The organism is Streptomyces sp. NBC_00461 (assembly GCF_036013935.1).
Classification (GTDB): domain Bacteria; phylum Actinomycetota; class Actinomycetes; order Streptomycetales; family Streptomycetaceae; genus Streptomyces.
Genome location: NZ_CP107902.1, coordinates 4,102,465 through 4,217,807 on the forward strand (window position 1 = coordinate 4,102,465; position 115,343 = coordinate 4,217,807).

Genomic DNA, 115,343 nt, shown 5'->3' on the forward strand with positions numbered 1-115,343 from the left:
AGGTCGGTTCAGACGTCAAGCCCGGCACCTACCGCACCACCGGCAACGGCGACGGCATGTGCTACTGGGAGCGCGCCAAGGACGCCAAGGGCGAGATGGACTCGATCCTGGCCAACGACAATGTGAGCGGCACCAGTTACGTGACCATCAAGGCCACCGACAAACTGTTCAAGTCCAGCGGCTGCAAGGACTGGACCGCCGTCGACCCGAAGGCGAAGGGCACCGCGGTCTCGAAGATGGCCGGCGACGGCGGCATGTTCAGGGTCGGCACCGACATCGCCCCCGGCACCTACCGGTCCACCGGCAACACCGACGACTCCTGCTACTGGGAGCGGGCCAAGGACGCGGACCACGGGCTGAAGTCGATCCTCGCGAACAACAACGTGACCGGCACGGCCGTCGTCACGATCAGCGCCTCGGACGGCTACTTCAAGACGACCGGCTGCAAGGACTGGAAGAAGGCGGGCTGAGGCCCGTACGACTCGATCCACCGCCCGTCACCGGAAGAGGGCGCCGCCGCACCAGGGCCGCCCCACCTCACCTCACCGCATCTTCGACAAGGAATTCTCATGCGTCGCACCGCACTTGCCGCCATCTGCCTCGTCGCCGCGGCCACCACGGGACTCACCGCCTGCCAGTCCGGCACGGACAAGGCCGACGGCAGGACCGGCGACACGGCTGCCACGTCCAACAAGCCCAAGGAACCCTTCGCCGGCCTCACCGCCGAAGAGATCGCCGACCGGGCGATGACGGCCACCACCGGCGCCTCCTCGCTCCGTATGAAGGGCGACATCAAGGACGACGAGAGCGACGGCACGATCCACATCGACATGGCGCTGGACAAGAAGAACGAGTGCGCCGGGACGATGGGCATGGGCGGCCAGGGCAAGGCCGACCTGATCAAGACCGGCCACACGGTCTACATGAAGTACGACGAGGCGTTCCTGCGCGAGCAGAGCAAGGGCGAGGCCAAGGCGGACGTGGACGCGGCCGTCGACATGCTGGCCGGGAAGTGGACCAGGATGTCCGCCAAGGGCTCGGACGCCAAGGACATAGCGAGCTTCTGCGACCTGGACACGGTGCTCGGCGGCGCGGAGGACATCGACTCGGACGACAGCTCGTCCGGGGGCGTCGCACCTTCGGTGACCCGTGCCGGGACAGCGAAGGTCGACGGCGCCACGACCGTCGTACTGAAGGCGAAGGACGGCAAGGAGAGTTACACGCTGTACGTCGCCACTGAGGGCAAGCCGTATCTGCTGCGGCTGGACAGCACGACCCCCTCGGACCCGGGCTCGATCACGTTCAGCGACTTCGAGAAGCCGGTCCCCGCGCGGAAGCCCGTGGGCCACATCGTCGACCTGGACGCGCTGGACGGCTGACTCAAAGAGCGTGCCGCATCCAGACGTTGGGCTCGACGTAGACGGCGTATCCCCGTTCCGGTTCGCACCGCACCGGAACCAGGGCGCCGGGTACCTCGATGTCGCCCCGGGTGTCGAAGGGCAGTCCCGTCCACGCGCGCCACTGTTCGAGCGAGCCGGAGACGGTCATGGAGGCCGGTGCCATGCGTTCGACGGTCGCCCCCGCGCGGGCGTGCACGCGCAGCCACGGGTCGTGGGGCAGTCCGTCGGGGCGCGTCCGGTGGGCGTACTCCTCGATCGGGGTGTGCGGTTCGAGGTGCTTGGCGCTCGGGCGGACGGGGGCGACGACCTCGGTGAAGCCGTGGGTGCGGGCGTTGTCGCGCATCGCGGACAGCATGCGGGCGGACAGGCCGCGGCCCTGGGCCTGCGGGGTGACGACGATCGCGATGGCGCTGACGGCGTCCGGGCGGATCCCGTGGCGGAGGTCCTCGAAGGCCCACACGAGCACCTCGTCCCAGCCGCGGGCGGGCAGCTCGCCGCGGCCCTCGGCGGCGAGGGCGAAGGGAACGCTGTAGGCGTGGGCGACGACCTCGCCCCGCTCGTCCTCGGCGAACAGGACGTACGCGGGGAGTTCGGTGGCGATCCGTCCGTAGTGGGCGCCGCCCACGAGGTCGTGGGTCACGAACTCCGGCCAACTGTTCGCCATGCCGACGACGGGCCCGGTCATCTCGGGGCGCTCGGCGAGGCTCGACACCTTGAGTTCCATGCGGTCACCGTAGGCGGCGGGGCGACCGCCGGAAACCGGTTTTGCGGGCGCCGGCTCAGCCCGCGTGGAAGCGGGCGGGTGCCTTCGTCGGGTTGCCACCGGAGGGCAGTTTCTGCCCCGGGCACGCCTTGAGCACCTTCTCCATCGCGGCCTTCTCCGCCGCGGTCACCCACAGCCCGTACTTCTTCTTCACGGCGACCTGTGCGGCGACGTACGTGCACCGGAACGTCTTGTTCGGCGGCACCCACGTGGCCGTGTCGCCATCGCCCTTGGAGCGGTTGGTGCTCGCGTCGACGGCGAGGAGGTTCAGCGGGTCGTTGGCCAGGGCTATGCGCTTGCTGGCGTCCCAGTACTTGGCGCCCTTCTGCCAGGCGTCGGAGAGGGCGACCATGTGGTCTATGTCGACCAGGCTGCGGCCTCGCCGGTAGGTCACCTCCTTGCCCGAGTACGGGTCCGACTCCAGTACGCCGTACGACACCTTGCAGGTGCCGCCGGTGAACTTCACGTCGTCCAGGTCCCGTTTGAGGATGTCGTCGCGGGTGTCGCAGCTGTTGGAGTCGGTGTCGGCCCAGGCGGCGCCGAACCTGTCCCGGGCGTAACCCGTCTTCGGTGCCCGCCCCTTCACGGTCAGTGACTCGGCGGCGGTGAGGGCGGCGCCCCCGCCTGCTCCCCCGCCCCCGGTCGGCTCCGGCCCACTGGATCCGGTCTTGGTATCGGCCTTGCAGCCGGCCACGGCGAACACCAGCACGACGGCCGTCGCAGCCCCACCCCTCAGACGCCTCACGGCGCGCCTCCCCTTGCCACCGGTTCGCCCCCGCATGGGGCGTCTTCCCTTGCACGGCTTCGCGCACACCGTAGCGGCAGGGCGCACGGGGTCGTTCACGAGGTCCAGACCGCTACCCGTCCAAGGGTGCGCTTGGGGCATATCGGTCGTATCGTCGTTGCTGGGCTACCCCGGAAGGAGCTCCGTATGGGCATCTTCGACAGGTTCAAGAGCAACCGCCAGATGCAGGACAAGGCCAAGGACATGTCCGACGCGGCGGAGCGGAAGGCCAACGAAAAGACCGGCAACAAGTACGAGAGCCAGGTCGACGACGCGCAGCAGAAGATCGAGGGCCAGATGGGCATGGACCGGGACAGGCCCGATCAGCCGTAGGGCCGCCGAACGGCACGAGCGGGCCCGAACGGGCCTGGGAACAGAGGCCGTCCGCGGAGCAGCGCTCCGGCGGACGGCCTGTCGGGCCCCGGTCATCTTCCGGACCCCGGACCCCGGTCAACGGCACACTTCCGCGAGCCCTACGAGCCCAGGATCGATGCCAGGAACTCGCCCACCCAGCCCAGCAGTTCACGCCCGACGAGCGGCTTGCCGCCCACCTTGGCGGTCTTCGGGCGGGGTACCAGCAGCTGGTGCACGGCCGGCTTGATGACCGTGCCCGGGTACAGGCGGTTGACCCTCAGCTCCTGGGATTCCCGCAACTCCACCGGTGCGAAGCGGATGTTGTTGCCCTGGAGGACGATCTCGCCGACCCCGCAGGCGCGGGCGAGCATGCGCAGGCCGGCCACCAGCAGCAGGTTCTCCACCGGCTCGGGCAACTTGCCGTAGCGGTCGACGAGTTCCTCGCGTACGGCCTTGATGTCCTCCTCCGTGTTGGCGGAGGCGATGGCCCGGTAGGCCTGGAGGCGGAGGCGCTCGCCGGGGGCGTAGTCGTGCGGGACGTGCGCGTCGACCGGGACCTCGATCTTGACCTCCAGGGGCGGCTCCTCCTCCACTCCGCCCTCCAGCGACGCCCGGTAGTCCGCGACCGCCTCGCCGACCATGCGGACGTACAGGTCGAAGCCGACGCCCGCGATGTGCCCGGACTGCTCGCCGCCGAGCAGGTTTCCGGCGCCGCGGATCTCCAGGTCCTTCATCGCCACGTACATGCCCGCGCCCATCTCCGTGTGCTGGGCGATGGTCGCGAGGCGCTCGTGGGCGGTCTCCGTCAGCGGCTTCTCCGGCGGGTACAGGAAGTAGGCGTAGCCGCGCTCGCGGCCTCGGCCCACCCGGCCACGCAACTGGTGCAGTTGAGAGAGGCCGAAGTTGTCGCCGCGCTCCACGATCAGTGTGTTGGCGTTCGAGATGTCGATGCCGGACTCGACGATCGTGGTCGAGACGAGGACGTCGTACTTGTTCTCCCAGAAGTCGACGACGACCTGTTCGAGGGTCGTCTCGGACATCTGGCCGTGGGCCGTCGCGATGCGCGCCTCGGGGACGATCTCGCGCAGGCGGGAGGCGGCCCGGTCGATCGACTCGACCCGGTTGTGGATGTAGAAGACCTGGCCCTCGCGCAGCAGTTCACGGCGGATCGCGGCGCCGATCTGCTTCTCCTCGTACGGGCCGACGAAGGTGAGCACCGGGTGGCGCTCCTCGGGCGGGGTCGTGATCGTGGACATCTCGCGGATGCCCGTGACCGCCATCTCCAGGGTGCGCGGGATGGGGGTGGCGGACATGGTCAGCACGTCCACGTTGGCGCGCAGCTTCTTCAGCTGCTCCTTGTGCTCGACGCCGAAGCGCTGCTCCTCGTCGACGATGACCAGGCCCAGGTCCTTGAACTTGGTCTCGGAGGAGAACAGGCGGTGGGTGCCGATGACGAGGTCCACCGAGCCCTCCCGCAGCCCCTCAAGGACCGCCTTCGCCTCGGTGTCGGTCTGGAAGCGGCTCAACGCCCGTACGTTGACGGGGAATTGGGAGTAGCGCTCGGAGAACGTCCCGAAGTGCTGCTGGACGAGGAGAGTGGTGGGTACGAGGACGGCGACCTGCTTGCCGTCCTGGACCGCCTTGAACGCGGCGCGGACCGCGATCTCCGTCTTGCCGTAGCCGACGTCGCCGCAGATCAGGCGGTCCATCGGGACCGACTTCTCCATGTCCTCCTTGACCTCGGCGATGGTGGTGAGCTGGTCGGGGGTCTCCGCGTACGGGAAGGCGTCCTCCAGCTCGCGCTGCCACGGGGTGTCCGGGCCGAAGGTGTGTCCGGGCGCCGCCATCCGAGCGCTGTACAGCCTGATGAGGTCGGCCGCGATCTCCTTGACGGCCTTCTTGGCGCGCGCCTTGGTCTTGGTCCAGTCGGCGCCGCCCAGACGGTGCAGGGTCGGGGCCTCGCCGCCGACGTACTTGGTGATCTGCTCCAGCTGGTCGGTGGGGATGTACAGACGGTCGCCGGGCTGGCCGCGCTTGGCGGGGGCGTACTCCACGACCAGGTACTCGCGGGTCGCGCCCTGCACCGTGCGCTGCACCATCTCGATGTAGCGCCCCACGCCGTGCTGCTCGTGGACGATGTAGTCGCCCGCCTCCAGGGTGAGCGGGTCGATGGTCTTGCGGCGGCGGGCCGGCATCCGGGCGCCGTCCTTGCCGGCCGCCTTCTGGCCGGAGAGGTCGGTCTCGGTCAGGACGGCCAGCTTCAGCGCCGGGTCCACGAAGCCGTAGTCGATCGAGCCGCACGCCACGTGCACGACGGACGGGGAGATCTCGCCGAGTTCGATGTCGAGGCGGGCCGCGATGCCCTCGCCGCCCAGTACCTCGACCGTGCGGGCCGCGGGGCCGTGCGCCTCGGTGACGAACACCGTGCGCCAGCTGTCGGCGAGCCAGCCCTTGGTGTCGGCGAGGGCCTTGGCGGTGTCGCCGCGATAGGTGTCGGGGGCGTGCATGCCGAGCTTGAGGGTGTCCGCGTCCCGCGCCGCGTCGGCGGCAAGGGTGAACGTCTCGTCGGCGGCGAACGGCGACACCGACCACCACATCATGTCCAGCTCGCGCGCCCGGTCCCGGACGTCCGCGATGGACCGGAGCGAGGCCGCGCCGACGTCGATCGGGGCGTCGCCGCCGCCCGCGGTGGCCGCCCAGGATGCCTGGAGGAACTCCTGGCTGGTGGCGACCAGGTCCGAGGCACGCGTGCGGACCCGCTCGGGATCGCACACGACGGCCATGGAGCCCTTGGGCAGGACGTCGAGCAGCAGCTCCATGTCGTCGACGAGGACGGGGGCCAGGGACTCCATGCCCTCCACGGCGATCCCCTCGGCGATCTTGCCGAGCAGCTCGCCCAGTTCGGGGTGCTGCTCGGCGAGGGCACGCGCACGCGTGCGTACGTCGTCGGTCAGCAGAAGTTCACGGCAGGGCGGCGCCCACAGGCCGTGCTCGGCGACCTCCAGGGAGCGCTGGTCGGCGACCTTGAAGTAGCGGATCTCCTCGACGTCGTCGCCCCAGAACTCCACGCGCAGGGGGTGTTCCTCGGTCGGCGGGAACACGTCGAGGATTCCGCCGCGTACGGCGAACTCGCCGCGCTTCTCGACGAGCTCCACGCGCGCGTACGCGGCCGCGGCGAGGGCGGCCACGATCTCGTTGAGGTCGGCGCTCTCCCCGGTCCTGAGCGCGACCGGTTCCAGGTCCCCGAGCCCCTTGACCTGCGGCTGGAGCACGGACCGTACGGGCGCGACGACTACGGAGACCGGGCCGGTCTCGGGGTCGTCGGGCCGTGGGTGGGCGAGGCGGCGCAGTACTGCGAGCCTGCGTCCCACGGTGTCGCTGCGCGGGCTCAGCCGCTCGTGCGGAAGCGTCTCCCAGGACGGGTAGTCCACGACGCCCTCCGGTGGCAGCAGCGAGCGAAGGGCGGCCGCCAGGTCCTCCGCCTCGCGGCCCGTCGCCGTCACCGCCAGCACGGGGCGGCCGGTCTCGCGGGCCAGTGCGGCCACCGCGAAGGGGCGGGCCGCCGGCGGGCCGACCAGGTCGACGTGCATGCGGTTGCCGTCTGCGGCCGCTTTGATCGCTTCCGCGAGGGCGGTGTCCTTGACGACGGCGTCGAGCAGACCGTGCAGGCTCATTCGGGGCGGCTTTCGTCCGGGGGCGGGCAACGCGAATCGCCCGACGCGCGCTGCGGGCCGGGGGTCCCTCCAGCGTACGTCGCGCCCCGCGGCGGCGCTGTCGCTGTGGACAACGCGCGATCACTGGTGGGCCGGGGTTGCGGTGACCGCCTGAGGGGGCTGCCGCCCCCAGGCCCCCGCTTTCGGCCTGAACGCCTCGTCCTCAAACGCCGGACGGGCTGATTGATGCGGACCGGCGTTGAAAGAACGAGCCGCGCCGCACAGGCCGTACATGCACAGGCCGGAGATGCACAGGCCGGAGATGAACGAGCCGCACCCGCACAAACAGGCCCGGCGCCGAGGAGTCCCCCAAGACTCCTCGGCGCCGGGCCTTCCCCCGCAACCCCCGTGTGCGGTGGCTGTTCCCCCGTTTCCCCTGTCCCCTACTCGGTGGCGATGGCGTTCAGTACGTTCATCCGGCCCGCCCGGAACGCCGGGATCAGTGCCGCGAACAGGCCCACGAAGGCCGAGCCGAGGAAGACCGCGATCAGGGTCGGCCACGGGATCTCAAGGACCTTCAGGCCCTCCAGGGCGAGCAGCTTCTGGGCCGTCGCGCCCCAGCCCATGCCAAGGCCCAGGCCCAGCAGGGCGCCGAAGAGGGCGATGACCACAGACTCCATGCGGATCATCCGGCGCAGCTGCCGTCGTGACAGACCGATCGCCCGCATGAGGCCGATCTCCCTCGTCCGCTCGACCACCGAGAGGGCCAGGGTGTTCACGACGCCCAGGATCGCGACGACGATCGCCAGTGCCAGCAGGCCGTAGATCATGTTCAGCAGCTGGCCGATCTGGTCCTTCAGCGCCTGCTTGTAGTCCGTCTGGTCGCGCACCTCGTACTGCGGGTAGGCGTGCAGCGCGGACTTCAGCGACTTGTAGGCCGCATCCTGCTGCCCGTCCTTGGCGGTGGCGAAGACCAGCTGGTCGAGCGGCATCTTGTCGGCCGGCACGTACTTGGCGAGCGTGGCGATCGACGTGTACTTGGAGCCCGCGTCGATGAGACCGTCGTTGCTGGTGATGGCCCGGACCGTGAGGTTCGCGGCGGCGCCGTCCTTGAACGCGATCCTGATCTTCGAGCCCAGGTGGACACCGTGGGCCTTGGCGAACTTCTCGTGGACGGACATCGAGTCGGGCAGGTAGGCGTCCTTGAGCTTTCCTGCGACGGTCTTGACACGCAGGTCGGTCGCGTACGTCGGGTCCGCCGCCGTGATGTCGGTGTCCTTGAGCGTCTTGCCGTCGGGCGTGGTGTAGTCGGCCTTCGCCGTCCGGTACTCGGTGACCCGGGACAGCCCCGGCGTCGACTTCACGGCCTTGACGGCCTGCGGGGTGACCAGCTGTCCCTTGTCGGACTGGATGATGAAGTCCGTGCCGACGGTCTTGTCGAGCTGGTCCGTGGCGGAGGCGACCATGGAGGAGCCGACCACCGAGAGGCAGGCGACCAGCGCGAGCCCGATCATCAGGGCGGCGCCCGTGGCACCCGTACGGCGCGGGTTGCGCAGCGCGTTGCGTTCGGCCATCCGCCCGACCGGTCCGAAGGCCCGCAGGAGTACGGCGCCCAGGACGCGCACCACGGCGCTCGCGAGCAGCGGGCCGATGACGACGAACCCGATCAGTGAGAGCACCACGCCCAGGCCGAGCCACAGCGAACCGTCGGTCGCCTTGTCGACGTTCGAGGCCACGTAGAGGCTGTAGCCGCCGGCGCCGGTCAGCGCCACGCCCACCAGGGCCCGGATCCGGCCGGCCCGTGCGTCGGCCGGGGCTCCGGCGTCGCGCAGCGCGGCCATCGGGGAGACCTTGCCGGCCCGGCGGGCGGGCAGGTAGGCGGCGAGGACGGTGACGACCACGCCGAGCAGGAGACCGACCACCGGGGTCGTCCAGGCGACCGTCAGGTCGGCGGTCGACAGATGCATGCCCATGGAGCCCATGAGCTTCATCAGCCCGACCGCGAGGCCGACGCCCGCGCCGACCCCCAGCACCGAGCCGAACAGGCCGAGCAGCAGTGCCTCCACCAGCACGGACCGGTTGACCTGCTTGCGGCTGGAGCCGATGGCCCGCATCAGGCCTATCTCGCGGGTGCGCTGGGCGACCAGCATCGAGAAGGTGTTGATGATCAGGAAGATGCCGACGAGGAAGGCGATTCCGGCGAAGCCGAGCATCGCGTACTTCATGACGTTCATGAAGCTCGCGACGTTCTTCTGGTTGGCGTCGGCGGTCTCCTTGGCCGTCTGCACCTTGTAGCCGGTGCCGAGCGCCGACTGCACGTTCTTCTTCAGCTGGGGGTCGGTCGTCCCGGAGGCGGCCGTGACGTTGACGTTGGTGAAGACGCCGGTCCTGCCGACGAGCGTCTGCTGCGCGGTCTTCGTGTCCAGGTAGAAGATCGCCGCGCCGGGATTGGTGACCTGGAAGTCGGCGATGCCGGAGATCTTCGCGGTGTGGGTGCCGACCGCGCTGATCACGGACAGCTCGTCACCCATCTTGAGGTGGTGCTTGTCGGCGGTGTCGGCGTCGACCATGACCTGGTCGGAGGTCTTCGGCGCGGCACCCTGGGTGATCTTCATGGTGCGGGCGTCGTTGCCGTTCCAGCTGCCGACGATGGTCGGGGCGCCGCTGGACGGCGACAGGCTGTCCTTCTTGGCGTCGACGACGGTGACCGACGTGGAGAAGACGGTCCCCTCCGCCGACTTCACGCCCTGTGCGCCCTGCACCTTGCCGACGACGGCGGCCGGGATGACCGGCGGCCTGCCGTTGTCCGAGGTCGTCTCGCCGCTGTCGGAGGCGCCCTTGGCGCTGACGGTCACATCGGAGGAGGTGGCCGCGAACAGCTTGTCGAAGGTGGTGTTCATGGTGTCGGTGAACACCAGCGTGCCGCAGACGAAGGCGACCGACAGCAGTACCGCGACCGCCGACAACGCCATGCGCCCCTTGTGCGCGAAGAAGTTGCGCATCGATGTCTTCAGGACGGTCATGACGTACGCCCCCGGGCGTCGAAGTCCTTCATGCGGTCCAGGACGGCGTCCGCAGTCGGCTTGTACATCTCGTCGACGATCCGGCCGTCGGCGAGATACAGCACCCGGTCCGCGTACGAGGCGGCGACGGGGTCGTGCGTGACCATGACGATGGTCTGCCCGAGCTCGTCGACGGACCGCCGCAGGAAGCCCAGCACCTCGGCACCCGCACGGGAGTCGAGGTTTCCGGTGGGCTCGTCACCGAAGATGATCTCGGGCCGCGCGGCGAGGGCGCGGGCCACGGCGACGCGCTGCTGCTGGCCGCCGGAGAGCTGGGTGGGCCGGTGCTTGAGCCGGTCGCTGAGCCCCACGGTGTCGACGACGCGCGCCAGCCACTGCTTGTCGGGCTTCCGCCCCGCGATGTCCATGGGCAGGGTGATGTTCTCGAGCGCGTTCAGCGTCGGCAGCAGGTTGAACGCCTGGAAGATGAAGCCGATCCGGTCCCGGCGCAGCTGCGTGAGCTTCTTGTCCTTGAGCCCGGTGATCTCGGTGTCGTCCAGGTAGATCTGCCCGCCGGTCACGGTGTCGAGGCCGGCGAGGCAGTGCATGAGGGTGGACTTGCCGGAGCCCGAGGGCCCCATGATCGCGGTGAACTGGCCCCGGGCGATGTCCACGTCGACATGGTCGAGGGCGACGACGCGGGTCTCCCCGGACCCGTACGCCTTGACGACCTGCCGCGCCCGGGCGGCAACGGCCGTACGCCCTCCAGTGCCCCCGTGCCTGGGAATGGTAACGGCCGATGTCATGGTAATTCTCCTATGTCGGGCGGCAGTTGGACCTGCCGGCCTGCGGATGAGCTGGTCGCGGTGATTCGTCGAGAAGCGAGAAGCGGTACGTCGATGAGCCTGGTGCCGGAGGGGGGTGCCGCGCGCTGGTGCTCGGCACCCTCTTCAAGGGGGGAAAACCCCACCCCCGCTGGTTCGGTCAGCCGCCCCCCAGCGGCATAAAGCCAGGTTAAGTAGGCTCCCGCCCGGTCTCCTCCTCCAGTGGGACGAACCCGCCCCGGGCCGTAGTGCGGAGGAACCCCTAGGGGCAGTCCACCGACAGGTGGAGGCGATCTCGGGGTTCGGTCCACCCACCGGCCCACTGAGCTTCCACCCTGCCGCGACGTCAGGGTCAAGTGGGAGAGTGGTCGGCGGCAGATAGATGCACGGGGAAGGAATCGCGTGGACCAGGGGGACGTGGACCAGGGGCACACCGAGATACGGGCGTCGGGGACGGGCGGGCGCCCACGGAGCACCCACAGAAGGGGAGCCGTCGTCGCCGCGCTGATGCTCGCGATGGCGCTGGCCGCCCTCGACGCCACCATCGTCTCCACGGCCGTCCCGCAGATCGTCGGCGACCTCGGCGGCTTCTCGGTCTTCTCCTGGCTCTTCTCCGGCTACCTGCTCGCCGTGACGGTGACGCTCCCGGTGTACGGCAAGCTGTCGGACACCTTCGGCCGCAAGCCGGTGCTGATAGCGGGCGCGGCGGTCTTCCTGCTGGGCTCGCTGCTGTGCGCCGCCGCCTGGAACATGGCCGCGCTGATCGCCTTCCGCATCGTGCAGGGCCTGGGCGGTGGCGCGCTGCAGGGCACGGTGCAGACACTGGCGGCCGACCTCTACCCCCTGAAGGAACGCCCGAAGATCCAGTCCAAGCTGTCCACGGTGTGGGCGGTGTCGGCCGTGGCCGGCCCGGGGGTCGGCGGCGTCCTTGCGGCGTACGCCGACTGGCGCTGGATCTTCCTGGTCAACCTGCCCATCGGCGCGCTGGCGCTGTGGCTGATCGTCCGGCATCTGCACGAGCCGGAACGGAAGCCGGCCGCCCGCCCCCGTATCGACTGGGCGGGCGCGCTGGCGGTGTTCGCGTGCGGAGGCGTCCTGCTGACGGCGCTGGTGCAGGGCGGGGTGGCCTGGCCGTGGCTGTCGGCGCCGTCAATGGCCTTGTTCGGTACGGGACTTGCGCTGGCCGGGGTGGTGGTCCTGGTGGAACGCCGGGCGGCCGAACCGATCATCCCCGGCTGGGTGTGGCGCCGCCGCACGATCGCCGCGGTCAATCTCGCGCTCGGTGCGCTGGGGCTCCTGATGGTGGCCCCGTCCGTCTTCCTGCCGACGTACGCGCAGTCGGTGCTGGGTCTGGCCCCGGTGGCGGCCGGTTTCGTCCTGTCGGTCTGGACGCTGAGCTGGCCGGTGTCGGCGGCGCTGAGCCAGCACGTCTACGGGAAGATCGGCTTCCGCAACACCGCGATGCTCGGCATCGGGACGGCGGCACTGATCCTCTTCGCGTTCCCGTTCCTGCCCTACCCGGGCTCAGCCTGGCAGCCGGCGCTGCTGATGCTGCTTCTGGGCGGGGCGCTGGGTCTGTTCCAGCTCCCGCTGATCGTGGGCGTGCAGTCCACGGTGGGCTGGGCGGAACGGGGCACGACCACGGCGTCGGTGCTCTTCTGCCGTCAGACGGGCCAGACGATCGGCGCATCGGTCTTCGGCGCGGTGGCCAACGGTGTGCTGGCCTCCCGCCTGGGCGGCGCGGGCGACCTGGACTCGGTGACCCGGGATCTGGGCGCGGGTGCGGTTCCGGAGGCGACCCGGCGGGCCATCGCGGACGCGGTGCACGCGGTGTACTTCGGCGCTGCCTGTGCCGCGGCACTGGCCTTCCTGGTCCTCCTGCTCCTGGCCCCGCGCCGCTTCCCCGTGCTCACCGACTGACCGGTCGGACACCAAAAAGTCTGAGTTAACGCGGGTAACATTGCAGGTCAGCGTAGTAAGCGCATACCGACCAATCAGTTTGGTGAAAAGCTCGCGCTTCCCGGGTACCGGCGAGTAGCGTGCGTGGCTCCGCCCCCCACCTCCCTGCGGTCCTCCGCACAGGACCCGAGCCACGCAAGGAGTACCGGGATGTCCTACGACCAGTCCCCGTCGTACCCGTACCGCCATCCACCGCACAACCCGCCCCCGTCCTACGACGCCGCCTACCCGTGGCTACCGCCCACCGAACCACCCGAAGCGGCCGGGCGACGCCGGCCCCCGGAGCCCGCGCTCGGGCACCACAGCGATCTGCGGATCCTGCGCAACGCGCACCGCTGGCAGCGGCGCACCGCCACCCTCACCGCGCTCGGCTACTTCACGCTGTTCCTGATCCTGTCGGCGTTCGCCCCGTCGTTCATGACGAGCACCGTCACCGACGGCCTGCCGACCGGCCTGCTGCTGGCGCTGCTGCAGATCCCCGTCACCTGGCTGGCGATCGCTCTGTACGAGCACACCGCCCGCCGCTACGTCGACCCGATCGCGGACCGTATCCGCAAGCAGTCGGAGCTGGACGCCAAGCGGGAGGCGGCACGGTGACGAACGGTTTCAGCGGAAACGCACAGGCCATGTCCCTGGTCGCCTTCTCCACCGTCGCCGCGATCACGCTGCTGCTGTGCGTGATGACGGGCCCGGACGGCGACGACCTCGACGAGTTCTACACGGGCTACGGCTCCCTCTCCCCCATGCGCAACGGCCTCGCGATCGCCGGCGACTACATCTCCGCGGCGAGCGTGCTGGGCACGGGCGGCGTGATCGCCCTGTGCGGCTACGACGGGATCGCGCTGGCCCTGAGCACCGCCCTGTCGTTGATGCTGCTGATGTTCCTGCTGGCCGAACCCCTGCGCAACGCGGGCCGGTTCACCATGGGCGACGCGCTGACCCGCCGTCTGCCCGGACGCGGCGTCCGTATCACCGCATGCGTGGTGACCATCGCCGCGCTGCTGCCGCTGATGCTGGTGCAGCTGGCGGGCACGGGGCAGCTGCTGGCGTTCATCCTGGGCTTCTCCGGCGACTCGCTGCAGACCGGCTGCATCATCGGCATCGGCGCGCTGATGATCAGCTACGCGGCGATCGGCGGCATGAAGGGCACCGCCCTCATCCAGATCATGAAGATCGTGATGCTGCTCGGTTCGGGCGCCGTGGTCGCCGTACTGATACTCCAGCGCTTCGACTGGGACCCGGGCGCCCTGTTCAACGCGGCCGCCGCACAGAGCGGCGCCGGTACCTCCTTCCTGCACTCGGGGCTGGAGTTCGCGGGCAGCCCCAACCCCCGCCTGGACATGATCACTTCGGAACTCACCATCGTGGTCGGCGGCGCCTGTCTGCCGCACGTCACCATGCGCATGTACACCGCGCGCAGCGCCCGTCAGGTGCGGCGCTCGATGTCCTGGGCGGTGTCGTCGGTGGTGCTGTTCGTGCTGATCATGACGGTCGTCGGCTTCGGAGCCACGGCGCTGATCGGCCGGGCGGTGATCGCACAGGCCGACCCGCAGGGCAACACGGCCTATCTGCTGGGCTCCCGCGCGGCCTTCGGCACGAGCGTCTCGGCCGCCGAGACCTTCCTCTTCACCGCGGTCACCACGGCGATCTTCCTGACCCTGCTGGCCTCCGTCGCCGGCATGATCCTCGCCTGTGCCAACTCCCTGGCCCACGACGTGTTCGCCACGCGGGTGCAGGAGATGTCGGGGCGCCGCGAGATGCTGCTGGCCCGGGTCTCCGCGCTCGCGGTGGGCGTCCCCGCGATCCTGCTGGCCACCCAGGTCCAGCACCGCAACCTGCAACCCCTGGTGACGCTCTCCTTCTGCATCGGCGCCTCGGCCATCGCCCCCGCGCTGGTCTACAGCCTCTTCTGGCGCCGCTACACCCGTACGGGCCTGCTGTGCACCCTCATCGGCGGTACGGCCGCGGTCCTGCTCCTGATGCCGGGCACCAACCTGGTCTCCGGCTCCCCCGCCGCCGCCTTCCCCGACGCCGACTTCAACTGGTTCCCGTTCACCACGACCGGCCTGGTGACGATCCCCCTGGGCTTCGCCCTCGGCTGGCTGGGCACGGTGGCCTCCGGCCGGCAGGCGTCGGAGGAACAGCGACGGCAGTACGAGGCGGTGGAGGGCTGGATTCTCGCCGGGGCGGTGCGGCGGAACGGGTGAGGTGGGGCGGGTGAGGTGGGGCGGGGCGGAGCCCGGGTGAGGCCGGGCGGAGTCCCGCGCCCCCCGCCCTCACTCCCCGGACGTCGAACCCGTCAACGCCGTAAGACTGTTGCGTACGTTGTCCATCTGCGCCTGCACCTCGTCCGACCGCTCCCCGTGCTCCCGCAGCACCTGCTCCGTCTCCCGGACGATCTGCTCCTCCCGCAGCCGCGCTCCCGCGAGGATCTCGGCCGCACGCGCGCGTGCCTCGTCCATGGACCGGTGGGCGAACTCCTGCGCCTGGCCGAACGCCCGCTTCGCCTCGGCCAGTTCCTCCTTCGCCCGCGTCAGCCGCTCCGTGCCCCGCACCTCGCGGGCGGCCACGCGCTCGGTCTCGATCTGCTCCAGCTCGGCCAACCGCTCGGCGAACTCCCTGGCCTGCTCGGCGCGCATCACGGAGGCGCGCTGCCGTTCCTCCCGCAGCGCCGCCAGCGCCTCGCCGCGGCCCGCCTTCACCGCACGCCGGGCGCCGATGCGGATGTTGTCGGCCTCGGTCTGCGCCGCGAGGAGCCGCTGCCGGGCGCGTTCGTCGGCCTCACCGCATACGGCGTCGGCGTGCGCCTGTGCGGCGTCGCTCACGCCGGTCGCGTACTCCTGCGCCTCGTCCAACAGGCGCTGCGCCTCCTGCCGAGCGCGCTCCCGTACCGCCGCGGCCTCCTCCTCCACGCACTGGAAGAGCTGCCGCGCACCCTCCCCGAGCGTCTCGTACGTCTGCGGGGCCAGCTGCGCCACCGTCTCCTGCAGCAGCGCGGCCTCCGCGTCCATGTCCTTGGCGAGCACGGTGAGACGGGCCGCCCTCTCCCACGCGGCGTCCCGGTCCCGGGAGAGGGCGTCGGCGAAGGCGTCGACCTGGTCGGGACAGTAACCACGCCCCCGTACGACCCAGAAGCCGTGGGGCGAGACCGATGCGCTGCTCATCCTGGAACCCCTCTCTGCCGGACCCTCCGCCGAACGGGCGCGGAAATCATGAGTGCGCGCACATCTTGATATATCGGACTCAAGTGTTCATAACGCGACACTCCGGGCGCGGCGGGCGCAGAAAGGGGCCGGGCCGGTCGAAACGACCGGCCCGGCCCCTCGGGATCGGATCAGGTGGTTCAGCGCCGACGCATCACAGCAGCCCGTCCCACATCTGCTCCAGCAGCACCGACCACCAGCTCTCCGGTGAACCGAGCGCCGCCGGGTCCAGGGAGGCCAGCTGGGCCTGGAAGTCGACGGTCCAGCGGCCCGCCTGCTCCTGGTTCAGCCCGAACCTGAGGCGCCACATCCGGCCCAGCAGGGCCAGGCACCGCTGGAATTCCGGCAGCCCCGTGTTCACGAACTGCGGCGGCACGGGTGCCCCACCGGGACCCGCCTCCACCGGCACGGCCACGATGTTCGCCGTGCCGTACTGCACACAGATCGCCCGGCCGAAGTCGCTGCCCATGACGAGGTACGAGCCCGCGTCCGCGGCCGGCTGCACACCACGCTCCTGCGCCAGTTCGGCGAGCGTCGGCACGGGCCGCCCCGGCTGGGCCTGCGCCCAGAAGAACGGGCCCATGTCCATCGGCAGCCCCGCCACCACCAGCGCCTGCGCCACGATCGGCGGCACGCCCTGCCGGGACACCGCCGCCTGCTCGAACCGGAACACACCCGGCCCGAACGCCCCCGCCATCTCCTGCGCGATCCCCTCCGGCGGAATCGGCGGCACCGCCTGCACCGGCGGCAACGGCGCGCGCACCGGCGCCGGGCGCGCCGGCCCGTCCGCGACCTGGTGCAACTCGCCCTGGTGCGCGATCAGTTGCTGCATGCCCTGCTGCCGGCTCGCGTGATCCATGCCGTACGGCGCGATGCTCGCGATCCGCGCCTGCGGCCACTGCTCACGGATCATCCGCGCGCAGTACGCACCCGGCAGCTCGCACGACTCCAGCTCCGTGTGCAGTTCCAGGACCTGGTCCGGCGGCACGTTCATGCCCCGCAGCTCGTGGAAGATCTGCCACTCCGGGTGCGGGGTGCCGGGCGCCGACCGCCGGATCAGCTGCTGCTCGGAACCGTCCTGCGCGCGGTAGCGCAGGACGGCCTGGTAGCCGGGGCCCACCGTCGGCTGCGCCTGCTGCGGGTAGCCGTACGCCGGCTGCTGACCGGGCACGGGCTGACCGGGCGGCATGGGCGGCTGGGACATCGACGGTTGCGGCATGGGCGGCTGCGGCATGGGCGGCGCCGCCATACCGGGAGCGGCCGGAGCGCCGGGGATGCCGGGGGCCTGCGGCGGCGGGGGCGCGCCGGGCCCGCCCACAGGCGGCGCGGCCAGCATCGTCTCCGCATGATGAACGGCGCCTCCGCGCCCACCCGCGGACCCGCCCGGCACTCCGGGCGCACTGGGAGGCTGCGGAGCGCCGGGGCCACCAGGCGCACCCGGGCCGCCCGGCGGGTTCGGTGCGCCGGGGGCGCCCGGGGCTCCGGGGAAGGCCGGCGCACCCGGAGGCTGCGGGGCGCCTCCACCGGGGCCCATCCGACCGGGGTCGGCAAGCATCGTGGCGGCATGGTGGACACCGCCGGGAGGGGTGCCGCCGGGCGCGTTCGGCGCACCGGGCGGATGGGGGGCACCCGGCGGATGCGGCGCACCAGCGGGTGCGCCAGGTGCCCCGGGAGTTCCAGGCGCCCCAGGAGCGCCAGGAGCCTGCGGAGCCCCCGGCCCGCCCGGACCCTCGGGTCCGTCGGGACCGAGCGCGGACACGAGCTGCGTCGGAACGTAACCGCCGGCGCCCGGACCGGGCGGAGGCATGCTCTCCGGCCGCACACCCGGAGCTCCGGGGGCACTCGGCGGGTGCGGCGTCGTCGAACTCCGGCGCGGCGGGGGCGCCGCCTTGCTGGTCGCGGCGTCGGCGATGTCCCCGGCGTTCGGCGCGAGCGGCCGCCCCGGACCAGCCGGCGGCTGAGGCGCACCGGGCGCCCCGCCGGGCGCCTGCGGGTAGCCGTAGGAAGGCGCGGGCGGCACAGGAGGCGGCGGCGTGATGTCGGGCCCGGCGCCGGCCCCCGGCCCCTGCGGATAGCCGTACGTCGAAGGCGCGGGCGGCGGCGTGCCACCCGGCACAGGAGCAGCCGGCGGCGGCGTGCCCGGCACGGCGGCACCGCTCGGACCCTGGGGGTACCCGTACGGCGTCCCACTCTGCCCGGGCGGCGGCGGAGACACCGGCGCACCGCCCGGTGCACCCGGCGCGTTCGACGCCCCGCGCGCTCCCGGCACACCCGATGCACCCGATGCACCCGGCTCGTCGACCGCCGGTGCCAACGTCGTGCGCGGCAGCTGGCTGCCGCCCGACATCAGCGCCGTCTTGGCCTCGGGCGGCGTGTCCTCGCCGGACTCGCTCAACGGCGGCGCGAAAACGGTCGCGGGCAGCGGAACGGAACGGTCGTCGCCGACCTCCGCGTTGGTGTCGGTCCCGGCCCACGGAGTCGCCCCGGCGGGCACGCCGGCAGCCCCGGCGTCCGCCGGCACGGCACCGCTCGCACCGGCCTCCGGCCACCCCGCACCGCCACCGGGCGCAACCGGTGACGACCCGGCCGGCACCCCCGCCTGCGTCTCGGGCAGCGCTCCGCCCCCGGACGCACCGTCACCCGACGAACCGGCCGCGGCACCAGCGGCACCCGCGCCGCTCCGCCGATCCGGGATGCCCAACTTGTCCGCCGCCTCCTGCAACCACTCCGGCGGACTCAGCAGGAACGACGTCTGATTCAGATCCACCCGTGCCGGAGCCGCCTGCGCCGGGGCGGGCTCACCGGTCTCGTCCGGGCGGCCGTACTCCTCCTCGTACCGGCGGACGACCTCGCCCACCGGAAGCGACGGCCACAGCGTCGCCTCGCCGCTGTCGCGGGCGATCACCAGCCGCTGACCGCCCCCGTCCGAACGCGGCCCGTCCGCCCGGTCCTCGGCCCACAGCACGAACCCGAGCCCGAACTCCCGTACCCGCACCTCACGATGCTGGTACGAGGGCAGGTCGCCGTTGATCCACTCCTCGGCGCGCTCCTGCGCCTGTGCGAAGGTCACCATCGCAACGCTCACTCCCCCACGGAAGAGACGGAAGAGACGGAAACGGGACGCGCGAACCCGCCGTCAACCATCAGATTCGCCACCGTCTCCAGCTCCGGCGGATTGCCCGCGAGCCGCGACAAAAACGCGTCGAAGTCCTCACCGCACGGCAGCAGCAACCGCTCCACACGGTCCGCCGGCACCCATGACGGATCGACGTCCCGGGCATCGTCGTACGCGCAGAACCACACCGAACCGATCCGCTCGCCCTTCACCTTCACCGCGAGCAGACCGCCCTGGACGAAGCCAACACCCAGGTAGTCCTTGGTCAGATGGTCGCGCAGGCACTTGTTGACGTAGACGAGGTCGTTCACCGCCGCCTCGTCCCGCACCGTGAAGAACGGCTGGTCGATCAGCAGCCCCAGCTCGGCGTCCAGCGCCGCACCCACCGGCGCGCAGCCGCCCGCCGCCTTCAGAAACGAACGGTACGCACCCGGCAACCGGTAGCCGAGGTCCTCCTCGACCCCCTGCACCTGCGCCTCCGTCACCGCGACACCCGACTTCGGCAGCCCGAAGTGCGCCGGCCGCGTCTCCTGCAGCGGCCGCGTACCCCGCTTGTCCTGGTCGACGTTCGACGTCGCGATCCCGCCGTGATGCCGCAGCAACGCCTTCACCTCGACCGGCACCAGTTCGAGGCGCCGCGAGCCCAGCACGTGATGCCACGTCCAGCCGTGCGGCGTCGCCACCGCGGGCACCGTGTCCCACAACTCGTGCCCGGAAGCCGCCAGCGCCGCGTTCGCCGACACGTAGTCCGTCAGCCTGAGCTCGTCGACACCGAAACCCTCCGGCGGCTCCGCGATCTCCGCAGCGGCACGCGCGTAGGCCGAGAAATCGGGGTAACCGCGCTCGTCAATGCGTACCCCTCTCGGGTGACGTGCCGCCCGGACCGGATCCGGGAAATGCACGACCTGCCCGGCGTAGGCCGCGTTCGGCGGCGCGGCTTGTTGCCCGAGCCGACCTGTCGTCATGGCGGTTGCCCCCTGCGGCACTCTGGTACGACCCGCAACGACCGGCCCAAGCCGCCCGCCACGCCCCGTATCGACTGTCTCGTCCGTCGCAAACGTCCGTCTTGTCGACTTCTGTCTCGACCGTCACCGCGCGTGTCACCACGCACTACCGCTGTGTCACCACGCGCCGCCACGTGTGACACCACGCAGCGACCGCATGGATCGCGGTGCCGACAGCCTATGCGGTACGACCGTACGGGTCACCGGGCACCGGTCAGCCGCCCTCCGCTTCCGTGACCAGCCGTCACCCTGCCGTGACAGCCCGCCCAAACCCGGGCGTGTCGCGCCGCCCCAGCTTCCGCACCAGCCACGGCATTTGGCACTCTGTGACGTCCGGGGGATGCTCGGGAGGGGATGACGATCATGAACGTGACGCAGACGGGACCGCACACGGCACCGCACACCGGTACCTCCGGCGACCCGCGCATCGGCTGGAGCGCCGACGAGACCCCGCATGCGCCCACCCTCCGCCACCGCCGCGACGGCATACTCCCCACCGTCGCCGCCGCCCTCTCCGTCCGTGGCGCCACCCTCACCGGCACCGCCGCCCGCGGCGAGGAGCCCCCGCCCCTGCACCCCCTCGTCCAGGACTTCCTGGACACCCTCACCAGCGCACAGCGCGACCGGTTCACCGGCCGCTGCGCCGAGACCATCCTCATCTCCCGCCACATAGCCACGGCCGACGCCGCCCGCAGCAAGCGCGCCGCCCGCAAACCCATGACCAACGGCGAGGCCCGCAGGGCCCTCAAGCAGGCCAAACTCACCGCCCGCCGCATCCGCGAGGACGGCGACCCCCTGCACGGCGGCTTCGCCGCCCCCTGCCGCGCCTGCACCGCCCTCAGCGCGCACTTCGGCGTCCGCGTCGTCGACCCCGCGGCGGCAAACGGCTAGCCGCAGACGGACAACCCCCACCCGGCACCACAGGACGGCCCCCGGCCGGGCACGACCTCGGCGAACTCGACGATCGAAGGGCAGATGCACCCCGACCGCACCTCCACCACGCGCTTCCCCGTACCCGTCGACGCCGCCCTGCGCGCCGCCGGCTGGCTCCCCGGACGCTGGGACATAAAGCAGGCCGAGTTCTGGGCCGACGCCCTGCGCGAGCACGCCTCACCCGCGGGCCACCGCCATGCCGTCTTCCCGGCCGCCGTCGAGGCCTGGGCCGAATTCGGCGGCCTCCACATCACACCCACGGGCCCCGGCCGCCAGGTCGCCCCCGCCGCCCTCCACCTCGACCCCCTGCACGGCCTCCACATGGCCCGCACCCTCTGCGACCTCGGCCGCGCCCTCGACACCGAAGTCAGCCCCCTCGGCACCGAGATCGACACCCAGTCCCTGCTCGCCGTCGACACCGCAGGCCGCGTGTACGCCCTCGATCACACGGGCGACTGGTACCTCGGCCCCGACATCGACCAGGCCCTCGCCGGCCTCGTCGCGGGCGTCGAACCGGTACGCCTCACAGCGGGCTGAACCGCCGAGTACACCGAGCACACCGAGAACACCGAGCACACCGAGCACTACGCGGCCGGAATCACCGCCGACACCCGAAAACCCCCGGCGTCCGTCGGCCCCGACACGAACACGCCCCCCAGCGCGCTGACCCGCTCCTTCATCCCCACCAACCCGTTGCCCCCCGAGGGCAACCGCGCCGACGACGCCGAGGACACCTCCGGCGGCGGCTCGTTCTCCACCTGCATCGCGATCTCCGACACCCGATGCGCGAGCCGCACATGCGTCTTCGCCCCCGCCGCATGCTTGTGGACGTTCGTCAACGCCTCCTGGACGACGCGGTACGCGGTCTGCTCGATCTCCGCCGCATACGACCGTGTGTCCCCCTCCACGGACAGATCGACGACCATCCCCGCCGCCGCCGACTGCCCGATCAACTCGTCCAACTCCGACAGACAAGGCCCCTCACCCTCGTCCACGGCCTTCGAAGCCGCCACCGCCGCGGCCACCCCCACCGCCACCAACGGCACCGCCTGCTCACGCCGTCGCGCCCCGTCCGCATTCCTGAGCACCCCGAGCATCTCCCGCAACTCGGTCAACGCCTGCCGCCCCATGTCCCCCACCAGCGCGGCATTCCTCACCGCCTTCTCGGGATCCTTCCGGGCCACGGCCTGCAACGCGGCAGCATGCACCACCATCAGACTCACCCGATGCGCGACGACGTCATGCATCTCCCGCGCGATCCGGGTCCGCTCCTCGTTCCGCGCCCACTCGGCCCGCTCCTCGGCCCGCTCGGCCAGCAGCTGCAACTCCCGCTCAAGACTGTCCGCCCGCTCCCGCAGACTCTCCATCAGCCGGCGCCGCGCCCCCACGTACAAACCCAGCAGCAGAGGCGGCGCCGTCATCCCGATCGCGGTGGTGATCGCAGCGAACGGAACAAACCAGTCCCCGAGATCCCAAGTCCCCCGCGCCATGTCCTGCCGCACCCGCACGAACATCACGATCAGCATGCCGACGAGCGACATCCCCGCCAGCGACGCGATGATCCGCCGGGGCAACTCCGAGGCGGCCAGCGTGTACAGGCCGACGATGCCCATCAAGTAGCCCATCTGGGCCGGAGTGATGGCGATCGAGACAAGCACGACGGCGATCGGCCACTGCCGCCGGACGACCAGCGCGGAGCCGGCCACCACCCCGAACACGACCCCCGCGGCCACCGGGATCCCCGCGTCCCGCGCGAACCGGATCCCCTCGAACGCACACTCCACCGCGGACGCCACCGCCAGGCCGACGTCCAACACGGCACTGCGCCACCTGACCCACCACCACGGCCCTCCCCGGGCCGCGGCGTGGTCTTCCCCCGTCGTGGTCATGCCTCCAGCCTACGGGCGCCCCCGCCCCGTTTTCCGGTGAGTTTCCGTGACTGGCCTACACCACAGTCCGTAACCGAACGCGCACGAAACCAACCACTTTCCCTCGAACTGCCGAATCGCACACCACTCGACCCCGGAAGCTCGGATTCCGCCCGGACGGTGCGCCTGTGGCACATTCACTCGGCAAGTACGCCGACGCCGAGAGCCGCCGGAGCGGCCGGTCGCGCTACGGCGGGCAGGGATCAGCCGCCGCCAGATCCGGGACCGCCTGCACGTCGACAACTACAACGTCGAGGAGAACCACCACGACCGCCTCCGCATCGACGTCAGGGACGGAGCCGATCTGTACCGTCGCATCGAGGGCTGGTGGTACGGCATAGTAGGAGCCGCCACTCGGCGACCCGACTAGATGTCCGGTTTAGTCGAGATTGTTCCCCCGTGGTGTAATTGGCAGCACTGTGGCTTTTGGTGCCATCTGTCCGGGTTCGAGTCCTGGCGGGGGAGCTAAACCAAGTTCGGGTCCTGACCGGTGACATCACCGTCAGGGCCCGCTCTCATGTCCCCCAAGAAACGCCCCGGTATCCTGCGGATGTCCCCACCCACTCCACAGCCGAAGGGCAACCCCGTGAGCGCCATTCGCCCGGCAGCCGTCGTCGTTCTCGCAGCGGGTGAGGGCACCCGTATGAAGTCGGCCACACCCAAGGTCCTGCACGAGATCTGCGGACGCAGCCTCGTGGGTCATGTGCTCGCCGCCGCAGGTGAGTTGGAGCCCGAGAACCTCGTCGTGGTCGTCGGTCACGCGCGGGAGAAGGTCGTCGCCCGTCTCGCCGAGATCGACCCCGCCGTACGCACCGCCGTGCAGGCCGAGCAGAACGGCACCGGACACGCCGTACGGATCGCCCTGGAGGAGCTCGGCGGCAGTGTCGACGGGACCGTGGTCGTCGTGTGCGGCGACACCCCTCTCCTCACCGGTGAGACGCTGCGGCGGCTCGCCGCCACCCACGCCTCCGACGGCAACGCCGTCACCGTGCTGACCGCCGAGGTCCCGGACGCCACCGGTTACGGCCGGATCGTGCGCGACGAGGCGACGGGTGCCGTCACCGGGATCGTCGAGCACAAGGACGCGAGCGAGGAGCAGCGTGCGATCCGTGAGATCAACTCCGGAGTGTTCGCGTTCGACGGTCAACTCCTCTCCGACGCCCTGAAGAAGGTCCGTACGGACAATAGTCAGGGCGAGGAGTACCTGACCGACGTGCTCGGGATCCTGCGGGAGGCCGGTCACCGTGTCGGGGCCTCCGTGGCCGGCGATCACCACGAGATCGCCGGGATCAACAACCGGGTGCAGCTGAGCGAGGCGCGCCGGATTCTCAACGACCGGCTGCTGACCGGGGCGATGCTGGCCGGCGTGACGGTCGTCGATCCGGCGACGACGTGGGTGGATGTGACGGTCACGTTCGAGCAGGACGCGGTGGTGCATCCCGGCACGCAGCTGCAGGGTTCCACGCATGTCGGTGAGGGTGCGGAGGTCGGGCCCAACAGCCGTCTGAAGGACACGCGGGTGGAGGCCGGTGCGCGGGTCGACAACACGGTGGCGGACGGTGCTCATGTCGGGCCGCAGGCGACGGTGGGGCCGTATGCCTATCTGCGGCCGGGTACGCGACTGGGGCTGAAGGCCAAGGTCGGTACGTATGTGGAGACGAAGAACGCGTCGATCGGGGAGGGGACGAAGGTCCCGCATCTGTCCTATGTCGGTGACGCGACGATCGGTGAGTACACCAACATCGGTGCTGCCAGTGTGTTCGTGAACTACGACGGGCAGGAGAAGCATCACACGACGGTGGGGTCGCACTGCCGGACGGGGTCGGACAATATGTTTGTGGCTCCCGTCACGGTCGGGGACGGTTCGTACACCGCTGCCGGGTCCGTGATCACGAAGGACGTACCCGCCGGTTCGCTGGCCGTGGCCCGTGGCCAGCAGCGGAATATCGAGGGTTGGGTGGCCCGTAAGCGTCCGGGGAGTGCTGCCGCGAAGGCGGCCGAGGCTGCGTCCCGGCAGGGTGAGAGCGAAGACTGACCGGAAACGGGTGCGTCAAACTCGGCGTACCGTGATATCTGCACATACTCGTATCGCCACCAGCTGAGACACCTCTGAGGAGACTGTGCTGTGACCGGGTTCAAGACGACCGGCGAGAAGAAGATGATGTTCTTCTCCGGCCGCGCCCACCCCGAGCTTGCCGAGGAGGTCGCCCAGCAGCTGGGTGTCGGGGTTGTTCCGACGAAGGCCTTCGACTTCGCCAACGGCGAGATCTACGTCCGTTATCAGGAGTCGGCACGTGGTGCGGACTGCTTCCTGATTCAGAGCCACACGGCTCCGATCAACAAGTGGATCATGGAGCAGCTGATCATGATCGACGCGTTGAAGCGCGCGTCGGCTCGCTCCATCACGGTCATCGTGCCGTTCTACGGTTACGCGCGGCAGGACAAGAAGCACCGTGGCCGTGAACCGATTTCGGCCCGTCTGGTCGCGGATCTGATGAAGACGGCCGGTGCGGATCGCATCCTCACGGTCGATCTGCACACCGACCAGATCCAGGGCTTCTTCGACGGTCCGGTGGATCATCTCTTCGCCCTTCCCCTTCTGGCGGACTATGTGGGTGCGAAGGTCGACCGGGACAAGCTGACGGTGGTTTCGCCGGACGCCGGTCGGGTGCGGGTGGCGGACCGCTGGTGCGACCGGCTGGGTGCGCCGCTGGCGATCGTGCACAAGCGTCGTGACAAGGACGTCGCCAATCAGGTCACCGTGCATGAGGTGGTCGGTGAGGTGAAGGGTCGCGTGTGCGTCCTGGTGGACGACATGATCGACACGGGCGGCACGATCTGTGCGGCCGCGGACGCGCTGTTCGCGCATGGTGCGGAGGACGTCATCGTGACGGCGACGCACGGTGTGCTGTCGGGTCCGGCCGCGGATCGTCTGAAGAACTCCAAGGTGAGCGAGTTCGTCTTCACGAACACGCTGCCCACGCCGGGTGAGCTGGAGCTGGACAAGATCACGGTGCTGTCCATCGCGCCGACGATCGCGAGCGCGGTGCGTGAGGTGTTCGAGGACGGTTCGGTGACGAGCCTCTTCGACGAGCAGTAGCAGTCAGCCGGTTGGTGAGCCAGCCGGTCAGTCAGTGCAGTAAGGGTTCTTCAGCGAAGATCCTTTTGGGTACGGCCTTCCTCTCCGAGTAGACTGCTCCAGTTGCTCGGCGAGGGAGGCCGTCCTCTGTGTGAGGTTCGGCTGTCCGTTATCGACGCGCTCTTCGTAGCAGGCCGTTCGTGGCCGGGTGACCACGTCCGTTCCTGATTTCCACGAGGAGTGATCATGTCCGAGGTCAAGATCTCCGCCGAGACCCGCAGCGAGTTCGGCAAGGGCGCCGCCCGCCGTATCCGCCGTGACAGCAAGGTTCCCGGTGTTCTGTACGGTCACGGTTCCGACCCGCTGCACCTGACCCTCCCGGGCCACGAGCTGCTGCTCGCCCTGCGTACGCCGAACGTCCTGATCTCCCTGGACATCGACGGCAAGACGAACGAGCTGGCGATCCCGAAGTCCGTGCAGCGTGACCCGATCAAGGGCTTCCTGGAGCACGTCGACCTGCAGCTGGTCAAGCGCGGTGAGAAGGTCACCGTCGAGATCTACGTCCACACCGAGGGCGAGCTGGCGCCAGGCGGCAACCTGCTGGAGCACGTCCTGAACGCGCTGCCGGTCGAGGCCGAGGCCACGCACATCCCCGAGTCCGTCACGGTGTCCGTCGAGGGCCTGGAGGCCGGTGCCTCCATCCTCGCCAAGGACATCACCCTGCCGTCCGGCACCAAGCTGGCCGTCGAGGACGACACGGTCGTCCTGCAGGTCCTGGCCGCGCAGGCGGAGGAGGCCACGGAGGGCGAGGAGTCCGAGGGCGCCGAGGCCGTCGCCGAGGCCTGATCCGCACCGTAGTCGTTTCGTCAGCCGCTGTTCCCACCGGGGGCAGCGGCTGGCGCGTATCCAAGGAGACATGGACGTGACCACCCCCGCCAATGGTCCCTGGCTCGTTGTGGGCCTGGGCAATCCGGGACCCGAGTACGCGAGGAACCGGCACAACGTCGGGTTCATGGTGGCCGATCTGCTGGCCGAGCGGATCGGGGGGAAGTTCAAGCGGGCCGGGAAGGCCCAGGCGCAGGTTCTGGAGGGGCGGATCGGGCCACCTGGGCCGGCGAACCGGCGGGTGATCCTCGCCAAGCCGATGTCGTACATGAACCTGTCGGGTGGGCCGGTGAGCGCGCTGCGGGACTTCTACAAGGTTCCGGTGGCGAACATCGTGGCCGTGCACGACGAGCTGGACATCGACTACGGCGTGCTGCGGCTGAAGCTGGGCGGCGGGGACAACGGGCACAACGGCCTGAAGTCGATGACGAAGGCGATGGGGGCTGACTATCACCGGGTGCGGTTCGGGATCGGGCGGCCTCCGGGGCGGCAGCAGGTGGCGGACTTCGTGCTGAAGGATTTCTCCTCCGCCGAGCGCAAGGAGTTGGACTACTTCGTGGACCGGGCGACGGATGCGGTGGAGTGTCTGGTGATCGAGGGGCTGGAGCGGGCGCAAAGCACGTACAACTCCTGACTTGTCCCCCGCGGGAGTTGACCGGGCGCACAAGCATGGCCAATGATCCCGGCCATGCCTGCCACAGCCGCCCCGTCCCGTCAGGCCTCCCGTCACGCCTCCCCTCATGCCTCGCGTCAGGCCTCGGCCATCGCTCTGCGGTTCGGGCGGCTCGCGGTGATGGGTACGGTCGCGGCGCTGATCCTGATCGCCGGGGTGTGGGGGTCGTGGAAGACGGCGCCGTACGTGATGCTGACGAAGGGGCGGGAGCGCGGCACGATCGAGGTGACACGTTGCGGGGAGGACACCTGCACGGGTCCTTTCACGCCGCTCTCGCAGGGTGTGCCGGATCGCGGCCGGGCCGTCATCGAGAGGACGGTCGCGGTGGCGAAGGGGCAGACGTACACGGTCGTGGTGAAGCCGGGCGGCGACGAGGTCCTGCGGTCGGGGCCGGCGGGGATCCTGTACGCGTGGGTGCCGTTCGGTGGGGCGTTGCTGCTGGCCTCGGTCGTGGTGGCCGGGGGGCTGGGGCGGACGCGCGCTGCGTGGGTGATGGCGGGTTCGGGGGTCGCGCTGCTCACGGCGGCGTTCGTGACGATCTGACACCTTTCGCCGTTCTCCATGCCTGTGCAGAACCTGAGTGTTGTCTGTTCGTGATTGACCTTGAGTCAGGCGGAGCTGGAAGCTGAGCCGCCCCCTCCACATCTTCCCGTCCGTAACTCGAAGATGGACTGCCCATGCGTACCCTCACCCGCGCCGGCGCCCTGTGCGCCGTCGCCGCGGCAGCGCTGCTCGCCGCTCCGACCGCCGCCCACGCCACCGCTCCTGGCGACAACGGGACCGTGAAGATCCACGACGCCACCACAGGCGAGGAGCTGCGGCGCAACGAGCCGCACGTCTGCACCTTCTACCTGGACGCCTTCGGCTTCGACGCCGTCCAGCAGGTCGACTGGCACATCGAGGCCTGGGCTCCCACGGCCGCCACCAAGGGCGAGACCGTGAAGACGGGCGCCATCACGCTGGCCTCCGACGGTCACGGCCGTACGGAGGACCTGTCACTGCCCGACGGGCACTACAAGCTGTTCTGGAACTTCGACGGCGAGAAGGGCGCCGCGAAGCACAAGGTGTTCTGGACGGACTGCAAGGACTCGGGGGAGGGCGGCCCTGCGACGCCGGTTCCGTCCACGTCCGCTTCTCCGTCCGCTTCCGCGTCCGCCTCCTCGTCCCCGTCCTCCGAGGCCGGGGCCTCCGCGTCCCCGAGTTCGTCGGCCGGTGAGGCCGCGGCCTCCGCATCCCCCCAGGGCGGTTCGGGCGACCTGGCCGAGACGGGCAACGGTGCCCCCGTGGGTCTGCTCTCCGGTGCCGCGGCCGCGTTGGTCGCCGCGGGCGGTTACCTGATGGTCCGGCGGCGCCGGGCCTGACGTACGAGATGAGACGAGGGTGGCCCCGGGCTTCGTGCGAAGCCCGGGGCCACCCTCGTGTCCGTCGGACGGTCAGCCGGTGTTGCGCAGGCCCGCCGCCACGCCGTTGACCGTGAGCAGCAGGGCGCGTGCGAGGAGCGGGTCGGGCTGTTCGCCCGCGGCCGCGGCGTCGCGCTGGCGCTTGAGGAGGGTCACCTGGAGGTAGGAGATCGGGTCCAGGTAGGCGTCGCGGACGGTGAACGTCTGCTTCAGCACCGGGGCGGCGTCGAGGAGTTCCCGCTCGCCGGTCACCTTCAGCACCTCGCGCACGGTCAGTTCGTGCTCGGCCCTGATGGTCTCGAAGACGTGCTTGAGGTCGTCGGGGACGAGGGTGTCGACGTAGTGCGCGGCGATGCGCAGGTCGGTCTTGGCGAGGGTCATCTCGACGTTGGAGATGAAGTTGCGGAAGAAGTGCCACTGTTCGTGCATCTCGTCGAGCACGGTGTCCGCACCCGTCTCGCGCAACGCCTTCAGCCCTGATCCCACGCCGAACCAGCCAGGGACGATCTGCCGGGACTGGGTCCAGCCGAAGACCCACGGGATGGCGCGCAGGCCGTCGAGCGAGACACCCGAGCCGGGGCGGCGGGAGGGCCGCGACCCCAGGTGCAGATCGGCGAGCTGGTCCACCGGCGTCGAGGCGAGGAAGTACGTCGGCAGGTCCGGGTCCTCCACCAACGTGCGGTACGCGGCGTGCGCGGCGTCGGAGACGACGTCCATCGCCGCGTCCCAGCGGGCCAGCGCCTCGTCCGACTGGCGGGGCGCGGTGTGCAGGGCGGACGCCTGGAGCGTGGCCGCGACCGTGAGCTCCAGGTTCTCCCTGGCCAGGGACGGCACGAGGTACTTGTCGGAGATGACCTCGCCCTGCTCGGTGACCTTGATCTCGCCTTCGAGGGTGCCCCAGGGCTGGGCGAGGATCGCGTCGTGGGAGGGGCCGCCGCCGCGGCCGACGGTGCCGCCGCGGCCGTGGAAGAGGCGCAGGCGTACGCCGTAGCGGTGGGCGACGTCGCGCAGTCGGCGCTGGGCGCGGTGGATCTCCCACTGCGAGGTGGTGATGCCCCCGAACTTGGAGGAGTCGGAGTAGCCGAGCATGACCTCCTGGACGTCGCCCCTGAGCGCGACGAGGCGCCGGTAGGACGGGTCGGAGAGCATGTCCTCCAGGATCGTGTCGGCGGCCTTGAGCTCGTCGGTGGTCTCCAGCAGGGGCACGATGCCGATCTTCGCCCAGCCGGCGTGCAGGTCGATCAGCCCGGCCTCGCGGGCGAGCACGGCCGCCGCGAACACGTCGTCGGCGCCCTGGCACATCGAGATGATGTACGACTCCACGACCTCGGGTCCGAAGACCTCCAGGGCGCGCTTGACGGTCTGGAAGACGCCGAGGGTCTTTTCGCCGGGCGCGTCGACGGGTGCCGGCGTCGGGGCCAGCGGCCTCCTCGACCTGAGTTCCTTGGCGAGGAGCTTGGACCGGTAGTCGCGGGGCATGTCGGCGTAGCGCCAGGACTCCTCGCCGAGGCGGTCGAAGAGCTGCCCGAGGGCGTGGTGGTGAGCGTCCGCGTGCTCGCGTACGTCCATGGTGGCGAGCTGGAGGCCGAAGGCGGCCAGTGTGCGGATGGTGCGGTTCATGCGGCCGTCGGCGAAGAGCGCGCCCCGGTGCTCCCTGAGGGAGGTCTGGATCAGGATGAGGTCCTGCAGCAGCTCGGCGGTGCCCAGGTAGTCGCGGCCGGTCCGGTGCGGGGTGCCCTTGGCGAGGCGCTGCTTGGTGTTCTCCAGCTTCTGCCGGATGCAGGTGGCCTTGAGGCGGTAGGGCTCCTCGGCGTTGAGGCGCTTGTAGCGGGGGCTGATCTCGGGGAGGCGGTCGAGGTCGGCCTGGAGGGAGTCCAGGAGTTCCTGGGTGGCGCCGGTGTAGCGGATCGAGTTCGACAGGAAGCCGCGGAGTTCGTCGATCAGGTCGAGGGCGTCGTTGATGCCGTGCTCGTGCTGGAGGATCAGGACGTCCCAGGTGACCTGCGGGGTGACGTTCGGGTTGCCGTCGCGGTCGCCGCCGATCCAGGTGCCGAAGGTGAGGGGGCGGGTGTCGTCGGGCAGCTTCACGCCCACCCGCTCCAGCTCGGCGGTGAGGTCCTCCAGGACGTCTCCGACGGCGTTCGCGTGCAGCTCGTCGAGGTAGTAGATGGCGTTGCGGGCCTCGTCGGCGGGTTCCGGGCGTACGACGCGCAGCTCGTCGGTCTGCCAGACGAGGTCGATGTTCTCGGCGAGCCGGGTGTCGTGGCGACGGCGGTCGGCCTCGATGACCGGGGTCTCCAGGAGTGCGGCGATGCGCCGGAGCTTGTTGAGGACCGAGCGGCGCGCGGCTTCGGTGGGGTGCGCCGTGAACACGGGCCGGACGTTGAGGTGGCGGACCGTCTGGCGCAGGTGCTCGGGGTCGGCGTCCTTCAGCCGGTCGGCCGTACGGGCCAGCAGTCCGCCCTCGGCGGCACGCCGCGCGCGCAGTTCGCGGCCGCGGTGGACCTGCTCGGTGACGTTGGCCAGGTGGAAGTAGGTGGAGAAGGCGCGGACCAGCTTGGCCGCGGTCTGGAGTTCGGTGCCGCGCAGCAGTTCGGCGGCGGCCTCGCCGTCCTCGCGGGTGAGGCGGCGGACCTTCTCGACGAGTTCCAGCAGCTCGGGGCCCTCCTGCCGGACGAGGGTCTCGCCGAGGAGGTCTCCCAGCCGTCGGATGTCGGCTCGCAGCTCACTGTTGGTCGAGGTGGTGCTCGTGGTCAGGTCGTCGGCACTGCTCACAGGTGCGGCTCCTTGCAGTGTTGAAGCTCGTCCGGGAGGGGAACCCGGGGCAGGGGCCGCGCGGCGGGCGCCGCATACGGCTCTGGCATCCGGGAATGAATCAGAGCGGACCGCGCTGTCCGACCGACTCCAAGGATAGGTGTCCATGCGGACGCGCAGAATGTCGGGCTCTTGCCGCCGGGCGCCGCGCTGCCATACTTACGATGCCGTAGGTTACGCACCCGTAGGGACCGTTGTAACGGAACCCGGGCACGGTTCCAGCAGCCGCTTCCCGACATCCTTCTCCCACCTCGACCCCACAGGGGACGCCCCATGAGCACAAGCTCCGATGTGATCGAAGACGCCCCGAAGGCGAACGACGACACCTCACTGACCTCGGCAACCCTGGGTGGAGACAAGAAGGGGTCGGTCGAGCAGATCGCGCTCCTCCTCTTCATCGTCGTCCCCTTCCTGGCGCTTCTCGCCGCGGTCCCGCTGGCCTGGGGCTGGGGCGTGAGCTGGCTCGACCTCGGCCTGATGGTCTTCTTCTACTACCTCGGCTGCCACGGCGTGACCATCGGTTACCACCGCTACTTCACGCACGGCTCCTTCAAGGCGAAGCGCCCGCTGCGCATCGCGCTCGCCATCGCCGGCTCGATGGCGGTGGAGGGCCCGGTGGTCCGCTGGGTCGCCGACCACCGCAAGCACCACAAGTTCTCCGACGCGGAGGGCGACCCGCACTCTCCCTGGCGCTTCGGCGAGACCCTTCCGGCGCTGATGAAGGGCCTGTGGTGGGCGCACATCGCGTGGATGTTCGACGAGGAGCGGACGCCGCAGGACAAGTACGCGCCGGATCTGATCAAGGACCCGGCGATCCGGGCGGTCTCACGCCAGTTCCTCTACTGGACGGTGCTCTCCCTGGCTCTGCCCCCGCTGATCGGCGGTCTGGCCACGATGTCCTGGTGGGGCGCGTTCACCGGCTTCTTCTGGGGCTCGCTCGTACGGGTGGCTCTGCTGCACCACGTGACCTGGTCGATCAACTCGATCTGCCACGCGGTCGGCAAGCGTCCCTTCAAGTCTCGGGACCGCTCGGGCAACGTGTGGTGGCTGGCCGTCCTGTCCTGCGGCGAGTCCTGGCACAACCTGCACCACGCCGACCCGACCTCCGCGCGGCACGGTGTGGAGCGCGGCCAGCTGGACTCCTCGGCGCGCCTCATCCGCTGGTTCGAGGCGTTCGGCTGGGCGTACGACGTGCGCTGGCCGTCACGCTCACGTATCGATTCACGCCGTAACACCGGCCAGGACGACTCATCGCCCCGGAAGGAGTCGGCGAAGGCGGCATGATTGACGCCGTGGCGACCGACTCCAGCAGTACCCCGAGCAATGAGAAGCCGCGGCGAGCGCGGCGCACCCGGATGACGGGAGCCGAGCGCCGCCAGCAGCTGCTCGAGATCGGTCGCACCCTGTTCGCCGCCAAGGGGTTCGAGGGCACGTCGGTGGAGGAGATCGCGGCGAAGGCCGGGGTGTCCAAGCCGATGGTGTACGAGCACTTCGGTGGCAAGGAGGGCCTGTACGCGGTGGTGGTGGACCGCGAGATGCGCCGCCTGCTGGACATGGTGACCGGTTCCCTGACGGCAGGCCATCCGCGTGAGCTGTGTGAACAGGCGGCGTTCGCGCTCCTGGACTACATCGAGGAGAACACGGACGGCTTCCGCATCCTGGTCCGTGACTCCCCCATCCCCCAGTCGACGGGTTCCTTCGCGTCGCTGATCTCGGACATCGCCACCCAGGTGGAGGACATCCTGGGCCGCGAGTTCAAGAGCCGCGGATTCGACCCCAAGCTCGCCCCGCTGTACGCCCAGGCCCTCGTCGGCATGGTCGCGCTGACCGGCCAGTGGTGGCTGGACGTGCGTCGCCCGAAGAAGGCGGAGGTCGCCGCTCATCTGGTGAACCTGGCCTGGCACGGGCTGGACGGGCTGGAGGCGAAGCCGCACCTGATAGGGCGCCGCAAGAGCTGAGTCCCGTACCGGCGGGAGACGCTCGGTACGGGACTCGGGTGCTTTTCGGGGCGGTGCCGTACGGGGCTCAGTGCTTGAAGACGTCCTTCGTCTTCTCCTTGGCCTGGCGTGCGTCACCCTTCGCCTGATCGGCCTTGCCCTCGGCCGTCATGCGCTCGTTGCCGACCGCGCGGCCCACGACTTCCTTCGCCTTCCCCTTGGCCTGTTCGGTCTTGCCCTTGGCCTTCTGGTCCTTCGCCACCGTCGATCACTCCCGGTCAGGTCTGGGCTTCGGTGTCAGCACGTCGAGTAGCCGTCACGGCGCCTCGCAAACCCGCCTCAGTGCCCCCCTCCCGGCTCCAGGAATTCCAGCCGGTTGCCGACGGGGTCCCCGGAGTAGAAGCGCCGGTGTCCGGGGAGGTTGTCGTCCCAGGTCACCGCGGCGCCATGCGCCCCGAGCCGGGCGGCGTACGCCTCGATGCCCGTGACCCTCAGCCCGGGGTGGGACTTCTTCGCCGGCCTGAAGTCCTCCTCGACGCCCAGGTGCAGCTGCACCGCCCCCGCCCGGAACCAGCACCCGCCCCGCGCCGCGAGCGCGGGCGGCTTGGGGATCTCGGTCATGCCGAGGACGTCGACGTAGTAGGCCCGCAGCCTCTCCTCGGAGCCGGGTGGCGCGGCGAGCTGGACATGGTCGACGGCGGTGATCACCCTCAGGCCTCCTTGCGGGCCACGGCGAAGATCCGCCGGAACGGGAACGGAGTGCCGTACGCCGTGGCCGGATAGGCCTCCCGCAGGGCCGCCCGGTACTCGCCGACGAACTCCTCTTGGGCCGCCGGGTCGTCGGCGAGGGCGGTGAGGACCGGCCGCAGCCCGGTCCCCTTGACCCAGTCGAGCACCGGGTCCTCGCCGGTCAGGAGATGGACGTACGTCGTCTCCCATACGTCCGCCGCGCAGCCGAGGGAGGTCAGCCGCTCCAGGTAGGTCTCCGGTGCGAGGACGGCGTCGTCGTGGCGGAGGGTGTCGGCGAGGCGGTCCTTCCAGCGGACGGAGTGGGCGAGTTCGCGCATGAGCCGGTGGCTGGGGGCGCCGAAGTTGCCGGGTACCTGGAAGGCGAACGTGCCGCCGGGCTTCAGGCCCGCGATCCACTCCCCGAACCGCTCCACGTGCCCGGGGACCCACTGCAGGGTGGCGTTGCTGAGGATCAGGTCGCACGGCCGCGGAGGCACCCAGCTGCGGGCGTCGGCGTACGAGAAGTCGAGGCGTCCCCCGCCGGATGTGGGGCCCTCGTGCTCCACGAGCGCCTTGTCGAGCATCTCCGGTGAGTTGTCGTACCCGGTGATGTGCGCGGTGGGCCAGCGGCCGGCGAGCAGGACGGTGACGTTGCCGGGGCCGCAGCCGAGGTCGGCGATGTGGGGCGGGTCGCCGGGCAGGTCCGGGACGCGGGCCAGGAGGTCGGCGAAGGGGCGGGCGCGATGGCCGGCGTGACGCAGGTACTGGGCGGGGTCCCAGGTGGGGGCGGCGGCGGGCATGGAGGGCCTCCTCGGCGTACTGGACTGGTACCCAGCCTCCCTCCCGGTTTACCTTGACGTCAAGAGACTTGACATCAAGAGACTTCACATCGACACAACCACTACACTGATCGCCATGGAGGACGAGGTCGATCGGCTGGTCGCAGCATGGCGCCGGGAGCGCCCTGACCTCGACGTGGAACCGCTGGAGGTGCTCAGCCGGGTCAGCAGACTCGCCCGGCACCTGGACCGGGCGCGCCGGCTGGCCTTCGCCGAGCACAGCCTGGAGCCCTGGGAGTTCGACGTGCTGACCGCGCTCAGGCGTGCGGGCGCGCCGTACCAGCTCTCGCCGGGGCAGCTGCTGACGCAGACCCTGGTCACCTCGGGCACGATGACCAACCGCATCGACCGCCTGGCGAAGAAGGGCCTGGTGGAGCGGCTGCCCGACCCGAGCGACCGCCGCGGTGTGCTGGTGCGGCTGACCGAGGAGGGGCAGGACCGCGCGGACCAGGCCCTGGCCGGTCTGCTCGACCAGGAGCGCGCGATCCTCGCCGAGCTGTCACGTGCCCAGCGCGGCGAACTCGCGGGGCTGCTACGCCAGCTGACCGCCCCGTTCGACAACATCCCCGGCTAGGTCGACGGGGCCGACCCCGGCCCGGCGGGCGAGCGCGACGGCGGCCAGGGTCGAGTGGACGCCCAGCTTGCCGAGCACGTTCTGCATGTGGGTGCGCACGGTGTGGGGCGAGAGGAACAGCCGCTCGGCGACGGCCTTCCTGCCCAGCCCCGCGACCATGCAGCGCAGCACTTCCCGCTCCCTCGGAGTCAGGGACTCCACCAGGCGCTCGCTCTCGGTGCGGTGCTTGCGCGCGGCGGTCAACTCCCTGAGCACGCCGGTGAGCAGGGCGGGCGGCAGATGCGTCTCGTCGCGCAGCACGCCCCGGATGACGTTGAGCAGCCGGGACAGCGAGCAGTCCTTGGCCACCCAGCCGGAGGCCCCGGCCTGGAGGGCGAGCGCGGCACGCCGCGGGTCGTCCTTCTCGGCGAGCACGATGATGCGTACGCCCGGCTGCCCGGAGCGCACACCGGCGACCAGCGAGATCCCGTCGACGAGACCTTCCTCGTTGGCCTCCTGAACGGGCACGGCCGGCCGGACTCCCGGCACGTTCCCGCCCAGATCGGAGTCGACGAGCAGCACGTCGAAGCGGCGTCCCTCGGCTGCCGCACGCTCCAGGCTGCGCAGCGCGGCGGGACCGCTGCCTGCCGCGGAGACGTCGACGTCGGGCTCGGCCGCAAGAGCTGCGGCGAGCGATTCGGCGAAGATGCGATGGTCGTCGACGACCAGGACTCGGATGCGAACCACGAAACCCCCTTCCCCAAGCTCTCCAAGAGCAGGGGATACCTCATCGTCGGGAGACGGCACGGGCGCAGGTACGGCGCCCGAAGCACCCCAGGTCGTCCTTGACCACCTGGGACTGGAACGGCACACCGCACGGCCGCCGCCGTGCGGACACTGCTACCCCCACTTCGGGCGTCGTACCCGACTGTCTCGCCCCCTGATCGGCACCGGCCCCCACCGGTGCTGCTCATCAGGGTACGGCCGGGGGGCAGGAGCGGAAGGTAAATTGCAGAACTGGCTGTCCAGCGCGTTTATCGTGAGCCGCATGTTTCGTCTTGAGACAGAAGTCGACAAAGCCCGGCGCGATCTTCTCCGTTCGCGCCTGCGCGACACCAACACGGCGGCCTCCCCCGTCCTGCGCGCCTTGCGCGGTACCCCGTCGGAACGTGAACTTCCGCTCCATGTCTGGGTGTTGGACGAGCGTGGCGGGCTCGCAGGTGGCTTGGTGGGCCACACCTGGACGACCTGGCTGCACGTGACGTACCTGTGGGTGGACGAGCGGTGGCGGGGCGCGGGTCTGGGATCACGGCTGCTGGCGGAGGCGGAGGGCATCGCGCGGGGCGAGCGGGGCTGCAGGTCGGCCCGGCTGGAGACGTGGGACTTCCAGGCTCCCGAGTTCTACAGGAAGCGGGGGTACGAGGTGGTGTGCGTGATCCCGGACTATCCGCCGGGGGCCACGGAGTACACGCTGACGAAGCGGCTGGGGTGAGGCGGTCGGAGCGCGTCGAGTGCGTCCGCGGTGATGTCGATGTCGACGTCGTACGGGACGCTGAGCCTTGAGCAGTTCGCGATGAGTGCCGGTCAGCGCGTACGTCTTGGACACGGGGTCGAGGTCGGTTCCGCTCAGCCGAGGTTGTTGCCCCAGAGGGACGTGTCGTCGCTCTTGAGACTGGGGACCCGGCCGTAGGGCGCGCCGTCCGCTGTCACCAGCGGTGCGGACAGCTGGTCCTCCAGCACACCGTGGCGGACTTGGACGATCCTGCTGTCGTGGTCCGTCCTGCCGGGCTTGAACGTCTTGCCCTCGATCGCCGCCTTCAGGTAGGAGAGGGCGTACTTGGCGTAGAGGTCGGCGGGTTGGGAGACCGTGGCGTCGATCTTGCCCTCGGCGATGTACTTGAGTTCCCTGGGGGTGCCGTCGTTGGAGACCACGAACACATGCCTCCTGTCCTTGGGACCGACCAGCAGACGCTGCTGATTGAGCACGTGCAGGGTGCCGGAGAGCGCGACGCTGGCCTGCATGTAGACGCCCTTGATGTCAGGGTGGGCGGTGAGATCCGTCTGCAGCTTCTGCGCCGCGACCGCCCCGTCCCAGTTGGTCGCCTCCCCGAAGACCTTGATCTTGGGATAGTTCTTCTTCATGCACGCGTTGAACCCCTCGGTGCGGTCCCGGCCATTGATCGAGGCAAGGTCGCCCTCAAGCATGACGACCTTGCCCTTGCCGCCGAGCTTGGCGCCGAGGAACCGGCAGGCCTTCTCTCCGTACGCGCGGTTGTCGGCCCGCACCACCATGTAGACGGCGCCCCTGTCGGGACGGGTGTCCAGGGTGACCACCGGGATCTTCTGCGCGGCCAGCTGCCGGAGGGTGGGCGCGATCACGGCGGTGTCCTGCGGGGCCATCGCAACGCCCTTCACTCCCTGGATGATGAAGGTCTGTACGTTGGCGGCGAGTTGGGCGACGTCGTTCTGCGAGCGGGTGGTCCTCAGCTCCAGGCCTAGCTGCTTGGCGAACCCCGGGTTGTACTTGATGTACGCGTTCCAGAAGTCGGAGTCGGAGCGGGGGTAGTCGACGCCCACCACCGGGGCGCCGTCCGTGTGGCGCACCGGGTCGGCACCGGAGCCGCCGCAGGCGCTGAGCGCCGTGACGGCGAGGGCGGTGACGGCGCCGAGGCCGGGGTATCGGATCCATCGCGTCTTCACGGCTGGGCCTCCTGGCGAACCGTTTCGTGCGGGAGGTCAGGCGCGAGGCCGGATCCGTAGTCCGTGCATGCCGCCGTCGACGGCGGGACCAGTACCTGTGGTGGAACCGGAGTGCGGGCTCGCGAGGTGCGCGACGGCACCGGCGACATCCTCGGTGGTGACAAGCCGGCCCATCGGCTGACGGGGGCCCGGTACTGCGCGCAGGCCGGGATGCGGGCCTGCGGTGCGGGCACGTCGTCCGGCGTGAGGCCGAGGCGGACGACAGGGCCCCCGCGGACGGCGAGCAGCCGCACCGTGGCCAGTCCGGTACGTGCTGCGCCACGGGCTACTGCTGCCGTCAGCCTGGCGTACTCCGACGCGCCCATGAGATGCCTCCGTTTTCCACACTAGGCCGTCGGGACGGCGTTTGAGCGGTCAACGATGCCGGGGGGACTCCGGCGCTGATGCCCGGGCGGTCCGTGTCGGACGAGGCCCGCACCCGCTGCCGGCCCATCGGCGCAGGAGCCCTCGAAGCCGTCGAAGCCGTCGAGAGCCCGCGCGCCGAACCGGAGAAGAAACCTGGCGCCCGGCCGACGGGCCCGAAGCGCCGTCGGGGACATGAAGCTCTGCGCAACGCGTCTCGAAGGCGCGGACACACGCCCCGCGCTCAGCGGCGTGTCCACGGGCCCCGCCGCCCGCGACCGGCCTGATCCGCATCGCTGTGCATCGCTGTGGTGCCACCCGTGCGCCTCGCGGACGGCGGCGCCGGGTGCCGACCCGGCGCCGTCCACCGGCAACCCGGCAACCCGGCAATATCGTCAGCGCACCCGCCGCGCCCCCGCCGAAGGCACCGCCTCGAACACCCGGGGGGCCGTGAAGCCCGCTGCCGCGAAGGCCTCCACGACCGCCTTCGTGATCGTGTCCACGTCGGCAGCCTCCGCCAGGACGATCGCCGAGCCGCCGAAGCCGCCGCCGGTCATCCGGGCGCCCAGGGCGCCGGACGCGAGGGCCGTGTCGACGACCAGGTCCAGCTCCGGGCAGGAGATGCGGAAGTCGTCGCGGAGAGAAGCGTGGCCCTCGACCAGGACCGGGCCGATCGCCCGCGTCTCGCCCGACTCCAGGAGGGAGACCACCTGCTCCACCCGGTGGTTCTCGGTGACGATGTGGCGGACCAGACGGCGGACCTCCTCCTCGTCGCCCAGCCGCGCCAGCGCCGCGTCCAGTCCGGCGTACGGCACGTCCCGCAGGGCGTCGACGCCCAGCAGCGCCGCGCCCTTCTCGCAGCCCGCGCGCCGCTTGCCGTACTCGCCGTCGCTGTGGGCGTGCTTGACCTGCGTGTCGACGACCAGCAGCCGCATGCCCTCGGCCGCCAGGTCGAAGGGGATCTGCTTCTGGGAGAGGTCGCGGGTGTCCAGGAAGAGCGCGTGGCCCTCCTCGCAGCACGCCGACGCCGTCTGGTCCATGATGCCGGTGGGCGCACCCACGTAGACGTTCTCGGCCCGTTGGCACAGGCGGGCCAGCTGCCAGCGCTGCAGGCCGAGTGCGTAGAGGTCGTTCAGGGCCAGGGCCACGACGACCTCCAGGGCCGCCGAGGACGACAGGCCCGCGCCGGACGGCACCGTGGAGGACAGGTGGACGTCCGCGCCGGTCACCGCGTGGCCGGCCTCGCGCAGGGCCCAGACGACGCCCGCCGGGTACGCCGTCCAGCCGCGGTCCGACTCCGGGGCCAGGGCGTCCAGGCGCAGTTCCACGACCCCGCCCTCGACGTCCGCCGAGTGCAGGCGCAGGACGCCGTCCTCGCGCCGTGAGACGGCCGCGACGGCGGTGTGCGGCAGCGCGAAGGGCATCACGAAGCCGTCGTTGTAGTCGGTGTGCTCACCGATGAGGTTGACGCGGCCCGGCGCCGACCAGACGCCCTCCGGCTCGGCTCCGTACAGTGCGGCGAAGCCTTCCCGGACCTGCTGTGCACCCACTACTGCTCCCTGGTCGTGCTTGCGATGTGCTGCGCGAACTGCCAAGCGTCCGCGACGATCCCCGCGAGGTCCGCGCGGGACGGGTTCCAGCCCAGTTTCTCGCGGGCCGTGGCGGCCGACGCCACCAGGACCGCCGGGTCGCCGCCCCGGCGCGGGGCCACGACCTCCGGGATCGGGTGGCCGGTGACCTGCCGGACCGTCTCGATGACCTGGCGGACCGAGAAGCCCTCGCCGTTGCCCAGGTTGCAGATGAGGTGCTCGCCGGGGGTGGCGGCCTTCAGCGCGAGCAGGTGGGCGTCGGCGAGGTCCGCGACATGGATGTAGTCGCGCACGCAGGTGCCGTCCGGCGTCGGGTAGTCGTCGCCGAAGACGGAGATCGCGTCCCGCCTGCCCTGCGCGACCTGCAGCACCAGCGGGATCAGGTGCGACTCGGGGTCGTGGCGCTCGCCCTGCTTGCCGTACGCGCCCGCCACGTTGAAGTAACGCAGCGAGACCGCGCCCAGGCCGTGGGCCGCCGCCTCGCCGGTGATCATGTGGTCGACGGCGAGCTTCGAGGCGCCGTACGGGTTGGTCGGCGAGGTGGGCGCCGACTCGACGATCGGGACCTCCTTCGGCTCGCCGTACGTGGCCGCCGTGGAGGAGAAGACCAGCTTGCCGACGCCCGCCTCGCGCATCGCGCCGAGCAGTGCCATGGTGCCGGCGACGTTGTTGTCCCAGTACTTCTCGGGCTTCACGACCGACTCGCCGACCTGCGAGAACGCGGCGAAGTGCAGGACCGCGTCGAAGGAGGAGTCCAGCCATTTGGCGGCGTCGCGGATGTCGCCCTCGACGAAGGTCGCACCGGCCGGGACGCCCTCCCGGAATCCTGTGGAGAGGTTGTCGAGCACGACGACCTCGTGGCCCGCCTCCAGCAGATGCTGGGCGACCACACTGCCGACGTAACCCGCGCCGCCCGTGACCAGGTACTTACCGCTCATCAACTCGCTACCTCTCGCAGTCGCTCGGCCGCGCGCTCCGGCGGCACGTCGTTGATGAACACGCTCATGCCGGACTCGGAACCCGCGAGGAACTTCAGCTTGCCGGAGGTTCGGCGGATGGTGAAAAGCTCGAGGTGGAGCGCGAAGTCGTCGCGGTTGACGCCCTCGAAGTCCTCCAGCGCGCCGAACGGGGCCTGATGCCAGGCCGAGATGTACGGCGTGAGGGACTGGCTCGCGCCCTCTTTCCCTCCACCCGGCCCGTCGAAGATCCGGTCGAAGCGCCTCAAGAGTTCCAGATAGACCTTGGGGAACTCTGTGCGCGCCCCCTCGTCGAGACCGAGCAGATCGGGCACGCGGCGCTTCGGGTACAGGTGGACCTCGTACGGCCAGTGCGCGGCGTACGGCACGAACGCCACCCAGTGTTCACCCTCCAGGACGACCCGCTCCCCGGCGAGTTCGCTCTCCAGGACGGCGTCGAAGAGGTTCTCACCGCCCGTCGCCTCCTTGTGAGTTGCGAGCGAACGCAACATCAGTGCGGTGCGGGGGGTCGTGAAGGGGTACGCGTAGATCTGGCCGTGCGGATGTCCGAGCGTCACTCCGATCTCCGCGCCCCGGTTCTCGAAGCAGAACACCTGCTCCACGGAGGGGAGATGCGACAGCTCGGACGTCCGGTCCGTCCACGCCTCCAGGACCAGGGCCACCTGCTCCTCGGTCAGGTCGGCGAAGGACGCGTTGTGGTCGGAGGTGAAGCAGACGACCTCGCAGCGGCCCGAGTCGCCGGCCAGGGAGGGGAACCGGTTCTCGAAGACGGCGACGTCGTACGACGAGTCCGGGATCTCGCTCAGGCGGTCACCCTGGGAGGGGCACAGGGGGCACTCGTCGGCCGGCGGGTGGTAGGTGCGGCCCTGGCGGTGCGAGGCGATGGCGACCGAGTCGCCGAGCAGCGGGTCGCGGCGGGTCTCGGAGGTGGTGACGGTCCGCTCCAGCGGGCGCTTGTCCACCGCGTCCCGCACGTGATCGTCACGCAGGTCGTAGTAGATCAACTCGCGACCGTCGGCCAAACGGGTCGAGGTCTTCTTCACTGCGGACTCCCTATCCGAGCCACCACTGCCAGCTACTCACTCATCAAACATAACCGAACACATTGGAACATGACCTCCCACATCCGTCAACATCACAATCAAACAAAGCCCATCAGCAGAAGTGTTCAATTACTGAACGCGCAGGCGTAGGTTCCGCTCTGGATCAGTTCACGCGACGAAGCGAGTTCTTATGCAAACCCCCACATATACGGCCATGCAGCTGGCCGCCGAGCTACGACTCCCCACGAACTGGCTCGACTACACGATCCTCGGCATCTACTTCGCCGTCGTCCTCGGCATCGGTTTCGCCGCCCGCGCGTCGGTGAAGACCAGCCTCGACTTCTTTCTCTCCGGGCGCTCCCTGCCCGCCTGGATCACCGGTCTCGCGTTCATCTCGGCCAACCTGGCCGCCACCGAGATCCTCGGCATGGCCGCGAACAGCGCGCAGTACGGGGCGTACACCGTGCACTGGTACTGGATCGGCGCCATCCCCGCCATGGTCTTCCTCGGCCTGGTGATGATGCCCTTCTACTACGGCAGCAAGGTGCGCTCGGTCCCCGAGATGCTGCTGCTGCGCTTCGACAAGTGGGCACACCTGCTCAGCTCGATCCTGTTCGCGTTCGCCGCCATCCTCATCGCCGGTGTGAACCTGTACGCCCTCGCGATCGTCGTGGAGGCGCTGCTGGGCTGGCCGCAGTGGGTGGCGATCGTGGTGGCCGGCGCCTTCGTGCTGGCGTACATCACCCTCGGCGGTCTGTCGTCCGCGATCTACAACGAGGTGCTGCAGTTCTTCGTGATCCTCGCGGCCCTCATCCCGATCGTCGTGCTGGGCCTGAAGAAGGTCGGCGGCTGGGGCGGCCTGACCGACAAGCTCACCGCGACCCACGGCGCGAACTTCACCACCGCCTGGGGCGGCACCGGTATCGGCAGCCCCAACCCGCTCGGCGCCAACTGGCTGACCATCGTCCTGGGCCTCGGCTTCGTGCTGTCCTTCGGCTACTGGACGACCAACTTCGCCGAGGTGCAGCGCGCCCTGTCCGCGAAGAACCTCTCCGCCGGCCGGCGCACCCCGCTGATCGCCGCCTACCCGAAGATCTTCATCGTCTTCCTGGTGATGATCCCGGGCCTGGTCGCCGCCGCGCTCGTACCGAACTTCGGTACCGCCAAGTCCGGTTACCAGTACAACGACGCCATCCCCTACCTGATGCAGGAACTGCTGCCCAACGGCGTTCTCGGCATCGCGGTGACCGGTCTGCTGGCCGCGTTCATGGCGGGCATGGCGGCCAACGTGTCGTCCTTCAACACGGTGTTCACCAACGACATCTGGGGCCGGTACATCGTCAAGGGCCGCGAGGACGCGTACTACGTCCGCTTCGGTCGCCTGATCACGGTCGTCGGCGTCTGCGCCTCGGTCGGCACGGCCTTCCTGGCATCGTCGTTCTCGAACATCATGAGCTACCTCCAGACGCTGTTCTCCTTCTTCAACGTGCCGATGTTCGTCGTCTTCATCGTCGGCATGTTCTGGAAGCGCGCGTCCGTGAAGTCCGGCTTCTGGGGCCTGCTCGCGGGCACGGTGTCGGCGATGGTGAACTACTTCTGGATCTACAAGCAGGGCATCATCTCCATCCCCACCGACCAGGGCGCCAACTTCGTCTCCGCGATCGTCGGCTTCGTCGCCGGCGGGGTGGTGATGGTCGTCGTGTCGCTGTTCACCGAGCCGAAGCCGGCCGAGGAGCTGGAGGGCCTGGTCTACGGCACCACCTCCCCCGGCATGGAGGAACCGCCCGCCGCCGGCGACGACGCCTGGTACCGGAAGCCGGCCCTGCTGGGCTGGGGCGCCGTGATCATCGCCGCCGCCTGCTACATCCCGTTCTCGTTCTGATGGCATCCTGACTGGGGAGTTGGAAAACCATGACTGATCAGTCCGGACCCTCCGGATACTCCGGATACTCCGACAAGGACGTCCAGCGCGAGGTCACCGAGCTGCAGGAGAAGTCCGCGACCGCGGCCCGCATCTTCGACCTGCGCCGCATCATCGGCGGCGTGTTCGTCCTCTACGGCATCATCGTCACGATCGCCGGCATCACCGACGACCAGGCCGCGATCGACAAGGCCCAGGGCATCAACATCAACCTGTGGACCGGCATCGCCATGCTGCTCCTCGGCATCTTCTTCCTGGCCTGGCTGAAGCTGCGCCCGACCCCTCCGCCGACTCCGGCGGTCGCACCGGGACAGGGGGACTCCCCGGGACAGGGGGACGACGCTCCGGCCTCACACCCGGAGTGACGGCCACCGGCCGGAGAGCCCAGGGCCTCCGGCCCCGCCCCGTCTCCACCCCGCCGGGACCACCACGCCTCCCCCAGAGGTCACAGGGCCTCCGGTCCCGCTTCCGCATGCGTCACCGGCGTTGCCGGGTGCGTCAGCGGGCCCGCTCTGTCCAGCAGGCCGGTACGGGCCGCCAGGGCCGCTGCCTCCAGGCGGGAGCCGACGCCGAGTTTCATCAGGACACGCTGGACGTGGGTGCGGGCGGTGGACGGGGCGATGCCCATGCCGGCCGCGATCAGGCGGGTGTCCTCGCCGTCGGCGACCCGGACCAGGACCTCGACCTCCCTCGGGGTGAGCATCTGCAGCAGACGCTGGCCCTCGTCGTCCGGCTGGGCGGCGGGGTTGAGGAGTTCGCTGAAGGCTCCTTGCAGAAGCTGCGGGGCCACCGCCGCCTCACCCGCCCTTGCCTTCATGATCGCGCGCTCGACACCCTCTATGCGCTCGTCATGGCGTACGTAGCCCGAGGCGCCCGCGGCGAAGGCGGCGGCTATGCCGCGTGGGTTCGGCACCGGGCCCAGGACCACGACAGCGACCTGCGGACGCTCCCGTTTGATCCTCACCACCGGATCGAAGATGCCCGGCTCCGCCGGTGTCGCCGTCCCCAGCAGACACACCTCCGGCGCACGGGTGATCACCAGCTCCGCCGCGCCCGCGGCCGGCGCCGCCGCGGCGAGCACCCGGTGCCCGCGCAGCTTCAACGCCGAGGCCAGCGCCTCGGCGAGCAGTCGGTGGTCGTCGACCACCATGAGCCGCACTCCCATCGAAGCAACCCCCCAGTCCCCCAATGGATGTCCATGGATGCCCCACTATGGATGCCCACTGGTCCGCGCGGACAGAAGCCCCCCCGGCTCCCCCGCTCTTCATGCCCCCGGAAGCTACACGCTTGTTCGACGATGCGCTCCCCCTACCGGTGAGAAGTGCCCCGGATCGACGGAATTTCTGACATGCGAAGGTGACGGCCGGTACGCGCACGGCCCCGCCCCTGAGCAGGGACGGGGCCGTGGCACGGCTGTCGCGCGGGCTCAGCCGCCGGCGCCGAACCCGATCGCCAGATACTCCTTGTCACCGGTACTCGACGGCTTGTCGGCGTAGACCCCGGACATGTACAGGTGCCCCTGCGCATAGATGATCTCGGAGTACTCCGGGGACATGCTCGTCTCCACGTCGCGCACCGACTCCGTCGCCGGGTTCTCCAGCAGCTTCGTCTCCTTGAAGGAGCCGCCGTCGATGCTGACGACCTGGCCGCCCTTGTCGTATGGCGGGCGCTTGTACGCGATCACGTTGGCGCCGTCCATGCGCAGCGGGGTGATCGTGAAGCCGTCGCCCGCGTCCGCGCGCTGGCCGGTCTGCTTGCCGGTGGCCAGGTCGAACGCGACGATCTCGTTGGTCTGGCTGTACTCCCCGGTGCCGTCGTGCTCCTCGGTCGGGATGTACAGCCGCCCGTTGCCGACGGCGATGCCGGTGCACGCCTCGACCCTCGTGATGCCGTCGCACTTGGCCGCGAACTGGTCGCCCGGCGCCGAGATCCGGTTGATCAGCTTGCCGGTCTTGTTGTCGATGGAGAAGAAGTCCGAGATGCCGCTGCCGTCGCCCGCGCTGTCGCCGACGTCGGCGGCCACCACCAGCGGGTTCGTCGACACCACGGAGGCGTACTCGATGCCCGAGGTCATCTTGTACTCCGAGATCACCTTCCCGGACTTGGGGTCGATGGTCTGGATGTGCAGCTGGCGCTGCTCGTACGAGCCGCACTTGCGCACCGCGACCAGCTTCTCGCCGCCGCCGTAACCGGCGTCGTAGCAGGTGTCCGTGGGCTTGGGCGCCCACAGGGACTTGCCGGAGGTGACGTCCCAGGCGGCGCCGCCGCTGCTGCTGCCCGCGGCGACGGTGTTCGCGCTGACCGTGACGTTGTCCAGACTGATCGGCCGGTCACCGGAGTTGACCGTCTTCGTCCACAGCTTCTTGCCCGCGTCCAGGTCGATCGCCGCGACCTGGCTGCAGCCCGCCGAGCTGTTCTTCGCCGGCATCTTCGGCTGGAAGACGATGGCCGTCTTGTTGTCCGCGGTGGTGTGCGAACTGGCCTCGCACACCGGGCCGGGCAGCGCGATCGTCCAGAGCTTGCTGCCCTTTTCGGGGTCGTAGCCGTTGATCTCGGCGACGCCGGCCTTGACGTAGGCCTTGTCGGTGAGCCACGAACCCGCCACGACGGTGCTGTCGTCCACCTTGGGCTCCGGGACCTGGAACAGGACATGGGAGCCGGGGTTCGCGGGCACCTTCTCGTCGCCCTTGGTCGACGACCCGCCGGTGTCGCCCTTGCCGTCCTTGCCGCCGGTGCCGCCGCTCGAACTCGCGGTGTCGTGCTTCTTGTCGTCGCCCTTGCCTGACGAGGCGTACCAGATGCCGCCGCCGACGATCAGCGCGATCGCGACGACCGCCGCGACGATGATGGTCGTCTGCGTGCTGAGCCCCCGCCCGCCGGCGGGCTGCCCGGCCTGCGGCTGCAGCGGCATGGTCGGTTGCGGGTAGCCGTAACCGGGCTGCTGGCCATAGGGGTTCGGGGTCTGCCCGTACGGGTTCGGCTGCTGGCCGGGGTAGCCGTAGCCCGGGGGCGTCTGCGGCGGCTGCGGCTGCTGCGGCTGCTGCGGCGCCTGGGGATAGCCGTAGCCGGGCTGCTGCGGAGGCGGCGGAGGGGGTGTCTGCGGAGACTGGGGCGGCTGGGGCGCCTGCGGGTAGCCGTAGCCCGGCTGCTGCGGGGCGCCGAAGCCGGGCTGCTGCGGCGGCTGGTCCTGGGGCGGGCCGAAACCGCCCTGCTGCGGGGGCTGGTGGGGCGGCGGGGGCGGTGGCTGGGTCATCGTGTGCGTTACCTCGAAGCGTGGCGGCCGGGCGGCGGGGACTGCTTGAACGAAGGAAGAGAGGGAAGAGTCACTTGCCGTAGGCGAGCATCAACTTCTCCTTCGCTTCGTCATTGCCGGTCAGCCGGGTGGTCGAGAGGTAGAAGCGCCCGTCGACCCAGTCGAAGTCCTTGGAGAAGAAGCCGTTCTCGATCTCCGCGGCGCCTGCCGGGTTCTGCAGCAGCTTCACCGGCTTGTGGCCCGATCCGCCGGTCGCGATCGACACGACCTGGCCGCCCGCGTCGTACGACGGCTCGACATACGCGATGAGCTTTCCGCCCTCGACCCTGATCGGCAGCATCGACTCGTCCGCGGGGGACTTGACGCGCCACTTCTCCTTGCCGTTCGCGAGGTTGATCGCGACGATCTCGTTGGCGCCGGTCGTGGCGTCGGTCGGCAGGTAGAGGGTGCTGGAGTCGGAGGCCACGCCCTGGCAGCCCTGAAGGTCACGCGAGAGGATCGCCCAGCCGCACTGGGGGCCGAAGTTCTCGTCGAAACTCACCTGCGAGCGGAAGGTGCCGTTGGCGTTGAACGTGGAGATGTTCCACGCCTTCTTGTCCTCGTTCGTGCTGTAGACGACCAGCGGGTCGACGGAGTACGTGCGCGCGACCGTCCAGCCCTTGTCGAACTTCTGCGTCCACTTGACCTTGCCGGTGGCCGGGTCGAGCTGCTGCATCTCGTCGTGCTCGTTCGATCCGGTGGCGTCGCAGGAGGCGACGGACAGCAGCCTGCTGCCGCCCGCGAACGCGGTCGGGAAGCACGAGTCGCCGTACTTCTTCTTGTCGAAGAGCTTCTTGCCCGAGTCGACGTTGTACGCCACTCCGGACTGCGAGCGGCCCACCATCAGCGTCTTGCCGGTGATGGACAGGGAGACGGTGATGGTGCTGTCGAACAGCGCGCCGTCGGTGAGCTGGGTCTTCCAGCCCTTCTCGCCGGTGTTCAGGTCGATCTGCTGGAGCTGGTTGCACCGGGCGCGGTCGCTGGTGCCGCTCTCGTAGGCCACCACGACCTTGCCGTCGGCCGACTGCTGGTGGCTGACCGCGCAGATCTTCTGCGGGAAGGTGATCGGGGCCCAAGTGGGTTTGCCGTCGCCCACGTTGTAGGCAAAGACCTGCTTGTACGCCGCCTTCACCGCCGCCTTGTCGGTGATCCACATGCCGGGGGCGTCGGCGCCTGAACCGGGCGCGTCCGGCGCCTCCTTGTACCAGAGGACCTTCGACTCGCCCGCCTGGCGACCCTCGTTGAGGTTCTCGGAGTCCGAGCCGCCGTCGCCGCTGCCGTCACCGGGGTTCACCGGGGCGTCGGACGGGGAGGCCTTGGAGTCGTCGCTCTTCTCGGCGACCGGCTTCTTCTTGTCGTCGCCGCCCCCGCTGGTCGCGGCGAAGACGGTGCCGCCGATGACGGCCAGCGCGGCGACCACCGCCGCGACGACGAGCACGGGCCTGCCCTTGAAGGGGTTCTTGGAGCCGGGGCCGGGCGGCGGGGTGCCGGGCGCGCCGGGGTACTGCGCCTGCGGGTAGCCGTAACCGGGCTGCTGGCCGTACGGGCCGGGCTGCTGGGGCTGTCCGTACGGGCCGGGCTGGCCGTAGGGGGCCGCCGGCTGACCGTAGGGGCCGGGCTGCTGGCCGTACGGGCCTGGCTGCTGGGGGGCCTGCGGTGCCTGGGGGTAGCCGTAGCCGGGCTGCGGGGCGCCGGACGGCGGGGCCTGTGGGGGCGGCGGCGTCTGCGGCGGGCCCTGGGGCGGCGGCGGGGTCTGCGGAACTCCGAAACCGGGCTGCGGCTGGTTGTGCGGCGCTCCGAAACCACCGGGCTGCGGCGGTTGGTTGGGCGGCTGAGTCATCAGCGCGTCTCCCCCTCGTTCACTGATTTTTAGCCACGCCCTGAGGTACGTGATGGACCCAGAGTCGTACTCAGAAAGTTCTCAGACGGCTCTTTCTATCACCCGGGGCCGACAGCGCACCGGGCCGGTTCATCCCCTGTTCCCAAGGGAGAACCGGCCCGTGATGCCGCCGTTATGCGCCTTCACGCACCCTTCACGCGTCCTCGGCGAGTTCCAGCCACTGCAGCTCCAGCTCCTCCCGCCGGCCCGTCAAGTCCCTCAGCTCGGCGTCGAGTTGGGCCACCTTTGCGAAGTCCGTGGCGTTCTCGGCGATTTGGGCGTGCAGCTTCGCCTCCTGCTCGGAGACCTTGTCGAGCTGCCGCTCGATCTTCTGGAGTTCCTTCTTGGCGGCGCGCTGGCCGGCCGCGCTCTTCTCGGGTACGGCCTTCTCCACGACCGGCGACGAGGCGGCGACCGCCTCCTCCATCCGCCGGCGCCGCTCCAGGTACTCGTCGATGCCGCGCGGCAGCATCCGCAGGGTGGCGTCGCCGAGCAGGGCGAAGACCCGGTCGGTGGTGCGTTCGACGAAGAACCGGTCGTGGGAGATGACGATCATCGAGCCGGGCCAGCTGTCGAGGACGTCCTCCAGCTGGGTCAGGGTCTCGATGTCGAGGTCGTTGGTGGGCTCGTCGAGGAAGAGGACGTTGGGCTCGTCCATGAGCAGCCGCAGCAGTTGCAGCCGCCGCCGCTCACCGCCGGACAGGTCGCCGACCGGCGCCCACTGCTTCTCCTTGTTGAACCCGAACGTCTCGCACAGCTGCCCGGCGGTCATCTCCCGCCCCTTGCCGAGGTCGACGCGCTCGCGTACCTGCGCCACCGCCTCCAGGACCCGCAGGTTCGGGTCGAGCTCGGCGACCTCCTGGGAGAGGTACGCGAGCTTGACGGTCCTGCCGACGGCGACCCGCCCGGCGGCGGGCTGCGTCTCGCCCTCGCTGCGGGCGGCCTCGGCCATGGCGCGCAGGAGGGAGGTCTTGCCGGCGCCGTTGACACCGACCAGGCCGATGCGGTCGCCGGGCCCGAGCTGCCAGGTGACGTGCTTGAGCAGCACCTTGGGACCGGCCTGCACGGTGACGTCTTCCAGGTCGAAGACGGTCTTTCCGAGCCGGGTGGAGGCGAACTTCATCAGCTCGCTGCTGTCGCGCGGCGGCGGTACGTCCGCGATCAGCTCGTTGGCGGCCTCGACGCGGAAGCGCGGCTTGGACGTACGGGCGGGGGCGCCGCGGCGCAGCCAGGCCAGCTCCTTGCGGACCAGGTTCTGCCGCTTGACCTCTTCGGTGGCGGCGATGCGCTCACGCTCGGCCCGCGCGAAGACGTAGTCGGAGTAGCCGCCCTCGTACTCGTAGACGTCGCCCTTCTGCACGTCCCACATCCGCGTGCACACCTGGTCGAGGAACCACCGGTCGTGGGTCACGCACACGAGCGCGGACCGCCGCTCCCGCAGATGCCGGGCGAGCCAGGAGATGCCCTCGACGTCGAGGTGGTTGGTGGGCTCGTCGAGGACGATCAGGTCCTGTTCCTCGATGAGCAGCTTGGCGAGCGCGATACGCCGACGCTCACCGCCGGAGAGGGGCGCGATGACGGTGTCGAGTCCCTGCGGGAAGCCGGGCAGGTCGAGCCCTCCGAACAACCCGGTGAGCACGTCGCGCACCTTCGCGTTCCCGGCCCACTCGTGGTCTTCCATGTCCCTGATGACCTCGTGCCGGACGGTGGCGTTCGGGTCGAGGGAGTCGTGCTGCGTGAGCACGCCGAGGCGGAGCCCGCCGGAGTGGGTGACCCGCCCCGTGTCGGCCTCCTCCAGCTTGGCCAGCATGCGGATGAGGGTCGTCTTGCCGTCTCCGTTGCGTCCCACGACCCCGATCCGGTCGCCCTCCGAGACGCCGAGGGAGACGCCGTCGAGGAGGGCACGAGTGCCGTACACCTTGCTGACGTTCTCGACATTGACCAGATTGACGGCCATTACTCTCCTGCCCAGGGGGTCGATCGACCTTCCAGGGTAGTCGGCGGGGCGCCTTGCCTTTCACGGGTCCCGGCGCCGGCCCCCGTCAGCCGCTCAGGACCGCCGGCCGCTCAGCACCGTCGCGCCCGGCACGGGCGCCGATGCGGTGCGCACCGTGCGGCACGTGCCCGAGGTCTTCAGCGCGTCCGCGACCTTGGCCGCCGACTCGGTGTCCCGGGCGAGGAATGCCGTGGTCGGGCCCGAGCCCGAGACCAGCGCGGTGAGCGCGCCGGCGGTGCGGCCGGCCGCGAGGGTGTCGGCGAGCTCCGGGAAGAGCGAGACGGCGGCGGGCTGCAGATCGTTGGACACGGCCGCGGCGAGCGCGTCCGGGTCGCCCTTCGCGAGCGCGTCCAGAAGCTCCTCGGAGGCGACGGGCTCGGGGATGTCGAGCCCCTCCCCCAGCCGGTCGAACTCGCGGAAGACGGCCGGGGTGGACAGTCCGCGGTCGGCCATCGCGAAGACCCAGTGGAAGGTTCCGCCGACCTCCAGCGTGCGCAGCTTCTCCCCGCGGCCGGTGCCGAGCGCGGCCCCGCCCACCAGACTGAACGGCACGTCGCTGCCCAACTCCGCGCAGATGGCGAGCAGTTCGGCCCGGGAGGCACCCGTCCCCCACAGCGTGTCGCAGGCCAGCAGGGCGCCCGCGCCGTCCGCGCTGCCGCCCGCCATACCGCCGGCGACCGGGATGTCCTTGGCGATGTGGATGTGCACGGCCGGCTCGATGCCGCGCCGCTCGGCGAGCACGAGCGCCGCGCGCGCCGCCAGGTTCGTGCGGTCCAGGGGCACCTGGCCGGCGTCGGGGCCCGTGCAGGTGACGCGGAGTTCCGCGGCGGGCGTCACGGTCACCTCGTCGTGGAGGCCGACCGCGAGGAAGACGTTGGCCAGGTCGTGGAAGCCGTCGGGGCGGGCGGCGCCCACCGCGAGCTGGACGTTGACCTTGGCGGGAACACGGACGGTGACGCTCACTTCTGCCCGGGCTCCTTGTTCTCGACGTGCTCGACGTGCTCGAAGTTCCCGGTGTTCCCGGCGCTCCCGGCGTGCTCGGTGTTCCCGGCGTGCTCGGCGCTCCCTGCGCTCTCGCCGTGCTCGGCGCTCCCGCCGTGCTCGGCGATGCGCGCGAACTCCTCGACGGTGAGGGCCTCACCGCGCGCCTGCGGCGAGACTCCGGCGGCCACGAGGGCCGCCTCCGCCGCGGGGGCCGAGCCCGCCCATCCGGCGAGCGCGGCCCGCAGGGTCTTGCGCCGCTGGGCGAACGCCGCGTCGACGACGGCGAACACCTCGCGCCGGGAGGCGGTGGTCTTGATCGGCTCGCTCCGGCGGACGAGCGAGACGAGCCCGCTGTCGACGTTCGGTGCCGGCCAGAAGACCTTGCGCCCGATGGCGCCGGCCCGCTTGACCTCGGCGTACCAGTTGGCCTTCACGGACGGGACGCCGTACACCCGCGAGCCGGGCGCGGCGGCCAGGCGGTCGGCGACCTCCGCCTGAACCATGACGAGGGTCCGCTCGATGCTCGGGAAGGTCTCGAGCATGTGCAGGAGGACCGGCACGGCGACGTTGTAGGGGAGGTTCGCGACCAGCGCGGTCGGGGCGGGCCCGGGCAGCTCGGTCACCCGCATCGCGTCGGAGTGCACCAGCGCGAACCGCTCCGCGCGCTCCGGCATCCGGGCCGCGACGGTGGCGGGCAGCGCCCCGGCCAGTACGTCGTCGATCTCGACGGCGGTGACGCGCTCGGCGGCCTCCAGCAGCGCGAGCGTGAGGGAGCCGAGCCCGGGGCCGACCTCCACCACCACGTCGTCCGGCCGGACGTCGGCGGTGCGCACGATGCGCCGCACGGTGTTCGCGTCGATCACGAAGTTCTGGCCGCGCTGCTTGGTGGGCCGCACGCCGAGGGCTGCCGCGAGTTCACGGACGTCGGCGGGGCCCAGGAGGGCGTCGGGGGCGGGGCTGGTACTCACGGCGACAAGGGTACGGGGCGGCGCGAGGCCGCCGCTCACCCGCGCAGTCGTACCCCGCAGTGCGGCCAGGGGCTCGCCCCCCGGCGCACGTACAGCTTCTTCGCACGCAGCGTCTGCTCCGCCGCCGGCGCGTCCTGCGGCCGCCCACTGCCGCCGACACTGTGCCAGGTACGGGAGTCCAGCTGGTACAGGCCGCCATAGGTCCCCGAAGGATCGACGGCGTGGGACCGTCCGCCCGACTCACAGGCCGCCAGGCCCTTCCAGTTCAGGTCGTCGGCGCCGTGCACGGACGTGGGCAGCGGTTTGGTGCCGACCTTCACGATCTCGGACTGCGGCTCGCGCACCACCTCCGAGTCGGTCGCACGCGGCTTCTGCTGCACGCCGTTGACGGTGCGCAGGGAGTAGGTGACCCGCCGCAGCCCGGGCTGTCCGGCCCGCTCCACGACCTCCGTCCCCTTGAACAGCAAGGGGTCGTCCGTCCGCTCCACCTTGAACGGGATCGCCTCCTCGCGGACCTCCTTGGAACCCCTGATCCGCAGCACGGTGACGGTCTGCCCGTCGCGCGGGAAGCTGTCCGCCGGCACGGACGTGGTGTCCTCGCCCTGCATCGTGACGCCGGCTTGCTGGACGGCCTCGCGCACCGTCGCGGCGTTCGTGCGGAGGGTGCGGGCGTGACCGTCGGCCATGATCGTCACGGAGCGCTCGGTGCGTACGTCGAGTGCGAGCCCGGCGCGCCCGATGGGCTGGGAGCGCGAGACGGACATGTAGGCGCCCTGTGCGCGCACTCCGAGTTGTTCGAGCGCCTCCTGCACCGTGTGCGCGGTCGTCCACACCTCGCGCCGGTGTCCGTCGATGGTGAGCCGCACGGGGCGCCCGTAGTGCACGGCGACCTCGTCACCGCTGGCGAGCGGCGTGCCGGGGGCGGGCGCGACCACGTCGTGCGCGCCCACCTCGACGCTCTCCTGCGAGAGCAGTTCGGTCACGTCGTCCGCGAAGGTGTGCAGGGTGCGCGGGGTGCCGTCGACCGTCAGCTCGACGGCCTTGTCCTTGGCGACGAACGCGGTGGTGCCGCCGGCCAGGAAGGCGACGACCAGCGCCTGGGGCAGCAGCCGACGCACGGTGGTGTCCGAGCGCTCCATGTAGCGGGGCCTACGCCGGCGGGCGGCCCTTCGGCCTCCTTCGGTCGCCTCGGCGCGGGCCGCGGGCCCGGCGGGCCTGGCGGCCCTGGCGGGCGCGGGTGGCGGCTCGCCCGTCGCGCTCCCCGCCTGCCGCGGAAGGACCGGCCCGGGCGTCTCGGCCGACCCGGACATCGCGGCAGACCGGGCCGACTCGTAGGCGGGCCGGTACGTGTCACCGTTCGCCCCGGGCATCCCGTACGCCAGCGTCTGCGCGCTGTGCACGTCGAAACCGCCGTACTCAGGCGGCGGGTAGCCCGGATTCGGGCCGGGCGACTCATACGTCTCGTACTGCGAGTCCTTCGAGTACTGCGAGAACTGCGAGTTGCTCACGCCGACACGCTCCAGGGGCCGGAGGGGTCCAGAGGGGTCCGGATCGGGCACCAGAACCTAGCGGAGCGAGTGTCACTCTCCAAAGCGGCGCAACTACACAGGGTTGCGGTGGGGCCCGAGTCGAACCCGCCCCGCGTTACCGGAGGGTTATGTACCGGGCACCCTCAGTAGCCGAAGACCAGCGCGGTGTTCGCGGCGAGGGCTGTCGCCAGCGCGTCCTCGTCGATGCCCCGCACGGCCGCCATCGCGCGCACCGTGACCGGAATGAGATACGGGGCGTTGGGCCGTCCGCGGTACGGCGCCGGTGTCAGGAACGGCGCGTCGGTCTCCACGAGGACCAGCTCCAGCGGTGCCACGGCGAGCGCGTCCCGCAGATTCTGGGCGTTCTTGAAGGTGATGTTGCCGGCGAAGGACATGAAGTATCCGGCGCGGGCGCACAGTTGGGCCATCTCGGCGTCGCCGGAGTAGCAGTGGAACACCGTCCGCTCGGGGGCACCCTCCTCCTTGAGGATGCGCAGCACGTCCGCGTGGGCGTCGCGGTCGTGGATGACGAGGGCCTTGCCCTGCCGCTTGGCGATCTCGATGTGGGCCCGGAAGGAGGCCTCCTGGGCGGCCACGCCCTCGGGGCCGGTGCGGAAATGGTCGAGGCCGGTCTCGCCGACGCCCTTGACCTGAGGGAGTGCGGCCAGGCGCTCGATCTCGGCGAGCGCCTCGTCGAGCGCCGCCGTGCCGCCCGGTTCCCGCGCGCCCTGCCGGGACCAGCCGTCGGGGTCTCCGTGGACGATGCGCGGCGCCTCGTTGGGGTGGAGGGCGACGGTCGCGTGGACGGCGTCGTACAGTCCCGCCGTCTCGGCGGCCCACTGCGAGCCCCTGACGTCGCAGCCGACCTGCACGACCGTCGTCACACCCACCGAAGCGGCCTTCGCGAGGCCCTCCTCGACCGTGCCGGACTGCATGTCGAGGTGGGTGTGGGAGTCGGCGACGGCCACCCGGAGGGGTTCCGGGAGCGGGGGTGCGGTCTTCTCGCCGGTCTTCTCGCCGGGGCCGGAGGTGTTCGAAGGCATGCCCCGATCCTACGAAAGGGGCATGCCCGCCCCGCTGCCGGAGCTGTCAGCTCGCCTTGCGGAAGGGGTGCAGGAGATCGGACAGATGCCAGTGGTGGTCCCGCTGCCCGGCCCCGTCGGACGTCTGCTCCGACGCCTCGGCCTGGGGCGTCCGGCGCTGCTGCGGGTGCACGGCGTCGCGCACGGACGAGACCTGCCCCGGCCGCATGATCCGTACGACATGGCTGTCGCAGTTGTGGCACGTCGGCTTGGACAGCGGTGAGGGCACGACCTGGCCGTCGGCCACGTACATCACGAACTGGTGGCCCTCGACGTCCTTGTGGTGCTCTATCTCGTACGACTGCTCCCAGCCGTGCCCACAGCGCATGCAGGCGAAGGAATACGACTCGTGCACGACTGCGGTCGCCGCACCGCGGAGGCCGGACTGCCCTGCGATCTCACTCATGCCAGCTCCTCTTGTCCGCTGGACAAAGGGACGGGTGCGTCCCTTCGACCAGTGGACGCTTCCGCCGGAGCGAATGCATCAAGGCTGTCGACTGTTGGAGTCGATTTGGACTTTCCTTGCCGTACCGGCCCCCGCGAGCCCTGTGGGCTTTGCTTAGCGAGACAGTCTTTTGCCTGCTCGTGGGGCGCCCGCTCAGGAGAGATGCGCCCTGCTCAGAGGCGGTGTGGCGGACTTCACGAAGTCCTCACGAACCACTCGTGGACGCGGCGTTCTTCGCGGCCACAACCGCGTCGAAGACCTCTCGTTTGGGCAGCCGCGCGTCGGCGGCGACGGCCGCGATCGCCTCCTTGCGCCGCTCCCCCGCCTCCTCGCGCACCCGGACCCGCCGCACCAGCTCGGCGGCGTCGAGTTCTCCCGGCCCCTTCTCGGGCGCGCCCTCGACGACCACGGTGATCTCACCGCGCACCCCCTCGGCCGCCCATGCCGCCAGCTCGGCCAGCCCGCCGCGCCTGACCTCCTCGTACGTCTTGGTCAGCTCCCGGCACACGGCGGCCCGCCGCTCGGCCCCGAACACCTCGGCCATGGCGGCGAGGGTGTCGTCGAGACGGTGCGGGGCCTCGAAGTAGACGAGGGTCCGGCGCTCCTCGGCGACCTCCCCCAGGCGCGTCAGCCGCTCCCCCGCCTTGCGCGGCAGGAACCCCTCGAAGCAGAACCGGTCGACGGGCAGCCCGGACAGCGCGAGCGCGGTGAGCACGGCGGACGGGCCGGGCACGGCGGTGACCCGGATGTCCTTCTCGACGGCGGCGGCGACCAGCCGGTACCCGGGGTCGGACACGGACGGCATCCCGGCGTCCGTGACGAGCAGCACGCGCGCGCCGCCGACGAGTTCCTCGACGAGTTCGGGCGTACGGGCCGACTCGTTGCCCTCGAAGTACGACACGATCCGCCCCTTGGGCGTGACGCCCAGCGCCTGCGTCAGACGCCTCAGCCGCCGGGTGTCCTCGGCGGCGACCACGTCGGCGCCGGCCAGCTCCGCCGCCAGCCGGGGCGGCGCGTCCGCGGTGTCGCCGATGGGGGTGCCCGCCAAAACAAGGGTTCCAGTCACCTCCCCATCCTCCCAGGGGCGACCGGGTGCGCAGGGACACGGGCGGACGCGTCCGGCTCGTTACCGCACATGCACGGGACTCACACAGCACCGTTCCCTACGATGGCGCGGTGACCAGTACCGCGTCCTCCCCGGACACCCGGCAAGGCCAGACCCCGCACGACCAGCCGCCGTCGTGGCAGCAGCGGCTGCGCCGTTTCGGATACACGGCGGGGCCGAGAAGCGATGTGCGCGAGCGCCTGGTGCCGTCGTACGTGCAGCCCAGCCCGCGGTTGTGGCAGGTCCTGGGCGTGCCGAAGGCGCTCGCCGAGCGGATCGCGCGCTGGTCGGGCTGGGGCGGTCCGCTGCTGGTGACGCTGATGGCGGGTGTGATGCGGTTCTGGCACCTGGGCAGCCCGAAGGCGGTGATATTCGACGAGACGTACTACGCCAAGGACGCGTGGGCGCTCGTCCACCGCGGCTTCGAGGTCAACTGGGACAAGGACGCCAATGATCTGATCCTCTCCACGAACGGCCACGTCCCGATCCCGACGGACGCGGCGTACGTCGTGCATCCGCCGGTCGGTAAGTACGTCATCGGGCTCGGCGAGCTGCTCTTCGGGTTCGACCCCTTCGGCTGGCGGTTCATGACGGCGCTGCTCGGGACGCTGTCGGTCCTGATGCTGTGCCGTATCGGGCGCCGTATCTTCCGCTCGACCTTCCTCGGCTGTCTGGCCGGCGGGCTGATGGCGGTGGACGGCCTCGCCTTCGTGATGAGCCGTACCTCGCTGCTCGACGGCGTGCTGATGTTCTTCGTGCTCGCGGCGTTCGGCTGTCTGGTCATCGACCGTGACAGGGCGCGGGAGAAACTCGCGGCCGCGCTCCTGCCGGACGCCGACGGCCATGTCCGCCCGGATCCGCACATCGCCGAGACCACCCGTCTGGGATGGCGCCCCTGGCGCTGGCTGGCCGGCCTGATGCTGGGCCTGGCCATCGGCACCAAGTGGAACGGCCTGTACATCCTGATCGCCTTCTGCGTGATGGCGGTCCTGTGGGACGTCGGCTCGCGCAAGGTGGCGGGCGCCCGGCACCCGTACGGCGCGGTGCTCAAGCGCGACACGGGCATCACGTTCCTGGCCACGGTCCCGGTCGCGATCGCGACCTACCTCCTGTCCTGGACCGGCTGGATCCTCTCCCCCGCGAACGGCTCGGGCGGCTACTTCCGCAACTGGGCCGCCACCGACGGCAAGGGCGGCAGCTGGACCTGGCTGTTCCCCGACTGGTGGCGCAGCCTGTGGCACTACGAGCACGAGGTCTACAAGTTCCACGTCGGCCTGCATTCGCCGCACACCTACATGTCCAACCCGTGGAGCTGGATCGTCGACGGCCGCCCGGTCTCGTACTTCTACGAGTCCCCCTCGGCCGGCCAGGACGGCTGTCCCGCCGACGCGGGCCAGAAGTGCGCCCGTGAGGTCCTCGCGATCGGCACACCGCTGCTGTGGTGGGTGGCCTGCTTCGCGATCCTCTACGTCCTCTACCGCTGGCTGCTGCGCCGCGACTGGCGCGCGGGCGCCATCGCCTGCGGCATCGCGGCCGGCTATCTGCCCTGGTTCCTGTACCAGGAGCGGACGATCTTCTTCTTCTACGCCGTCGTCTTCGTGCCGTTCCTGTGTCTGGCGGTGGCGATGCTGCTCGGCGCGGTGATCGGCCCGCCCGGCTCCAGCGAGACCCGCAGGGTGGCCGGGGCGACGGGCGCGGGCGTCCTGGTCCTGCTGATCGCCTGGAACTTCATCTACTTCTGGCCGCTGTACACCGGCACGGCGATCCCGGTCGACGACTGGCGTTCCAGGATGTGGCTGGACACCTGGGTGTAGCCACATTCGACTGGAATACGGTCAAAAAACGCCACTTCATATCTTATGCAATTTCCACACCCGGAAATTCAATACCGTCTACTCCTCTTTCGGAAAAACAGGGGGGAAGTGACGCATGTCGTATTCGCGCGACATCACCGACGTGCACGTCAGCAAGGGTGCTCTGTGGATCGGGTCTGACACCTATCCGCTGCGCAACATCGCGCGCACGTCGATGCGGGAACTGGTACCCAATCGCGCCGCGGCCCGGTCGAAGTTCATCAAGGGCGCGATCATCCAGGCCGTCGTGCTGCTCTTCGGCCTCGGGCTCATGGGGGCGTCGGCGGTGGTCGGCATCGTGATCGTCCTCGTCGCGCTCGGCCTCGCCCTCCGCGGCTGGCTCGAACTGCAGAAAGTACTGGAGGCGCCGACGCTTTACGTCCTGCAGATCACCACGTCGGGGACTCCGCAGACCGCGCTGACCAGCGACGACAAGAAGCTGATGGACCAGCTCTTCCACCAGCTCATGGAGGCGATGGACAACCCCGAGGTCCAGTTCCACTACCAGATGCCGACGTACAACATCAGCGGCGACAGCATCTACCAGTACGGCGACCACAACGTCGGAAAGGTGACCACATGAGCGGCGACTCGGTGATGCAGTGGGGGGACCGCAACATCGGCATCATCAAGAACCAGGGCGCCGTGAGCCCGCAGGCGGCACTGGAGCAGCTGATCGAGGCGGCGCTGGCACTGCGCGGACAGGTCCCCGCGAGCGATCGCCAGACCCTCGACACCTCCGTCGAGGTGCTCCGCGCCGGCTCGACACAGGACCGGGGACGGCTGCGCGGGGCGCTGGCCTCGATCGCCGGAATCGCCGCCCTGGTCGGCGAGGTGGGCGCCCCCGTCGTGAGTGCGGTGAACAGCCTGGTGGAGGCGGCCGGATTCCGGTGAGGCCTTTCGGCGGCTCTCCGGCGAGCCGCATCAATCGGGAAACTCACGCCCCATCCGACACCTCCGCCGCGTAGTGTGCCCGTGCGGGATCCTTCTTGAACACGTTCAGAAAAGGTTCGGAGAGGATCCCGCACACCACACAACGGGGTACGGGGAGGAGAACCATGGGCAGGGGGGTCAGAACCGCTGTCATCGGCAGCGTGTTCGCCGTGATGGTCGGCGGTGCCGGCTACGGCGCCTTCAACATCGTGTCCGCGCTGAACGGCGACGGCGGAGGCTCGGGGTCGAGCGGACCGGCGCCGGAGCGGACCGGGCCGCCCAGCAGCGGCGAGATCAAGCAGGCGTCGGCGAAGTTCTTCACGGCCTGGGAGCGGGGGAAGGCGGCCGAGGCGGCGACGTACACGAACAACGACGCGGCGGCCGGTCCGCTGCTGACCGCCTACGGCCAGGACGCGCACATCACCGGCGTGAAGATCACGCCGGGCACCGCGAGCGGCGCCACGGTCCCTTTCACGGTCAAGGCGACGGTGTCGTACGAGGGCAGGTCCAAGCCCCTCACGTACAAGAGCGAGCTGACGGTGGTGCGGGGCAGGACCACCGGCCGGGCGCTGGTCGACTGGCAGCCGTCCGTCGTCCATCCCCAGCTGCAGAAGGGCGACACGCTGGTCACCGGTGAGTCGGCGAACCCCGAGATCGAGGCCGTGGACCGGGGCGGCGCCGTACTGACCAAGGAGAAGTACCCGTCGCTGGGCCCGATCCTCGACGAACTGCGTGCCAAGTACGGCGAGACCTCGGGCGGTACGCCCGGTGAGGAGCTGTCCATCCGGCACGAGGCCGAGGGCTCGGCCGACACGACGCTGCTCACGCTGGCCAAGGGCAAGCCGGGCAAGCTTCGGACCACGCTGAGCGCGAGCGCTCAGGCGGCGGCCGAGACGGCGGTGAAGAAGTACGCCGAGTCGTCCGTGGTGGCCGTCAAGCCGAGCACGGGTGAGGTGCTGGCGGTCGCCAACCACCGTGACGACGGCTTCAACGCCGCGTTCCTGGGCAAGCTGGCCCCCGGCTCCACGATGAAGATCATCAGCGCGGCCACGCTCATAGACAACGGCATCACCAGCATGAACGGCCCGGCTCCCTGCCCGAACAAGGCGGTGTGGCAGAGCCAGACCTTCCACAACCTCAAGCGCATGCAGCCGAACGAGAAGGCCACCCTCTCCGAGAGCTTCGCCCGCTCCTGCAACACGGCGTTCGTGAAGTACGCGGACGAGGTGAAGGTGGACTCCCTCACGAACGAGGCGGAGAACCGCTTCGGTCTCGGCAGGGACAACTGGAAGACCGGCATCCCGTCCTTCGACGGCTCGGTCCCGGCCTCCGGCGGCCCGGACACGGCGGCGAACATGATCGGCCAGGGCCAGGTGCAGCTGAGCCCGCTGAACATGGCGTCGGTGACGGCGACCGCGATGACGGGCGGCTTCCGGCAGCCGGTCATCGTCTCGCCGAAGCTCGACGACCGCGAACTCGCCACCGCCCAGGGGCTGCCCGCGGGTACGGTCGCCCAGCTGCGGGCGATGATGAACCGCACCGCCACCAGCGGCACGGCAGCCGGCGTGATGGCGGGCCTGAGCGGCACCGTCGGCGCGAAGACCGGTTCCGCCGAGGTCGACGGGCAGTCCAAGTCCAACAGCTGGTTCACGGGTTACCGCAATGACATCGCCGCCGCGGCCATGACCCAGGACGGCGGCCACGGCATCGACGCGGCCGGCCCGATTGTCGCAGCTGTGCTACGGAGTGGCGGCTGAAGTCACCCGTACAGGACGGGACTCTAGGCTGTTGGCGTCGTTGGGATGGTTGGGGGCAACGGGGACCCTGGGATCTGCGGAGGATCGGGAGCAGTGGGCAACAGAAGGCGCGTCGCCGAGCGACGGAAGACCAAACCCGCCGTGGTCGGCGGGATGATCGCCGTGGTGATCGGCGGCGCCGGCTTCGCCGCCTACGCGCTGTACGGCGGCGGGGCGGCGGCCGACGACCGGACGTCGACGTCGTCCGCGGGCGCCGACCACAAGGACATCAAGACCGGTCCGCTGTCCGCGACCGAGGTGAAGACGGCGGCCCAGGGCTTCCTGGCGGCCTGGCAGCAGGGCAAGGTGACGAAGGCGGCCGCCGTCACGAACGACTCGGCGGCGGCCACCGCCCTGCTGACCGGCTACACCAAGGACGCCCACATCACGGGCGTCACACTCACCGAGGGCACCCGCACCGGCGACAAGGTCCCCTTCTCCGTCAAGGGCACGGTGTCGTACAAGGACACCAAGAAGCCGCTCGCGTACGACAGTTCGCTGACGGTCGTGCGCAGCAAAACGGACGGCAAGCCGTACGTCGACTGGCACGCCTCCGTCGTGCACCCCGACCTCAGGGACGGCGACACCCTGGTCACCGGCGAGTCCGGTACGCCCCCGGTCAAGGCGTACGACCGCGACGGCGGCGAGCTGACGGCCGCCAAGTACCCGTCACTGGGCCCGGTCCTGGACGGACTGCGGGAGAAGTACGGCAAGATCGCCGGCGGCAAGGCGGGCATCGAACTGCGCGTACTGCGCGGCAAGGCGTCCGAGAAGGCCAAGTACTCCGACAAGACGCTGCTGGCCCTGAGCAAGGGCACGCCCGGCTCGGTGAAGACGACGCTCAGCCCGACGCTGCAGGCGGCCGCCGAGCAGCAGGTGGCCAAGCAGGCGAAGGCGTCCGCGGTCGTGATGCGCCCCTCGACCGGCGAGATCCTGGCCGTCGCCAACACCTCCCACGGCTTCAACGTCGCCTTCCAGGGCTCCCTGGCGCCGGGCTCCACGATGAAGATCGTGACGTCGACGATGCTCTTCGAGAAGGACCTCGTCCACCCCGACGAGTCGCACCCGTGCCCCAAGACGTACAAGCTCGCCGGCTGGACGTTCCACAACGACGACGACTCGGAGATCAAGAAGGGCACGTTCAAGCTGGCCTTCGGGGCCTCCTGCAACAACGCCTTCATCAACTTCGCGCCGAAACTGTCCAACAGCGACCTCACGCAGGAGGCCCAGCAGGTCTACGGCCTCGGCATGAACAACTGGGCCATCGGTGTCCCGACCTTCGACGGCGCGGTCCCGGTGCAGAGCGGCGCGCAGATGGGCGCCTCCCTGATCGGGCAGGGCGGTGTCCGCATGAACCCGCTGAACATGGCGTCGGTGGCGTCCACCGTGGAGTCGGGCACCTTCCACCAGCCGTATCTGGTCTCCCCGAGCGTGGACCACCGCACGCTGGCCAAGGCCTCGCGCACGATGTCGTCGAAGACGCAGGCCGAGCTGAAGGACGTCATGCAGTACACGGCGGCGTACGGCACGGCGTCCAAGGCGATGGCGGGCCTCGGCCCGAACTACGGCGCGAAGACGGGTTCGGCGGAGGTCGACGGCCAGAAGAAGCCCAACGGCTGGTTCACGGCGTTCCGCGGCGACCTCGTGGCCGCGGGCGTGGTCCAGGCGGGCGGCCACGGCGGTGACACTGCGGGTCCGATCGTGGCGGCACTGCTGAGGATGGGCGGCTGATCAGCGGTCAGCGGCTGATCAGCGGGTGACGGGCGCGGCCGCCATGTAGGTGCGGCGCAGGAACCGCAGCAGGGACTTGGTCTCGAACTGCACCACCGAGACGCCCTGCGCCGAATGGAACTCGACCACGGCCTGCACCCTCCCGCACGGCCATACGCGAACCTCTCCGCTGCCGGCCGGGGCGCGCAGGCCCTGTTCCAGGAGCGAGCGCGAGAACGTCCACTCATGAGTCCCGGGGAGGCCCACCCGTACCGAGCGCGGGTCGGTGTCGGGGTCGTAGCGCAGGACGACGGGGATCGTCTCGTCGTCGGGGATGACAGCGTCCGTGACGATGTGGGCTCGTGCGTACTGTTCGACTACAGCCATCGTGACGGACCTCTCACGCTGCGTGATCTGTGTGGAAGCTGTGCGTCCACCCTTCTCTAATGTCCCATATTTTCCGAATCACGCCCCCTGACGCAGAACAACTCACCTGCGCCGGGAACAGTGCACGAGGCACTCGCTCTTGCAAGGAGTTCGCAACAAGCCACTATCATCGAACGGTGCATGTGCCCGACGGATTCATCAACGCTCCCCTCTCCGCCGTGACCGGTGTCGCCGCCGCGGGTGCCATCGCCGTGAGCCTGCGCGGCGCGCGCCGCGAGCTCGACGAGCGCACGGCTCCGCTGGCCGGCCTCGTGGCGGCGTTCATCTTCGCCGTGCAGATGCTGAACTTCCCCGTCGCGGCGGGGACCAGCGGCCATCTGCTGGGCGGCGCGCTCGCGGCGATCCTCGTCGGCCCCTTTACCGGGGTTCTGTGCGTGTCCGTCGTCCTGCTCATGCAGGGCATCCTCTTCGCGGACGGCGGCCTGACCGCGCTCGGCGTGAACATCACCGACATGGCGATCGTCACGACGGTCGTCGGATACGCCGTCTTCCGCGGCCTGGTGAAGGTGCTGCCCCGCAGGCGGCGCTCGATCACTTTCGCCTCCTTCGTCGCCGCGCTCCTGTCCGTGCCGGCCGCCGCCTGCGCCTTCACCCTCATCTACGCGATCGGCGGCACCACCGACATCGCCATCGGCAAGGTCGCCACCGCGATGATCGGTGTGCACGTCCTGATCGGCATCGGCGAGGCGGTCATCACGGCGCTGACCGTCGGCGCGGTCGTCGCCGTACGTCCGGATCTCGTGTACGGCGCGCGCGGCCTGGAGCAGAAGCTCAAGCTGCGCGTGGACGGCGCACTCGTAGACGTGCCCGCCGTGCCCGCGAGCTCCGCGCCCGTCGCGGCGCGCACCTCCCGTCGAGGGCTGTGGATCACCGGCCTGGTCACCTCTCTCGTCCTCGCCGGGTTCGTCAGCTTCTACGCCTCGGCCAACCCCGACGGCCTGGAGAAGGTCGCCCACGACAAGGGCATCGACAGCAGGACCGAGAAGCACACGTCGTCCGACTCCCCGCTCGCCGGCTACGGCGTCAAGGACGTGTCCGACGCCCGGCTGTCCGGCGGCCTCGCGGGCGTGATCGGCGTCGGTGTGACCGTCGTCGCGGGCAGCGCGGTGTTCTGGGCGGTGCGCCGGCGTCGTACCGCCGACGTGTCTCCCACCAGCACGAGCGCCGTCTGACATGGGCGCCGGGCACGCGCACAAGCTCTACCGGCACGGGCACTCGCCCGTGCACGCCCTGCCGCCGCACACCAAGCTGGCGGCGGCGTTCGCGTTCGTGGTGGTCGTGGTGTCGACACCACGGGAGGCGATGTGGGCCTTCGGCCTGTACGCCGTGTTGCTCGCGGTGGTCGCGTACCACGCGCGCGTGCCCGCCGGTTTCCTGTTGAGGCGGTTGCTGATCGAGGTGCCGTTCGTCGCGTTCGCGGTGCTGATGCCGTTCGTGGCGGAGGGCGATCGGGTGGACGTCCTGGGCCTGTCGCTGAGCGTGAACGGCCTGTGGGGCGCGTGGAACGTGCTCGCCAAGGGCACGCTGGGCGTCGCCGCCTCGGTGCTGCTCGCCTCCACCACGGAGCTGCGCGAACTCCTGCTGGGACTGCAGCGGTTGAAGCTCCCGCCGCTGCTCGTGCAGATCGCGTCCTTCATGATCCGCTACGGCGACGTCATCACGGACGAGATGCGGCGGATGCGGATCGCCCGGGAGTCGCGGGGCTTCGAGGCGCGCGGCGTGCGGCACTGGGGCGTGCTGGCGAAGTCGGCCGGCGCCCTGTTCATCCGCTCCTACGAGCGCGGGGAGCGCGTGCACCTTGCCATGGTCAGCCGCGGTTACGCCGGTTCGATGCCGGTGATCGACGAGGTGACCGCGTCCCGGGCGCAGTGGTCGTACGCCCTCGCGCTCCCCTGCGCCGCCCTCGTCGTCTGCCTGCTGGGATGGACCCTGTGACTACTGACTGTGCTGCTTCCCTGGAGGTCTCGGGCCTCGCCTTCGCCTACCCCGACGGCCACCAGGCCCTGTTCGGCGTGGACTTCTCCATCGGGCGGGGCGAGCGGGTCGCGCTGCTCGGGCCGAACGGCGCCGGCAAGACGACCCTCGTGCTCCACCTCAACGGCATCCTGACCGGCGGCGCGGGCTCGGTGCACGTCGCCGGACTGCCCGTGGGCAAGCAGCACATGGCCGAGATCCGGCGCCGGGTCGGCATCGTCTTCCAGGACCCGGACGACCAGCTGTTCATGCCGACGGTCCGCGAGGACGTGGCGTTCGGCCCTGCCGCGGCCGGGCTGAAGGGCCCGGAGCTGGAGGAGCGGGTCGACCGGGCACTGGCCCGGGTGGGCATGGCGGAGTTCAAGGGCCGGCCCCCGCACCACCTCTCCTTCGGGCAGCGGCGCCGGGTGGCGGTGGCGACCGTGCTCGCGATGGAGCCGGAGATCCTCGTGCTGGACGAGCCCTCCTCCAACCTCGACCCGGCTTCCCGTCGCGAACTGGCCGACATCCTGCGCTCGTTGGACGTCACCGTCCTCATGGTCACCCACGACCTGCCGTACGCCCTTGAGCTGTGCCCCCGCTCCCTGATCCTCAGCGAGGGCGTGATCGCGGCGGACGGCAGGACGGCCGAGCTGCTGGCCGACGAGGACCTGATGCGCGCCCACCGCCTGGAGCTGCCCTTCGGTTTCGACCCGCGGTCCGTGACAATGGGCGCGTGACGAACGAGGACCATACGGCGGCCTCACTGCTGCTCGACGACCAGTTGTGCTTCGCGCTGTACGCGGCCCAGCGCGCGGTGACGTCCTCCTACCGCCCGCTCCTCGACGAACTCGGCCTCACCTATCCGCAGTACCTGGTCCTGCTCGTCCTGTGGGAGCGCGGCGAGAGCACGGTCAAGGAGCTGGCGGCGGCGCTGCGGCTCGACTACGGCACGCTGTCGCCGCTGCTGAAGCGGCTGGAGTCGGCGGGGCTGGTGCGCCGGGAGCGCGCGGCACACGACGAGCGCTCGGTACTCGTCGCGTGTACGGGGCGCGGGGAGGAACTGCGGGAGCGCGCGGCGTGCGTACCGGGGGCGCTGCTCGCGGCGACCGGGCTCGACGCGCCGGAGGTCGCGCGTCTGCGCGAGGAGCTGTGGCGGCTGGCGGCGCGGGCCGAAGCCGCGGCGAAGCGCTGATCTCGCGTTACCCGCGGTTGCTACCCCCTGGTAACAGCAGCATCCATACCGGCCAGTACCTTGTGCACGATGTATTTGCGCGCACTCGTTCTGGGGGGCAGCCATGAGTGACGACACCACCGTCGACACCCGGCCGACGAAAATCATGTACGTCGCCGAGGCGACCGCACATGGCGGCCGGGACGGCTACGTCACCAGCCAGGACGGCCAGATCGAGCTGAAGGTCGCGATGCCCCGGGCGCTCGGCGGCGACGGGAACGGCACCAACCCGGAGCAGCTCTTCGCCGCCGGGTACAGCTCCTGCTTCCACAACGCGCTGGTGCTGGTCGGCCGCCGTTTCGGCTTCGACCTCACCGGCTCCACCGTCGCCGCGAAGGTCGGCATCGGCCCGAACGGGCAGCGCGGCTACGGCCTCGCGGTCGCCCTCAGCGTCTCGCTGCCCGTGCTGGACGCCGATGTCGCGGCGAAGCTCGTGGACGCGGCGCACGAGGTGTGCCCGTACTCGAACGCGACGCGCGGCAACATCGACGTAACGATCCTGTTGGGCTAGCGACACCGGGGAATCGCAGGCTGTGCAGGGGCGTTGCTCCCACAGTCGCAGGTGAGCCGGAAGGAAGTACGGGCGTGGACGTGAACGGTGCGGTGGCCGAGGGCTTCGAGCCGGTCAGGGAAGCGTTCGCGCGGAACTTCGAGGTGCTCGGAGACCGGGGCGCGGCCGTCGCCGTCTACCGGGACGGGCACAAGGTCGTCGACCTGTGGGGCGGCACGAAGAACGTAGACGGTGCCGTCGATGCCGTCGATGCCGAGCCGTGGCAGCAGGGCACCGCGCAGATCGTGCGCTCGGCGACCAAGGGCGTCGCCGCCGCCGTACTCCTGCTGCTGTGCCAGCGCGGGGAGCTGGACCTGGACGCGCCCGTCGGCGATCACTGGCCGGAGTTCAAGGCGGCGGGCAAGGAGCGGACGCGGGTGTGGCACCTGCTCGCGCACCGGGCGGGCGTGCCCGTGCTGGACCGCCCGCTGACGCCCACCCAGGCCGCGGACCCCGCTCTGGGCGCCGAGGCGGTCGCCGCACAGGCGCCGGTGTGGGAGCCCGGCACGGGCCACGGGTACCACGCGCAGACGTACAGCTGGCTGACGGGCGAGCTGGTGCGGCGGGTCACCGGGCGGGACATCGGCGAGTGGATCGCGGACGAGATCGCGGGCCGGATCGGCGCGGACCTGTGGCTCGGGCTGCCGCGGTCCGAGGTCTCACGCGTGGGCCGGGTGGCCCAGGTGGAGCCACCTGCGGAGCCGGGCGGCCTGAAGACGCGCCCCAAACGCGCGGTCGCCGACGCCTACGCGGACCGGACGTCCCTCACCCGTCGCGCCTTCGCCGCGATCACCCCTCTGCCCGACGAGAACGACGCCGCCTACCGCGCCGCCGCCCTCCCCGCCTCCAACGGCATCGCGACGGCGGAGGGGCTGGCGCGCTTCTACGCCTCGCTGATCGGCGAAGTGGACGGCGGGACACGCCTGTTCACGCCGGAGACGATGGAACTGGCACGCGGCGAACGCAGTGCTGGAGCGGACCGGGTGCTCGTGGTGAACACCCGGTTCGGCCTCGGCTACATGCTGCACGGAACGGCCTCCCCGCTCCTCGCACCCACCTCCTTCGGCCATCCCGGCCGCGGCGGCGCCCTCGGCTTCGCCGACCCCGAATCCGGCATCGCCTTCGGCTATGTGACGAACGGCTTCAGGAAGAGCGTGACGGCGGATCCGCGGGCACAGGCGCTGGTACGGGCGGTACGCCAGTCCCTCTGGACGGGCTATGGACGACCTCTGGACGACCTCTAGACGTTGATCGAGTGCGAGGTCCGCCCGGACGCCGAGTCGATCTCGCCGTGCGCCTTGGCGAGCATCTGCATCGCGAGCTCGTTCAGTGCCCGCGCGCCGGCGATCTCCTCACCCACCCTCGGCTGCCGCGCGTCGGTGTGGTGGCGGCTCGCGTGACCGTGTGCCCGTACCTCGGTCCCGTCGGGCAGCCGCACCATCGCGACCGCCCGCGTGTGCGTCTCGTCCTCCTGGAACTCCAGCTCGACATGCCATCCCACTGCGGTGTGCATCATGACGATCACCTCCGGAAGACCTGCTTCCAGAGTGCTCCTCGACACGGCCGCACGCACCACTGCCGGCCCGCCTATCGGTCCTCGGGCCATCGGTCCTGCGGGAACCGGTCCTCCTGACGGCCGCGCGTCAGACAGGCGACACCCTTTGCCGGACCGCTAACTGGCGTGCAGCATCAGCCCGATGCCGACCACCAGCAGCCCGGCCGCCGCGATCCTCGGCGCCCCGAACCGCTCCTTGAAGAAGACGGCACCGATCGCCGCACCCACGATGATCGACGACTCGCGCAACGCGGCGATCGGTGCGAGTTCCGCCTTGGTCTGGGCCCACAGGACGAGGCCGTACGCGAGCACCGACAGGGCCGCGCCGAGCAGGCCGAGGGCGGCGAACGGCCTTAGGGCGGTGAGGAGTTCGCCCCGCATGCGGGTGAGGGCGTACGCCGGGATCGCCACGCCCTCGACGGCCATCAGCCAGGCGATGTAGCCGAGGGAGGAGCCGGACGCCCGTACGCCCAGACCGTCCACGACCGTGTAGGCGGCGATGGTCAGGCCGGTGGCGAGTGCGGCGCCGATCGCGGCCCAGTTCGGCCGGCGTCCCCGCAGCCCCCACAGGGCCACGCCGGTCAGCCCCGCGCAGGACAGGGCGATCCCCGCGGCCGCCCAGCCGTTCGGCACCTCGTGGGCGAAGACCGCGGCGAGGAGCGTGACCACCAGGGGCGCGGTACCGCGTGCGATCGGGTACGCCTGCCCGAAGTCACCGAGCCGGAAGGACCGCATGAGCAGGACGTAGTACGCGACGTGGATGACGGCCGAGAGGCCGAGACACGGCCAGGCACCTGACGCCGGGAACGGCACGAACGGCACCATGAGCAGCCCGATGAGCATGCCGCCGCCGGCGATCAGCGTGAAGCCGACCAGCTTGTCGGTGATCCGGTGGGCGATCGCGTTCCAGCTGGCGTGCGTGACCGCGGCGAACAGGACCGCGGCGGCGACAAGCGGCGTCACGGGGTGCGCTCGCGCACGTCCACGAGTGCGGCACCGGCGTGGGCGACAAGCTCCTTGGGTTCCATGGGGAACACCGCGTGCGGATTGCCGGCCGCGGCCCACACCACGTCGTGCTCGAGCAGCGACCGATCGGCCAGCACCCGCGTCTTCGTACGGTGCCCGAAGGGCGGTACGCCGCCGATGGCGTACCCGGTCGTCTCCCGTACGACATCCGCCTTGGCCCGTGTCACCTTCTCGGCGCCGAGTTCCGTCCGGACCCGCTCCAGGTCCACCCGCGAGGCCCCGTCCATCAGCACCAGCACCGGCACCCCGTCCGCCGCGAAGATCAGCGACTTGCAGATCTCGCTCAGCTCGCACCCGATCGCGGCGGCGGCCTCCGCGGCGGTCCGTGTCGCGTCCGGGAAGCGGCGGATGCGGCCTAGCAGTTCGCCGAGCCCCAGCTCGCGCAGGGCGGCGGCGAAACGGGGGTTCGCTCCGGAGCTGGAGCTGTCGCTGGCATCGGGGGTCGTCATGCACGGCACGCTAGCGGTGTGTGTACGGGGCAGGCGACCGAGTTCCGCGGCCCGGGCGGCGAGTGCCGTCAGGTCCAGGGCGTCTGCGGTGCCGGCCACTGCCCGGTCCGTGTCCGCGCGCCCTTGCGGCGTCCCGTCACCAGTCCGCCCGCGGCGCGCAGGGAGACCAGGCCCATCATCGCGGAGGCGAGGATGCCCTTCACGCCGTCCATCGTGACGTACAGGGCCGCGGCGGTGGCGCCGTTGAAGAGGAACAGGAACCACGGCGTGCCGGGCCGACCCAGGAACACCTTGATCTTCGGCTTCTTCGCGATGCGTGAGCCGGCGAGCAGTGCGACGACCGCCCCGGCGCCACTGGCGATGTCCTTCTGCGTGCCGTCGAGGACCTGCCCCGCGGCCCGTGCTCGCGGCGAGGCCGCCGGCGAAGAAGGTCCACAGGAGCAGTTCGGCGGCGATTTTCCTGACGGCGGCGAAGGGGGAGCGCATGGCGTGGTCCTTACGGGAGGGGGCTGCGGGGACGTCCCGCGATCTGTCCTCAACGATCCCGTTCGGCGCCTGCCGCAACGAGGGAGCGGCCTCCCGAAGCCGGGGTGTAGCGCACTGCACCAGCGCACTGCACCACGGCGTTCGGAAGGCCGCGCCCGGAGCCGGGACCCTCAGGCCCGCACCAGCTCCCGGTCCTCGTCCGGGTCCGCTTCCTTGGAACCTCCGTCGCCCAGGGACTTCAGCCCCTCGCCCTCGACGTCCACGTTGGGCACGGCCCGGTCCAGCCACTTCGGCAGCCACCAGGCCTTCTTGCCGAGCAGCGCCAGCACCGCCGGGACGATCGCCATCCGGACGACGAACGCGTCGAAGAACACCGCGATCGCGAGACCGAAGCCGATCATCTTGATCATGGACTCGCCGGAGGTGATGAAGCCGCCGAAGACGGCGATCATGATGGCCGCGGCGGCGGCCACGACCCGTGCGCTGTGCCGGAAGCCGGTCACGATGGCCTGGGCCGGCGACTCACCGTGGACGTACGCCTCCCGCATGCGGGTCACCAGGAACACCTCGTAGTCCATCGCGAGACCGAAGACCACGCCCACCATGAAGATCGGCATCATCGACATGATCGGGCCGGTCTGCTCGACCCCGATCAGTCCGCCGAGCCAGCCCCACTGGAAGACCGCGACCACGGCGCCGAGCGCGGCGAGCACGCTGAGCAGGAAGCCGAGGGCCGCCTTCAGCGGGACCAGGACGGAGCGGAAGACCGCGATCAGGAGGAGGAAGGCGAGGCCCACCACCAGGCCCAGATACGGGATCAACGCGTCGTTGAGCTTCTGGGAGAAGTCGATGTTCATCGCCGTGGTGCCGGTGACCAGCACCTTCGCACCGGTGTCCGCCCTGATGTCGGCGCCCTTGTCACGGATGGCGTGCACCAGGTCCTCGGTCTGCACCGAGGACGGCTTGGACGACGGGATCACGGTGATCGTCGCGGTGTCGCCGGCCTTGTTGAACATCGCCGGGGTCACCGTCCCGACGTCCTTCAGGCCCTTGATCCGGTCGGTCACCGTGGTGGCCGCGGCCTTGGGGGCGTCGCTGCCCTTGGCGTCGACGACCATCATCAGCGGCCCGTTGAAGCCGGGGCCGAAGCCCTCCGAGAGCAGGTCGTAGGCCCGGCGCTGAGTCGTGGACGTCGGCTGCGAGCCGTCGTCGGGCAGGCCCAGTTCCAGGTGGGAGGCCGGGACGGCGATCGTCCCGAGGCCGACCACACCGAGCAGCAGCACGGCGGCCGGGCGGCGGATGACGAAGCTCGCCCAGCGGGCGCCCAGGCCGGGCCTGGCCGGCTTCCCTGACGTGCCGTCGTCGCCGACGGCGCCGCGCTGGCCGCGCTTCACGCCCGCCGCCTTGACCCGCTTGCCCGCGTATCCGAGGAGCGCCGGGACCATGGTCAGCGCGATGAGGACGGCCACGACGACCGTGCCCGCCGCCGCGAGGCCCATCTTCGTCAGCATCGGGACGTTGACGACCGCGAGGCCGGCCAGGGCGATCACGACCGTGAGACCCGCGAAGACCACCGCCGAGCCGGCCGTGCCGGTGGCCCGGCCGACCGCTTCCTCGCGAGAACGCCCCTCGGCGAGCTCGCTGCGGTAGCGGGAGACGATGAACAGCGCGTAGTCGATGCCGACCGCGAGACCGATCATCAGGGCCAGCGTGGATGTGGTGTCACCGAGGTCGAGCGTCTTGGCGAGGGCGGTGATGGTGGAGACGCCGATACCGACCCCGATGATCGCGGTGAGCAGCGGCAGTCCGGCCGCGACCAGCGAGCCCAGGGTGATGACCAGCACGACCGCGGCGATGGCGAGGCCGACGATCTCGCCGGCCGCACCCGGCTCGGCCCCGGCCTGCAGCGCGTCACCGCCGATCTCGACGGTCAGCCCGGCCTTCCGCGCATCCTTCCCGGCGTCCTCCAGGGCGTCCCGTGAGGCGTCCTTCAGCTCCATGCCGGAGACCTTGTACTTCACCGACGTGTAGGCGACCGTGCCGTCCTTGCTGACGGCGTGCGCCTGGTAGGGGTCGGTGACGGAGACGACCTCGGAGCCGTCGCCCAGCTCCTTCACCGTCTTCTCGACGGTCGCCTTGTTGTCGGCGTCGGTCATCCTCTCGCCGGCGGGCGCCTTGAACACGACGCGCGCGGTCGCGCCGTCGGCGCTCATCCCCGGGAAACGCTGTTCCAGCAGGTCGAAGGCCTTCTGGGCCTCCGTGCCGGGGATCGAGAAGGAGGTCGAGCCCGCGGCGGGGGCGCTGGCCGCGCCGACTCCGGCGAGGGTCAGCAGCGCCACCCATATCAGGGCGACGAAATGGCGTCGCCTGAAGGCGAGCCGGCCGAGTTTGTAGAGGAACGTGGCCACGTGGGCGTACTCCCGGTCAGGTCGTGGGGTCAGAGCAGGGGTGATCAGCCCGGCGGGGAGGCAGGGGTGATCGTCCCGACGACTTGAGCGGTGACGTCAGGTGGTGGGGTGGGATCGGGGATCGATCAGGTGGTGGGCACGCCGAGAGCGGGGAGAACCACGGCGTCGATGTACGAGAGAAGGAATTCCTGCGTCGGCGGCTGCTCGTCGATCATCGTGCGGGCCGCGAACCCGCCCATCATCATGTGCATCACGTAGTTGATCGCCGGGTTGTCCGCACGGACCTCACCCCGGTCGACCGCCCGTCGCAGCACACGGTCGAACTCCGCCATCTCCGGCTCGATCAGATACTCCTTGAATGCCTTCAGGAGATCCGGGTTGCCGTGGATGGCCATGGCCAGCCCCCGCATCAGCGCGGAGTTCTGCTCCATCTCGCAGTCGTCCGAACGCCGCGTGAGGGCGTGCAGGTCGCCCTTGAGCGAACCGGTGTCGATGTCGCCGAGGCCGATGCCGCCCGGCTTGTTGTGCCGCACCGCCTTGGCCACCAGCTCGGCCTTGCCGCCCCACTGGCGGTAGAGGGTCGCCTTGCTGGACTTGGTGCGGGCGGCCACGGCGTCCATGGTGAGGGCGTCGTAGCCGACTTCCCTGAGCAGGTCGAGCACGGCCTCGTACAGCTCGGCCTCGCGCTCGGGTGTGATCCGACTGCGACGCGCTGTTGCGACCTCAGTCATGCCACTCACCTTCCGGCTCGGGGTGCGTCCTTCTCGTATGCCCATGAAGATACTCCGAACACGAACGAAACGAAACCGTTTCGTACGTGTGGTGGCTCACGTGTGTGAAGGACTCATAAGTTGCTGGGCCCCATCCACCGGAAAAGCATGGGGAGGTGAGCTATCTGCGCCTGCCGCACCTGAGCGGTGACCTCCTGTGCTTCGTGGCCGAGGACGACCTCTGGCTGACCCCCCTCGACGGCCCGGGACGCGCCTGGCGCCTGACCGTCGACCGTACGAAGACCGGCCACCCCCGCTTCTCGCCCGACGGCACCACGATCGCGTACACGAGCTGGCGGAGTCTGGTCCCCGAGATCCATGTGGTGCCGGTGGACGGCGGACCCGAGCGGCAGCTCACCTACTGGGGCTCGGCCGACACCCAGGTCTGCGGCTGGGACCCGGGCGGCACCATCCTCGCCGTCGCATCCCACGGCGAGCCCTTCTCCTATTTCACCTGGGCCTACAAGGTGTCCCCCGACGGCGACCCCGGGCGCAAGCTGCCCTGGGGCCCGGTCTCCGACATCCAGGTCGCCGAGATCGACGGCGAGCGCAGGACCCTGCTGCTCACCGGCACCCCGCCGCACGAGCCCGCCGCCTGGAAGCGCTACCGCGGCGGGGCGACGGGCAGGCTGTGGCTGCACGGCGAGCGGCTGCTGCCCGACCTCGAAGGCCACCTCCACTCCCCCATGTTCGTCGGCGGCCGGATCGCCTTCCTGTCCGACCACGAGGGCATCGGCAACCTCTACTCCTGCGCCCACGACGGCTCCGGCCTGCGCCGACACACCGACCACGACGCCTTCTACGCCCGGCATGCCGCGAGCGACGGCACCCGGGTGGTGTACCAGTGCGCCGGCGACCTGTGGATGGTCGACGACCTCGCCGCCGACTCCGAACCGCGCCGCCTGGACGTCCGGCTGAGCGGGCCGCGCGCGGGCCGCCGCAGCTACCAGGTCCCGGCCGCCCAGCACGTGGACGGCATCTCGGTGGACGAGACGGGCCGCGCGAGCGCCGTCGTCGTACGCGGCAGCCTGTACTGGCTCACCCACCGCGACGGCCCGGCCCGCACGATCACCGACACCCCGGGGGTACGGGTCCGGCTCCCGGAGATGCTCGGCTCGGCCGGCCAGGTCGCGTACGTGACGGACGCGGAGGGCGAGGACGCGATCGAGATCGCCTACCTCCCGCGGGCCACCGGCGACCGCGAGCCCCGGCGTCTGGCCTCCGGGGAGCTGGGCCGCGTCCTGGAGCTGGTCTCCGACCCGAAGGGCGAGCGCCTCGCCATCGCCTCGCACGACGGACGACTGCTGCTCATCACCGTGTCCGACGACGCGGCTGCCGCCACGGGCACCGAGGACTCCGGCGGCGAGGTGACCGAGCTGATCCACTCGGTCAACGGGCCGGTACGGGACCTCGCCTTCTCGCCGGACGGGACGTGGCTGACCTGGTCGCACCCGGGGATCGGCAGGTCGCTGAGGCAGATCAAGATGGCCCGGATCTCCGCAACAGGCACAGGGGACCATCTGATCGTCGACGTCACCAACGGCCGCTTCGAGGACGAGAACCCGGTGTTCACCAGGGACGGCCGCTACCTGGCGTTCCTGTCCTGGCGCGGCTTCGACCCGGTCTACGACGTCCACACCGGGGACCTGTCCTTCCCGCTCGGCTGCCGTCCCTATCTGGTGCCGTTGAGTTCGGCCACCCTCTCCCCCTTCGCGCTGAACCCCGAAGGACGGCCGGCCGCGGGGGGCCTGGACCCGGTGGAGGACGAGGAGGGCGGCGACGGCGCGGTCACGGTCGAGATCGAGGGGCTGGAGAGCCGGGTCACCCCCTTCCCGGTCCCCGCCTCCAAGTACTCGGCGCTGTTTCCGGTGGCGGGCGGCGGGCTGGTCTGGCTGCGCTGGCCGATCTCGGGGGCGCTCGGCGAGACGTTCGCCAATCCGGACGACACCACCGGCCGCCCGACCCTCGAACACTTCAACATCAGCAAGGCCAAGAAGTCCGAACTGGTCGAGCACCTGGACTGGTTCGCGATCAGCGGCGACGGAAGCCGGCTGGTCGTGGTCGACGAGGGCGACCTGCGGGCCGTCCCCGCGAGCGAGTCCGGAGACGGCGACACGACGGTCTGGATCGACCTGCGCCGCATCCTGCACGAGGTCTGCCCGGCCGCCGAGTGGCGCCAGTCGTACGAGGAGGCCGGCCGTCTCATCCGCGCGTACTTCTGGGACCCGGGGATGTGCGGCATCGACTGGGACGCGGTGCTCGACCAGTACCGTCCGCTGCTCGAACGGGTCGCGTCCCCGGACGAGTTCGCCGACCTCCTGCGCGAAGTCCTGGGCGAGCTGGGCACCTCCCACGCCTACGTCACCGCCGCACGCCGCAACGAGGGCCCACCGCACTACCAGCGTCTGCAGGGCCTGCTCGGCGCCAACCTCGTACGCAGGGACGAGGGTTGGGTGGTCAAGCGGATCCTCCCGGGCGAATCCTCGGACTCCAAGGCGCGCTCGCCGCTGGCGGGCACGGGGATCCGGGAGGGGGCCGTGCTGACCCACGTCGACGGCCGCCCGGTGGACCCGGCGAGGGGCCCGTACCCGCTCCTGGCCGGTTCGGGAGGCACCACGGTGGAGCTGACGTTCACGCCGGCCCAGGGCGAAGCGGGCCGCGCGCGCCGGGTGGCGGTCGTCCCGCTGATCGACGAGCGCCCGCTCCGCTACCAGGACTGGGTGGCCAAACGCCGGGCGGTCGTACGGGAGTTGAGCGGCGGCCGGTGCGGCTATCTGCACATCCCGGACATGGGCGGCTCGGGCTGGGCCCAGTTCAACCGCGACCTGCGGCTGGAGGTGTCGAGGCCCGCCCTGATCGTCGACGTACGCGGCAACGCGGGCGGCCACATCAGCGAACTCGTCGTGGAGAAGCTGACCCGCAAGATCCTGGGCTGGGACCTGACTCGCAACGCCCAGCCGGTGTCGTACGCCTCGAACGCGCCGAGAGGTCCGGTGGTGGCGTTGGCGGACGAGGCGACGTCCTCCGACGGCGACATGATCACCGCGGCCATCAAGCTCCTCAGGCTCGGCCCCGTCATCGGCCAGCGCACCTGGGGCGGAGTGGTCGGCATGACCGGGCGCCACCGGCTCGGCGACGGCACGGTCATCACGGTCCCGATGAACGCGGCCTGGTTCGACGCGTACGGCTGGGGCGTCGAGAACCGGGGCGTGACACCCGACCTGGAGATCCTCCGCACCCCGCTGGACTGGGCGGAGGGCCGCCACGCCCAACTCGACGACGCGGTCCAACTGGCCGTGGAACTACTGGAGTCGAACCCCCCGGCAATCCCCCCGGACTACAGCAACGTCCCCAACCGCTCCCGCCCAAAGCTCCCCCCACGCCACTGACAGAGGCTGCCGGCAACGCCCCTCTCAAGGGGCGCGGGGAACTGCGCGACCAGCCCCCACCCACCCGCACCCGACAACGCACGCGCAGCGCCCCCGAATCGGAACACCAAAAGTGGGGCGCCCCACAAACCCGGGGCACCCCACTCTCATCGGCTCAGGCCGGCGCTACATGTCGTAGTCCGGGTCGAGCCGGTCCTGCTCCTCACGCCGCATCCGCTCCGTCTCCTCGTCACGCATGCGCTCCTGCCCCGGCCGGCCAGGCTCGTGGCCCGGTCGGCCAGGCTCCTGACCCTGTCGGCTGCGCTCCTGGCCCTGTCGGCCGCGCTCCTGACCCGTCCGGCCAGGCTCCTGGCTCGGCCGGCCACGCTCCTGACCCTGCTCCCGCGCCTGCTGGGCCTTCTGCTTGGCCTGCTGCTGCCACTGCTCCGACTTGTCCTGGAACTGGTCCTTCATACCCATGTGGGTTCACTCCCGTAGTGGGTGGGGGGAAGGCCCTTGATCGGGCCTCGACCAGATTCACACGGGCGGACACAGTGCGCATTTCGATCAACTACGGTGCGTAGCGCGGGACTCCTCGTCCGCCGCCCCACCTGCACCGACGAGCCCCGATCGCATGCCTTCCAACCGCGTCCCGAACCGCTTCATCTCCCGCTGCCCCACCGTCCCGATCAAGCCCGGCAGATACCCCCGCACGCCCTGCATCCCGCGCAGCCACCACTGCCCGTACACATGGCTCGACCGCCGCTCGATCCCGGCGACGAGCCGGTCCACCGCGGGCCCCAGCGGATACGTCTTGTTGGACGGCCACGGCAGCCGCTGCCGCAGCTCCCTCATGACCTCGTCCTGATCGGCGCCCCGCACCATGTCCGTGTCGGTCCATGACAGGTAACCGACCCCGACCCGCACGCCCTTGTGGCCGACCTCGGCCCGCAGGCTGTGCGCGTACGCCTCCACACCGGACTTGGAGGCGCAGTACGCGGTCATCATGGGCGCCGGGGTGATCGCGGCGAGCGACGCGATCTGCAGCAGATAGCCGCGGCTCTCCATCAGCACCGGCAAGAACGCCCGCGCCGTGACCGCCGACCCGATCAGATTGACCTCGATCACCCGCCGCCAGGCCTCCGGATCGGAGTCGACGAAGGGACCGCCGGTCGCGACACCCGCGTTCGCGACCACGAGGTCGACCTTCCCGAACCGCTCCTTGACCTCGCGCGCCACCCGCGCCATCGCCTCATGGTCCGTCACATCGGCGTACCAGTGGTCGCTGTCGCCGTGCAGCCGCTCGGAGACCTGCTTGAGGGCGTCCGGCTCAAGCCCGACCAGCGCCACCTTGGCGCCGCGCGCGGACAGCTTGCGGGCGAGCAGCTCCCCGACACCGCGCGCGGCACCTGTGACGACCGCGACCTGCCCGTCCAGACCCACCCTGCTCATGCGCCCTCCTTGATGGTTGCGTACGTCGTCACGAGTTCCCGGATCCGGCCCGTGACCAGCTCCGGCGCCTCCACCGGGGTCATGTGGCCGAGCCCCGGCAGTTCGGTGCTGCCCACGCAGTTCGGCAGCGCGGCGACCAGCGCCCGCGCCTGCACGGGCGGCGTGAGCCGGTCGGCGGTCCCGACGACCACGACAGTCGGCACCCTCAACTCCCGTACTCCATGGTCGAGATCGAGCAGATGGAGCACCTTCGACCAGGTGTGGCGCACCTTGCGGGGACACGCGTGCACGATCCGCGCGCACGCCTCCACCATGTGCGGCGCCGAACCAGGCCCCATCGTCCCGTACTTGAGGATCCGCCGCGCGAGGGGCGTGACCGGCCCGAGCGGCGCCCGCACCCCGAGGATGTGCCTGGTCAGCCAGGTCCGCAGCCGACCGGGCCGGAGGGGGACGACCGTCGACTCGGCGACCAGCCGCGAGGAACCCGTGCTGCACAGCAGGACGGCGACCGCGTGTTCCCGGAAGACGGCTCTGCCGGACGCCGCCATCACCGTCATGCCGCCCATGGAATGGCCGACGACCACGGCCTTCTCCCCGGGCGCCAGGGTCGCTTCCAGGACGGCTTCGAGGTCGTCCGCGAGCGCCTCCGTACTGCACGCCGGGCTCGCCGGACTGCGTCCGTGGCCGCGCTGGTCGTAGGCGATGACGCGATGGTCGGCCGCGAGGTCCCGTATCTGCGCGGCCCAGAAGGCGGTGGAACAGGTCCAGCCGTGGGCGAGGACGACGGCGGGCGCGGCGCTGTTTTCGACGGGTCCGTGCACCTCCACGTGCAGACGGGCGCCGTCGGCCGATTCCGCGACGAGCTCACGGGCAGGGGCGGGCGGGGCGTACGGCCCGGAGGAAACACTCATGAGCCGGCTCACGCGTCCACCCCCACGCTCTTCGCACTCTCCCCGCTGTCCCCGCTGTCCCCGCTCTTGGCGGGAACGCGCAGGAGTTCGTACTCCGTGAGATCCACCTGCCGGGTGGCCCGCCGGAACTCGGTCGTCGTACCGGGCCAGATGGTGGTGTTACGACCGCTCGCGTCGAGGTACCAGCTGGTGCAGCCGCCGGTGTTCCACACCGTCCGCTTCATGCGCTCCTGCACCCGCCGGTTCCAGGCGGCGACGGCACCGGGCCGGGCGTCGAGGGCGGCACGCCCCCCGAGAACCCCCAACTGCCGTACGAAATCCGCCATGTAGTTGAGCTGCGACTCGATCATCAGGATCATCGAGGAGTTCCCGAGCCCGGTGTTGGGCCCGATGATGGTCATCCAGTTGGGGAACCCGGCCGCGGAGGCTCCGCGCAGGGCCTCCATCCCGCCCTTCCAGGCCTCGGCGAGAGTCCTGCCGTCGGCGCCCACGACCCGGTCGGCGATCGGCATGTCGGTGACGTGGAATCCAGTACCGAAGATGATCGCGTCGACCTCGGCCTCCGTCCCGTCGGCGGCGACGACGGTCGAACCGCGGATCTCGCTCAACCCGCTCGCCACGACGTCGACGTTCGGACGGGCGAGTGCCGGATAGTACGCACTGCTCAGCAGGATCCGCTTGCAGCCGATGCGGTAGTCGGGGGTGAGCTTGGCGCGCAGGGCCGGGTCCTTGATGGCCCGCGCCATGTTCCGCTTGGCCAACTGCTCGATGAAACCCAGCTCGTCGGGGTGCTTGGTGAACGCCTGGACCTGCAACTCCCGCATCCCCCACAGCAGTCCGCGCCGGACCCGCGAGGTGAACGGCAGCGCACGGTGCAGCGCCCGCTCCGCACCGCTGATGGCGCGGTCCACGCGGGGCATGACCCAGGGCGGGGTGCGCTGGAAGAGGGTCAGCCGGGCGACGTCCGGCTGAATGCTGGGCACGATCTGGATGGCGGAGGCGCCGGTTCCCACCATCGCGACGCGCTTGCCGCGCAGGTCGTGGTCATGGTCCCAGCGGGCGGAGTGGAAGACCTTGCCGGGGAAGGAGTCGAGCCCCGGGATCTCGGGGATCCTGGGGTCGGAGAGCGGCCCGGTGGCGGAGACGACGATGTCCGCGGACAGCCGCCCGCCGCTGGTCTCGATCTCCCAGCGCAGCTTCTCGCCGTCCCAGGTCATCATCTTCACTTCGGAGTTGAAGCGAAGGTGCGGCCGGAGGTGGAAGACGTCCGTGACGTGCTCCAGATAGGCCCGGATGTGCTGCTGGCCCGAGAAGGTGCGCGGCCAGTCGGGATTGGGCGCGAAGGAGAACGAGTACAGATGGGACGGCACATCGCAGGCACACCCCGGATAGCTGTTGTCCCGCCAGGTCCCGCCGACGCTGTCGGCCCGCTCCAGCACGACGAAGTCGGTGATCCCCTCGCGCCGCAGCCGCACGGCGGCCCCAAGCCCGCCGAACCCGGACCCGATCACCGCCACGCGTACATGTTCGTGCTCGGCCATCCCGTAGCCTCCACGCCTCACTCTTCGGACTCTGCCAGTGAACACTGGCGCAATGGGGAGCGTAGAGCAGCTCCGTACCGATGGGTAGGGGTCGGAGGGAATGAAAGTTACCGGCGGTACAACATAGGCTGCGTCACGTGGCAGGGGACGACGGACGACGCGAGTACCGCATGGAGGAGCTGGCCGGGCTGGCCGGCATCACGGTGCGCACCCTGCGCTTCTACCGCGAACGCAAGCTGATCCCGCCGCCCCGCCGCGAGGGCCGCATCGCCTGGTACGACGATCACCACCTGGCCCGCCTGCGCACGATCGCGGCACTCCTGGAACGCGGCCACACCCTCACCGGCATCGCGGAACTGGCGGAGGCCCTCGACCACGGCCGCGACATGGCCGCCGTGCTCGGCGTCACCCCCACCGAGGAGGAGCCCGTCCGCCTCACCCCCGAGGAACTCGCCGCCCGCTTCGAGGGCGAGGTCACCCCGGACAACCTCGCGGCCGCGATGGAACTCGGCTACCTCGGCACCGACGGCGACGAGATCGTCCACATCAGCCGCCGCCTCCTGGACGTCTCCTCGGCCCTGGTACGCGAGGGCATCCCCCTCGCAGAGGTCCTCAAGGCAGGCGCCCGCGTCCGCGAACACGCCGACGCCCTGGCAGAGATGTTCGCCGAACTGGTCCTGCACTACGCCCACGAGGACGACCTCCAGCGCCTGCGTCCCCTGGCCCGGAGCGTGGTGGAGGCGGAGCTTTCGCTGGCGCTGGACCGGCGGTTGCGGAAGCCGGACCTGAGCACGGACTGACGGAACGGCTCGCCTACAGGTCGTACACCACGGTCACCGGCGCATGGTCCGACCACCGCTCGTCATGCGTGGCCGCCCGCTCGACGTAGGCCTTGACGGCCTTGGCGGCCAGTCCCGGCGTCGCGACGGCAAGGTCGATCCTCCAACCTGAATCGTTGTCGAAGGCCCGCCCCCGATAAGACCACCAGGTGTACGGCCCCTCCACCTCCGGATGCAGCGCCCGTACGACATCGATGTAGCCGCCGTCCGCCGCGTCGAAGACCTGCCCCAGCCACTCCCGTTCCTCCGGCAGGAAGCCGGAGTTCTTCTGGTTGCCGCGCCAGTTCTTGAGGTCGGCCCGCTGGTGGGCGATGTTCCAGTCGCCGCAGACGACCACCTCGCGCCCGTCGGCGGCGGCCCGTCGGCGCAGCGCCTTCAGATAGGTGAGGAACTCGTCCATGAAGCGGAGCTTCTCGTCCTGGCGCTCGGTGCCGACCTCGCCGGAGGGGAGATAGAGGGAGGCGACCGTGACGCCCGGCAGATCGACCTCGACGTACCGCCCGGCGGCGTCGAACTCGGCGGACCCGAAGCCGACCTGGACGCGGTCGGGTTCGCGGCGCGTGTAGAGGGAGACGCCGGCGCGGCCCTTGGCGGCGGCCGGCGCATGCACCACGTGCCAGCCGTCGGGCGTGCGCACCTGCTCGGGCAGTTGCCCCGGCTCGGCGCGCACCTCCTGCAGGCAGAGCACATCGGCGGAGGTCCCGGCGAGCCACTCCACGAAGCCCTTCTTCGCGGCGGCGCGCAGTCCATTGACGTTGACGGAGGTCACAGTGAGCACGCGGGCACGATACCGGCACACTGGACGGAGCCCAGATTCCCGGTATGCATAGGTGTACGATCTTCGACATGAATATACGCCGCGTCGCTTTCGACCACCCGGACGCCGTGAAGCTGAACGACCAGGTCCAGGCCGAGTACCACGTGCGCTACGGCGACGGCGGAGACGCGACCTCCCTGGACCCGGCGGACTTCGAGCGGCCGAACGGCGTGTACCTCATCGTGTACGACGAGAACGACAGCCCCGTCGCCACGGGCGGCTGGCGCGCCCAGGACACGAACGACGAGGGCAACCGCGACGGCGATGCCGAGGTCAAGCGGATGTACGTGGTGGACGGCGCCCGCGGGCGCGGCCTCGCCCGGCGCATCCTGGCCGCTCTGGAGGAGGACGCCTCCGCGGCCGGCCGACTGCGGATGGTCCTGGAGACGGGCACGAAGCAGCCGGAGGCCATAGCCCTCTACACGTCCAGCGGTTACGAGCCGTGCGAGAAGTTCGGGTACTACCGGCACTACGAGGAAAGCCGGTGCTTCGCCAAGCAGCTTGGCGCCCGCTGACGGAACATCAACCGAAACCGTCGGCCGACCAAAAACAAAGATCCCGTCCGATCAACCGATCGGACGGGATCTCTTCAACTCCCCCGAGTCTCCTCGGGATAGTTGTTGCGGTGGACCTGAGGGGATTCGAACCCCTGGCCCCCTCGATGCGAACGAGGTGCGCTACCGGACTGCGCCACAGGCCCTTGCAACGAGAGAAACTCTAGCACCCCGATCCGCGTGCTTGAAAATCCGTTCCGGCCCGGCCGAGGGCAGCGGCACAGGTGGGGCGGGGGCTACTCGTTGGCGGCCCGCGGCCGGTCGCCTTCCTCGTACTGATCGAACAGCGGTGTACGACCGCGCTCCCGCGCCCGCCGAGCGGAAGCCGCACGGCGGGCGTCACAGCGCCCGTCGCCGTCCGCCCTCTCCTCCTCGGGGGCCGACTCGCCCGGCGCCGCGGCGTCCCGGTGCTCGGCGTCGGAGCCCGCCTGTGCCTCCTGGTCCCGGGCGACGGAACTCGACCGGGCCGAGCTCCACGCGTCGGGGGCCCCGAGGTCCACCTCCGCGGTGGCCCGCGGCGCGACCGGCGCGGTCACGTACGTCGGCAGCGGCACCGGCACCGGGTCCCAGCTGTCGCCGTGCCCTGGCCGTCGCTGCCGCTCGCGCTGCTGGTCGACCCACTCGGCGTGGTCGGTCTGCTCGACGAGGGCGCGGCGGTCGGCGGCGAGCGCGGACAGCCCGGGGTCGGTTTCCTGCTCTGGTCCCTCGTCCGGTTCGTCGGCGTCCACCTCGGCGGCGGCAGCGCGCCGGCGCGGCTGGCGCGAGCGCTCCCGGAGCCGCTGTGCGGCGGCCTCGGCGTGGCGCCGGTCCATCTGGTAGGCGAAACGGCGTCGCTCCTGGGAGCGCAGGTACGCGATGTAGCCGCTGAGCAGTACGGCGGGCACGCCGGGCGCCCAGAGGAACGCGAGCCCTCCGACCGCGGCGACGATCGCGCCGAGCGTGAACGCGATGAAGAGCATCACGGTGGTACGCCGACGGCGCGCGAGCACCTTGGTACGCCGGGCACGCGCTGCGGCCGCTTCCTCCGAGGGCGTGCGCCGGGGGGCGGGTGCCCGCTTCCGTACAGGCGCGGGGGCCGCTGCGGGCGCCGGTGCTTCCACCTGTTCACGTGCCGGTTTCGGATGTCCTGGCGCCTGCGCCGGTGCCTCCGCTCGCGCCTCGGCGCGTACCTGCGGGCGGGCCGGAGGCATGGCGAAGGCCCGGACGTCCACCGAGTCGGTGACGGCGTCCGGACGACGGGCGCTGGGCTCCTCCTCTTCGGTGGAGCGCGCCCGCAGGTCCTTGGCGTATCGGCGCTCCATGCCCGCCCGTCCGGACAGCAGCCGGATGGCGGTGCTGAAGCGTTCCGTCGGACGGGCCTCGTTCAGCTCGTCCTGCCTACGGAGCCACATCGGCACCAAGTAGGCGGCCCAGGCCCCGACAATGACTGCGTAGATGAGGCCGCTGCTGCTCACGCCTCACACGGTAGAGGGGTTTGCGTGAGGCCATCTGCCAATTGAGCCGGTGTGTCGCACGATCTGGCTGATATTTCGAACTTTTTTTGTGACCGATGCGATCAGCAGCCCACCGAGGGCGTGAATTTAATGCCCCGAGGCGGTCGCCGCTCGATCAATTTCGAACATCTATTCAATTCTGCGAACGCGCCAAGGGGCGGCTATGCGGGATTCCCCCGCGTACGTGCCCGCTGCCAGCGGCTCAGCAGCCCGTCCGGCACCTCTTCCGCGGTCAGCGCGAAGACCAGGTGGTCGCGCCAGGCTCCGTCGATGTGGAGATAACGCGGCCTGAGACCCTCCTCGCGGAATCCGAGTTTCTCCACGACCCGGCGGCTGGGTCCGTTCTCGGGTCGAATGCAGACCTCGATGCGGTGCAGACCGACGGCCCGGAAACAGTGGTCCACGACGAGTGCCACGGCCGTCGGCATCACTCCGCGACCGGCCACCGACTCGTCCACCCAGTAACCGATGTGGCCCGAGCACATCGAACCCCAGGTGATTCCCGCGACCGTCAACTGCCCGACCAGCCGCCCCTGGTACTCGATGACGAACGGCAGCATCCGGCCGGAGTTGGCCTCGGACCGAAGGTGGCGGACCATCTGACGGTAGGTCGGCCGGTGCGCGATCGGCCCGCTCGGCGTGGGCGGCGGAATCGTCGCCTCCCAGGGGCGCAGCCAGTCCCGGTTGCGCCGGTTGACCTCGCGCCAGGCCCGCTGGTCGCGCAGCTTTATCGGCCTGAGGACGATGTCTCCGTCCGTCAGCACGACGGGCCAGGATGGGCTGTTCAGCTCGCACCCCCAGTGGTGACGCCGGGTCTGGGGTGGTCGCCGCCGCGAATCTGGTCGACGGCGTGCACCAGCAGGGGTTCAAGGACGGCCAGTCCGTCCTTCACCCCGCCGGTGGAACCCGGCAGATTGACGATCAGCGTCCCTCCCGCCACTCCGGCCAGGCCCCGGGAGAGCGCGGCGGTGGGCACCTTCTCCCGTCCGAACGCCCTGATGGCCTCCGCGATGCCCGGCACCTCGTAGTCGATCACCGCGCTCGTCGCTTCGGGTGTGCGGTCGGTGGGTGAGATGCCGGTGCCGCCGGTGGTCACGATCACGTCGTACCCCGCCTCGGCACCCGCACGCAGCGCGGCCTCCACGGGGTCGCCGTCGGCGACGACCCGCGGACCGTCGACGGCGAAGCCGAGACCTTCGAGGCCGGCGGCGACCCGTGGGCCGCCCTTGTCCTCGTAGACGCCTGAGGCCGCCCTGTTGGAGGCGGTGACCACCAGAGCTCGGTACGTCATGCCCGGCTCCAGTCGCCCGACTTGCCGCCGGTCTTCTCCTCCACCCGTACGTCCGTGATGACCGCTCCCTTGTCGACCGCCTTGACCATGTCGATCACGGTGAGCGCGGCGACGGAGACCGCGGTGAGGGCCTCCATCTCGACGCCCGTGCGGTCCGTGGTCTTCACCGTGGCGAGGATCTCCACGGCGTCGTCCGCGACCGACAGATCCAGTTTCACACCGGACACCGACAACGGGTGGCAGAGCGGGATGAGGTCCGGGGTGCGCTTGGCGCCCATGATGCCCGCGATGCGCGCGGTGGCCAGGGCGTCGCCCTTGGGGACCCCCTCGCCGCGCAGCAGCTCGACCACTCGGGGTGAGACGAGGACGCGGCCGCTTGCGCGGGCGGTGCGCGCGGTGACGTCCTTGCCGGACACGTCGACCATACGGGCGGCGCCCGCGTCGTCGATGTGCGTCAGTCGGTCCTGCGTGTTCATCTGTGTGGCGCTCCCGGTCCCGGCCCGGCGCGGTGCGGCGCACGGGTCTGCTGTGCGCGACACGGTACCGCCAACCAGGAGCCCTCAGCCGAGCAGGACGACCTCGACCTCGGTGCCGGGCTCGACCGACTCCACGTCCTCGGGGACGACGATCAGCGCGTCGGCGAGCGCGAGGGCCGCGACCAGGTGTGATCCGGCGCCGCCGACCGGAGTCACGGAGCCGTCGGCGTACGTCCCGCGCAGGAACTGTCTGCGGCCCTTCGGCGAGGTCAGCGCCTTGCCGGTGGTCAGGGTCGCGCGGGTGCGCGGCCGGTGGACGTCGTCGAGCCCCATGAGGGTGCGGATCGCGGGGCGGACGAACAGCTCGAAGGAGACGTACGACGACACCGGGTTGCCGGGGAGCGCCAGCAGCGGGGTGTGCTCGGGGCCGATGGTGCCGAAGCCCTGGGGCTTGCCGGGCTGCATGGCGATCTTGCGGAAGTCGATGCCGCTGCCCGCCTCGTCCTCGTCACCGACGTACGAGAGTGCCTCCTTGACGACGTCGTACGCCCCGACGCTCACGCCGCCGGTCGTGACCATGAGGTCGGCGCGGACGAGCTGGTCCTCGATGGTGGAGCGGAGGGTCTCGGCCTCGTCCGGGACCGCGCCGACGCGGTAGGCGATGGCGCCGGCGTCGCGGGCGCAGGCCGTGAGGGCGAAGCTGTTGGAGTCGTAGATCTGGCCGCTGCCCAGTTCCTCGTCGGGCTGGACGAGTTCGCTGCCGGTGGACATGACGACTACGCGCGGGCGCGGGCGCACGCGGACCGTGCCGCGGCCGATCGCGGCGAGCAGGGCGATCTGGGGCGGTCCGAGGACGGTGCCGGCTTCGAGGGCGCGGTCCCCGGACCTCACGTCGCTGCCCTTCGCGCGCACGTGCGCGCGTGCCTCGGCCGGGCGGTAGACGTGCACGTGGCCCTCGGCGCCCTCGGGGGCCAGGGCCCGGGCGCGCATGCCGGACACCGGGCCCTCGCCGAGGCCTCCGTCGGTCCACTCGACGGGGACGACGGTCTCGGCGCCGGGCGGGAGCGGGGCGCCGGTCATGATGCGGGCGGCCTGGCCGGGGCCCACCTGAAGCAGGTCGGCCTGGCCCGCCGCGACGTCCCCGACGACGTCCAGGACGGCCGGGAACTCCTCGCTCGCGCCCGCGACATCCGCGACCCGCACCGCGTACCCGTCCATGGAGCTGTTGTCGAACGGCGGCAGCGAGAGCGGCACCGTGACGTCCTCGACCAGGACGCAGCCCTGTGCGTCCATGAGGTTCAACTCGATGGGATCCAGGGGGCGGACGGTCGCGAGGATGTCCTCCAGGTGCTCGTCCACCGACCAGAGGTGGTCCTGGCCGGTGGCGCGGGGCGCGGCGCTGCTCAACGTGCTACATCTCCTCGGCTACGTAACTGCGAAGCCAGGTCCGGAAGTCCGGGCCCAGGTCTTCACGTTCGCACGCGAGTCTGACAATGGCACGCAGATAGTCACCGCGGTCGCCGGTGTCATAGCGGCGGCCCTTGAAGACGACTCCGTGCACCGGGCCGCCGACCTTCTCGTCCTGCGCGAGCTGCTGGAGGGCGTCGGTGAGCTGGATCTCGCCGCCGCGGCCCGGCTCGGTCTCGCGCAGGATGTCGAAGACGTGCGGGTCGAGGACGTAGCGGCCGATGATGGCGTAGTTCGAGGGGGCGTCCGCCGCGTCCGGCTTCTCGACCATGCCGGTCACCTTGACGACGTCGCCGTCCTCGGTGGCCTCGACGGCCGCGCATCCGTAGAGGTGGATCTGCGCCGGCGCGACCTCCATGAGCGCGATGACGCTGCCGCCGCGCTGTTCCTGGACCTCCACCATGCGCGCGAGCAGCGGGTCGCGCGGGTCGATCAGGTCGTCGCCGAGCAGGACGGCGAAGGGCTCGTGGCCGACGTGCGGGGCGGCGCACAGCACGGCGTGACCCAGACCCCGGGGGTCGCCCTGTCGCACGTAGTGCATGGTCGCGAGGTCGCTGGACTCCTGGACCTTGGCGAGCCGGCTCGCGTCGCCCTTCTTCTGGAGGGCGGACTCGAGCTCGTAGTTGCGGTCGAAGTGGTCCTCAAGGGGGCGCTTGTTGCGGCCCGTGATCATGAGGACGTCGTCGAGGCCCGCGGACACGGCCTCCTCGACCACGTACTGGATCGCCGGCTTGTCGACGACCGGCAGCATCTCCTTGGGAGTGGCCTTGGTGGCCGGCAGGAACCGGGTGCCGAGGCCTGCTGCGGGGATGACAGCCTTACTGATCCTTGGGTGCGACTGGGTCATGCCGCAACCCTATCCGGTGCCTTTGTTGGGAATCTGTGGCTCCGGTTAATTGGCTCTCATATGAGCGCATTGGGAAGGGTACGGGTACGACCTATGAGTCACCTCGGACGTGCGGCCGAGCCTGACAAGCGAATGTTGCGGCAAGGGTTCCTCACGGTGAGAAACAGATTGACGGCCGATGACCTGCGGGAGGCCGCGACCGCGCTGGCCGAGCGCGCGCTCCGGCTGCCCGAACTGGCGCAGGCCCGCACGGTGGCGGCGTACGTCTCCGTAGGCAGTGAGCCGGGGACGCTCACGCTGCTGGACGCGCTGCGCGCGCGGGGCGTGCGCGTGCTGCTCCCCGCGCTCCTCCCGGACAACGACCTCGACTGGGGCGCGTACGACGGAGAGGGCTCCCTCGCACGGGTCCAACACGGCAGGAAAATGGCCCTCTTCGAGCCGGCCGGGGAGCGCCTGGGCCCGGACGCCGTGACCGGGGCGGACGTCGTGCTGCTGCCCGGGCTCGCGGTCGACGCGCGCGGGATGCGGCTGGGGCGCGGCGGAGGGTCGTACGACCGTGTCCTCGCGCGTCTGGAGCGCGCGGGTTCACATCCCGCGTTGGTGGTGCTGCTGTACGACTCGGAGGTCGTCGAGCACGTACCGGAGGAGGCGCACGACCGGCCGGTACAGGCGGTGGTGACGCCTTCGGGCGTGCGCCGCTTCGGGAGCGGCTGATCCGCCCTGTCATGCGAAATGGCCCTCCACGCGCGCGTGGAGGGCCATTTCACTGCCGTTGCCCTGCCTTGCCTCGCCTTGCCTTCAGCGGCTCACGGCTTCAGTACGAGGGTGTCGCTCGTGTCCTTGTCCACGGCCTTGTCCGTGAAGTTCCAGTCGAGCAGCTCGCCCTTGACCCACTTGCTCGTCTGGTCGGTGTAGTGAGCGCTGTAGGCGTGCCCCGAGGCGCCGGTGAGGTTGATCCACTTCGACTTGTCGAGGTCGCCGAGGTTGACCACCATGCGCATCGACGGCACCCACACGACGCCGTAGCCGCCGGCGGCGTTCCAGCCGGTGGCGTTGACCGTCGCCTCGCCGCCGCTGAGCTTCCAGGGACCGCGGTTGAGGATGTACTTCAGGAAACCGGGGCCGTCGGTGCCGAGGGTCTGGTTCTTCAGGAACAGGCGGTGCAGCCGGCCCCAGCTCCAGGAGTCGATGTCCTTGCCGAGCTTGGCGGTCAGCTCCCAGCGGGCGTCGATCATGGCGCGCGCCAACAGATCGTCACGGTTGTCGTCCGCGCCCGGCCGGGTGAGCGACTTGGGCGTGGTCCACCAGTCGCTCTTCTTGTCGTTCATGAGGGTGCGCACGACCTCGAACCAGCGGTCGCCGCCGTCCGGCTGTGCCTGGTCGGCGTCGCGCTGGCCGCACTCACGGACCTTCTTCGTGTCGTCCGCGGGCCCGGTGGTGCTGACGGGATCGACCCACAGGCACTGGCCCTCGACCCGCAGTTCCTTGGGCAGTTTGTTGCCGAAGGCGAGCTTGAGGACGTTGCGCCAGACCGCGTTGAAGTAGGCCGCGGCCGCCGAGTCGGCGTCCTGGGTGTAGTCCCAGCCCTCCAGCAGTTCCTGAGCCTGGCGGACGTCCTTGTCCTTGAGGTCGATCTTCAGCAGCTTGGGGACGAGCAGCTTGGCGATCTCGCTGCTGTTGTCCAGCTGCATCTGGCGCATGTCGTCGGTGGAGACCTTGCCGCCGCCCTTGATCTTCGACTCGATCAGGTCGGTGATGCGCTGGCTCCGGGTGCCGTAGCCCCAGTCCGTGGTGAGCGTGTAGGGGTACTTGTCCGGGTCGACCACGGCCTGGTTGGCGGTGACGATGTAGCCGCGCTTCGGGTTGTACTCGTAGGGCAGCGCGTCCTGAGGGATGTACCCGGTCCACTTGTAGCCGGAGTCCCAGCCGGGCGCGGGGATGGAGCCGTCGTCCTTCTTCGCGCGCGTGGGGATCTTCCCGGGCAGTGTGTAGCCGATGTTGTCCTTGTCGGCGTAGACGAGGTTCTGCGAGGGCACGTCGAACAGCTTGGACGCGGAGCGGAATTGGCTCCAGTTCGAGGCCTTGTCCATCGCGAAGACGGCGTCCATGGAGGTGCCGGGGGCGAGCGCGGTCCAGCGCAGCGCGATGCCGTAGCCGTCGCCGCGGTCGGGCGCGGCCGTGTCGACGGCTGCCTTCCTGCCGACCTTGACCAGCTCGTCGTCCCGGTCGGACAGCAGCGGCATGCCGTCTGCGGTCTGGCGGACGATGATCTTCTTGGCTGCGCCGCCGGCGACCTTGATGGTCTCCTCGCGCGTGGTGAGGGGCTTGACGGTGCCGTCGTACAGGTACCCGTCGCCGCTGAGCTTCTCCAGGTAGAGGTCGGTGACGTCGACACCGGAGTTGGTCATGCCCCAGGCGATGTCCTGGTTGTGGCCGATGACCACGCCGGGCATGCCCGCGAAGGTGTAGCCGGTGACGTCGTACTGGCACTTGCTGGAGACGGTGCGGCAGTGCAGGCCCATCTGGTACCAGACGGACGGCAGCGAGGCCGACAGGTGCGGGTCGTTGGCCAGCAGCGGGTGGCCGGTGATGGTGTGGCTTCCGGCGACGACCCAGGAGTTGGAGCCGATGCCCTGGCCGTTCACGCCGACGGCCGTGGGCACGTCGTCCAGGACGTTGTAGAGACCCGATAGCTGGCTCTGCAGGGCCGAGCCCGTCGACGTCGAGGACGTGCCCGCCGTGCCGCTGGTGGACGTGCCACTGCCGGACGTGCCGCCGTTCTGCTCGAACGTCTTGGTGAGGGCGTTGTACTGGCCCTCCTGGACGATCGCCTTGTTGCGGCTGTAGGGGTAGTCCGGGTACAGGTCGGCGATCTGCTTGGGGCCGAGCCGGCTGGTCATCAGGGCGCGGTCGATCTCGTCCTGCATGTTGCCGCGCAGGTCCCAGGCCATCGCCTTCAGCCACGAGACCGAGTCGACGGGGGTCCACTGCGAGGGCTTGTAGTCGTTGGTGAAGCCCAGTGCCGCGTACTCCAGGGAGATGTCCTTGCCGTCCTTGCCCTGCAGGTAGGCGTTGACTCCCTTGGCGTAGGCCTGGAGGTACTTCTTGGTGGAGGCCGACAGTTTGGTGTCGTACTCCTTCTTCGCGACGCGGTCCCAGCCCAGGGTCCGCAGGAACTCGTCGTTCTTGACCTGGCCCTTGCCGAACATCTCCGACAGGCGCCCGGAGGTCATGTGGCGGCGCACGTCCATCTCGTAGAACCGGTCCTGCGCCTGGACGTAGCCCTGCGCCATGAACAGGTCCGCGTCGGAGGAGGCGTAGATCTGCGGGATGCCGTTGCCGTCGCGCTTGACGTCGACGGGGCCTGACAGGCCGTCGAGAGTGATCGATCCCTTCGTCTGCGGGAACGACGCCCGGACGGTGCTGATGGACCAGTACGCCCCGTAGGCGATGCCGCCGATGATGGCCAGGACCAGGACCAGCACGACCAATCGGGCTTTGCGCCCCTTCTTCCTGCCGGACTTGCCGGGCTTGTCACCCGTTGTGGCGGTGGTGTTGGGGGGCATCGCTGTCCTTGCTGTCCTCACGCGAGCGGCAGGGGGTCTGTGACGTTGAATGAGCGCTGGAGCAACCATAGGCGCAGGGCCTTGCGGCCCTTGACGCGGAGTCGGGAACGAGCGGGGACGGGCGTTCGATCTTGCCTCCAGGAGTGTCAAGAGATCGTCAAGAGTTAGGTAAGGTAACGAAGTACCTGGGTGCGGAGTTCACCGGCTTCGTGTCCTATGTACGTGAGCTCCCGCGCGGGATGCGCGTGAGCCAGGGAAGGGAACGGCCGCTGACTGTCCACCATCTCAACCAGCTTCTGCTCGTCTGCTCGCTCGTCCTGCTCGTCGCCGTGGCAGCGGTCCGGATCTCCTCGCGCAGCGGGCTCCCCAGCCTGCTCGTGTACCTGGGGATCGGCATCGCCATGGGGCAGGACGGCATCGGCGACGTCCGCTTCGACAATGCCGAACTCACCCAGGTCATCGGATACGCGGCCCTCGTCGTGATCCTGGCCGAGGGTGGCCTGAGCACGAAGTGGAAGGAGATCAGGCCCGCCCTGCCGGCCGCGTCCGCGCTGGCGCTGGTCGGCGTCGCGGTGAGCGTCGGGGTGACGGCCACGGCCGCCCACTACCTGATCGGGCTGGAGTGGCGTCAGGCGCTCATCATCGGTGCGGTCGTCTCCTCGACGGATGCGGCGGCGGTCTTCTCGGTCCTGCGGAAGCTCCCCCTGCCCTCGCGCGTGACGGGCACCCTGGAGGCCGAGTCCGGTTTCAACGACGCACCCGTGGTCATCCTGGTCGTCGCCTTCTCCACTGCGGGCCCGGTCGAGCACTGGTACGCACTGCTGGGCGAGATAACGCTGGAGCTGGCCATCGGCGCGGCCATCGGCCTCGCGGTGGGCTGGCTCGGCTCCTGGGGCCTCAGGCACGTGGCGCTGCCCGCCTCCGGCCTCTACCCGATCGCCGTCATGGCGATCGCGGTCACGGCGTACGCGGGCGGCGCGCTGGCGCACGGCAGCGGGTTCCTGGGCGTCTACCTCGCCTCGATGGTGATGGGCAACGCGAAGCTGCCCCACTGGCCCGCGACGCGCGGATTCGCCGACGGGCTCGGCTGGATCGCCCAGATCGGCATGTTCGTCCTGCTCGGCCTCCTGGTCACTCCGCACGAGCTCGGCGACGACGTGTGGCCCGCGCTCGTCATCGGCCTGGTGCTGACGATGGTGGCGCGGCCGCTGGGCGTGGTGCTGTGCCTGACGCCGTTCCGGGTGCCCTGGCAGGAGCAGACCCTGATGTCGTGGGCCGGGCTGCGCGGCGCCGTCCCCATCATTCTCGCGACGATCCCGATGGTGCAGGGCGTGGACGCCAGCCGCCGCATCTTCAACATCGTCTTCGTCCTGGTCGTCGTCTACACCCTGATCCAGGGGCCGACGCTGCCGTGGCTCGCCCGCACGCTGCGCCTGGGCGAGGACAACGAGGCCGCCGACCTCGGCGTCGAGTCCGCTCCTCTGGAGCGGCTGCGCGGGCACCTGCTGTCGGTTGCGATCCCCGAGGGCTCGAAGATGCACGGCGTCGAGGTCAACGAGCTGCGACTGCCGGCCGGGGCCGCAGTCACCCTCGTCGTACGCGAAGGAAAATCGTTTGTCCCGCTGCCCACGACGGTCCTGCGGCACGGCGACGAGCTGCTCGTCGTCGCCACGGATCCGGTGCGGGACGCGGCGGAGCGGCGACTGCGCGCCGTGGGCCACGGCGGCAAGCTGGCCGGATGGCTCGGGACGAACGGGGCCGGGTCGGGGCGCTGAGGCCGGCGTGAGGCTGAGGCGGGCGTGACACTGAGGGGCGCGCGGCGCTTGGGGGTGAATGGCATGTTTCGCACTGTTCACACCCCGGGCAATCCCAGGTGAACGGCGACATGGTGCTCGTTTTCACAGGCGCGCCGCTCATTGATCCCTGTACGATGAAGGCGCACTTTGATCGAACCAACTCTGCCTGACGCAGAACTGGCGCGACCGCATGGCGGCCGTGGCGCCCCCGCAGTGGGCCGCCCCCGGTATCTACCGCAGTTCCGCGCAAGAGGACAGCTCTCGGCGCCGCCCGCGTAAGGGGCCGCGCTACCAGGTGGCAGAAAGGCACGGGCCGTGGCATCCACGGTCACCTCCCGCCCAGGCTACGGACAGCTGCTGCGCACCCGCGGCGCCTGGACGTTCCTGCTCCCCGGCTTCGCGGCACGCCAGCCGTTCGCGATGCTCACCATCTCCATCGTGCTGCTCGTGCAGCACACCACCGGCTCCTACGGTGCGGCGGGCGCCGCGGCGGCCGTCACCGGTGTCTCCATGGCGCTGTTCGCGCCCTACAGCGGCCGTCTCGCCGACCGCCACGGACAGCGCGCCGTACTCATCCCCGGCGTGCTGCTGCACTCGCTGTCGGGCCTGACCCTGACAGCACTCGCGCTGGCCCACGCTCCCCTGTGGGCGCTGTTCGCGGCGGCCGTACCGACGGGCGCCTCGGTGCCGCAGGTCGGGCCCATGGTGCGCGCCCGCTGGGGCGGGAAGCTCCAGGGCACGCCCCTGATGACCACCGCGGCCGCGTTCGAGTCCGTCACGGACGAGCTGACCTTCGTCTTCGGCCCGCTGCTGGCCACCGCCCTGTGCACCACCGTCACCCCGGCCGCGGGCCTGGTGACGGAGGCGTCACTGACGCTCCTCGGCGGTCTGCTGTTCGCGGCACAGAAGGGCACGCAGCCCTCCGTCACCGTCACCGGGCACACGCGCGTGGAGCACGTTTCCGCTCTGCGCGTCCCCGGTGTGCGCGTGCTGATCGTGGCCTTCCTCGGTATCGGCTGCGTCTTCGGCGGCATGCAGGTCTCGCTCGCCGCGTTCACCGAGTCGATCGGTCAGCCCGGCCTGAACGGCGTCCTGTACGGCGTCTTCGCCGCGGGCAACATGCTCTCCGGCATCGTCTGCGGCGCCGTCGCCTGGAAGGTGGCCCCGCAGCGGCGCCTGGTCCTCGGGTACGGCGGTCTCGCCCTGGCGGCCTCCGGCCTGTGGGCCGCGCACTCGGTGCTCCCGCTGGCCGGCCTCGGTCTCCTGGTGGGCATGTGCATCGCGCCCGCGCTGATCACCGGCTACACACTGGTCGAGGACCTGGTCCCGGCCGGTGCCCGTACCGAGGCCTTCACCTGGCTGACCGGCGCGGTGGCGCTCGGCCAGGCGGCGGCCGTCACGGTCGCCGGGCAGCTGGAGGACCGCTTCTGGGGCGGCGCCGGATTCCTGGTGCCCGCGGGCGGCACGGTGCTCGCCCTCGCCACGCTCGTGGCCCTCAGGACACGGCTGGCCTCACGGCCCCGCAGCCGGACCGTCGCACGTGGCGTCGGTCACCGAGTGCCGGTGACGGTGGACTGATCCTCGGGAATACGTCACTATGGACCCTCGTTAGCACTCACTGAGTGAGAGTGCCAGGAGGAAGACAGTGCCGACCTACCAGTACCAGTGCACCGCGTGCGGCGAGGGCCTTGAGGCGGTGCAGAAGTTCACCGATGACGCCCTGACCGAGTGCCCCGAATGCAGTGGCCGCCTGAAGAAGGTGTTCTCCGCGGTGGGCATTGTCTTCAAGGGCTCCGGCTTCTACCGCAACGACAGCCGCGGCTCCTCGTCGAGCAGCTCGCCGGCGTCGAAGCCGTCGACGTCCACCTCGTCGTCGGAGCCGTCTTCATCGTCGTCGTCCGCTTCGAGTTCGTCGTCGTCTTCGTCGTCCTCGGACTCGAAGTCGAAGTCGTCGAGCGCCGGCTCCTCGTCGAGCAGCGCCGCGTAGCACTCGCTCACTGACCCTGTCGTCGTAGGACGGCAGGGTCTTCGGCATCTCCTGGGCCGCTCTCGGTCCGCCGCCGGGGGCCGGATACTGTGCTGGCCATGGCGAACGCAGAGATCGGTGTAATCGGCGGCTCGGGCTTCTACTCGTTCCTCGACGACGTGACCGAGGTCGAGGTGGACACCCCGTACGGGCCGCCCAGCGACTCCCTCTTCCTCGGCGAGATCGCCGGTCGACGGGTCGCCTTCCTGCCCCGCCACGGACGCGGCCATCATCTGCCGCCGCACCGGATCAACTACCGGGCCAACCTCTGGGCGCTGCGGTCGGTCGGCGCGCGCCAGGTCCTCGGGCCCTGCGCGGTGGGCGGCCTGCGCCCCGAGTACGGGCCGGGCACGCTGCTCGTGCCGGACCAGTTGGTCGACCGTACGAAGTCCCGCGTGGGCACGTACTTCGACGGACTGCCGCTGCCCGGCGGCGACATCCCGAACGTGGTGCACGTGTCCCTGGCCGACCCCTACTGCCCTGTCGGACGTGCGGCCGCTCTGAAGGCCGCGCGAGGGAGGGACTGGGAGCCCGTGGACGGCGGCACCCTGGTCGTGGTCGAGGGGCCGCGCTTCTCCACCCGCGCCGAATCGCTCTGGCATCAGGCGCAGGGCTGGTCGGTGGTCGGCATGACCGGCCACCCCGAGGCGGTCCTCGCCCGTGAACTGGAGCTCTGCTACTCGTCGATGACGCTGGTCACCGACCTCGACGCGGGTGCCGAGACCGGTGAGGGCGTCTCGCACGACGAGGTTCTGCAGGTGTTCGCGGCGAACGTGGACCGGCTGCGGGGCGTGCTGTTCGACGCGGTCGCCGCCCTGCCGGTGAACGAGGACCGCGACTGCCTGTGCACGAAGGCGTTGGGCGGGATGGATCCGGGATTCGAGCTGCCGTAACGGGGGCAGCAGCGGGGACGAGGGGGGGCGGAACTTCCCGTTCGGGTGAGGGAGTTGTCCACAACCCGTCGGCCATCCACCGGCCTCGGCAGGAATCGGCGCAGAGCCTCATCGTGGGTCTGCAAGCCCGATTCCTCGCCGCAGGTGGTGACCCGCATGTCCTCTTCACCCTCACCTCTTTTCCCGAGCCCGCCCGGCCCCGACGCTCCCGCCACGTGCGAGGTGCCGCACTTCACTCCCGTACGGGTGCGCGGCGGGCGGTATCAGCTGCAGCGGCTCGTACGACACCGGAGGCGGGCCGTGGCCGCCGGCCTCGCCGTGACCGCGGCCGCGCTGGTGGCGGCGGGTCCGCGGGACACCGACCGGGCGCGCGGGCATCCGGTGGCGGAGCCCGTACGGAAGCACCGGACCGTCGAGATGGTGGCCGCGCCCGTGCGGATCGCCGACGGGGCCACGGTCCGGCTGCTGCGGCCCGGGGACCGGGTGGACGTCGTCGCCGCCCAGGAGACGGCGACGGGCGGCGAGGCCCGCGTGGTCGCGCGCGGAGCGCGGGTGACCGAAGTGCCGGAGGCCCTGGACGATACGGGCGGCAGTGGGGCGCTGGTCGTGCTCTCGGTGCCCCGTTCCACCGCGGCACACCTCGCCGGTGCGGGCGCGACGGCGCGGCTGGCGGTGACGGTGTGCTGATCCGCGCCGCCCGTTTCCTGCGCGACTTCCTGTCAAGTCCCTCGTCCGTGCCACCCGATTGGACAGGGCGGTCTCGCATTGACGTAGGTTGCGGAACTGTTTGTTCCCCAACTTGCGTATGTGAGAAGAGGCCCCGAGGTGAGCGAGAAGAAGGAACCGAGCGTCTGGCAGGGCTTCAAGGCCTTCCTGATGCGCGGGAACGTCGTCGATCTGGCGGTGGCGGTGGTCATCGGCGCCGCGTTCACCAACATCGTGAACGCGGTGGTGAAGGGGATCATCAACCCGCTGGTCGGGACGATCGGAACCCAGAACCTCGACGCCTACAGCTCCTGCCTGAGCGAATCGTGCAAGGGCGACCAGGGCATCCAGATCCTGTGGGGCTCGGTCCTCGGCGCCACCCTCACGTTCGTGATCACCGCGGCCGTCGTGTACTTCCTGATGGTGCTGCCGATGTCGAAGTACCTGGCCCGGCAGGAGGCCCGCAGGAAGGCGCGGGAGGGCACGCACGAGGTGCTGGAGGTGACCGAGCTGGAGGTGCTCAAGGAGATCCGCGACGCGCTGGTCGCACAGCGTGGTTCCGGGCACAACGAGCACTAGCGGCACGAGCCTGCCGGCGCCCGCGGGCGGCGTCCGGCACGGCTCAGATGTGGTGGGGCGGCTTCTCGTCGAGGAAGCGCTTCAGGTCGGCCGCGGCGTCGCCGCCGGCGCCCGGTCGCTCGCCCCAGCCGCGGTCCGTGTCGTCCGAGGACTGCTGGTCCAGCGGGTCGTCGAAGATCAGCGCGGGCTTCGGGGCAGGCGGCTCGGGGGCGGGGACGGGGGCGGAGGTCATGCCTCCAGGGTACGGGGCCGGAGGCGCGCGGCCTTCCGGCCGGGCGGGTGGTGGATCACACCCCTTGCCGGACCGTGCGCCGCTGGGCCACTCACAAGATTTTCCGGCGCTTATCTGGTGTGCTGGAACGCATGACGAGCAGTTCGACTCCCCCGCCGGCGTCCGCCGGCGAGCCCGCGGAACACAGGCCACTGCGCAGACTCAAGGCCCGCGGCCGCGACGAGGCGCACCGCGTCGCGTCACCGCTGGAACTCTTCTTCGACCTGTGCTTCGTCGTGGCGATCGCCCAGGCCGGCGCCCAGCTGGTGCATGCCATGGCCGAGGGGCACGCGGGCGTGGGGATCCTCAACTACGCGATGATCTTCTTCGCCATCTGGTGGGCGTGGATGAACTTCACCTGGTTCGCCTCGGCGTACGACAACGACGACGCGCTCTACCGGGTCGTCACCCTGGTCCAGATCGCCGGTGTGCTGGTCCTCGCGGCCGGGGTCTCGCGAGCGTTCGAGGAACACGACTTCCTGGCCGTGTGGCTGGGCTACGTGATCATGCGGCTCGCCATGGCGTCGCAGTGGCTGCGCGTGGCGCGGTCGACCGAGGGCGCCGAGCGAACCATGGCGCGGCGGTACGCCGCCGGCGTGCTGCTGTGCATGATCGGCTGGCTGGGACTGGTGCTGCTGCCGGAGGACGCCCGGGCGTGGGTGTTCCTGGTGATGGTGTTCGTGGAGATGGGCGTTCCGGTGTACGCGGAGAAGGCCCACCCCACGTCCTGGCACCCGCACCACATCGCCGAGCGGTACGGACTGTTCACGATCATCGTGCTCGGCGAGACCATCGCGGCGGCCACCGTCGCCATGAAGTCGGGCGTGGACGAGCACGACGCCCTGGGCGACCTGTTGCCGATCGCCGCGGGTGGGCTGCTGATCATCTTCGCCGCCTGGTGGATCTACTTCGTGGTGCCGATCCACGGTCATCTGCGCTCCAACCGGCAGTCCTTCCTCTGGGGTTACGGCCACTACCTGATCTTCTCCTCGGCGGCAGCGATCGGTGCCGGCCTGGAGGTGGCGGTGGAGCAGGCGGTCGGCAAGGCCCACATCTCCACGCTGGCCGCGTCCGCGGCGGTGACCCTGCCGACGGCGCTGTTCCTGCTCACTGTCTGGGCGCTGCACTCCCGCTTCTACAAGGTGGGCATCGCGCAGCAATTGGTGCTGCCGACCACGGCACTGCTGGTGATCGTCTGCACGTTCCTCGGCGACTGGGCGGTGTTCGCGGCGGGGCTGGTGTCGGCGCTGGCCGTGGCCACCGGGACGACGCTGACGGCACGGATGGGCGCCGGGGAGCGTGCCACCACCCCGGTGGAGTGAGCGGGGCCGAGCGGGAAAGCCCGTCACCTCCCGCGCGGGGCGAGACTGAGGGCATGACAACCGAGTCCAGGACAGTTGACGCTCTGACGGACGTCGCCGGGGTGCGGGTGGGGCACGCGACGCGCATCGGCGACGGTTGGCTCACCGGCACCACGGTCGTACTCGCCCCGGAGGGTGGGGCCGTGGCCGCCGTGGATGTGCGCGGAGGCGGCCCCGGCACGAAGGAGACCGACGCCCTCGACCCGCGCAACTTCGTGAGCAAGGTCGAGGCGATCGTGCTGACCGGCGGCAGTGCGTACGGGCTCGACGCGGCGTCCGGGGTGATGGCCTGGCTGGAGGAACAGGGGCGGGGTGTGCGCGTCGGCGTGGACCCGGCACACGTCGTGCCTGTGGTGCCGGCCGCCTGCATCTTCGACCTGGGGCGGGGAGGAAGGTTCTCCGCGCGGCCGGACGCGAGCACCGGCCGGGCCGCGGTGGAAGCGGCCGCGGCGAGCGCGGTCGGGGCACCCGTGGCGGAAGGGTGTGTGGGCGCCGGTACGGGAGCCGCTGTGGGACCGGTGAAGGGCGGGGTCGGCAGCGCGAGCACCGTTCTCGGCTCGGGGATCACGGTGGCCGCGCTGGTGGTGGCCAACGCGGTCGGTTCGGCGATGGATCCGGAAACGGGCGTCCTGTACGGGGAGTTGTTCCAGGGACGGGCGGCCTACCCGGATTCACACATCCACGAGGCCGCGCGCAGGCGCCTGGAGGAGAGTGCCGCTGCGAACGGGCTCCCCCCGCTGAACACCACCCTCGCCGTCGTCGCCACCGACGCGGAACTGTCCAAGGCCCAGGCGCAGAAGCTGGCCGGCACGGCGCACGACGGCATCGCCCGCGCCGTGCGACCGGTGCACCTCCTCACCGACGGTGACACCGTGTTCGCCCTGGCGACAGGGACGCGCGCACTCGACGCCGAGCACCCCCTGGCCTTGAACGAAGTCCTGGCGGCAGGCGCCGATGTGGTCACCCGCGCGATCGTAAGAGCCGTGCGCGCCGCGGAGCCGGCGTCCGGCGCGGGCGGGCAGTGGCCGTCGTACGAGGAGTTGTACGGGGCTCGCTGAGGAGACCGCCGCCAGCTGGGTGCGTGGGCGTCCCGCCGAACACGCACCTCCGGCACCCCGCGCCCAGCGCCCAGCGCCCAGCGCCCACCACCCAATTGTCGCGGTTCTGTCACGTGATGGCCTTCGTCGCTGTCGGCGGGAACCTCAGTGGTCGTTGATTGCCTCTTTGTCCACGCACTGGAGCGGATCACTCACATCACACGAACCTGGAGCAGCCCGTGACAACGCCGGACATTGCAGCGCGGCGAGTACTGGGGGCCTGTGCCGCCCTGATGGTCGGCGCCCTCACCCTCACCGGCTGCGGTGGCAACGCCAATGCCAGTTCGTCCTCCGACGGCGGCAAGGACGGCGGCAGCTCGGCCAAGACGTCCACGGCGAAGATCGTCATCTCGGCGAAGGACGGCTCGACCGACGCGTCGATCAACTCGACCGGCGTGAAGGTCAGCGGCGGCAAGCTGACCGACGTGAAGATGACCGTGGCGGGGTCGGGGCAGGCCGTGCCGGGTTCGATATCCGCGAACGGCGCCGACTGGAAGCCGAAGGAGCAGCTGGAGCGCGGGACGAAGTACCAGCTCTCGGCTACCGCCAAGGACTCGGGCGGTCGTACGGCTGCCGCCAACTCCATCTTCACGACCGTCACTTCGGCGAACAGCTTCATCGGGACGTACACCCCGGACAACGGGACGACGGTCGGTGTCGGGATGCCGGTGTCGTTCAACTTCGACAAGGTGATCAGCGACAAGAAGGCCGTGCAGTCGCACATCACCGTCAGCACCAACAGCGGGCAGAAGGTGGTCGGGCACTGGTTCGGGTCGCAGCGGCTCGACTTCAGGCCCGAGGAGTACTGGAAGGCCGGCTCCAAGGTCACGATGAACATCGACCTGGACGGCGTCGAGGGCGCGAACGGCGTCTACGGGGTGCAGAAGAAGACCGTCACCTTCACGGTCGGGCGCTCGCAGGTCTCCACGGTCGACGTGAACACGCAGACCATGACGGTCGTGCGCGACGGCAAGACACTCAAGACGATCCCGATCTCCTCGGGCAGCCCGGAGCACACGACGTACAACGGGCAGATGGTGATCTCGGAGAAGTTCGTGCAGACGCGCATGAACAGTCAGACGGTGGGCCTGGGCGGCGAGTACGACATCCCGGACGTGCCGCACGCGATGCGTCTGACCTCGTCGGGGACGTTCATCCACGGCAACTACTGGTACAACAAGGGCAATCCGCCCTTCGGCAGCCAGGGCACCAGCCACGGCTGTGTCGGCCTCGCGGACGCGCAGGGCGCGCAGGGCGCCACGCCCGCCAAGTGGTTCTACGACAACTCGCTCATCGGGGATGTCGTGATCGTCAAGAACTCCCCCGACAAGACCGTCGCGCCGGACAACGGGCTCAACGGCTGGAACCTGGCGTGGAGCGAGTGGGTCGCGGGCAGCGCCGCCTGATCACCGCGGACAGCACCGCTTGATCGCCGCGGGCGGCAGGCTTGCCGCGAGCACCTCAATCCCTGCCTGAGCAGGCGGTTCTGACAGATCATCGGGCCGTGTGGGAACGTCTCACACGGCCCGGGCGTTTTCCGGGCGTACGTTTTCTCGGTTCCCGGACATGATGTCCGACCGAGGGGCTACGGTATGCACCCACAAGGTGACATGCAGCAACGCCGGGAGAAACCTTGAGCGTTCCGTACGAGACGGCAGCGTACGAACCACCCGAGTCGCCCGAGTCTCCGGAGGAGCACCTCGCGCGACTGCTCGGCCGTGCCCTGAACTCCTTCGAGCTGCCGGACGAGGCTATACAGCGGCTCGACTGCGCGCTGGCCCACGACAGTTCACTGCACTCCGCGCACCACAGCGCGGGGCTGCACCGCGAGACGTACCGGCACACCTGGCTGCTCGCCGACGGTTCGGCGCTCACGCTGTGGGAGCTCGTGCACAACACCACGCGCGGCGGCGACCCGCAGCACGAGGTGTACGCCGACGAGGAGGAGCTGCGCGCCGCGACCGTGCGCCTGCCGCTGCCACAGGACGAACCGGACTTCGAACTGCCGGTGACGGTACAGCTGTCGCCGATCCCCGCGCCCCGGCACGCATATGTGCCGGACGACTCGGCGGATCATGCGCGCCGGCTGCTGCGCCGTGCCGAGAACCCGGACCGGCCGGGGTCGGAGACGGCCACGCTGCTCGCCACGGCGTTCGCGCACCAGATCACGCAGGCCTTCGGGCGCCCGTGCCGCGCGGGCCGCGCCGGACTCTGCTACTCGCTCTACGAGCACGCCTTCCTGCTGCGTGACGGCGAGGAGGTCTCCCTCTGGGAGGTCGAGCACACGGCGACGCCCGACGGGCGGCACATGTGCGAGGTGTACGTCAGCGAGGATGCTGCCCGGGACGCGATGGAGCGGCGGGCGGCACAGGTTTCCTGAGGGGCCGGCGCCCACCCCGCCTCACCCTGCCCCGCCCCGCGCGGCTCCTCAGCGGCCGTCGCTGAGCCGTCGTACGAGACCCGCGAACGCGTCTCTCTCGGCCGGGGTCAGCTCGACGCTCTCCAGCGTGGGGGCGGACCGGCGCTGACGCCGGAGAACGCGCGGCGTGCGGCCGGTGGACCACATGACCGGCCCGAAGTAGCCGCGGCGGGCGAGGCCGATCAGGACGAACACCCAGAAGGCGGCGGCGAACAGGAGTATCGCCGCGCCCATCGACTGGAGAACCGGGACGTGCTCATCAGGCATGCGCCCCAGTAGACACCACGGTCCGGGCTCAAGGCCCGGACCGTGACGTATCTCGCAGTTGCCGTGAACAGGTCACAGCAGATCAAACAGCCCGTCAAAGGGACAAGCCGAGCCTTACGCCGCCACCGGCTGCTTCGCCTCGGCCGATGTCGTGGCCGTGTCCCCCGCCGTGCCGGGGCTCACCGCGCCCGGTGCCGGCTTGCGCATCCCCTTCAGGACCACCACCAGTGCGGTCGTGACGCACACGCCCACCGCGATGGCGATCAGGTACAGGAACGGGTTGCCGATCAGCGGGACCACGAAGATGCCGCCGTGCGGGGCGCGCAGGGTGGTGCTGAAGGCCATCGACAGGGCGCCGGTGATCGCGCCGCCCACCATCGAGGAGGGGATGACCCGCAGCGGGTCGGCGGCGGCGAACGGGATGGCGCCCTCGGAGATGAAGGAGGCGCCCAGGACCCAGGCGGCCTTGCCGTTCTCGCGCTCGGTCTGTGTGAAGAGCTTGCCGCGGACCGTGGTGGCCAGGGCCATCGCGAGCGGCGGGACCATGCCAGCTGCCATGACCGCGGCCATGATCTTCATCGCGGAGTCACTCGGGTTGGAGACAGCGATGCCGGCGGTGGCGAAGGTGTACGCGACCTTGTTGACGGGACCGCCGAGGTCGAAGCACATCATCAGGCCGAGCAGGGCGCCGAGCAGGAGGGCGTTGGAGCCGGAGAGGCCGTTCAGCCAGTCGGTCATGCCCTTCTGGGCGGAGGCGATGGGCTTGCCGACGACGACGAACATCAGGAAGCCGACGATCGCCGAGGAGATCAGCGGGATCACCACCACCGGCATGATGCCGCGCACCGGCGCCGGGATCCTCACCTTCTGGATCGACAGCACCACACCGCCGGCGAGCAGGCCCGCCACCAGGCCGCCGAGGAAGCCCGCGTTGATCGTGGACGCGATCATGCCGCCGACGAACCCGGGGACCAGGCCCGGCCGGTCCGCCATGCCGTAGGCGATGTAGCCGGCCAGGACCGGGACCAGGAAGCCGAAGGCCACGGCGCCGATCTGGAACAGCAGGGCGGCCCAGCTGTCCGTCTGGGTCCAGACGAAGTGGTTCATGACCGAGGGCGCGGACTTGATCTCGTATCCGCCGATCGCGAAGCCGAGGGCGATCAGCAGACCGCCTGCCGCGACGAACGGGACCATGTAACTCACGCCGGACATCAGCCACTTGCGCAGCTTGGTGCCGTAGCCCTCGCCGGACTCACCGGTGCGCTCGACCGGCGTGCCCGCGCCCGGGGCGGCGCCCGCGCTCACCTCACCGCGCTCGGCCTTCCCGCGCACCTCGGCGATCAGCTCGCCGGGGCGGTTGATGCCGGCCTTCACACCGACGTCGACGGTCGGCTTGCCGGCGAAGCGGTCCTTTTCCCGTACGGAGACGTCGTGCGCGAAGATCACGCCGTCCGCCGCCGCGATGACGGCCGGGTCGAGCCGGGTGAAGCCCGCCGAGCCCTGGGTCTCGACGACGACCTCGACGCCCGCGTCGCGGCCCGCGTTCTCCAGGGACTCGGCCGCCATGTACGTGTGGGCGATGCCGGTCGGGCAGGAGGTGACGGCGACGATACGGAAGGGGCGCTCGTCCGCGGAGGGGGTGTCCTGTGCCGCGTCCGGTGCCGGGGTCGTGCTGCCCGCTGCGGTTTCGGAGGAGGCCGCCTCCGAAACCGCAGCGGAGTCCTGGGAACCGGCCGCCGCCGGCTCGTCCCCGCGGATCATCGCGGCCGCGGCCGTCGCGTCGCCCACCGAGCGCAGCGCGTCGGTGAACTCGGCGTTCATGAGCTGACGGGCCAGCGACGACAGGATCGTCAGGTGGGCGTCGTCGGCGCCGGCGGGTGCGGCGATCAGGAAGATCAGGTCGGCGGGGCCGTCGGCCGCGCCGAAGTCGATGCCTGCGGCGCTGCGTCCGAAGGCGAGCGTCGGCTCGGTGACGTGCTCGCTGCGGCAGTGCGGGATGCCGATGCCGCCGTCCAGACCGGTGGGCATCTGTGCCTCGCGGGCGGCCACGTCGGCGAGGAAGCCCTCCAGGTCGGTCACCCGGCCCAGGGCCACCATGCGCTCGGCGAGGGCACGTGCCGCCGCTTCCTTGGTTTCGGCGGACAGGTCGAGATCGACCAGGTCCGCGGTGATCATGTCGCTCATCGCGGGCTCCTTAGCACGCGTATCGCCCGGGGAGTGGCATGGGCGGGGGTGGGGACGGGAGTGAGGAGGGGGGTGCTGCGGGGGGTGGGATCAACGGTGCGATCGGGGGTGGTGGGGGCGGGGCCGGGGAAACCCCGCCCCCACCAGGTGGCAGGGCGGCTCAGGTGGCCCTGCCGGCCATCGGCCGCGGCGGGTAACGGTGAGCCCCGCCGCTTCGGAGCCGGCCCGCATGGGGCGGGTCCGCACAGTACGAGACGCGTCATGACACCGGCTCCTTCAGTACGCGATCCACCGGTACGTCGGCCGTGACCGTCACCGCCGCCGGGTCGAGGTCGGAGGGGGTCGGCATCACGCTGCCCGGCAGCTGGACGGCCGCCGCTCCGTGCGCGACCGCGGAGGCCAGTGCCTCCGGCCCCCTGCCGCCCGCGATCAGGAAACCCGCGAGGGAGGAGTCACCGGCGCCCACGTTGCTGCGTACGGCGTCAACGCGCGCACTGCCGTACCAGACGCCCGCGGCGTCCACGAGCAGCTGACCGTCGGCGCCCAGGCTGGCGAGCACGGCGTGGGCGCCCATCCCGCGCAGTTCCTCGGCGGCCTTCGCCGCGTCGCCCACGGTCGCCAGGGGGCGCCCGACGGCCTCCGCGAGTTCCTCGGCGTTCGGCTTCACCACGTCGGGACGCTCGCGCAGCGCCGCGAGCAGTGCGGGCCCGGAGGTGTCCAGGGCGATCCGGGCGCCCGCGGCGTGGGCCCGCGCGACCAGGTCGGCGTACCACTCGGGCGCGAGTCCGCGCGGCAGGCTGCCGCAGCAGGCGATCCAGTCCGCGTGGCGCGCCTGGGCGCGCACCGTCTCGAAGAGCAACTCCTGCTCCTGGGCCGACAGTTCGGGACCCGGCGCGTTGATCTTCGTGAGCACCCCGTCCGCCTCCGCGAGCGCGATGTTCGAGCGGGTGGCTCCGGCGACCGGCACCGGCGCGACCTCGATGCCCTGCGCGTCGAGCAGATCGGCGACGAGCGCCCCCGGAGCACCACCCAGCGGCAGGACGGCGACCGTGCGCTGCCCCGCGGCCGCGACGGCGCGCGAGACGTTGACGCCCTTGCCACCCGGGTCCATGCGTTCGCCGGTGGCCCTGATGACCTCGCCGCGGTCCAGCGACGGGACCTCGTACGTGCGGTCCAGGGACGGGTTCGGGGTGACGGTGAGGATCATGCGCGCACTACTTCCGTGCCGCCGCGCTCGATGGCGGCGGCGTCTTCCGGGCTCAGCCCGCTGTCGGTGATCAGCAGGTCCACGTCGCTCAGGTCGCCGAAGCGGGCGAAGTGCTCCTGGCCGTGCTTGGCGGAGTCGGCGAGCAGCACGACGCGGCGGGCCGCGGCGACCGCCGCGCGCTTCACCGCGGCCTCGGCGAGGTCGGGGGTGGTCAGACCGTGGTCGGCGGAGAAGCCGTTGGCCGCGATGAAGAGGACGTCCGCCCGGATCTCGCCGTACGCGCGCAGCGCCCAGGCGTCCACGGCGGCGCGTGTGCGGTGGCGTACGCGCCCTCCGACGAGGTGGAGCTGGATGCCGGGGTGGTCGGCGAGGCGGGCCGCGATCGGCAGGCTGTGCGTGACGACGGTGATCGAGGACTCCAGCGGGATGGCGGCCGCCAGGCGCGCCACCGTGGTGCCGGCGTCGAGGATCATCGTGCCCTCGCCCGGCACTTCCGTGAGGGCCGCCTTGGCGATGCGGTCCTTCTCGTCGGCGGAGGTGCCCTCGCGCTCGGCGAGGTCCGGCTCGAAGTCGAGGCGTCCGGCCGGTAGGGCACCGCCGTGCACCCTGCGGAGCAGGCCGGCGCGGTCGAGGGCCTTCAGGTCGCGGCGGATCGTCTCCGCCGTCACCTGGAACTCCTCGGCCAGCGACATCACGTCCACCCTGCCGCCGTCGCGGGCGAGCCGGAGGATCTCCTGTTGCCGCTCGGGTGCGTACATGTCCGTTCACCTCCGACTCATGCCCGAACTTGTGGTTTCGCAGGGAGGCTACGCCCGGATTTCCAAAAAGTAAACGGGTCCGGACATCAGTCAGACATAAACGGGCGTCGTTGGGGAGAGCGCGGCCGGAAGCAGCGGGGCTGTGCACAAGCCCTGACGCCGTGTCACCGCGTCCGTATCCTGGACCGTGGGACACAGCTTCACGGGGGGTGTTGTGGACGACAGGGACGACGACCCGAGCCTCCGCCGCGGCCGCGGCCGCCCGGATCATGAATGGCAGCGAGTCGTGGTCCAGGCGTTGACCGCCTCGCCGGTGCTGGCGGACCGGAGCGCGCGAGCGATGCTGGTCGAACTGGTCGGGGACGTGCTCGGGCGGCCGGTGCATCTGCGGGAGCAGGCGACCGTACCGCTGCAGTTTCTGGAGTTGGTGCGGTTCTGTGTGCGGGAGGACGGCGGCCTGCCCGCGCTCGCGCACGCCGTCAGGACGGTCGCCGGGGACGGCCTGACCGCGGACACGGTCGGTGAGCAGGTGCGGAAGTTCCTGGAAGCCGTCGCCCCCGGCAGAGCGGGCGAGCGTTGAACCCAGAGAGCGGCGCCGGCCGCAGCACCTCGGCGTTACTGATCCGCGAGCGGATCCGCGCACAGACCCTTGCCGCCCTCCATGACGTCGGCGCACTCCACGACCGCTACGCACGGGCCGTCCTGCTCGAACTGGTCGGTGAGACGCTGGGCCGGCCCGCGGACGTGCGGGAACAGGCGACCGCCCAGCTGCAGCTCCTGGAGCTGTTCCGGTTCTGCACCCGGCACCAGGACGGGCTGTCGGTGCTGGCGAGGCAGCTGCCGACGGTGGAACCTGGGTGCTCCCAGGCGCCCTTCGTGCAGCGGCTCGCCGACGAGTGGACGGCCGTGGACGCGCTGGACGGACTCGCCGACCTCATCGACTCCTGGGAGTACCTGGCGAACACCCTCGGCGGGCTGGCGATGCCGTACGGCAAACGCACCGCCCTGGTGCGGTCGGCCACGCACGCGCGCGTGGCCGCGCCGCCCTCGCACGCCGAGAACTGCTGGCACGACTTCCTGCACCTGGCCGGGCAGGGCGCCCCGCGCGGCGGGCTGCCGCCGTGGATGGTCTATCTGGAGCGCAGCACCGACGACATGGGCAACTCCGTCGCACTGGAGATGCTGGCCCGCAACCGGCAGTGGGCGCTCAGCTGCGACCTGGCGGAGCTGCTCGACCACGACCGCAGGCGCCCGCCGGCGGCCACGGCGCCGGTGCGGCCGTACCAGGAGTACCTGGCCATCCACATCGCGCCGGACCCGCTGGAAAGCGGCCACTACACGGTCTCGCACTCCTTCATGTCGGACGCCCGCGGCCCGCACTGGGAGCACGGCGAGACCTACCCGCGCGTGCCCGCCAAGGGGCTGCAACGGGTCGTGACCGCAATCATCAGGACCGTCGAGGGCGTCGGCGGTGACCGACTGGCCCATGTGTGGCTGGAGTTCGTGCTGCCCTTCGAGCTGCTCAACCTGCCGGTCGACTGGTGGCCCCGCGACACCGCCGAGGTGCCGAACGTGCCCCTGGCGGTGAACTACCCGGTCGTCATCCGCAGCCTGGACCGCCTGCAGAACCGCGCCTGGCACCGCTTCTGGCGCGCCCGCTGGCAGCAGCTCGGGCGCGACGAACATCCTTCGAAGTCGGTGTACGTCAACGTCGCGCGCCGGGGCGGCGACCATCTGCGCGGCCTGGAAGCCCGTCTCGGCGACAACGAGCACTTCGTCGCCCTGGTGCTGAGCGAGCCGCCGCTGCCCGACCAGGGGCACGGCCGCCGCGAGCTGCAGGCGGCGCTGCGCAGCGGTCTGCCGGTGGTGATCTGGCATCGGTCGGGGCACTCCCCGCAGGAGTTCCGGGAGGTGCTCGACGGGCTCCTCGACGAGGGGCTGCAGCGACTTCCGGCCAAGGTCGCCGCGTACCGGCGGCGCGCCGCCATCGACGAGGACTCGGCCCACCCGGGCCGCCATCTCACGGTCCTGTGGGACGACCCCGACCGCAAACCCGTACTGCCCGACGCGCCATGACCGGGCACCGCCGGCCAAGACGGCGGGCACCACCGGCCCGGGGCGCCCGCACCCGGCCGGCACATCGAGCCAGCACACCGACCCAGCACACCGAGCCAGCACCCGGAGGGACGGCCGCAGATGCCGACGGAGATGGAGTCGAGGGGACCGTACCGGGGGACGGGTCTGCCCGGCGCGACGGCCGGGGAGTTACCGGAGCCCCCGCCCTGGCGCAGCTTCCGCGGCGGCCCCGACCTGCCCGCGCCGCCCGCCGACGACCCCTACGCGCGCGTACTGCTCGGCGAGGGACGCGAACCGCTGCCCGCCGAACCGGACATGGTGGCCCGCGTCAACGCCGCGCTGCGCCTGCGCCGCCCGCTGCTGGTCACCGGCGAACCCGGCACCGGCAAGTCGTCCCTCGCCTACCGCATCAGCCGCGAACTGGGCCTCGGCCGCGTGCTGCGCTGGCAGATCACCTCGCTGAGCACCTTGCGGGAGGGCTTGTTCGAGGAGGCGTACGGCAGCTCGCGCCACGACGCGCAGGACGCGCAGGACACCCACGGCGCCGACGCGCGCCTCGGCCCCCTCGGTACCGCCTTCCTTCCGCACGGCCGGCCGCGCGTGCTGCTCGTGGACCGACTGGACCGGGCCGAGATCGCGCTGCCGGAGGATCTGTGCACGGTGCTGGCGGCGGGCGGCTTCGCCGTGCCCGGCGCTGTCGCGCGCCTGGCGACCGCCGACGACACTCAGGCCGTGGTGCCGGTGCCGGGCGGGGTGGTGCGCTGCCATGCCTTCCCGGTCGTGGTGATCACCAGTGCCGAGGAGCGGGAACTGCCGCTGGATCTCGTACGACGCTGTGTGGCCCTGCGACTGCCGCGGCCGGGTCCGGACCTGCTGCGGGCCATGGCGGCGAACCGTTTCCCCGCAGACCCGGGGGGCAGCGCCGGGCCCACCGGGGGCTGTCCGGCACCGGACGTGGTGCAGGCCTTCCTCGACCGGGCCGTGCGCACCGACGGTCCCGTCGTCGAACGCTTCCTGGACTCCCTGCACCTGGCCGTCGGCGGCGTGCTCCAGGGCCTGGCGGCGGACGGGAGCTGGCAGGAGGCCGTCGACACGGTCTGGGAGTGGACCGCGGCGGAGGAGACATGACCGGGCGCGGCAGCCCGCGAAGGCCGCCCGAGGAGCCCACGGACGACGGCGGGCGCGCGTTCCCGCCGCGGTCGGCCCGGACACCGCCGAAGGCCGGTACCGCGCCCCTCTCCCCCGCTCTGCCTCCGGAACTCGGCGACGCCCTGCGCCGGGTCGGCAGGGCGCTCGGGCGCAGCCGCCGGGACGTCGCGGTGGTCGTCGACTCGGGGCCCACGATGGGCATCTGGCGGGAGACGGTCCACGAGTTCGTCGGCGTGCTGCAGGAGTGCGGTGCGTTCGGGCGGATCACCGTGCACCGGCTGCCGTATCCCCGCAGTGTCGACCCGGCCACGCTGCCGCGGCACGACGCCGGGACCCGGCTGACGCTGCTGCTCACCGACGGCGCGGGCCCCCGCTGGCGCTTCCATGCCGTGGAGCCGCTGCTGCGCCGCTGGGGGCAGGCCGGCCCGGTCGCCCTGATCCATCTGCTGCCGCACCCGCTGTGGCCGGCCACGGGACTGCGCGGCTGGCAGGTGCTGCTGCGTTCCCGCTCGTCCGCGGCGGCCAACCACCGGCTGCGCTGGCGGGCCCGCGGCCTCGGCCCCGACGTGCCGGGCCTGCCTCCCGGACGGCAGCCCGACGTGCCCGTTCCGGTGCTCGAACTCACCCCTCGCTGGCTGGACGCCTGGGCCGCGCTGCTGGGCGGGGCGCCGTCGGCGTGGCTGCCGCTGACGGTGGTGTTCCCCCGCGCGCGCGTACCCGACGAGAACGGCGACGGCGAGGCCCCCGCGGACGCCGCGACCCGCGTCGTGCGCTTCCGGTCGGCGGTCTCCAGGGACGTGTTCACGCTGGCCACCATGCTCGCCGCGGTCCCGCTCAGCAGGCCGGTCGTGGCCGACGTGCACCGCGCACTGCTGCCGGGCGGTTCGCTCGCCGACCTCGCCCAGCTGCTGGTGCACGGCCTGCTCCGGCCGGCGCACCCCCCGCGCGGGCCCGCCCGCGACGGCACGCGCGTGGCGTTCGCGTTCACGGCGGGTGTGCGGGAGGAACTGCTGGCCGCCGCGCGGCGCGCGGATGTCGTACGAGCCGTGGAACTCGTGGGGGATCGCACGGGATCCGACGGGGAACACTTGTGGCGACTGCCCCGGCTGCTGCGCGGGGCCGCCGTGCACGAACTCCCGCCGGTCGACGAGGAGTCCGGGCCGTGGCTCGCGGCGGAGAGCGCTGTGCTCCACGCCCTGTCCGGACCGTTCCTGAGGCCGGCGAGAGAGGTGGACGCGGCCGTCGCGGTCCACCGGGAACGCGAACAGCGCGCACAGCACGAGGGCACCACCGCACCGGCACCACGCAGCCAGGCCGTCGCCCGGACCCCGGACGACGCCGACCGTCCGACGGCTCAGCCGACTGAGCCGATCCAGCCGAAGGGGAGGCCGGCGATGACGCAACAGACCCCGGCGCACACGGTGGGCAGCGACCGCACCCGCAACACGCCCACGGTCTGGGGCAACATCCCGCCCCGGAACCCGAACTTCACCGGCCGCGAGGAACTCCTCGACGCACTGCACCAGCGGCTGCTGCGGGAGAAGGCGACCGCCGTGCTGCCCCACGCGCTGCACGGCATGGGCGGCGTCGGCAAGAGTCTGCTGGCGGTGGAGTACCTCTACCGCCGTATGACCGAGTACGACGTGGTGTGGTGGATCTCGGCCGAGCGCACCGCCCAGATCTCGCTGTCCCTGGTGGAGTTGGCGCCCCGGCTGAACCTGCAGCCCGGCAGCGACTCCTCCTCCACCGTGGCCGCGGTCCTGGAGGCGCTGCGCATCGGAGTGCCGTACACCAACTGGCTGTTGGTCTTCGACAACGCCGAAAGCCCGGAAGCGGTACGGCAGTTCTTCCCGGCGGGCGGGCCCGGCAACATCCTCATCACCTCCCGCAACCCCCAATGGGCCAGCATCGCGCGGCCGTTGGAGGTCGACGTGTTCCTGCGGGAGGAGAGCAAGCAGCTGCTGCGGGTGCGCGGTCCGGAGATCAGCGACGAGGACGCCGACCGGCTCGCGGAGGCGCTCGGTGACCTGCCGCTCGCCATCGAGCAGGCGGCCGCCTGGCACGCCGAGACCGGCATGCTCGTCGACGAGTACCTGCGGCTGCTGAACGAGAAGCGCGTCGACCTGCTGCGCGGCACCGCACCGCTGGACAACCAGCACCCGGTGATCGCGGCCTGGAACATCTCCCTGGACCAGCTGGAGTCCAAGAACCCGGCCGCCTACCAGCTGTTGCAGGTGTGTTCCTTCTACGCCCCGGAACCCATCGCGCGCACCCTCTTCGCCCGGATGCCGCGCGGTTCGATCGCCCCGGAACTGGACGCGGCACTGGAGGACCCGATCCGCCTGGGCCAGGTGATCCGGGAGATCGGCCGCTACTCTCTGGCCCGCTTCAACCACCGCAACAACTCCCTCCAGATGCACCGTCTGGTGCAGGCCGCGCTGCTGTTCCGGATGACCGAGGACGACCGGGCCGACATGCAGCGCGGGGCGCATCTGCTGCTGGCGGCGAGCGACCCGAACGACCCGGACAACGCCGTGCGCTGGGAGCGCTACGGCTCGCTCTATCCGCACGTCGTCGTCTCCGACGCGGTCCAGTCGGACGAGAGCTGGGTGCGCAACCTGGTGGTGAACGAGGTCATCGCACTGCTGCGCTGGGGCGACTACGAGTCCTGCCTCGAACTCGCCCGCACCGCGCACGAGACCTGGTCCCAGAAGCTGGGCGAGGACCACGGCCACACCCTGCTGATCGCGAAATGGCTGGGGTTCCTGCTGTTCACCATGGGCTCCTATCCGGAGGCGGCGGAGCTCAACTCGGCCGTGCTGGACGCCTATCGGGGCTTGATGGGGCCCGAGGCCCAGGACACCATCGACGCGCTCGGCAACGTCGCGATCGACCACCGGGTGCGCGGTGCGTTCGGCGAGGCGCTGGAGCTGTCCGAGTCGGTGCACCAGCAGTACCAGCGGCTGCTCGGCCCGGACGACCCGGAGACGCTGCGGGCCGCGCACAACGTGGGTGTGAGT

The 115,343-nt window shown here is 70.6% G+C and carries 101 protein-coding genes, 2 tRNA genes and 1 pseudogene (2 of these 104 only partly in view); 50 read left to right on the top strand and 54 right to left on the bottom strand.

The genetic code is table 11. From position 1 onward, the window contains the following. Positions 1-470 carry the 3' portion of a hypothetical protein gene (locus OG870_RS19175; protein ID WP_327691175.1) on the top strand. 253 nt of this gene lie to the left of the window's left edge, so 470 of the gene's 723 nt are visible here — the last part of the coding sequence; the start codon falls outside the window, past its left edge; its stop codon occupies positions 468-470. A gap of 99 nt (positions 471-569) precedes the next feature. Continuing rightward, entirely contained in the window at positions 570-1,379 is an 810-nt protein-coding gene (locus OG870_RS19180; protein WP_266583986.1) for a hypothetical protein, read from the top strand. 1 nt (position 1,380) lies between these two features. On the opposite strand, the gene OG870_RS19185 is transcribed toward OG870_RS19180, so the two are convergent. Continuing rightward, positions 1,381-2,124, bottom strand: coding sequence for an N-acetyltransferase (locus OG870_RS19185; RefSeq protein WP_266515763.1), 744 nt, complete (start codon positions 2,122-2,124; stop codon positions 1,381-1,383). 55 nt (positions 2,125-2,179) lie between these two features. Next, positions 2,180-2,908, bottom strand: a complete 729-nt coding sequence (locus OG870_RS19190; protein ID WP_266583984.1) for an HNH endonuclease family protein — start codon at positions 2,906-2,908, stop codon at positions 2,180-2,182. Positions 2,909-3,094: 186 nt separating this feature from the next. Here OG870_RS19190 and OG870_RS19195 point away from each other — a divergent pair, with 186 nt between their 5' ends. Further along, the gene (locus tag OG870_RS19195) at positions 3,095-3,280 is read left to right on the top strand and encodes an antitoxin (protein WP_266515769.1); all 186 of its coding nucleotides are present in this window, start codon (positions 3,095-3,097) and stop codon (positions 3,278-3,280) included. 140 nt (positions 3,281-3,420) lie between these two features. On the opposite strand, the gene mfd is transcribed toward OG870_RS19195, so the two are convergent. From mfd to OG870_RS19210, 3 genes are all read right to left on the bottom strand, one after another. Then, on the bottom strand, positions 3,421-6,975 hold the full coding sequence (gene mfd, locus OG870_RS19200) for a transcription-repair coupling factor (RefSeq protein WP_266515772.1): 3,555 nt from the start codon (positions 6,973-6,975) through the stop codon (positions 3,421-3,423). 422 nt (positions 6,976-7,397) lie between these two features. Continuing rightward, positions 7,398-9,977: an ABC transporter permease gene (locus OG870_RS19205; RefSeq protein ID WP_266583978.1), complete on the bottom strand. Its 2,580-nt coding sequence runs from the start codon at positions 9,975-9,977 to the stop codon at positions 7,398-7,400. Next, complete coding sequence (locus OG870_RS19210) at positions 9,974-10,762, bottom strand: ABC transporter ATP-binding protein (RefSeq protein WP_266515779.1); 789 nt, start codon at positions 10,760-10,762, stop codon at positions 9,974-9,976. The genes OG870_RS19205 and OG870_RS19210 overlap by 4 nt, the downstream gene beginning before the upstream one ends. Before the next feature lie 435 nt (positions 10,763-11,197). On the opposite strand from OG870_RS19210, the gene OG870_RS19215 reads away from it, so the two are divergent. The 3 genes from OG870_RS19215 to OG870_RS19225 all read left to right on the top strand — a co-directional run bounded on the left by OG870_RS19215 (position 11,198) and on the right by OG870_RS19225 (position 14,946). Next, complete coding sequence (locus tag OG870_RS19215) at positions 11,198-12,700, top strand: MFS transporter (protein ID WP_406350122.1); 1,503 nt, start codon at positions 11,198-11,200, stop codon at positions 12,698-12,700. A 189-nt stretch (positions 12,701-12,889) separates the two neighbouring features. After that, positions 12,890-13,336 (top strand): DUF485 domain-containing protein, encoded by a 447-nt coding sequence (locus tag OG870_RS19220; RefSeq protein ID WP_266515781.1) that lies wholly within the window; start codon positions 12,890-12,892, stop codon positions 13,334-13,336. Then, positions 13,333-14,946 carry a sodium/solute symporter gene (locus OG870_RS19225; protein WP_266515784.1) on the top strand — a complete coding sequence of 538 codons (1,614 nt, stop codon included), beginning with the start codon at positions 13,333-13,335 and terminating at the stop codon, positions 14,944-14,946. Before OG870_RS19220 ends, OG870_RS19225 begins: the two co-directional genes overlap by 4 nt. Positions 14,947-15,015: 69 nt before the next feature. Here the strand turns inward: OG870_RS19225 and OG870_RS19230 are convergent, their stop codons facing one another. The 3 genes from OG870_RS19230 to OG870_RS19240 form a co-directional block, all read right to left on the bottom strand. Next, positions 15,016-15,903: a cellulose-binding protein gene (locus OG870_RS19230; RefSeq protein ID WP_266583974.1), complete on the bottom strand. Its 888-nt coding sequence runs from the start codon at positions 15,901-15,903 to the stop codon at positions 15,016-15,018. A gap of 193 nt (positions 15,904-16,096) precedes the next feature. Beyond that, positions 16,097-19,015: an SUKH-4 family immunity protein gene (locus tag OG870_RS19235; RefSeq protein ID WP_266583972.1), complete on the bottom strand. Its 2,919-nt coding sequence runs from the start codon at positions 19,013-19,015 to the stop codon at positions 16,097-16,099. Between the two features lie 8 nt (positions 19,016-19,023). After that, positions 19,024-20,022 carry an SMI1/KNR4 family protein gene (locus OG870_RS19240; RefSeq protein WP_266520357.1) on the bottom strand — a complete coding sequence of 333 codons (999 nt, stop codon included), beginning with the start codon at positions 20,020-20,022 and terminating at the stop codon, positions 19,024-19,026. Positions 20,023-20,415: 393 nt separating this feature from the next. Between OG870_RS19240 and OG870_RS19245 the strand changes: the two genes are divergently transcribed. Both OG870_RS19245 and OG870_RS19250 read left to right on the top strand, forming a co-directional pair. Then, positions 20,416-20,952, top strand: a complete 537-nt coding sequence (locus tag OG870_RS19245; RefSeq protein ID WP_266583970.1) for a YwqJ-related putative deaminase — start codon at positions 20,416-20,418, stop codon at positions 20,950-20,952. 84 nt (positions 20,953-21,036) lie between these two features. Further along, positions 21,037-21,531, top strand: coding sequence for an SUKH-3 domain-containing protein (locus OG870_RS19250; RefSeq protein ID WP_266515794.1), 495 nt, complete (start codon positions 21,037-21,039; stop codon positions 21,529-21,531). A 47-nt stretch (positions 21,532-21,578) separates the two neighbouring features. On the opposite strand, the gene OG870_RS19255 is transcribed toward OG870_RS19250, so the two are convergent. Next, the gene (locus tag OG870_RS19255; protein ID WP_266515796.1) at positions 21,579-22,883 is read right to left on the bottom strand and encodes a sensor histidine kinase; all 1,305 of its coding nucleotides are present in this window, start codon (positions 22,881-22,883) and stop codon (positions 21,579-21,581) included. Positions 22,884-23,315: 432 nt separating this feature from the next. On the opposite strand from OG870_RS19255, the gene OG870_RS19260 reads away from it, so the two are divergent. From OG870_RS19260 to OG870_RS19290, 7 genes are all read left to right on the top strand, one after another. Further along, positions 23,316-23,387 (top strand) — tRNA-Gln (locus tag OG870_RS19260). Positions 23,388-23,508: 121 nt separating this feature from the next. Further along, the gene (glmU, locus tag OG870_RS19265; protein WP_266583968.1) at positions 23,509-24,957 is read left to right on the top strand and encodes a bifunctional UDP-N-acetylglucosamine diphosphorylase/glucosamine-1-phosphate N-acetyltransferase GlmU; all 1,449 of its coding nucleotides are present in this window, start codon (positions 23,509-23,511) and stop codon (positions 24,955-24,957) included. Positions 24,958-25,047: 90 nt separating this feature from the next. Further along, positions 25,048-26,022: a ribose-phosphate diphosphokinase gene (locus OG870_RS19270; RefSeq protein ID WP_266515801.1), complete on the top strand. Its 975-nt coding sequence runs from the start codon at positions 25,048-25,050 to the stop codon at positions 26,020-26,022. A gap of 225 nt (positions 26,023-26,247) precedes the next feature. Beyond that, on the top strand, positions 26,248-26,847 hold the full coding sequence (locus OG870_RS19275; protein ID WP_266515804.1) for a 50S ribosomal protein L25/general stress protein Ctc: 600 nt from the start codon (positions 26,248-26,250) through the stop codon (positions 26,845-26,847). A gap of 70 nt (positions 26,848-26,917) precedes the next feature. Next, positions 26,918-27,520, top strand: a complete 603-nt coding sequence (pth, locus tag OG870_RS19280; RefSeq protein WP_266583966.1) for an aminoacyl-tRNA hydrolase — start codon at positions 26,918-26,920, stop codon at positions 27,518-27,520. Between the two features lie 42 nt (positions 27,521-27,562). Continuing rightward, positions 27,563-28,102: a hypothetical protein gene (locus OG870_RS19285; RefSeq protein ID WP_405624486.1), complete on the top strand. Its 540-nt coding sequence runs from the start codon at positions 27,563-27,565 to the stop codon at positions 28,100-28,102. Between the two features lie 134 nt (positions 28,103-28,236). Then, positions 28,237-28,920 carry an LPXTG cell wall anchor domain-containing protein gene (locus tag OG870_RS19290; RefSeq protein WP_266583964.1) on the top strand — a complete coding sequence of 228 codons (684 nt, stop codon included), beginning with the start codon at positions 28,237-28,239 and terminating at the stop codon, positions 28,918-28,920. A gap of 72 nt (positions 28,921-28,992) precedes the next feature. On the opposite strand, the gene ppc is transcribed toward OG870_RS19290, so the two are convergent. Next, entirely contained in the window at positions 28,993-31,734 is a 2,742-nt protein-coding gene (gene ppc / locus OG870_RS19295; protein ID WP_266515813.1) for a phosphoenolpyruvate carboxylase, read from the bottom strand. A 312-nt stretch (positions 31,735-32,046) separates the two neighbouring features. Here ppc and OG870_RS19300 point away from each other — a divergent pair, with 312 nt between their 5' ends. Both OG870_RS19300 and OG870_RS19305 read left to right on the top strand, forming a co-directional pair. Then, a complete protein-coding gene (locus tag OG870_RS19300; protein ID WP_266583962.1) occupies positions 32,047-33,057 on the top strand; it encodes an acyl-CoA desaturase in 1,011 nt (336 codons plus the stop codon). Further along, positions 33,054-33,731: a TetR/AcrR family transcriptional regulator gene (locus OG870_RS19305; RefSeq protein WP_266515818.1), complete on the top strand. Its 678-nt coding sequence runs from the start codon at positions 33,054-33,056 to the stop codon at positions 33,729-33,731. The genes OG870_RS19300 and OG870_RS19305 overlap by 4 nt, the downstream gene beginning before the upstream one ends. A gap of 67 nt (positions 33,732-33,798) precedes the next feature. Here the strand turns inward: OG870_RS19305 and OG870_RS19310 are convergent, their stop codons facing one another. From OG870_RS19310 to OG870_RS19320, 3 genes are all read right to left on the bottom strand, one after another. Then, on the bottom strand, positions 33,799-33,972 hold the full coding sequence (locus OG870_RS19310) for a CsbD family protein (RefSeq protein WP_266583960.1): 174 nt from the start codon (positions 33,970-33,972) through the stop codon (positions 33,799-33,801). A gap of 77 nt (positions 33,973-34,049) precedes the next feature. Beyond that, positions 34,050-34,418: a VOC family protein gene (locus tag OG870_RS19315; protein WP_266583958.1), complete on the bottom strand. Its 369-nt coding sequence runs from the start codon at positions 34,416-34,418 to the stop codon at positions 34,050-34,052. A 2-nt stretch (positions 34,419-34,420) separates the two neighbouring features. Beyond that, positions 34,421-35,239 (bottom strand): trans-aconitate 2-methyltransferase, encoded by an 819-nt coding sequence (locus tag OG870_RS19320; RefSeq protein ID WP_266583956.1) that lies wholly within the window; start codon positions 35,237-35,239, stop codon positions 34,421-34,423. Positions 35,240-35,354: 115 nt separating this feature from the next. Here OG870_RS19320 and OG870_RS19325 point away from each other — a divergent pair, with 115 nt between their 5' ends. Then, entirely contained in the window at positions 35,355-35,852 is a 498-nt protein-coding gene (locus OG870_RS19325) for a MarR family winged helix-turn-helix transcriptional regulator (protein WP_266583954.1), read from the top strand. Here the strand turns inward: OG870_RS19325 and OG870_RS19330 are convergent. After that, entirely contained in the window at positions 35,811-36,578 is a 768-nt protein-coding gene (locus OG870_RS19330) for a LuxR C-terminal-related transcriptional regulator (protein ID WP_266515832.1), read from the bottom strand. The genes OG870_RS19325 and OG870_RS19330 overlap by 42 nt on opposite strands. 301 nt (positions 36,579-36,879) lie before the next feature. Between OG870_RS19330 and OG870_RS19335 the strand changes: the two genes are divergently transcribed. After that, positions 36,880-37,323, top strand: coding sequence for a GNAT family N-acetyltransferase (locus OG870_RS19335; RefSeq protein WP_266515835.1), 444 nt, complete (start codon positions 36,880-36,882; stop codon positions 37,321-37,323). Between the two features lie 134 nt (positions 37,324-37,457). Here OG870_RS19335 and OG870_RS19340 read toward each other — a convergent pair whose 3' ends face one another. The 5 genes and pseudogenes from OG870_RS19340 to galT all read right to left on the bottom strand — a co-directional run bounded on the left by OG870_RS19340 (position 37,458) and on the right by galT (position 42,542). Continuing rightward, positions 37,458-38,531: a sugar ABC transporter substrate-binding protein gene (locus OG870_RS19340; RefSeq protein ID WP_266515841.1), complete on the bottom strand. Its 1,074-nt coding sequence runs from the start codon at positions 38,529-38,531 to the stop codon at positions 37,458-37,460. 36 nt (positions 38,532-38,567) lie between these two features. Then, positions 38,568-38,723: pseudogene (locus tag OG870_RS19345) on the bottom strand (SDR family oxidoreductase); the annotation flags it as partial. Between the two features lie 605 nt (positions 38,724-39,328). Beyond that, the gene (gene galK / locus OG870_RS19350; RefSeq protein WP_266515844.1) at positions 39,329-40,483 is read right to left on the bottom strand and encodes a galactokinase; all 1,155 of its coding nucleotides are present in this window, start codon (positions 40,481-40,483) and stop codon (positions 39,329-39,331) included. Further along, a complete protein-coding gene (galE, locus tag OG870_RS19355; protein WP_266583951.1) occupies positions 40,483-41,460 on the bottom strand; it encodes a UDP-glucose 4-epimerase GalE in 978 nt (325 codons plus the stop codon). Before galE ends, galK begins: the two co-directional genes overlap by 1 nt. Further along, complete coding sequence (galT, locus tag OG870_RS19360) at positions 41,460-42,542, bottom strand: galactose-1-phosphate uridylyltransferase (RefSeq protein ID WP_266583949.1); 1,083 nt, start codon at positions 42,540-42,542, stop codon at positions 41,460-41,462. Before galT ends, galE begins: the two co-directional genes overlap by 1 nt. 190 nt (positions 42,543-42,732) lie before the next feature. Between galT and OG870_RS19365 the strand changes: the two genes are divergently transcribed. Both OG870_RS19365 and OG870_RS19370 read left to right on the top strand, forming a co-directional pair. Further along, positions 42,733-44,424, top strand: coding sequence for a sodium:solute symporter family protein (locus OG870_RS19365; RefSeq protein WP_266583947.1), 1,692 nt, complete (start codon positions 42,733-42,735; stop codon positions 44,422-44,424). Positions 44,425-44,453: 29 nt separating this feature from the next. Beyond that, positions 44,454-44,828 (top strand): hypothetical protein, encoded by a 375-nt coding sequence (locus OG870_RS19370; protein ID WP_266583945.1) that lies wholly within the window; start codon positions 44,454-44,456, stop codon positions 44,826-44,828. Between the two features lie 80 nt (positions 44,829-44,908). Here OG870_RS19370 and OG870_RS19375 read toward each other — a convergent pair whose 3' ends face one another. The 10 genes from OG870_RS19375 to rsmI all read right to left on the bottom strand — a co-directional run bounded on the left by OG870_RS19375 (position 44,909) and on the right by rsmI (position 57,704). Beyond that, positions 44,909-45,628 (bottom strand): helix-turn-helix transcriptional regulator, encoded by a 720-nt coding sequence (locus tag OG870_RS19375; RefSeq protein WP_266515862.1) that lies wholly within the window; start codon positions 45,626-45,628, stop codon positions 44,909-44,911. 261 nt (positions 45,629-45,889) lie between these two features. Continuing rightward, positions 45,890-47,716 carry an outer membrane protein assembly factor BamB family protein gene (locus OG870_RS19380; protein ID WP_266583943.1) on the bottom strand — a complete coding sequence of 609 codons (1,827 nt, stop codon included), beginning with the start codon at positions 47,714-47,716 and terminating at the stop codon, positions 45,890-45,892. A gap of 70 nt (positions 47,717-47,786) precedes the next feature. Beyond that, positions 47,787-49,595 (bottom strand): outer membrane protein assembly factor BamB family protein, encoded by a 1,809-nt coding sequence (locus tag OG870_RS19385; protein ID WP_266583941.1) that lies wholly within the window; start codon positions 49,593-49,595, stop codon positions 47,787-47,789. 193 nt (positions 49,596-49,788) lie between these two features. Then, a complete protein-coding gene (locus OG870_RS19390; protein ID WP_266583939.1) occupies positions 49,789-51,591 on the bottom strand; it encodes an ABC-F family ATP-binding cassette domain-containing protein in 1,803 nt (600 codons plus the stop codon). A gap of 93 nt (positions 51,592-51,684) precedes the next feature. Continuing rightward, a complete protein-coding gene (locus OG870_RS19395) occupies positions 51,685-52,593 on the bottom strand; it encodes a 4-(cytidine 5'-diphospho)-2-C-methyl-D-erythritol kinase (protein WP_266515873.1) in 909 nt (302 codons plus the stop codon). Further along, complete coding sequence (gene rsmA, locus OG870_RS19400; RefSeq protein WP_266583937.1) at positions 52,590-53,582, bottom strand: 16S rRNA (adenine(1518)-N(6)/adenine(1519)-N(6))-dimethyltransferase RsmA; 993 nt, start codon at positions 53,580-53,582, stop codon at positions 52,590-52,592. Before rsmA ends, OG870_RS19395 begins: the two co-directional genes overlap by 4 nt. Positions 53,583-53,617: 35 nt before the next feature. After that, entirely contained in the window at positions 53,618-55,090 is a 1,473-nt protein-coding gene (locus tag OG870_RS19405) for a ubiquitin-like domain-containing protein (RefSeq protein ID WP_405624488.1), read from the bottom strand. A gap of 164 nt (positions 55,091-55,254) precedes the next feature. Further along, positions 55,255-56,154: a TatD family hydrolase gene (locus OG870_RS19410; RefSeq protein WP_327691177.1), complete on the bottom strand. Its 900-nt coding sequence runs from the start codon at positions 56,152-56,154 to the stop codon at positions 55,255-55,257. A gap of 46 nt (positions 56,155-56,200) precedes the next feature. Next, complete coding sequence (locus tag OG870_RS19415) at positions 56,201-56,599, bottom strand: hypothetical protein (protein WP_266924654.1); 399 nt, start codon at positions 56,597-56,599, stop codon at positions 56,201-56,203. Positions 56,600-56,843: 244 nt separating this feature from the next. Beyond that, complete coding sequence (gene rsmI / locus OG870_RS19420) at positions 56,844-57,704, bottom strand: 16S rRNA (cytidine(1402)-2'-O)-methyltransferase (RefSeq protein ID WP_327691178.1); 861 nt, start codon at positions 57,702-57,704, stop codon at positions 56,844-56,846. 110 nt (positions 57,705-57,814) lie between these two features. On the opposite strand from rsmI, the gene OG870_RS19425 reads away from it, so the two are divergent. The 5 genes from OG870_RS19425 to OG870_RS19445 all read left to right on the top strand — a co-directional run bounded on the left by OG870_RS19425 (position 57,815) and on the right by OG870_RS19445 (position 64,056). Next, the gene (locus OG870_RS19425) at positions 57,815-59,557 is read left to right on the top strand and encodes a dolichyl-phosphate-mannose--protein mannosyltransferase (protein ID WP_266840012.1); all 1,743 of its coding nucleotides are present in this window, start codon (positions 57,815-57,817) and stop codon (positions 59,555-59,557) included. A 115-nt stretch (positions 59,558-59,672) separates the two neighbouring features. Then, a complete protein-coding gene (locus tag OG870_RS19430) occupies positions 59,673-60,179 on the top strand; it encodes a DUF6232 family protein (protein ID WP_266515890.1) in 507 nt (168 codons plus the stop codon). Then, positions 60,176-60,490 (top strand): hypothetical protein, encoded by a 315-nt coding sequence (locus OG870_RS19435; RefSeq protein ID WP_327691179.1) that lies wholly within the window; start codon positions 60,176-60,178, stop codon positions 60,488-60,490. The genes OG870_RS19430 and OG870_RS19435 overlap by 4 nt, the downstream gene beginning before the upstream one ends. A 164-nt stretch (positions 60,491-60,654) precedes the next feature. Continuing rightward, positions 60,655-62,286, top strand: a complete 1,632-nt coding sequence (locus OG870_RS19440) for a penicillin-binding transpeptidase domain-containing protein (protein ID WP_327691180.1) — start codon at positions 60,655-60,657, stop codon at positions 62,284-62,286. A gap of 93 nt (positions 62,287-62,379) precedes the next feature. Beyond that, positions 62,380-64,056: a penicillin-binding transpeptidase domain-containing protein gene (locus OG870_RS19445; protein WP_327691181.1), complete on the top strand. Its 1,677-nt coding sequence runs from the start codon at positions 62,380-62,382 to the stop codon at positions 64,054-64,056. Positions 64,057-64,074: 18 nt separating this feature from the next. Here the strand turns inward: OG870_RS19445 and OG870_RS19450 are convergent, their stop codons facing one another. After that, positions 64,075-64,422, bottom strand: coding sequence for an SsgA family sporulation/cell division regulator (locus OG870_RS19450; RefSeq protein ID WP_266515901.1), 348 nt, complete (start codon positions 64,420-64,422; stop codon positions 64,075-64,077). Positions 64,423-64,598: 176 nt separating this feature from the next. Here OG870_RS19450 and OG870_RS19455 point away from each other — a divergent pair, with 176 nt between their 5' ends. From OG870_RS19455 to OG870_RS19480, 6 genes are all read left to right on the top strand, one after another. Next, positions 64,599-65,654, top strand: a complete 1,056-nt coding sequence (locus OG870_RS19455) for an energy-coupling factor ABC transporter permease (RefSeq protein ID WP_327691182.1) — start codon at positions 64,599-64,601, stop codon at positions 65,652-65,654. A gap of 1 nt (position 65,655) precedes the next feature. Next, positions 65,656-66,417 carry a cobalt ECF transporter T component CbiQ gene (cbiQ, locus tag OG870_RS19460; protein WP_266515906.1) on the top strand — a complete coding sequence of 254 codons (762 nt, stop codon included), beginning with the start codon at positions 65,656-65,658 and terminating at the stop codon, positions 66,415-66,417. Then, positions 66,405-67,175, top strand: a complete 771-nt coding sequence (locus OG870_RS19465; protein WP_266515909.1) for an energy-coupling factor ABC transporter ATP-binding protein — start codon at positions 66,405-66,407, stop codon at positions 67,173-67,175. The genes cbiQ and OG870_RS19465 overlap by 13 nt, the downstream gene beginning before the upstream one ends. Next, positions 67,172-67,630 (top strand): MarR family winged helix-turn-helix transcriptional regulator, encoded by a 459-nt coding sequence (locus OG870_RS19470; RefSeq protein WP_266515912.1) that lies wholly within the window; start codon positions 67,172-67,174, stop codon positions 67,628-67,630. The genes OG870_RS19465 and OG870_RS19470 overlap by 4 nt, the downstream gene beginning before the upstream one ends. Before the next feature lie 103 nt (positions 67,631-67,733). Next, positions 67,734-68,180 carry an organic hydroperoxide resistance protein gene (locus OG870_RS19475; protein ID WP_266583927.1) on the top strand — a complete coding sequence of 149 codons (447 nt, stop codon included), beginning with the start codon at positions 67,734-67,736 and terminating at the stop codon, positions 68,178-68,180. 74 nt (positions 68,181-68,254) lie between these two features. Continuing rightward, a complete protein-coding gene (locus OG870_RS19480; RefSeq protein WP_266583925.1) occupies positions 68,255-69,463 on the top strand; it encodes a serine hydrolase domain-containing protein in 1,209 nt (402 codons plus the stop codon). Here OG870_RS19480 and OG870_RS19485 read toward each other — a convergent pair. The 6 genes from OG870_RS19485 to OG870_RS19510 form a co-directional block, all read right to left on the bottom strand. Then, complete coding sequence (locus OG870_RS19485) at positions 69,460-69,735, bottom strand: DUF1876 domain-containing protein (protein WP_266515920.1); 276 nt, start codon at positions 69,733-69,735, stop codon at positions 69,460-69,462. The genes OG870_RS19480 and OG870_RS19485 overlap by 4 nt on opposite strands. 156 nt (positions 69,736-69,891) lie before the next feature. Beyond that, entirely contained in the window at positions 69,892-70,737 is an 846-nt protein-coding gene (locus tag OG870_RS19490) for a DMT family transporter (protein ID WP_327691184.1), read from the bottom strand. Continuing rightward, positions 70,734-71,249: a YbaK/EbsC family protein gene (locus OG870_RS19495; RefSeq protein WP_266515925.1), complete on the bottom strand. Its 516-nt coding sequence runs from the start codon at positions 71,247-71,249 to the stop codon at positions 70,734-70,736. Before OG870_RS19495 ends, OG870_RS19490 begins: the two co-directional genes overlap by 4 nt. 68 nt (positions 71,250-71,317) lie before the next feature. Beyond that, the gene (locus tag OG870_RS19500) at positions 71,318-71,539 is read right to left on the bottom strand and encodes a hypothetical protein (RefSeq protein ID WP_327691185.1); all 222 of its coding nucleotides are present in this window, start codon (positions 71,537-71,539) and stop codon (positions 71,318-71,320) included. A 366-nt stretch (positions 71,540-71,905) separates the two neighbouring features. Next, positions 71,906-74,143, bottom strand: coding sequence for an MMPL family transporter (locus tag OG870_RS19505; protein WP_266583919.1), 2,238 nt, complete (start codon positions 74,141-74,143; stop codon positions 71,906-71,908). 125 nt (positions 74,144-74,268) lie between these two features. Further along, entirely contained in the window at positions 74,269-74,874 is a 606-nt protein-coding gene (locus OG870_RS19510) for a TetR/AcrR family transcriptional regulator (RefSeq protein ID WP_266515934.1), read from the bottom strand. A gap of 155 nt (positions 74,875-75,029) precedes the next feature. On the opposite strand from OG870_RS19510, the gene OG870_RS19515 reads away from it, so the two are divergent. Next, positions 75,030-78,302, top strand: coding sequence for a S41 family peptidase (locus tag OG870_RS19515; RefSeq protein ID WP_327691186.1), 3,273 nt, complete (start codon positions 75,030-75,032; stop codon positions 78,300-78,302). 165 nt (positions 78,303-78,467) lie between these two features. Here the strand turns inward: OG870_RS19515 and OG870_RS19520 are convergent, their stop codons facing one another. From OG870_RS19520 to OG870_RS19535, 4 genes are all read right to left on the bottom strand, one after another. After that, positions 78,468-78,761, bottom strand: a complete 294-nt coding sequence (locus OG870_RS19520; RefSeq protein ID WP_266515940.1) for a hypothetical protein — start codon at positions 78,759-78,761, stop codon at positions 78,468-78,470. A gap of 87 nt (positions 78,762-78,848) precedes the next feature. Then, positions 78,849-79,733 carry an SDR family oxidoreductase gene (locus OG870_RS19525; RefSeq protein ID WP_266515943.1) on the bottom strand — a complete coding sequence of 295 codons (885 nt, stop codon included), beginning with the start codon at positions 79,731-79,733 and terminating at the stop codon, positions 78,849-78,851. Beyond that, positions 79,730-80,656, bottom strand: coding sequence for an alpha/beta fold hydrolase (locus OG870_RS19530; protein WP_266839999.1), 927 nt, complete (start codon positions 80,654-80,656; stop codon positions 79,730-79,732). The genes OG870_RS19525 and OG870_RS19530 overlap by 4 nt, the downstream gene beginning before the upstream one ends. Then, positions 80,653-82,185: a flavin-containing monooxygenase gene (locus OG870_RS19535; RefSeq protein WP_266839997.1), complete on the bottom strand. Its 1,533-nt coding sequence runs from the start codon at positions 82,183-82,185 to the stop codon at positions 80,653-80,655. The genes OG870_RS19530 and OG870_RS19535 overlap by 4 nt, the downstream gene beginning before the upstream one ends. 170 nt (positions 82,186-82,355) lie before the next feature. On the opposite strand from OG870_RS19535, the gene OG870_RS19540 reads away from it, so the two are divergent. Further along, positions 82,356-82,985: a MerR family transcriptional regulator gene (locus tag OG870_RS19540; RefSeq protein WP_266588369.1), complete on the top strand. Its 630-nt coding sequence runs from the start codon at positions 82,356-82,358 to the stop codon at positions 82,983-82,985. A gap of 13 nt (positions 82,986-82,998) precedes the next feature. Here the strand turns inward: OG870_RS19540 and OG870_RS19545 are convergent, their stop codons facing one another. Then, complete coding sequence (locus OG870_RS19545; protein WP_327691187.1) at positions 82,999-83,823, bottom strand: exodeoxyribonuclease III; 825 nt, start codon at positions 83,821-83,823, stop codon at positions 82,999-83,001. Between the two features lie 47 nt (positions 83,824-83,870). On the opposite strand from OG870_RS19545, the gene OG870_RS19550 reads away from it, so the two are divergent. Further along, on the top strand, positions 83,871-84,356 hold the full coding sequence (locus OG870_RS19550) for a GNAT family N-acetyltransferase (protein ID WP_266583911.1): 486 nt from the start codon (positions 83,871-83,873) through the stop codon (positions 84,354-84,356). Positions 84,357-84,467: 111 nt separating this feature from the next. Here OG870_RS19550 and OG870_RS19555 read toward each other — a convergent pair. The 7 genes from OG870_RS19555 to galU form a co-directional block, all read right to left on the bottom strand. Beyond that, positions 84,468-84,541, bottom strand: a tRNA-Ala gene (locus OG870_RS19555). A gap of 90 nt (positions 84,542-84,631) precedes the next feature. Next, positions 84,632-85,849 (bottom strand): divisome protein SepX/GlpR, encoded by a 1,218-nt coding sequence (gene sepX / locus OG870_RS19560; RefSeq protein WP_327691188.1) that lies wholly within the window; start codon positions 85,847-85,849, stop codon positions 84,632-84,634. Between the two features lie 200 nt (positions 85,850-86,049). Beyond that, complete coding sequence (locus OG870_RS19565) at positions 86,050-86,652, bottom strand: GNAT family N-acetyltransferase (RefSeq protein ID WP_266515960.1); 603 nt, start codon at positions 86,650-86,652, stop codon at positions 86,050-86,052. A gap of 20 nt (positions 86,653-86,672) precedes the next feature. Then, a complete protein-coding gene (locus OG870_RS19570; RefSeq protein WP_266515963.1) occupies positions 86,673-87,179 on the bottom strand; it encodes a MogA/MoaB family molybdenum cofactor biosynthesis protein in 507 nt (168 codons plus the stop codon). After that, a complete protein-coding gene (gene moaC / locus OG870_RS19575) occupies positions 87,176-87,655 on the bottom strand; it encodes a cyclic pyranopterin monophosphate synthase MoaC (protein ID WP_266515965.1) in 480 nt (159 codons plus the stop codon). The genes OG870_RS19570 and moaC overlap by 4 nt, the downstream gene beginning before the upstream one ends. An 84-nt stretch (positions 87,656-87,739) precedes the next feature. Beyond that, positions 87,740-89,062 carry a molybdotransferase-like divisome protein Glp gene (glp, locus tag OG870_RS19580; protein ID WP_327691190.1) on the bottom strand — a complete coding sequence of 441 codons (1,323 nt, stop codon included), beginning with the start codon at positions 89,060-89,062 and terminating at the stop codon, positions 87,740-87,742. A 4-nt stretch (positions 89,063-89,066) separates the two neighbouring features. Continuing rightward, positions 89,067-89,969 carry a UTP--glucose-1-phosphate uridylyltransferase GalU gene (gene galU, locus OG870_RS19585; protein WP_266583907.1) on the bottom strand — a complete coding sequence of 301 codons (903 nt, stop codon included), beginning with the start codon at positions 89,967-89,969 and terminating at the stop codon, positions 89,067-89,069. 93 nt (positions 89,970-90,062) lie between these two features. Between galU and OG870_RS19590 the strand changes: the two genes are divergently transcribed. After that, positions 90,063-90,683, top strand: coding sequence for a 5-formyltetrahydrofolate cyclo-ligase (locus OG870_RS19590; protein WP_266583905.1), 621 nt, complete (start codon positions 90,063-90,065; stop codon positions 90,681-90,683). Between the two features lie 92 nt (positions 90,684-90,775). Here the strand turns inward: OG870_RS19590 and OG870_RS19595 are convergent, their stop codons facing one another. After that, complete coding sequence (locus OG870_RS19595) at positions 90,776-93,535, bottom strand: penicillin acylase family protein (protein ID WP_266839991.1); 2,760 nt, start codon at positions 93,533-93,535, stop codon at positions 90,776-90,778. A gap of 239 nt (positions 93,536-93,774) precedes the next feature. Here OG870_RS19595 and OG870_RS19600 point away from each other — a divergent pair, with 239 nt between their 5' ends. From OG870_RS19600 to mscL, 6 genes are all read left to right on the top strand, one after another. After that, positions 93,775-95,310, top strand: coding sequence for a potassium/proton antiporter (locus OG870_RS19600; RefSeq protein ID WP_266520363.1), 1,536 nt, complete (start codon positions 93,775-93,777; stop codon positions 95,308-95,310). 336 nt (positions 95,311-95,646) lie between these two features. After that, a complete protein-coding gene (locus OG870_RS19605) occupies positions 95,647-96,909 on the top strand; it encodes an MFS transporter (protein ID WP_266839989.1) in 1,263 nt (420 codons plus the stop codon). A 67-nt stretch (positions 96,910-96,976) separates the two neighbouring features. Continuing rightward, on the top strand, positions 96,977-97,318 hold the full coding sequence (locus tag OG870_RS19610; RefSeq protein ID WP_266515979.1) for an FmdB family zinc ribbon protein: 342 nt from the start codon (positions 96,977-96,979) through the stop codon (positions 97,316-97,318). Positions 97,319-97,416: 98 nt separating this feature from the next. Continuing rightward, entirely contained in the window at positions 97,417-98,250 is an 834-nt protein-coding gene (locus OG870_RS19615) for an S-methyl-5'-thioadenosine phosphorylase (protein ID WP_266681337.1), read from the top strand. A gap of 156 nt (positions 98,251-98,406) precedes the next feature. Next, on the top strand, positions 98,407-98,937 hold the full coding sequence (locus OG870_RS19620) for a hypothetical protein (RefSeq protein WP_327691191.1): 531 nt from the start codon (positions 98,407-98,409) through the stop codon (positions 98,935-98,937). 138 nt (positions 98,938-99,075) lie between these two features. Beyond that, complete coding sequence (gene mscL, locus OG870_RS19625) at positions 99,076-99,534, top strand: large conductance mechanosensitive channel protein MscL (protein ID WP_266515987.1); 459 nt, start codon at positions 99,076-99,078, stop codon at positions 99,532-99,534. A 43-nt stretch (positions 99,535-99,577) separates the two neighbouring features. On the opposite strand, the gene OG870_RS19630 is transcribed toward mscL, so the two are convergent. Continuing rightward, positions 99,578-99,766: a hypothetical protein gene (locus OG870_RS19630; protein ID WP_327691192.1), complete on the bottom strand. Its 189-nt coding sequence runs from the start codon at positions 99,764-99,766 to the stop codon at positions 99,578-99,580. 131 nt (positions 99,767-99,897) lie between these two features. Here OG870_RS19630 and OG870_RS19635 point away from each other — a divergent pair, with 131 nt between their 5' ends. The 4 genes from OG870_RS19635 (at position 99,898) to OG870_RS19650 (ending at position 104,643) form a co-directional block, all read left to right on the top strand. Continuing rightward, positions 99,898-101,127, top strand: coding sequence for a low temperature requirement protein A (locus OG870_RS19635; RefSeq protein ID WP_327691193.1), 1,230 nt, complete (start codon positions 99,898-99,900; stop codon positions 101,125-101,127). Between the two features lie 53 nt (positions 101,128-101,180). Then, positions 101,181-102,224, top strand: coding sequence for a P1 family peptidase (locus OG870_RS19640; RefSeq protein WP_327691194.1), 1,044 nt, complete (start codon positions 101,181-101,183; stop codon positions 102,222-102,224). 218 nt (positions 102,225-102,442) lie between these two features. Beyond that, positions 102,443-103,669 carry a L,D-transpeptidase gene (locus tag OG870_RS19645; protein ID WP_266515998.1) on the top strand — a complete coding sequence of 409 codons (1,227 nt, stop codon included), beginning with the start codon at positions 102,443-102,445 and terminating at the stop codon, positions 103,667-103,669. Between the two features lie 227 nt (positions 103,670-103,896). Next, a complete protein-coding gene (locus tag OG870_RS19650; RefSeq protein ID WP_266516001.1) occupies positions 103,897-104,643 on the top strand; it encodes a DUF6227 family protein in 747 nt (248 codons plus the stop codon). A 48-nt stretch (positions 104,644-104,691) separates the two neighbouring features. Here OG870_RS19650 and OG870_RS19655 read toward each other — a convergent pair whose 3' ends face one another. The 4 genes from OG870_RS19655 to OG870_RS19670 form a co-directional block, all read right to left on the bottom strand. Next, positions 104,692-104,949, bottom strand: coding sequence for a hypothetical protein (locus tag OG870_RS19655; protein ID WP_266516003.1), 258 nt, complete (start codon positions 104,947-104,949; stop codon positions 104,692-104,694). 114 nt (positions 104,950-105,063) lie between these two features. After that, positions 105,064-107,133 (bottom strand): PTS fructose transporter subunit IIABC, encoded by a 2,070-nt coding sequence (locus tag OG870_RS19660; RefSeq protein WP_266516005.1) that lies wholly within the window; start codon positions 107,131-107,133, stop codon positions 105,064-105,066. A gap of 259 nt (positions 107,134-107,392) precedes the next feature. Further along, complete coding sequence (gene pfkB, locus OG870_RS19665; RefSeq protein WP_266516007.1) at positions 107,393-108,340, bottom strand: 1-phosphofructokinase; 948 nt, start codon at positions 108,338-108,340, stop codon at positions 107,393-107,395. Continuing rightward, the gene (locus OG870_RS19670; RefSeq protein WP_266516009.1) at positions 108,337-109,098 is read right to left on the bottom strand and encodes a DeoR/GlpR family DNA-binding transcription regulator; all 762 of its coding nucleotides are present in this window, start codon (positions 109,096-109,098) and stop codon (positions 108,337-108,339) included. Before OG870_RS19670 ends, pfkB begins: the two co-directional genes overlap by 4 nt. Before the next feature lie 214 nt (positions 109,099-109,312). Here OG870_RS19670 and OG870_RS19675 point away from each other — a divergent pair, with 214 nt between their 5' ends. From OG870_RS19675 to fxsT, 4 genes are all read left to right on the top strand, one after another. Continuing rightward, on the top strand, positions 109,313-109,678 hold the full coding sequence (locus OG870_RS19675) for an effector-associated domain 2-containing protein (protein WP_266583892.1): 366 nt from the start codon (positions 109,313-109,315) through the stop codon (positions 109,676-109,678). Next, complete coding sequence (locus OG870_RS19680) at positions 109,675-111,174, top strand: VMAP-C domain-containing protein (protein ID WP_266516014.1); 1,500 nt, start codon at positions 109,675-109,677, stop codon at positions 111,172-111,174. The genes OG870_RS19675 and OG870_RS19680 overlap by 4 nt, the downstream gene beginning before the upstream one ends. Positions 111,175-111,294: 120 nt before the next feature. Beyond that, on the top strand, positions 111,295-112,302 hold the full coding sequence (locus OG870_RS19685; RefSeq protein WP_327691195.1) for a MoxR family ATPase: 1,008 nt from the start codon (positions 111,295-111,297) through the stop codon (positions 112,300-112,302). Next, positions 112,299-115,343 carry the 5' portion of an FxSxx-COOH system tetratricopeptide repeat protein gene (gene fxsT / locus OG870_RS19690; RefSeq protein ID WP_327691196.1) on the top strand. The gene runs 912 nt beyond the window's last position, so the window shows 3,045 of its 3,957 coding nt (coding positions 1-3,045); the start codon lies at positions 112,299-112,301; its stop codon lies beyond the right edge, outside the window. Before OG870_RS19685 ends, fxsT begins: the two co-directional genes overlap by 4 nt.

Excerpts from the sequence above, each read along its gene's own strand:
- OG870_RS19180 (WP_266583986.1), top strand. The coding sequence starts at position 570 with ATGCGTCGCACCGCACTTGCCGCCATCTGCCTCGTCGCCGCGGCCACC.
- OG870_RS19185 (WP_266515763.1), bottom strand. The coding sequence starts at position 2,124 with ATGGAACTCAAGGTGTCGAGCCTCGCCGAGCGCCCCGAGATGACCGGG.
- OG870_RS19195 (WP_266515769.1), top strand. The coding sequence starts at position 3,095 with ATGGGCATCTTCGACAGGTTCAAGAGCAACCGCCAGATGCAGGACAAG.
- mfd (WP_266515772.1), bottom strand. The coding sequence starts at position 6,975 with ATGAGCCTGCACGGTCTGCTCGACGCCGTCGTCAAGGACACCGCCCTC.
- OG870_RS19205 (WP_266583978.1), bottom strand. The coding sequence starts at position 9,977 with ATGACCGTCCTGAAGACATCGATGCGCAACTTCTTCGCGCACAAGGGG.
- OG870_RS19210 (WP_266515779.1), bottom strand. The coding sequence starts at position 10,762 with ATGACATCGGCCGTTACCATTCCCAGGCACGGGGGCACTGGAGGGCGT.
- OG870_RS19220 (WP_266515781.1), top strand. The coding sequence starts at position 12,890 with ATGTCCTACGACCAGTCCCCGTCGTACCCGTACCGCCATCCACCGCAC.
- OG870_RS19230 (WP_266583974.1), bottom strand. The coding sequence starts at position 15,903 with ATGAGCAGCGCATCGGTCTCGCCCCACGGCTTCTGGGTCGTACGGGGG.
- OG870_RS19235 (WP_266583972.1), bottom strand. The coding sequence starts at position 19,015 with ATGGTGACCTTCGCACAGGCGCAGGAGCGCGCCGAGGAGTGGATCAAC.
- OG870_RS19240 (WP_266520357.1), bottom strand. The coding sequence starts at position 20,022 with ATGACGACAGGTCGGCTCGGGCAACAAGCCGCGCCGCCGAACGCGGCC.
- OG870_RS19245 (WP_266583970.1), top strand. The coding sequence starts at position 20,416 with ATGACGATCATGAACGTGACGCAGACGGGACCGCACACGGCACCGCAC.
- OG870_RS19250 (WP_266515794.1), top strand. The coding sequence starts at position 21,037 with ATGCACCCCGACCGCACCTCCACCACGCGCTTCCCCGTACCCGTCGAC.
- OG870_RS19255 (WP_266515796.1), bottom strand. The coding sequence starts at position 22,883 with ATGACCACGACGGGGGAAGACCACGCCGCGGCCCGGGGAGGGCCGTGG.
- OG870_RS19275 (WP_266515804.1), top strand. The coding sequence starts at position 26,248 with ATGTCCGAGGTCAAGATCTCCGCCGAGACCCGCAGCGAGTTCGGCAAG.
- pth (WP_266583966.1), top strand. The coding sequence starts at position 26,918 with ATGGACGTGACCACCCCCGCCAATGGTCCCTGGCTCGTTGTGGGCCTG.
- OG870_RS19285 (WP_405624486.1), top strand. The coding sequence starts at position 27,563 with ATGATCCCGGCCATGCCTGCCACAGCCGCCCCGTCCCGTCAGGCCTCC.
- OG870_RS19290 (WP_266583964.1), top strand. The coding sequence starts at position 28,237 with ATGCGTACCCTCACCCGCGCCGGCGCCCTGTGCGCCGTCGCCGCGGCA.
- OG870_RS19300 (WP_266583962.1), top strand. The coding sequence starts at position 32,047 with ATGAGCACAAGCTCCGATGTGATCGAAGACGCCCCGAAGGCGAACGAC.
- OG870_RS19305 (WP_266515818.1), top strand. The coding sequence starts at position 33,054 with ATGATTGACGCCGTGGCGACCGACTCCAGCAGTACCCCGAGCAATGAG.
- OG870_RS19320 (WP_266583956.1), bottom strand. The coding sequence starts at position 35,239 with ATGCCCGCCGCCGCCCCCACCTGGGACCCCGCCCAGTACCTGCGTCAC.
- OG870_RS19325 (WP_266583954.1), top strand. The coding sequence starts at position 35,355 with ATGGAGGACGAGGTCGATCGGCTGGTCGCAGCATGGCGCCGGGAGCGC.
- OG870_RS19335 (WP_266515835.1), top strand. The coding sequence starts at position 36,880 with ATGTTTCGTCTTGAGACAGAAGTCGACAAAGCCCGGCGCGATCTTCTC.
- galE (WP_266583951.1), bottom strand. The coding sequence starts at position 41,460 with ATGAGCGGTAAGTACCTGGTCACGGGCGGCGCGGGTTACGTCGGCAGT.
- OG870_RS19365 (WP_266583947.1), top strand. The coding sequence starts at position 42,733 with ATGCAAACCCCCACATATACGGCCATGCAGCTGGCCGCCGAGCTACGA.
- OG870_RS19370 (WP_266583945.1), top strand. The coding sequence starts at position 44,454 with ATGACTGATCAGTCCGGACCCTCCGGATACTCCGGATACTCCGACAAG.
- OG870_RS19375 (WP_266515862.1), bottom strand. The coding sequence starts at position 45,628 with ATGGGAGTGCGGCTCATGGTGGTCGACGACCACCGACTGCTCGCCGAG.
- OG870_RS19380 (WP_266583943.1), bottom strand. The coding sequence starts at position 47,716 with ATGACCCAGCCACCGCCCCCGCCGCCCCACCAGCCCCCGCAGCAGGGC.
- OG870_RS19385 (WP_266583941.1), bottom strand. The coding sequence starts at position 49,595 with ATGACTCAGCCGCCCAACCAACCGCCGCAGCCCGGTGGTTTCGGAGCG.
- OG870_RS19390 (WP_266583939.1), bottom strand. The coding sequence starts at position 51,591 with ATGGCCGTCAATCTGGTCAATGTCGAGAACGTCAGCAAGGTGTACGGC.
- OG870_RS19410 (WP_327691177.1), bottom strand. The coding sequence starts at position 56,154 with ATGCCTTCGAACACCTCCGGCCCCGGCGAGAAGACCGGCGAGAAGACC.
- OG870_RS19415 (WP_266924654.1), bottom strand. The coding sequence starts at position 56,599 with ATGAGTGAGATCGCAGGGCAGTCCGGCCTCCGCGGTGCGGCGACCGCA.
- OG870_RS19430 (WP_266515890.1), top strand. The coding sequence starts at position 59,673 with ATGTCGTATTCGCGCGACATCACCGACGTGCACGTCAGCAAGGGTGCT.
- OG870_RS19435 (WP_327691179.1), top strand. The coding sequence starts at position 60,176 with ATGAGCGGCGACTCGGTGATGCAGTGGGGGGACCGCAACATCGGCATC.
- OG870_RS19440 (WP_327691180.1), top strand. The coding sequence starts at position 60,655 with ATGGGCAGGGGGGTCAGAACCGCTGTCATCGGCAGCGTGTTCGCCGTG.
- OG870_RS19450 (WP_266515901.1), bottom strand. The coding sequence starts at position 64,422 with ATGGCTGTAGTCGAACAGTACGCACGAGCCCACATCGTCACGGACGCT.
- cbiQ (WP_266515906.1), top strand. The coding sequence starts at position 65,656 with ATGGGCGCCGGGCACGCGCACAAGCTCTACCGGCACGGGCACTCGCCC.
- OG870_RS19465 (WP_266515909.1), top strand. The coding sequence starts at position 66,405 with ATGGACCCTGTGACTACTGACTGTGCTGCTTCCCTGGAGGTCTCGGGC.
- OG870_RS19475 (WP_266583927.1), top strand. The coding sequence starts at position 67,734 with ATGAGTGACGACACCACCGTCGACACCCGGCCGACGAAAATCATGTAC.
- OG870_RS19485 (WP_266515920.1), bottom strand. The coding sequence starts at position 69,735 with ATGATGCACACCGCAGTGGGATGGCATGTCGAGCTGGAGTTCCAGGAG.
- OG870_RS19495 (WP_266515925.1), bottom strand. The coding sequence starts at position 71,249 with ATGACGACCCCCGATGCCAGCGACAGCTCCAGCTCCGGAGCGAACCCC.
- OG870_RS19510 (WP_266515934.1), bottom strand. The coding sequence starts at position 74,874 with ATGACTGAGGTCGCAACAGCGCGTCGCAGTCGGATCACACCCGAGCGC.
- OG870_RS19520 (WP_266515940.1), bottom strand. The coding sequence starts at position 78,761 with ATGGGTATGAAGGACCAGTTCCAGGACAAGTCGGAGCAGTGGCAGCAG.
- OG870_RS19525 (WP_266515943.1), bottom strand. The coding sequence starts at position 79,733 with ATGAGCAGGGTGGGTCTGGACGGGCAGGTCGCGGTCGTCACAGGTGCC.
- OG870_RS19535 (WP_266839997.1), bottom strand. The coding sequence starts at position 82,185 with ATGGCCGAGCACGAACATGTACGCGTGGCGGTGATCGGGTCCGGGTTC.
- OG870_RS19540 (WP_266588369.1), top strand. The coding sequence starts at position 82,356 with ATGGAGGAGCTGGCCGGGCTGGCCGGCATCACGGTGCGCACCCTGCGC.
- OG870_RS19550 (WP_266583911.1), top strand. The coding sequence starts at position 83,871 with ATGAATATACGCCGCGTCGCTTTCGACCACCCGGACGCCGTGAAGCTG.
- OG870_RS19570 (WP_266515963.1), bottom strand. The coding sequence starts at position 87,179 with ATGACGTACCGAGCTCTGGTGGTCACCGCCTCCAACAGGGCGGCCTCA.
- moaC (WP_266515965.1), bottom strand. The coding sequence starts at position 87,655 with ATGAACACGCAGGACCGACTGACGCACATCGACGACGCGGGCGCCGCC.
- galU (WP_266583907.1), bottom strand. The coding sequence starts at position 89,969 with ATGACCCAGTCGCACCCAAGGATCAGTAAGGCTGTCATCCCCGCAGCA.
- OG870_RS19590 (WP_266583905.1), top strand. The coding sequence starts at position 90,063 with ATGAGTCACCTCGGACGTGCGGCCGAGCCTGACAAGCGAATGTTGCGG.
- OG870_RS19595 (WP_266839991.1), bottom strand. The coding sequence starts at position 93,535 with ATGCCCCCCAACACCACCGCCACAACGGGTGACAAGCCCGGCAAGTCC.
- OG870_RS19600 (WP_266520363.1), top strand. The coding sequence starts at position 93,775 with ATGCGCGTGAGCCAGGGAAGGGAACGGCCGCTGACTGTCCACCATCTC.
- OG870_RS19615 (WP_266681337.1), top strand. The coding sequence starts at position 97,417 with ATGGCGAACGCAGAGATCGGTGTAATCGGCGGCTCGGGCTTCTACTCG.
- OG870_RS19620 (WP_327691191.1), top strand. The coding sequence starts at position 98,407 with ATGTCCTCTTCACCCTCACCTCTTTTCCCGAGCCCGCCCGGCCCCGAC.
- OG870_RS19630 (WP_327691192.1), bottom strand. The coding sequence starts at position 99,766 with ATGACCTCCGCCCCCGTCCCCGCCCCCGAGCCGCCTGCCCCGAAGCCC.
- OG870_RS19635 (WP_327691193.1), top strand. The coding sequence starts at position 99,898 with ATGACGAGCAGTTCGACTCCCCCGCCGGCGTCCGCCGGCGAGCCCGCG.
- OG870_RS19640 (WP_327691194.1), top strand. The coding sequence starts at position 101,181 with ATGACAACCGAGTCCAGGACAGTTGACGCTCTGACGGACGTCGCCGGG.
- OG870_RS19655 (WP_266516003.1), bottom strand. The coding sequence starts at position 104,949 with ATGCCTGATGAGCACGTCCCGGTTCTCCAGTCGATGGGCGCGGCGATA.
- OG870_RS19660 (WP_266516005.1), bottom strand. The coding sequence starts at position 107,133 with ATGAGCGACATGATCACCGCGGACCTGGTCGATCTCGACCTGTCCGCC.
- pfkB (WP_266516007.1), bottom strand. The coding sequence starts at position 108,340 with ATGATCCTCACCGTCACCCCGAACCCGTCCCTGGACCGCACGTACGAG.
- OG870_RS19670 (WP_266516009.1), bottom strand. The coding sequence starts at position 109,098 with ATGTACGCACCCGAGCGGCAACAGGAGATCCTCCGGCTCGCCCGCGAC.
- OG870_RS19685 (WP_327691195.1), top strand. The coding sequence starts at position 111,295 with ATGCCGACGGAGATGGAGTCGAGGGGACCGTACCGGGGGACGGGTCTG.